105 protein-coding genes, 1 tRNA gene and 1 pseudogene (2 of these 107 cut by a window edge) are annotated in these 112304 nt (G+C 63.0%); 52 read left to right on the top strand and 55 right to left on the bottom strand.

Annotated elements, in window-relative coordinates:
• Nucleotides 1-444, top strand: partial view of a biotin-dependent carboxyltransferase family protein gene (locus tag ACIQUF_RS23860; RefSeq protein ID WP_403136052.1) — the 3' portion only. Its footprint begins 474 nt before the window's first position; only the last 444 of its 918 coding nucleotides appear in the window; its start codon lies off the left edge, out of view; it ends in the stop codon at nucleotides 442-444.
• Between the two features lie 103 nt (nucleotides 445-547).
• Here ACIQUF_RS23860 and ACIQUF_RS23855 read toward each other — a convergent pair whose 3' ends face one another.
• The 3 genes from ACIQUF_RS23855 to ACIQUF_RS23845 form a co-directional block, all read right to left on the bottom strand.
• Nucleotides 548-1726: a VWA domain-containing protein gene (locus ACIQUF_RS23855; RefSeq protein ID WP_403136050.1), complete on the bottom strand. Its 1179-nt coding sequence runs from the start codon at nucleotides 1724-1726 to the stop codon at nucleotides 548-550.
• Nucleotides 1727-1738: 12 nt separating this feature from the next.
• The gene (locus tag ACIQUF_RS23850) at nucleotides 1739-2584 is read right to left on the bottom strand and encodes an AAA family ATPase (RefSeq protein ID WP_403136048.1); all 846 of its coding nucleotides are present in this window, start codon (nucleotides 2582-2584) and stop codon (nucleotides 1739-1741) included.
• A gap of 114 nt (nucleotides 2585-2698) precedes the next feature.
• Complete coding sequence (locus ACIQUF_RS23845; RefSeq protein WP_403136047.1) at nucleotides 2699-3772, bottom strand: DUF748 domain-containing protein; 1074 nt, start codon at nucleotides 3770-3772, stop codon at nucleotides 2699-2701.
• Nucleotides 3773-3904: 132 nt separating this feature from the next.
• Between ACIQUF_RS23845 and cysK the strand changes: the two genes are divergently transcribed.
• The 3 genes from cysK to ACIQUF_RS23830 all read left to right on the top strand — a co-directional run bounded on the left by cysK (nucleotide 3905) and on the right by ACIQUF_RS23830 (nucleotide 7235).
• Nucleotides 3905-4879: a cysteine synthase A gene (gene cysK, locus ACIQUF_RS23840; protein WP_403136045.1), complete on the top strand. Its 975-nt coding sequence runs from the start codon at nucleotides 3905-3907 to the stop codon at nucleotides 4877-4879.
• Nucleotides 4880-5051: 172 nt separating this feature from the next.
• The gene (locus ACIQUF_RS23835; RefSeq protein WP_387528766.1) at nucleotides 5052-5987 is read left to right on the top strand and encodes an aspartyl/asparaginyl beta-hydroxylase domain-containing protein; all 936 of its coding nucleotides are present in this window, start codon (nucleotides 5052-5054) and stop codon (nucleotides 5985-5987) included.
• A gap of 366 nt (nucleotides 5988-6353) precedes the next feature.
• Entirely contained in the window at nucleotides 6354-7235 is an 882-nt protein-coding gene (locus tag ACIQUF_RS23830; protein ID WP_403136039.1) for a DMT family transporter, read from the top strand.
• A gap of 4 nt (nucleotides 7236-7239) precedes the next feature.
• Here the strand turns inward: ACIQUF_RS23830 and ACIQUF_RS23825 are convergent, their stop codons facing one another.
• From ACIQUF_RS23825 to ACIQUF_RS23740, 18 genes are all read right to left on the bottom strand, one after another.
• The gene (locus ACIQUF_RS23825; RefSeq protein WP_403136037.1) at nucleotides 7240-7698 is read right to left on the bottom strand and encodes a DUF4265 domain-containing protein; all 459 of its coding nucleotides are present in this window, start codon (nucleotides 7696-7698) and stop codon (nucleotides 7240-7242) included.
• Between the two features lie 74 nt (nucleotides 7699-7772).
• Nucleotides 7773-9002 (bottom strand): hypothetical protein, encoded by a 1230-nt coding sequence (locus tag ACIQUF_RS23820; protein ID WP_403136035.1) that lies wholly within the window; start codon nucleotides 9000-9002, stop codon nucleotides 7773-7775.
• Between the two features lie 228 nt (nucleotides 9003-9230).
• A complete protein-coding gene (locus ACIQUF_RS23815; protein WP_403136033.1) occupies nucleotides 9231-10190 on the bottom strand; it encodes a PDR/VanB family oxidoreductase in 960 nt (319 codons plus the stop codon).
• 14 nt (nucleotides 10191-10204) lie between these two features.
• The gene (locus ACIQUF_RS23810) at nucleotides 10205-11239 is read right to left on the bottom strand and encodes a Rieske 2Fe-2S domain-containing protein (protein WP_403136031.1); all 1035 of its coding nucleotides are present in this window, start codon (nucleotides 11237-11239) and stop codon (nucleotides 10205-10207) included.
• 20 nt (nucleotides 11240-11259) lie between these two features.
• A complete protein-coding gene (locus ACIQUF_RS23805; RefSeq protein WP_403136029.1) occupies nucleotides 11260-11487 on the bottom strand; it encodes a recombinase-like helix-turn-helix domain-containing protein in 228 nt (75 codons plus the stop codon).
• A 10-nt stretch (nucleotides 11488-11497) separates the two neighbouring features.
• Nucleotides 11498-12466, bottom strand: coding sequence for a VOC family protein (locus ACIQUF_RS23800; RefSeq protein ID WP_403136027.1), 969 nt, complete (start codon nucleotides 12464-12466; stop codon nucleotides 11498-11500).
• Nucleotides 12463-13941, bottom strand: a complete 1479-nt coding sequence (locus ACIQUF_RS23795) for an aldehyde dehydrogenase (protein ID WP_403136025.1) — start codon at nucleotides 13939-13941, stop codon at nucleotides 12463-12465. The genes ACIQUF_RS23800 and ACIQUF_RS23795 overlap by 4 nt, the downstream gene beginning before the upstream one ends.
• A gap of 10 nt (nucleotides 13942-13951) precedes the next feature.
• Nucleotides 13952-14755 (bottom strand): aspartate dehydrogenase, encoded by an 804-nt coding sequence (locus tag ACIQUF_RS23790; protein WP_403136023.1) that lies wholly within the window; start codon nucleotides 14753-14755, stop codon nucleotides 13952-13954.
• A gap of 10 nt (nucleotides 14756-14765) precedes the next feature.
• Nucleotides 14766-16448 carry a thiamine pyrophosphate-binding protein gene (locus ACIQUF_RS23785; protein ID WP_403136021.1) on the bottom strand — a complete coding sequence of 561 codons (1683 nt, stop codon included), beginning with the start codon at nucleotides 16446-16448 and terminating at the stop codon, nucleotides 14766-14768.
• A complete protein-coding gene (locus ACIQUF_RS23780) occupies nucleotides 16441-17238 on the bottom strand; it encodes an SDR family oxidoreductase (RefSeq protein WP_403136020.1) in 798 nt (265 codons plus the stop codon). Before ACIQUF_RS23780 ends, ACIQUF_RS23785 begins: the two co-directional genes overlap by 8 nt.
• Before the next feature lies 1 nt (nucleotide 17239).
• Complete coding sequence (locus ACIQUF_RS23775; RefSeq protein ID WP_027907431.1) at nucleotides 17240-18052, bottom strand: IclR family transcriptional regulator; 813 nt, start codon at nucleotides 18050-18052, stop codon at nucleotides 17240-17242.
• Nucleotides 18053-18057: 5 nt separating this feature from the next.
• On the bottom strand, nucleotides 18058-18900 hold the full coding sequence (locus tag ACIQUF_RS23770) for an alpha/beta fold hydrolase (protein ID WP_403136018.1): 843 nt from the start codon (nucleotides 18898-18900) through the stop codon (nucleotides 18058-18060).
• A 4-nt stretch (nucleotides 18901-18904) separates the two neighbouring features.
• Nucleotides 18905-19444 carry a cupin domain-containing protein gene (locus ACIQUF_RS23765; protein ID WP_400795645.1) on the bottom strand — a complete coding sequence of 180 codons (540 nt, stop codon included), beginning with the start codon at nucleotides 19442-19444 and terminating at the stop codon, nucleotides 18905-18907.
• A gap of 15 nt (nucleotides 19445-19459) precedes the next feature.
• Entirely contained in the window at nucleotides 19460-20224 is a 765-nt protein-coding gene (locus tag ACIQUF_RS23760) for an SDR family oxidoreductase (RefSeq protein ID WP_403136016.1), read from the bottom strand.
• Complete coding sequence (locus ACIQUF_RS23755) at nucleotides 20224-21000, bottom strand: ABC transporter permease (RefSeq protein WP_400795639.1); 777 nt, start codon at nucleotides 20998-21000, stop codon at nucleotides 20224-20226. The genes ACIQUF_RS23760 and ACIQUF_RS23755 overlap by 1 nt, the downstream gene beginning before the upstream one ends.
• A gap of 15 nt (nucleotides 21001-21015) precedes the next feature.
• Nucleotides 21016-22011 carry an ABC transporter substrate-binding protein gene (locus ACIQUF_RS23750; protein ID WP_403136014.1) on the bottom strand — a complete coding sequence of 332 codons (996 nt, stop codon included), beginning with the start codon at nucleotides 22009-22011 and terminating at the stop codon, nucleotides 21016-21018.
• 31 nt (nucleotides 22012-22042) lie between these two features.
• Nucleotides 22043-22873 carry an ABC transporter ATP-binding protein gene (locus ACIQUF_RS23745; protein WP_403136074.1) on the bottom strand — a complete coding sequence of 277 codons (831 nt, stop codon included), beginning with the start codon at nucleotides 22871-22873 and terminating at the stop codon, nucleotides 22043-22045.
• A 287-nt stretch (nucleotides 22874-23160) separates the two neighbouring features.
• Nucleotides 23161-24033, bottom strand: a complete 873-nt coding sequence (locus ACIQUF_RS23740) for a DMT family transporter (protein ID WP_403136012.1) — start codon at nucleotides 24031-24033, stop codon at nucleotides 23161-23163.
• A gap of 126 nt (nucleotides 24034-24159) precedes the next feature.
• Here ACIQUF_RS23740 and aceK point away from each other — a divergent pair, with 126 nt between their 5' ends.
• On the top strand, nucleotides 24160-25869 hold the full coding sequence (gene aceK, locus ACIQUF_RS23735) for a bifunctional isocitrate dehydrogenase kinase/phosphatase (RefSeq protein ID WP_403136010.1): 1710 nt from the start codon (nucleotides 24160-24162) through the stop codon (nucleotides 25867-25869).
• 104 nt (nucleotides 25870-25973) lie between these two features.
• Here the strand turns inward: aceK and ACIQUF_RS23730 are convergent, their stop codons facing one another.
• Nucleotides 25974-26834, bottom strand: coding sequence for a DUF6279 family lipoprotein (locus ACIQUF_RS23730; RefSeq protein ID WP_403136008.1), 861 nt, complete (start codon nucleotides 26832-26834; stop codon nucleotides 25974-25976).
• Nucleotides 26835-26966: 132 nt separating this feature from the next.
• Between ACIQUF_RS23730 and ACIQUF_RS23725 the strand changes: the two genes are divergently transcribed.
• Nucleotides 26967-27803: a S1 RNA-binding domain-containing protein gene (locus tag ACIQUF_RS23725; RefSeq protein WP_403136006.1), complete on the top strand. Its 837-nt coding sequence runs from the start codon at nucleotides 26967-26969 to the stop codon at nucleotides 27801-27803.
• A 2-nt stretch (nucleotides 27804-27805) separates the two neighbouring features.
• Here ACIQUF_RS23725 and ACIQUF_RS23720 read toward each other — a convergent pair whose 3' ends face one another.
• Nucleotides 27806-28186: a hypothetical protein gene (locus tag ACIQUF_RS23720; RefSeq protein ID WP_400795628.1), complete on the bottom strand. Its 381-nt coding sequence runs from the start codon at nucleotides 28184-28186 to the stop codon at nucleotides 27806-27808.
• Nucleotides 28187-28343: 157 nt separating this feature from the next.
• Nucleotides 28344-29801, bottom strand: coding sequence for a nitrous oxide reductase family maturation protein NosD (locus tag ACIQUF_RS23715; protein ID WP_403136003.1), 1458 nt, complete (start codon nucleotides 29799-29801; stop codon nucleotides 28344-28346).
• 245 nt (nucleotides 29802-30046) lie between these two features.
• Between ACIQUF_RS23715 and ACIQUF_RS23710 the strand changes: the two genes are divergently transcribed.
• From ACIQUF_RS23710 to def, 3 genes are all read left to right on the top strand, one after another.
• Nucleotides 30047-30226: a CsbD family protein gene (locus tag ACIQUF_RS23710; protein ID WP_133328080.1), complete on the top strand. Its 180-nt coding sequence runs from the start codon at nucleotides 30047-30049 to the stop codon at nucleotides 30224-30226.
• Nucleotides 30227-30363: 137 nt separating this feature from the next.
• Nucleotides 30364-31317 carry a YihY/virulence factor BrkB family protein gene (locus tag ACIQUF_RS23705; RefSeq protein ID WP_400795623.1) on the top strand — a complete coding sequence of 318 codons (954 nt, stop codon included), beginning with the start codon at nucleotides 30364-30366 and terminating at the stop codon, nucleotides 31315-31317.
• The gene (def, locus tag ACIQUF_RS23700) at nucleotides 31314-31850 is read left to right on the top strand and encodes a peptide deformylase (protein WP_403136001.1); all 537 of its coding nucleotides are present in this window, start codon (nucleotides 31314-31316) and stop codon (nucleotides 31848-31850) included. Before ACIQUF_RS23705 ends, def begins: the two co-directional genes overlap by 4 nt.
• Here def and ACIQUF_RS23695 read toward each other — a convergent pair.
• Complete coding sequence (locus tag ACIQUF_RS23695) at nucleotides 31805-32254, bottom strand: GNAT family N-acetyltransferase (protein WP_403135999.1); 450 nt, start codon at nucleotides 32252-32254, stop codon at nucleotides 31805-31807. The genes def and ACIQUF_RS23695 overlap by 46 nt on opposite strands.
• 275 nt (nucleotides 32255-32529) lie before the next feature.
• Between ACIQUF_RS23695 and ACIQUF_RS23690 the strand changes: the two genes are divergently transcribed.
• Complete coding sequence (locus tag ACIQUF_RS23690) at nucleotides 32530-32787, top strand: DUF2790 domain-containing protein (RefSeq protein ID WP_004375752.1); 258 nt, start codon at nucleotides 32530-32532, stop codon at nucleotides 32785-32787.
• Between the two features lie 59 nt (nucleotides 32788-32846).
• On the opposite strand, the gene ACIQUF_RS23685 is transcribed toward ACIQUF_RS23690, so the two are convergent.
• Nucleotides 32847-34205, bottom strand: a complete 1359-nt coding sequence (locus ACIQUF_RS23685) for a PLP-dependent aminotransferase family protein (RefSeq protein ID WP_403136072.1) — start codon at nucleotides 34203-34205, stop codon at nucleotides 32847-32849.
• A 76-nt stretch (nucleotides 34206-34281) separates the two neighbouring features.
• On the opposite strand from ACIQUF_RS23685, the gene ACIQUF_RS23680 reads away from it, so the two are divergent.
• From ACIQUF_RS23680 to ACIQUF_RS23655, 6 genes are all read left to right on the top strand, one after another.
• Nucleotides 34282-35241 carry a threonine dehydratase gene (locus ACIQUF_RS23680; protein ID WP_403135997.1) on the top strand — a complete coding sequence of 320 codons (960 nt, stop codon included), beginning with the start codon at nucleotides 34282-34284 and terminating at the stop codon, nucleotides 35239-35241.
• A gap of 180 nt (nucleotides 35242-35421) precedes the next feature.
• Nucleotides 35422-36069, top strand: a complete 648-nt coding sequence (locus tag ACIQUF_RS23675; RefSeq protein ID WP_403135995.1) for a LysE family translocator — start codon at nucleotides 35422-35424, stop codon at nucleotides 36067-36069.
• Between the two features lie 112 nt (nucleotides 36070-36181).
• A complete protein-coding gene (locus ACIQUF_RS23670; RefSeq protein WP_403135993.1) occupies nucleotides 36182-36607 on the top strand; it encodes a YybH family protein in 426 nt (141 codons plus the stop codon).
• A gap of 44 nt (nucleotides 36608-36651) precedes the next feature.
• Complete coding sequence (locus tag ACIQUF_RS23665) at nucleotides 36652-36996, top strand: YciI family protein (RefSeq protein WP_403135991.1); 345 nt, start codon at nucleotides 36652-36654, stop codon at nucleotides 36994-36996.
• Between the two features lie 21 nt (nucleotides 36997-37017).
• Nucleotides 37018-37503: an SRPBCC family protein gene (locus ACIQUF_RS23660; RefSeq protein WP_403135989.1), complete on the top strand. Its 486-nt coding sequence runs from the start codon at nucleotides 37018-37020 to the stop codon at nucleotides 37501-37503.
• Nucleotides 37503-38741: an RNA polymerase sigma factor gene (locus tag ACIQUF_RS23655; protein ID WP_403135987.1), complete on the top strand. Its 1239-nt coding sequence runs from the start codon at nucleotides 37503-37505 to the stop codon at nucleotides 38739-38741. Before ACIQUF_RS23660 ends, ACIQUF_RS23655 begins: the two co-directional genes overlap by 1 nt.
• 99 nt (nucleotides 38742-38840) lie before the next feature.
• Here ACIQUF_RS23655 and ACIQUF_RS23650 read toward each other — a convergent pair whose 3' ends face one another.
• Nucleotides 38841-39311: a MaoC family dehydratase gene (locus tag ACIQUF_RS23650; RefSeq protein WP_213657844.1), complete on the bottom strand. Its 471-nt coding sequence runs from the start codon at nucleotides 39309-39311 to the stop codon at nucleotides 38841-38843.
• 33 nt (nucleotides 39312-39344) lie between these two features.
• Nucleotides 39345-40289, bottom strand: coding sequence for a lysophospholipase (locus ACIQUF_RS23645; protein WP_403135985.1), 945 nt, complete (start codon nucleotides 40287-40289; stop codon nucleotides 39345-39347).
• 210 nt (nucleotides 40290-40499) lie between these two features.
• Here ACIQUF_RS23645 and fadD2 point away from each other — a divergent pair, with 210 nt between their 5' ends.
• Together fadD2 and fadD1 are read left to right on the top strand one after the other, a co-directional pair.
• On the top strand, nucleotides 40500-42188 hold the full coding sequence (gene fadD2 / locus ACIQUF_RS23640) for a long-chain-fatty-acid--CoA ligase FadD2 (protein WP_403135983.1): 1689 nt from the start codon (nucleotides 40500-40502) through the stop codon (nucleotides 42186-42188).
• A 295-nt stretch (nucleotides 42189-42483) separates the two neighbouring features.
• Nucleotides 42484-44181, top strand: a complete 1698-nt coding sequence (fadD1, locus tag ACIQUF_RS23635; protein ID WP_403135981.1) for a long-chain-fatty-acid--CoA ligase FadD1 — start codon at nucleotides 42484-42486, stop codon at nucleotides 44179-44181.
• 50 nt (nucleotides 44182-44231) lie between these two features.
• On the opposite strand, the gene ACIQUF_RS23630 is transcribed toward fadD1, so the two are convergent.
• Together ACIQUF_RS23630 and ACIQUF_RS23625 are read right to left on the bottom strand one after the other, a co-directional pair.
• Nucleotides 44232-45539: an NAD(P)/FAD-dependent oxidoreductase gene (locus tag ACIQUF_RS23630; RefSeq protein ID WP_403135979.1), complete on the bottom strand. Its 1308-nt coding sequence runs from the start codon at nucleotides 45537-45539 to the stop codon at nucleotides 44232-44234.
• 30 nt (nucleotides 45540-45569) lie between these two features.
• Nucleotides 45570-46934 carry a glutamine synthetase family protein gene (locus tag ACIQUF_RS23625; RefSeq protein ID WP_403135977.1) on the bottom strand — a complete coding sequence of 455 codons (1365 nt, stop codon included), beginning with the start codon at nucleotides 46932-46934 and terminating at the stop codon, nucleotides 45570-45572.
• A 433-nt stretch (nucleotides 46935-47367) separates the two neighbouring features.
• Between ACIQUF_RS23625 and hrpA the strand changes: the two genes are divergently transcribed.
• Entirely contained in the window at nucleotides 47368-51273 is a 3906-nt protein-coding gene (gene hrpA, locus ACIQUF_RS23620; RefSeq protein ID WP_403135976.1) for an ATP-dependent RNA helicase HrpA, read from the top strand.
• Nucleotides 51274-51478: 205 nt separating this feature from the next.
• Nucleotides 51479-52600: a beta-ketoacyl-ACP synthase III gene (locus ACIQUF_RS23615; protein ID WP_403135974.1), complete on the top strand. Its 1122-nt coding sequence runs from the start codon at nucleotides 51479-51481 to the stop codon at nucleotides 52598-52600.
• Between the two features lie 79 nt (nucleotides 52601-52679).
• Here the strand turns inward: ACIQUF_RS23615 and ACIQUF_RS23610 are convergent, their stop codons facing one another.
• Nucleotides 52680-53924, bottom strand: coding sequence for a putative porin (locus ACIQUF_RS23610; protein ID WP_400795578.1), 1245 nt, complete (start codon nucleotides 53922-53924; stop codon nucleotides 52680-52682).
• Nucleotides 53925-54185: 261 nt separating this feature from the next.
• Here ACIQUF_RS23610 and ACIQUF_RS23605 point away from each other — a divergent pair, with 261 nt between their 5' ends.
• The gene (locus ACIQUF_RS23605; RefSeq protein WP_403135972.1) at nucleotides 54186-55313 is read left to right on the top strand and encodes a GNAT family N-acetyltransferase; all 1128 of its coding nucleotides are present in this window, start codon (nucleotides 54186-54188) and stop codon (nucleotides 55311-55313) included.
• An 8-nt stretch (nucleotides 55314-55321) separates the two neighbouring features.
• On the opposite strand, the gene ACIQUF_RS23600 is transcribed toward ACIQUF_RS23605, so the two are convergent.
• Complete coding sequence (locus ACIQUF_RS23600; RefSeq protein WP_403135970.1) at nucleotides 55322-56512, bottom strand: benzoate/H(+) symporter BenE family transporter; 1191 nt, start codon at nucleotides 56510-56512, stop codon at nucleotides 55322-55324.
• 144 nt (nucleotides 56513-56656) lie between these two features.
• On the opposite strand from ACIQUF_RS23600, the gene ACIQUF_RS23595 reads away from it, so the two are divergent.
• Nucleotides 56657-57259 carry a glutathione S-transferase family protein gene (locus ACIQUF_RS23595; protein WP_403135967.1) on the top strand — a complete coding sequence of 201 codons (603 nt, stop codon included), beginning with the start codon at nucleotides 56657-56659 and terminating at the stop codon, nucleotides 57257-57259.
• Nucleotides 57260-57355: 96 nt separating this feature from the next.
• Here ACIQUF_RS23595 and ACIQUF_RS23590 read toward each other — a convergent pair whose 3' ends face one another.
• The 5 genes from ACIQUF_RS23590 to ACIQUF_RS23570 all read right to left on the bottom strand — a co-directional run bounded on the left by ACIQUF_RS23590 (nucleotide 57356) and on the right by ACIQUF_RS23570 (nucleotide 60034).
• On the bottom strand, nucleotides 57356-57727 hold the full coding sequence (locus ACIQUF_RS23590; protein WP_403135965.1) for a glutathione S-transferase N-terminal domain-containing protein: 372 nt from the start codon (nucleotides 57725-57727) through the stop codon (nucleotides 57356-57358).
• A gap of 58 nt (nucleotides 57728-57785) precedes the next feature.
• Entirely contained in the window at nucleotides 57786-58331 is a 546-nt protein-coding gene (gene folE / locus ACIQUF_RS23585) for a GTP cyclohydrolase I FolE (RefSeq protein ID WP_145192085.1), read from the bottom strand.
• A 70-nt stretch (nucleotides 58332-58401) separates the two neighbouring features.
• The gene (locus ACIQUF_RS23580; RefSeq protein WP_400795563.1) at nucleotides 58402-58962 is read right to left on the bottom strand and encodes a Smr/MutS family protein; all 561 of its coding nucleotides are present in this window, start codon (nucleotides 58960-58962) and stop codon (nucleotides 58402-58404) included.
• A gap of 71 nt (nucleotides 58963-59033) precedes the next feature.
• The gene (locus ACIQUF_RS23575) at nucleotides 59034-59354 is read right to left on the bottom strand and encodes a hypothetical protein (protein ID WP_403135962.1); all 321 of its coding nucleotides are present in this window, start codon (nucleotides 59352-59354) and stop codon (nucleotides 59034-59036) included.
• A gap of 89 nt (nucleotides 59355-59443) precedes the next feature.
• Complete coding sequence (locus ACIQUF_RS23570; RefSeq protein WP_403135961.1) at nucleotides 59444-60034, bottom strand: cysteine hydrolase family protein; 591 nt, start codon at nucleotides 60032-60034, stop codon at nucleotides 59444-59446.
• A gap of 179 nt (nucleotides 60035-60213) precedes the next feature.
• Here ACIQUF_RS23570 and prmB point away from each other — a divergent pair, with 179 nt between their 5' ends.
• Nucleotides 60214-61122: a 50S ribosomal protein L3 N(5)-glutamine methyltransferase gene (prmB, locus tag ACIQUF_RS23565; protein ID WP_403135959.1), complete on the top strand. Its 909-nt coding sequence runs from the start codon at nucleotides 60214-60216 to the stop codon at nucleotides 61120-61122.
• 33 nt (nucleotides 61123-61155) lie between these two features.
• On the opposite strand, the gene ACIQUF_RS23560 is transcribed toward prmB, so the two are convergent.
• Both ACIQUF_RS23560 and ACIQUF_RS23555 read right to left on the bottom strand, forming a co-directional pair.
• A complete protein-coding gene (locus ACIQUF_RS23560) occupies nucleotides 61156-61944 on the bottom strand; it encodes a hypothetical protein (protein ID WP_403135957.1) in 789 nt (262 codons plus the stop codon).
• An 81-nt stretch (nucleotides 61945-62025) separates the two neighbouring features.
• Nucleotides 62026-62985, bottom strand: a complete 960-nt coding sequence (locus tag ACIQUF_RS23555) for an alpha/beta hydrolase (protein WP_403135956.1) — start codon at nucleotides 62983-62985, stop codon at nucleotides 62026-62028.
• A gap of 145 nt (nucleotides 62986-63130) precedes the next feature.
• On the opposite strand from ACIQUF_RS23555, the gene aroC reads away from it, so the two are divergent.
• The 3 genes from aroC to ACIQUF_RS23540 all read left to right on the top strand — a co-directional run bounded on the left by aroC (nucleotide 63131) and on the right by ACIQUF_RS23540 (nucleotide 65985).
• A complete protein-coding gene (gene aroC / locus ACIQUF_RS23550) occupies nucleotides 63131-64222 on the top strand; it encodes a chorismate synthase (protein WP_403135954.1) in 1092 nt (363 codons plus the stop codon).
• 72 nt (nucleotides 64223-64294) lie between these two features.
• Entirely contained in the window at nucleotides 64295-65449 is a 1155-nt protein-coding gene (locus ACIQUF_RS23545) for an MFS transporter (RefSeq protein ID WP_403135952.1), read from the top strand.
• On the top strand, nucleotides 65449-65985 hold the full coding sequence (locus tag ACIQUF_RS23540; RefSeq protein WP_403135950.1) for an oxidase: 537 nt from the start codon (nucleotides 65449-65451) through the stop codon (nucleotides 65983-65985). The genes ACIQUF_RS23545 and ACIQUF_RS23540 overlap by 1 nt, the downstream gene beginning before the upstream one ends.
• A gap of 89 nt (nucleotides 65986-66074) precedes the next feature.
• Here the strand turns inward: ACIQUF_RS23540 and ACIQUF_RS23535 are convergent, their stop codons facing one another.
• Complete coding sequence (locus ACIQUF_RS23535; RefSeq protein ID WP_027596016.1) at nucleotides 66075-66347, bottom strand: DUF3509 domain-containing protein; 273 nt, start codon at nucleotides 66345-66347, stop codon at nucleotides 66075-66077.
• A 267-nt stretch (nucleotides 66348-66614) separates the two neighbouring features.
• Here ACIQUF_RS23535 and ACIQUF_RS23530 point away from each other — a divergent pair, with 267 nt between their 5' ends.
• Nucleotides 66615-67139: an ankyrin repeat domain-containing protein gene (locus ACIQUF_RS23530; RefSeq protein WP_403135948.1), complete on the top strand. Its 525-nt coding sequence runs from the start codon at nucleotides 66615-66617 to the stop codon at nucleotides 67137-67139.
• A gap of 60 nt (nucleotides 67140-67199) precedes the next feature.
• A complete protein-coding gene (locus tag ACIQUF_RS23525) occupies nucleotides 67200-67730 on the top strand; it encodes a hypothetical protein (protein ID WP_403135946.1) in 531 nt (176 codons plus the stop codon).
• A 96-nt stretch (nucleotides 67731-67826) separates the two neighbouring features.
• Here ACIQUF_RS23525 and ACIQUF_RS23520 read toward each other — a convergent pair whose 3' ends face one another.
• Nucleotides 67827-68765 carry a ZIP family metal transporter gene (locus ACIQUF_RS23520; protein ID WP_403135944.1) on the bottom strand — a complete coding sequence of 313 codons (939 nt, stop codon included), beginning with the start codon at nucleotides 68763-68765 and terminating at the stop codon, nucleotides 67827-67829.
• Between the two features lie 127 nt (nucleotides 68766-68892).
• On the opposite strand from ACIQUF_RS23520, the gene ACIQUF_RS23515 reads away from it, so the two are divergent.
• From ACIQUF_RS23515 to ACIQUF_RS23500, 4 genes are all read left to right on the top strand, one after another.
• Entirely contained in the window at nucleotides 68893-69087 is a 195-nt protein-coding gene (locus tag ACIQUF_RS23515; RefSeq protein ID WP_403135942.1) for a PLDc N-terminal domain-containing protein, read from the top strand.
• Between the two features lie 149 nt (nucleotides 69088-69236).
• The gene (locus ACIQUF_RS23510) at nucleotides 69237-71294 is read left to right on the top strand and encodes an LTA synthase family protein (protein ID WP_403135940.1); all 2058 of its coding nucleotides are present in this window, start codon (nucleotides 69237-69239) and stop codon (nucleotides 71292-71294) included.
• 107 nt (nucleotides 71295-71401) lie between these two features.
• A complete protein-coding gene (locus ACIQUF_RS23505; RefSeq protein WP_403135938.1) occupies nucleotides 71402-71638 on the top strand; it encodes a hypothetical protein in 237 nt (78 codons plus the stop codon).
• A gap of 175 nt (nucleotides 71639-71813) precedes the next feature.
• Nucleotides 71814-72143 carry a ribonuclease E inhibitor RraB gene (locus ACIQUF_RS23500; protein ID WP_403135936.1) on the top strand — a complete coding sequence of 110 codons (330 nt, stop codon included), beginning with the start codon at nucleotides 71814-71816 and terminating at the stop codon, nucleotides 72141-72143.
• A gap of 32 nt (nucleotides 72144-72175) precedes the next feature.
• On the opposite strand, the gene ACIQUF_RS23495 is transcribed toward ACIQUF_RS23500, so the two are convergent.
• On the bottom strand, nucleotides 72176-72976 hold the full coding sequence (locus ACIQUF_RS23495) for a c-type cytochrome (RefSeq protein ID WP_403135934.1): 801 nt from the start codon (nucleotides 72974-72976) through the stop codon (nucleotides 72176-72178).
• A 527-nt stretch (nucleotides 72977-73503) separates the two neighbouring features.
• Here ACIQUF_RS23495 and ACIQUF_RS23490 point away from each other — a divergent pair.
• A complete protein-coding gene (locus ACIQUF_RS23490) occupies nucleotides 73504-74223 on the top strand; it encodes an amidotransferase (protein WP_403135932.1) in 720 nt (239 codons plus the stop codon).
• A gap of 30 nt (nucleotides 74224-74253) precedes the next feature.
• Here ACIQUF_RS23490 and ACIQUF_RS23485 read toward each other — a convergent pair whose 3' ends face one another.
• Together ACIQUF_RS23485 and ACIQUF_RS23480 are read right to left on the bottom strand one after the other, a co-directional pair.
• Nucleotides 74254-75225, bottom strand: coding sequence for a magnesium and cobalt transport protein CorA (locus ACIQUF_RS23485; RefSeq protein ID WP_403135930.1), 972 nt, complete (start codon nucleotides 75223-75225; stop codon nucleotides 74254-74256).
• Between the two features lie 102 nt (nucleotides 75226-75327).
• Nucleotides 75328-76017: a crotonase/enoyl-CoA hydratase family protein gene (locus tag ACIQUF_RS23480; protein ID WP_403135928.1), complete on the bottom strand. Its 690-nt coding sequence runs from the start codon at nucleotides 76015-76017 to the stop codon at nucleotides 75328-75330.
• A 289-nt stretch (nucleotides 76018-76306) separates the two neighbouring features.
• On the opposite strand from ACIQUF_RS23480, the gene ACIQUF_RS23475 reads away from it, so the two are divergent.
• The 3 genes from ACIQUF_RS23475 to ACIQUF_RS23465 all read left to right on the top strand — a co-directional run bounded on the left by ACIQUF_RS23475 (nucleotide 76307) and on the right by ACIQUF_RS23465 (nucleotide 78348).
• Nucleotides 76307-76396, top strand: a tRNA-Ser gene (locus ACIQUF_RS23475).
• A 139-nt stretch (nucleotides 76397-76535) separates the two neighbouring features.
• Complete coding sequence (locus ACIQUF_RS23470; RefSeq protein ID WP_403135926.1) at nucleotides 76536-77411, top strand: carboxylate/amino acid/amine transporter; 876 nt, start codon at nucleotides 76536-76538, stop codon at nucleotides 77409-77411.
• Nucleotide 77412: 1 nt separating this feature from the next.
• Nucleotides 77413-78348 carry an AEC family transporter gene (locus ACIQUF_RS23465; RefSeq protein ID WP_403135924.1) on the top strand — a complete coding sequence of 312 codons (936 nt, stop codon included), beginning with the start codon at nucleotides 77413-77415 and terminating at the stop codon, nucleotides 78346-78348.
• Between the two features lie 96 nt (nucleotides 78349-78444).
• Here ACIQUF_RS23465 and ACIQUF_RS23460 read toward each other — a convergent pair whose 3' ends face one another.
• Complete coding sequence (locus ACIQUF_RS23460; protein ID WP_403135923.1) at nucleotides 78445-79731, bottom strand: mechanosensitive ion channel family protein; 1287 nt, start codon at nucleotides 79729-79731, stop codon at nucleotides 78445-78447.
• A gap of 145 nt (nucleotides 79732-79876) precedes the next feature.
• On the opposite strand from ACIQUF_RS23460, the gene ACIQUF_RS23455 reads away from it, so the two are divergent.
• Entirely contained in the window at nucleotides 79877-81199 is a 1323-nt protein-coding gene (locus ACIQUF_RS23455) for a DEAD/DEAH box helicase (protein ID WP_400795340.1), read from the top strand.
• A 54-nt stretch (nucleotides 81200-81253) separates the two neighbouring features.
• Here ACIQUF_RS23455 and ACIQUF_RS23450 read toward each other — a convergent pair whose 3' ends face one another.
• Nucleotides 81254-81526, bottom strand: coding sequence for a hypothetical protein (locus tag ACIQUF_RS23450; RefSeq protein ID WP_046788065.1), 273 nt, complete (start codon nucleotides 81524-81526; stop codon nucleotides 81254-81256).
• A gap of 156 nt (nucleotides 81527-81682) precedes the next feature.
• Between ACIQUF_RS23450 and ACIQUF_RS23445 the strand changes: the two genes are divergently transcribed.
• The 6 genes and pseudogenes from ACIQUF_RS23445 to ACIQUF_RS23420 all read left to right on the top strand — a co-directional run bounded on the left by ACIQUF_RS23445 (nucleotide 81683) and on the right by ACIQUF_RS23420 (nucleotide 86430).
• On the top strand, nucleotides 81683-82447 hold the full coding sequence (locus ACIQUF_RS23445; protein WP_403135920.1) for an SDR family NAD(P)-dependent oxidoreductase: 765 nt from the start codon (nucleotides 81683-81685) through the stop codon (nucleotides 82445-82447).
• Nucleotides 82448-82519: 72 nt separating this feature from the next.
• Entirely contained in the window at nucleotides 82520-83752 is a 1233-nt protein-coding gene (eutH, locus tag ACIQUF_RS23440; RefSeq protein WP_403135919.1) for an ethanolamine utilization protein EutH, read from the top strand.
• 74 nt (nucleotides 83753-83826) lie between these two features.
• Nucleotides 83827-84630, top strand: a complete 804-nt coding sequence (locus ACIQUF_RS23435; RefSeq protein WP_403135918.1) for a LuxR C-terminal-related transcriptional regulator — start codon at nucleotides 83827-83829, stop codon at nucleotides 84628-84630.
• A gap of 145 nt (nucleotides 84631-84775) precedes the next feature.
• Nucleotides 84776-84934: pseudogene (locus tag ACIQUF_RS23430) on the top strand (3-oxoacyl-ACP synthase); the annotation flags it as partial.
• A gap of 68 nt (nucleotides 84935-85002) precedes the next feature.
• Complete coding sequence (locus tag ACIQUF_RS23425) at nucleotides 85003-85398, top strand: transcriptional regulator (protein WP_403135916.1); 396 nt, start codon at nucleotides 85003-85005, stop codon at nucleotides 85396-85398.
• Nucleotides 85399-85503: 105 nt separating this feature from the next.
• Nucleotides 85504-86430, top strand: coding sequence for a DMT family transporter (locus ACIQUF_RS23420; protein ID WP_403135914.1), 927 nt, complete (start codon nucleotides 85504-85506; stop codon nucleotides 86428-86430).
• On the opposite strand, the gene ACIQUF_RS23415 is transcribed toward ACIQUF_RS23420, so the two are convergent.
• A complete protein-coding gene (locus tag ACIQUF_RS23415) occupies nucleotides 86381-87565 on the bottom strand; it encodes an MFS transporter (protein WP_403135912.1) in 1185 nt (394 codons plus the stop codon). The two genes, ACIQUF_RS23420 and ACIQUF_RS23415, sit on opposite strands and share 50 nt — an antisense overlap.
• 106 nt (nucleotides 87566-87671) lie before the next feature.
• On the opposite strand from ACIQUF_RS23415, the gene ACIQUF_RS23410 reads away from it, so the two are divergent.
• Both ACIQUF_RS23410 and ACIQUF_RS23405 read left to right on the top strand, forming a co-directional pair.
• Nucleotides 87672-88565 carry a LysR substrate-binding domain-containing protein gene (locus ACIQUF_RS23410; RefSeq protein WP_403135911.1) on the top strand — a complete coding sequence of 298 codons (894 nt, stop codon included), beginning with the start codon at nucleotides 87672-87674 and terminating at the stop codon, nucleotides 88563-88565.
• A 124-nt stretch (nucleotides 88566-88689) separates the two neighbouring features.
• Entirely contained in the window at nucleotides 88690-88818 is a 129-nt protein-coding gene (locus ACIQUF_RS23405; protein ID WP_400795319.1) for a PA1414 family protein, read from the top strand.
• A gap of 67 nt (nucleotides 88819-88885) precedes the next feature.
• Here ACIQUF_RS23405 and ACIQUF_RS23400 read toward each other — a convergent pair whose 3' ends face one another.
• Both ACIQUF_RS23400 and speB read right to left on the bottom strand, forming a co-directional pair.
• Nucleotides 88886-90265: a sodium:solute symporter gene (locus tag ACIQUF_RS23400; RefSeq protein WP_400795317.1), complete on the bottom strand. Its 1380-nt coding sequence runs from the start codon at nucleotides 90263-90265 to the stop codon at nucleotides 88886-88888.
• A 132-nt stretch (nucleotides 90266-90397) separates the two neighbouring features.
• Entirely contained in the window at nucleotides 90398-91348 is a 951-nt protein-coding gene (speB, locus tag ACIQUF_RS23395; protein ID WP_403135908.1) for an agmatinase, read from the bottom strand.
• A 224-nt stretch (nucleotides 91349-91572) separates the two neighbouring features.
• On the opposite strand from speB, the gene ACIQUF_RS23390 reads away from it, so the two are divergent.
• From ACIQUF_RS23390 to ACIQUF_RS23375, 4 genes are all read left to right on the top strand, one after another.
• Nucleotides 91573-92466, top strand: a complete 894-nt coding sequence (locus ACIQUF_RS23390) for a LysR family transcriptional regulator (RefSeq protein WP_400795316.1) — start codon at nucleotides 91573-91575, stop codon at nucleotides 92464-92466.
• 139 nt (nucleotides 92467-92605) lie between these two features.
• A complete protein-coding gene (locus ACIQUF_RS23385; RefSeq protein ID WP_403135905.1) occupies nucleotides 92606-94171 on the top strand; it encodes a methyl-accepting chemotaxis protein in 1566 nt (521 codons plus the stop codon).
• A gap of 73 nt (nucleotides 94172-94244) precedes the next feature.
• Nucleotides 94245-94844: a tRNA-uridine aminocarboxypropyltransferase gene (locus ACIQUF_RS23380; protein ID WP_403135902.1), complete on the top strand. Its 600-nt coding sequence runs from the start codon at nucleotides 94245-94247 to the stop codon at nucleotides 94842-94844.
• Between the two features lie 472 nt (nucleotides 94845-95316).
• Nucleotides 95317-95544 carry a hypothetical protein gene (locus ACIQUF_RS23375; protein WP_403135900.1) on the top strand — a complete coding sequence of 76 codons (228 nt, stop codon included), beginning with the start codon at nucleotides 95317-95319 and terminating at the stop codon, nucleotides 95542-95544.
• A gap of 111 nt (nucleotides 95545-95655) precedes the next feature.
• Here the strand turns inward: ACIQUF_RS23375 and ACIQUF_RS23370 are convergent, their stop codons facing one another.
• The 3 genes from ACIQUF_RS23370 to ACIQUF_RS23360 form a co-directional block, all read right to left on the bottom strand.
• A complete protein-coding gene (locus ACIQUF_RS23370) occupies nucleotides 95656-97011 on the bottom strand; it encodes an HlyD family type I secretion periplasmic adaptor subunit (protein WP_403135898.1) in 1356 nt (451 codons plus the stop codon).
• Nucleotides 97012-97160: 149 nt separating this feature from the next.
• Complete coding sequence (locus ACIQUF_RS23365) at nucleotides 97161-99296, bottom strand: type I secretion system permease/ATPase (protein WP_403136070.1); 2136 nt, start codon at nucleotides 99294-99296, stop codon at nucleotides 97161-97163.
• A gap of 76 nt (nucleotides 99297-99372) precedes the next feature.
• The gene (locus ACIQUF_RS23360; protein WP_400795306.1) at nucleotides 99373-100746 is read right to left on the bottom strand and encodes a TolC family outer membrane protein; all 1374 of its coding nucleotides are present in this window, start codon (nucleotides 100744-100746) and stop codon (nucleotides 99373-99375) included.
• A gap of 466 nt (nucleotides 100747-101212) precedes the next feature.
• On the opposite strand from ACIQUF_RS23360, the gene ACIQUF_RS23355 reads away from it, so the two are divergent.
• Nucleotides 101213-108160: a retention module-containing protein gene (locus ACIQUF_RS23355; RefSeq protein WP_403135897.1), complete on the top strand. Its 6948-nt coding sequence runs from the start codon at nucleotides 101213-101215 to the stop codon at nucleotides 108158-108160.
• A 38-nt stretch (nucleotides 108161-108198) separates the two neighbouring features.
• Here ACIQUF_RS23355 and ACIQUF_RS23350 read toward each other — a convergent pair whose 3' ends face one another.
• Together ACIQUF_RS23350 and ACIQUF_RS23345 are read right to left on the bottom strand one after the other, a co-directional pair.
• Nucleotides 108199-108570 (bottom strand): YbaN family protein, encoded by a 372-nt coding sequence (locus ACIQUF_RS23350; RefSeq protein WP_403135895.1) that lies wholly within the window; start codon nucleotides 108568-108570, stop codon nucleotides 108199-108201.
• Between the two features lies 1 nt (nucleotide 108571).
• On the bottom strand, nucleotides 108572-109159 hold the full coding sequence (locus tag ACIQUF_RS23345; RefSeq protein WP_400795298.1) for a YecA family protein: 588 nt from the start codon (nucleotides 109157-109159) through the stop codon (nucleotides 108572-108574).
• Nucleotides 109160-109405: 246 nt separating this feature from the next.
• Between ACIQUF_RS23345 and recQ the strand changes: the two genes are divergently transcribed.
• Both recQ and ACIQUF_RS23335 read left to right on the top strand, forming a co-directional pair.
• Nucleotides 109406-111550 (top strand): DNA helicase RecQ, encoded by a 2145-nt coding sequence (recQ, locus tag ACIQUF_RS23340; protein ID WP_403135893.1) that lies wholly within the window; start codon nucleotides 109406-109408, stop codon nucleotides 111548-111550.
• Nucleotides 111551-111689: 139 nt separating this feature from the next.
• On the top strand, nucleotides 111690-112127 hold the full coding sequence (locus tag ACIQUF_RS23335) for a MarR family transcriptional regulator (RefSeq protein ID WP_403135891.1): 438 nt from the start codon (nucleotides 111690-111692) through the stop codon (nucleotides 112125-112127).
• Between the two features lie 23 nt (nucleotides 112128-112150).
• On the opposite strand, the gene ACIQUF_RS23330 is transcribed toward ACIQUF_RS23335, so the two are convergent.
• Nucleotides 112151-112304, bottom strand: the final stretch of a protein-coding gene (locus tag ACIQUF_RS23330; protein WP_403135889.1) for a patatin-like phospholipase family protein. Its footprint extends 2033 nt past the window's final position; the window shows 154 of its 2187 coding nt (coding positions 2034-2187); its start codon lies off the right edge, out of view — the gene reads right to left on this strand; it ends in the stop codon at nucleotides 112151-112153.

Here is a 112304-nt window from a genome sequence, read left to right as displayed (position 1 = left end):
GAACGGCAGGCCCTGCGCGAAGTACCTGAGGCACTGCGACCGGTTTATCCGCAAAAGCCCACGCTCGACCTGGTGATGGGCGCGCAAATTGGCGATTTCAGCGGCATCAGCCTGTTCGAGGCGTTCAACAGCGATTGGACGTTGGACAGCCGCGCCGACCGCATGGGTATCCGTTTGCTTGGGCCGCAGTTGGTCTATCAGGGTGTGCCGATGATTTCCGAAGGGATCCCGCTGGGGGCGGTGCAGGTACCGCCGGATGGGCAGCCGATCGTGTTGCTCAATGATCGGCAGACCATTGGTGGATATCCGCGGCTGGGGGCGTTGACGCCGTTGGCGTTGGCGCAACTGGCGCAGTGCATGCCGGGTTCGGTGGTGCGGTTCAGGGCAGTAGTGCAGGATGAGGCTTGGCGGGAGCAGCGGGATTACCTCAGCCGCTGGCGGTGAGGCTACCGGCCTCTTCGCGGGGCAAGCCCGCTCCCACAGGGATCGCCGCCGACCGAACCTGTGGGAGCGGGCTTGCCCCGCGAAGAGGCCGGCTCAGGCGACGTCACTTGGACAAATACCGCATCCCATCCTCCAACCCCTGCAAGGTCAACGGGTACATCTTGTCTTCGATCAGATCCCGCACCAGGTGGGTCGACGCGGTGTACTCCCAGGCCTGCTTCGGATAAGGGTTGATCCAGATGACCTTCTTGAATTTTTCCATGAAGCGCTGAATCCACACATACCCGGCTTCTTCGTTCCAGTGCTCGACGCTGCCACCCGGCTGGGTAATCTCGTAGGGCGCCATCGCAGCATCACCGACGAACACCACCTTGTAGTCATCGCCATACTTGTGCAGCAGGTCGAACGTGGAAAAGCGCTCCGAGGTGCGGCGCAGGTTGTTCTTCCACACCGACTCGTAAACGCAGTTGTGGAAGTAGTAATACTCCAGGTGCTTGAACTCGGTCTTGCAGGCCGAGAACAGCTCTTCGCAGACTTTGACGTGGGCATCCATCGAGCCGCCGATGTCGAACAGCAACAGTAGTTTCACCGTGTTGCGCCGCTCGGGACGCATCTGGATGTTCAGCAGCCCGGCATCACGCGCGGTATGGTCGATGGTGCCGTCGATGTCCAGCTCTTCGGCGGCGCCTTCGCGGGCGAACTTGCGCAGCCGGCGCAGGGCCAGCTTGATGTTGCGGGTGCCCAGCTCGACCTGGTCGTCGAGGTTCTTGTACTCGCGCTGGTCCCAGACTTTGACCGCCTTGCCCTGGCGCTTGCCGGCCTCGCCGACGCGGATGCCTTCGGGGTTGAAACCACCCGAGCCGAACGGGCTGGTGCCGCCGGTGCCGATCCATTTGTTGCCGCCAGCGTGGCGTTCCTTCTGCTCTTCGAGGCGCTTCTTGAACTCCTCGATGAGCTTGTCCAGGCCGCCCAGCGACTGGATCTGCGCCCGTTCTTCATCGCTGAGCGAACGTTCGAATTCCTTGCGTAGCCAGTCTTCGGGGATCAGGGCTTCGAGGTGTCGATCGAGGTTTTCCAGCCCTTTGAAATAGGCGGAAAACGCCCGGTCGAACTTGTCGAAATGGCGCTCGTCCTTTACCAGGATGGCCCGGGCCAGGTAGTAGAATTCGTCCATGTCGGCGAACACCACGCGCTGCTGCAGGGCATTGAGCAGGTCGAGCAGTTCGCGCACGGACACTGGCACCTTGGCCGCGCGCATTTCGTTGAACAGGTTGAGCAGCATGGCCGGCTCCTGTCAGCGGTTGCCGCGCCGGCTCATGAAGGCCAGGCGCTCAAGCAGCTGCACGTCCTGTTCGTTCTTCACCAGGGCGCCGGCCAGGGGCGGGATGGCCTTGGTCGGGTCGCGTTCGCGCAGTACCGCTTCGCCGATGTTGTCGGCCATCAGCAGCTTGAGCCAGTCGACCAGTTCGGAGGTGGAGGGCTTTTTCTTCAGGCCCGGCACCTTGCGCACATCGAAGAACACGTCCAGCGCTTCGCTGACCAGCGATTGCTTGATGTTCGGGTAGTGCACGTCGACGATCTGCTGCAAGGTGGCGCGGTCGGGGAAGGCGATGTAGTGGAAGAAGCAGCGGCGCAGGAAGGCGTCGGGCAGCTCTTTCTCGTTGTTCGAGGTGATGATGATGATCGGGCGCTGCTTGGCCTTGATGGTCTCGTCGATTTCGTAGACGTAGAACTCCATCTTGTCGAGTTCCTGCAACAGGTCGTTGGGGAATTCGATGTCGGCCTTGTCGATTTCGTCGATCAGCAGGATGACGCGCTCTTCGGATTCGAAGGCTTCCCAGAGCTTGCCCTTTTTCAGGTAGTTGCGCACGTCGTGGACTTTTTCGGTGCCCAGCTGCGAATCGCGCAGGCGGCTGACCGCGTCGTATTCATACAGGCCTTGGTGGGCCTTGGTGGTGGATTTGATGTGCCAGGTGATAAGGCGCGCACCGAACGAGGCGGCGAGCTGTTCGGCGAGCATGGTCTTGCCGGTGCCGGGCTCGCCCTTTACGAGCAGCGGGCGTTCGAGGGTGATGGCCGCGTTGACCGCCAGTTTCAGGTCGTCTGTGGCGACGTAGTCGCGGGTGCCTTCGAACTTCATCGATTTGTCCTCTGCGGGGTGCCTAGTTGTCGTGTGTCAGCGACTATACCCCGGCCCCAGGCAGCTGCAAACGCAGACCGGGTATTCAGTCCCTGAATGGCCCGTCACGCACATTCAGTCCGCATCAGGCTTGGGCTGCTCGTACCGTGCATTGAACGCCTGAACAAAGCCATTGCGCAAAATCTGCAGGAACGCCTCGAAGGCGCTGATGTCCTGCTGGTGCACGCTGCCGCTGAGCTCCACGCGGGTGGCGAACTGGTTTTTCGGCTGGTTTTTCAGCACCGTTTCACTGGCCCCTACCAAGGCCTCCCACACCGAACGGAAGAATCCCTTGTTCTTGTTCTCGACGTCCTGCTGCCAGTTGAACACGTCGACATCGCGCAGCAGCGGCTTGATATAGCCATTGAGCCGGCCTTTTTCAGCCTGCGCTTCGATCACCACATCGCCGTGGCCGGCATTGAAATCGAACTTGCCATAGGCACTGGCGAAATCGTTGAGTCGGCGCAGTTCGATGCCTGTGGCGCGCAGGCGGAACTGGAAGTCGTCGAAGTCGCTGAACGGGTCGAAGGTGGCGCGGCTCTCGACCTTGGCATCGCCCAGCAGCAGGGCGTTGGCGTCGAAGCTGGCGTCGCGCCGGCCTTTTTCGTCGCGCACGTTGGTCAGGTTGCGGATGTTGGCGTCCAGGCGGGTGGCCTTGAGGTCGACCGGCGGCTTGGAGTTGAAGTTGCGGAAGGTCAGTGTGCCGTTGTCGATACGGACTTCGTTGAGGGTGATCGGCAGCAACTTTTCCAATTGCTGGCGCCAGTCGGTGCCGCGGCCGGTCTGCGAGGCCTGCTTGCTGCCGCCGTCGACGAAGTTGAGCTCGGGGCGCACGAAGGTCACTTCAGCCACCACAGCCTGGTCGTACCACAGTGAATGCCAGCTCACCGACAGGTCGATCAGCGGCGCGTCGAGCAACGGCACCGGCACCTTGCCGGTGGTCTTGACGATCTTCAGCCCGTTGATCTGGTAGGCGCCGCGCCACCAGGCCAGGTCCACATCCGTCACCTGGCCACGGTATTCGCCCATGTTCGCCAGCTTGTCGTTGAGGTAGTCGCGCACCAGGTACGGCAGCGCCAGGTGCAGGGCCACCAGCAGCACGACCAGGCTGGCCAGGCCGACCAGCGGCCAGCGGTAGCGGGCTTTCATCGCGGTGTTCTCCTAGGCGGGTTGTGCGGTTGACCGCAGGCCGCCCGGGCGAGTTCGAACGGGCTTTACGGGCCTTCGGGGCAGGCTTACCCTTTAAGTCTTTCCCTGCTATTTCATGCCAAGGACCCTGCCATGAGCCGTATCTACGCAGACAACGCCCATTCCATCGGCAATACGCCGCTGGTACAGATCAACCGCATCGCCCCGCGAGGCGTGACCATCCTGGCCAAGATCGAGGGACGCAACCCGGGCTACTCGGTCAAGTGCCGGATCGGCGCGAACATGATCTGGGACGCCGAAAGCAGCGGCAAGCTCAAGCCCGGCATGACCATCGTCGAGCCCACTTCGGGCAACACCGGTATCGGCCTGGCCTTCGTCGCCGCCGCCCGTGGCTACAAGCTGATGCTGACCATGCCGGCGTCGATGAGCCTGGAGCGACGCAAGGTGCTCAAGGCCCTGGGTGCCGAGCTGGTGCTGACCGACCCTGCCAAGGGCATGAAAGGTGCGATCGAGAAGGCCAACGAGATTGTCGCCTCCGACCCTGCGCAATACTTCCTGCCGGGCCAGTTCGAAAACCCGGCCAACCCGGCCATCCATGAAAAGACCACCGGTCCGGAGATCTGGAACGATACCGACGGCGCGGTCGACGTGCTGGTCGCTGGCGTCGGCACTGGCGGCACCATCACCGGTGTATCGCGCTACATCAAGCACACCCAGGGCAAGTCGATTCTCTCGGTGGCGGTGGAGCCGGTGTCCTCGCCGCTGATCAGCCAGACCCTGGCGGGCGAAGAGCTCAAACCCAGCCCGCACAAGATCCAGGGCATCGGCGCCGGCTTCGTGCCGAAGAACCTCGACCTGTCGATCGTCGACCAGGTTGAGACCGTGACCGACGACGAATCCAAGGCAATGGCCATTCGCCTGATGCAGGAGGAGGGCATTCTCTGCGGTATTTCCTGTGGCGCGGCGATGGCGGCAGCGGTGCGCCTGGCGGAAAAACCTGAAATGCAGGGTAAGACCATCGTCGTAATCCTGCCCGACTCGGGCGAGCGCTACCTGTCGAGCATGCTCTTCAGCGACCTGTTCAGTGAGCAGGAAAACCAGCAGTAATCAGCCTTGGCGCTGATCCGGCGCAACACTCGGGGGCGTCATTCATTGCAAAATCTTCATGAGTGAGATCCCGCCCCGGTGGTTTGTACCGGGGCGGGATGGGTTTATGATGGCCGGATGATTTTTCTGGGGGCAGGCAGCGCTGGCCTGCTTTCATTCCAAGGAGTGTTGCATGACCTTTTCCTTTGTCGCCAAGGCGGGTGTCCTGCTGGTGTTTTTCGGCAGCGTGCTGTACGTGCATCTGCGCGGCAAGGCACGCCTGCCGGTGCTGCGCCAGTTCGTCAACCATTCGGCGCTGTTCGCACCCTATAACAGCCTGATGTACCTGTTCTCCGGCGTGCCGTCCAAGCCCTACCTGGACCGTCAGCGCTTCCCTGAGCTGGATGTGCTCAAGGACAACTGGCAGGTGATTCGCGAAGAGGCCATGCGCCTGTTCGACGAGGGGTACATCCGCGCCGCCGAGAAAGACAACGACGCGGGCTTCGGTTCGTTCTTCAAGAAGGGCTGGAAGCGCTTTTACCTGAAGTGGTACGACAAACCGCTGCCATCGGCCGAGACGCTGTGCCCGAAGACCGTCGAGCTGGTCAGCAGCATCCCCAACGTCAAGGGTGCGATGTTCGCCCTGCTGCCCGGTGGCAGCCACCTGAACCCGCACCGCGACCCGTTCGCCGGCTCGCTGCGCTATCACCTGGGGCTGTCGACGCCGAACTCCGACGACTGCCGCATCTACGTCGACGGCCAGGTCTACGCCTGGCGTGATGGCGAAGACGTGATGTTCGACGAGACCTACGTGCACTGGGTGAAAAACGAAACCGACGTCACCCGGGTGATCCTGTTCTGCGACATCGAGCGCCCGCTGAGCAGCCCGCTGATGACCCGCATCAACCGCAAGGTCAGCGCCTTCCTCGGCCGCGCCACCGCGCCGCAGAATACCGACGACGAGCGCGTGGGCGGGATCAACCAGGCGTATGCCTGGAGCAAGCGCTTCAGCAACAAGATCAGCACCCGCGTGAAGCAGTTCAAGCGCGCCAATCCCAAGGCCTACCGCATCTTGCGGCCGGTGCTGGCGGTGGTGGTGGCTTACCTGCTTTATCACTGGTTGTTCTGACCGGCCTCTTCGCGGGGCAAGCCCGCTCCCACAGGGATCACCACACCCCCTGTGGGAGCGGGCTTGCCCCGCGAAGAATCCACCGCTATAGTCCAGACCATTCACTTCTTCAAAAGCCCCCGATCATGCCAGCCATCCCTTCCACCACATGCTTTGCCTTCGCGCCAGTCGCGGGCACGGTCGTGCGTGGCAGTCAGCAGCCGGCCATGATCAGTCATTACCCTCCACCTGTCAGTGGTGTCGTAGGCGGCGTAGCTCCGCCTCCTTGCGTGGTCGTACACGCAACCTACTGAACACGGTCGGCTACTTCCTCTACTGAAGTTCACGCCCACCGTTCGGCTTATCTGCCCGAATACAGGTGCATGCATGTCTGTCTTTTCCAAAACCTCCGTGGCCTCGGCGGCCACTACCAGCCTGTTCGTCCTGCTCTGGAGCAGCGGCGCCATCGTTTCCAAACTCGGCCTGGCCCATGCCAGCCCCTTCGCCTTTCTGCTGTTGCGCTCCGCGCTGGCACTGACCGGGCTGCTGCTGATCGGCCCGCTTTTGGGCCTGCGCTGGCCACGTACCCGGGGTGCGATATTGCGCGCCCTGGGCACCGGTTGCGTGCTGCTCGGCGCCTACCAGATCTTCTACCTGCTGGCGCTCAATACACATGTCACCCCTGGCGTGATGGCCACGGTAATGGGCGTGCAACCGATCCTCACCGTCGTGCTGATGGAGCGCCAGCGTTCCTGGAGTCGTTTTTTCGGCCTGAGCCTTGGGCTTGGCGGGCTGGTGATGGTGGTCTACCAGAGCATCAATCTGGGTGGCGTATCGCTGGCGGGGATGCTGTTTGCCTTGTTGGCGCTGGCCAGCATGACCTTCGGCTCGATTCTGCAGAAGCGCATCACCGACAATCCAATGGGCACACTGCCGCTGCAGTATTTGGCGGGGTTTGCCATGTGCGCGGTGTTCGCGCCGTTGCAATCGATGCACGTCGAATGGAACGCCAGCTTCATCAGCGCGCTGCTGTGGATGGGGCTGGTGGTGTCCTTGCTGGCGACCTTGCTGCTGTATCGACTGATCGCCAAAGGCAACCTGGTCAACGTCACCAGCCTGTTCTACCTGGTGCCGGCGGTGACTGCGGTGATGGATTTCCTGATCTTCGGTAACCGCCTGGCACCGCTCAGCCTGCTGGGCATGGGGTTGATCGTGGTCGGCTTGCTGTTCGTGTTCCGCAAGCCCGCGGCACGCTTGGCTGAAGCGTAGGCCCTTAGCGGAATTCTTCGGGGATGGCGTGGCGCAGCACGCCTTCCTCGAAGTCCAGAGTGCCGGCTTCGCGCTGGGTCAGCAGGTAGTAGAGCAGGGTGTCGAGGGAACGCGAAGGCGGGACCTCGACGGCCAGCATTCTTACGGCCTTCTCGACTTGGCAGGGGCAGCCGAAATCTTCGAGTGCGGCGCGTACCTGCTCCAGGTCGCCTGCGACTTTCACAACAATCCGGAACACCGAAGCGCCGCCGCTTTGTTGTAGGCAGTCGAACCAGGATTGCTCGCCATCTTCAGTGATGCTGATGATGTCGCCGGGTGCGATGCCGTAGGCATAGAAGGGAACGCTGTCGACCTGGTAGCCGGCTGCGGTGGGCTTTGCCCAGAGGCCTTCGACCGACGCTGGTGGATAGCCTTGGGCATCCTGCTCCAGGCGCCAGAGCACGATCTTGTAGTCGGAGGACATGGGGCGTTTTATGTCGTGGGGGCCGGTTATGGTAATCCGCTTTGCGTGTGTTGTCTGTACCGGCCCCACAAGGCTTAGAAGTAATACCCGATGTTGATATTGGTCCGGTAATACCAGTCATTGCTGCCCACCGAACTGGTACTGGTCCAGCCAGTGCCATTCTCCGCCCCACCAAAGGGGTTGGCATTGCGCGCCCAGGTCAGGTCGACCCAGGCCATGATCGGCATGGCCAGGAACTGCGCGCCGACGGTGAACATCTGCGAATCGTCCCAGCCATGCTCATCTTTCATCATCCGGCTGTAGTCGGTGTAGAACTTGATCTTTTTCAACTGCCCAAGCTTGGGAGTGAACACGTCATAGCCAACGTTGACTGCGGCGATGGTCGCCTTGGCGGCGATCAAGTAGGCCGGTGTCAGGCCGTTGCCGCCCATCAGCACCGCGTTGTCGCTGACGCCGGCCGGGTTTTTCGGGTCGTATTCGTAACGGATGGCCTGGCCCGTCACTGTCCACGGGCCTTTGTTGAACAGGGCGTGCACACCGCCTGCCCAGTAGTCGCCGTCGTCACGGGTGGTGGCGTTGTACAGTTCGGCGGCGGCCAGCGAAGCGCCCAGCTCGCTCTTCCAGCCATCGCCAGTGAAGGTGCGGGCGACGCGGGCGTTGACCTGGTTGCGTTTCTCATTGTCTTGGCGTGATTGGGTGAAGGGCACGGCGTTATCGTCGAGGTCGGCGTAGCGCCCGACCTCCGGTGAATAGCGCAGGCTCGATGGCAACATGCGGGGGAAGTAGCCCAGTTGCAGGTCCCACTGTGCGTCCTTGTAACTGTACTTCAGCCCCGAGCCTGCACTGACGCCGTAACCCATGAAGAACGGGATGTGATAGCTCCAGCCGAACTGCGGATAGGGTTCCAGCCCGAACGGCTTGAACGGCGCGCCGAGTTGCAGGTTGGCCTGCGGGCTGAAGCGGTAGCCGATGTAGCCGCGGTCGATGGAGCGTTTGCCGTCGTCCTGGAACCAGTAACCGACATCGCTGAACAGCTGGCGGTGGCTGGCCTGCACGTCCAGGCGGAAGGTGTCGAAGAGCAAGCGGCCGTTGTTTTCGGTGGTGTCCCAGTGTTCGTCGCGGTAGTTGACGCGCAGGGCACCGCCGATGTCCAGGCTGCTCTGGCCGTCGTCGCTGCGCCAGGCGAAGTGCGGGAAGGGCTTTTTCGCGGTGGGTGGCTGGTCCGGGGCGGCGGGGCCGGGTTCGGAGGCGACGCTGGTGCAACTGGAGACGAGCAGACCGAGGGTGATCAGGTACCTGTTCATGTTGTGCCCTGCAAGGTTGGGGAGTTTTCGCGGGCAGCAGCGGGCCGTCATCCCATCAAGGAATGTTTCGGAAGTCGGCTGGCTGAACGCGGAAAACTGGGGTGGTTGTTATTGTTTTAATCTTGGGGTGTCAGTGCCGGCCTCTTCGCGGCTGAAGCCGCTCCCACAGTTACCGCGCTGGATTGAAGTTGTGGGAGCGGCTTTAGCCGCGAAGAAGGCGACACCGATTCAAAGGTCGAGCACCAGGCGCCGGCTCTTGCAGCCCGATACACACACCATCATCGATTTGTTCGCCGCGCGCTCAGCCTTGCTCAGCACGCCGTCGCGGTGGTCGACATCGCCTTCCAGTACCCGTGTTTCGCACGAGCCGCAGACCCCTTCGCGGCAGCTGTAGTCGATGTCACAACCGGCCTCAAGCAGCACATCGAGCAGGTTCAACCCAGGCTCGACGCTGACCGTCTTGCCCGTTTTGCTCAACTCGACGCTATAGCTACCCAGGGCATCTTCCGACGGTGCCACTTCAGCAGCGGTAAACCGCTCGATATGCGCATGCGGGTAGCCTAAGCGTTCGCAAGTCTGTTCGAAGGCATCGAGCATCGGCGTCGGCCCACAGCAATAGAAGTGCGTATCGGCAGGCCGCCCGGCCAGATAGCCGGCCAAGTCCGGGAGGCAGCCCTTTTCGTCGTTGAAGTGGTAGACCACCTTCGCCCCCAGCCCGCCGATCTCCTCCAGCAACGCAGCCTCGGCGCGCGAGCGGGCGCAGTAGATCAGCTCGGCCGAGCGCCCCAGCGCCAGCAGCTGGCGGAACATGCAGTAGATCGGCGTGATGCCGATACCGCCGGCCACCAGTACGCTGTGGCTGGCGCGTGTGTCCAGGGCGAAGTTGTTGCGCGGCTGCGAGATCTGCAGCTGCGTGCCCACCCGCAGTTGCTCGTGCACGTAGCGCGAGCCCCCACGGCTGGCGCGGTCCCGCAGGATGCCGACCACATAGCGGCCCTGGTCGCTGGGCGCGTTCAGCAGCGAGTAGCTGCGCACCAGGCCGTTGGGCAGGTGCAGGTCGATGTGCGAGCCGGCCTCGAACGGCGCGAACACGGTATCGCCCCACGGGCGCAGCTCGACGCTGATGATGCCTTCGGCTTCATGGCGCAGGGTGTGCACCAACGCGCTGACGGTGGAAGAGTTGGACATCGGTCACCTCAGGCTCAGGCCAGTTGCTGGGTTTCGATCAGGGCCAGTTGTTCCTTGGCCTTGGCCTTGAAGTAGCGGCGCAGGCGCACCACGCCAAGGTCGTGCTGGTAGAGGTTTTCGCGCTGGTTGGCGTCGAACTCCATGAATTCCAGCAGCACTCGGTCCTGCTCCAGCACCGCCCAGTGGCGCGCCTCCAGGCGGTTCTTGTAGAGGAAGCGCCAGGTGTCGCGCTGCCAGCCGGTCAATGGCCGTGCGCGCCAGTGGAACACGGCCGACAGGGCACGGCTGCTTGGGGTGTAGCTGCCGATGATGGTGAAGTTGCCGCCTGGGCCGCCGGTTTTCGGGTAGGGGATTTCCAGGCGCATCCAGTGGCAGCCGTTGTCGAGGAACTCGGTCCAGTCGAAGTTGACCCCACGCTGGCCTTCCTTCTCGAAGACGAAGCCTTGCTCGGTGTCGCGGGTGACGAACCTGGCGGTGGCTTCACCCTCGCTCATGGAGTGCGACATCTTGTGCAGGTAGTTGCCGTGCATCGGGTCCATGACGTTGTCGAGCACGTAGCGGTAGTCGCCTTTCCACTCGGTGTAGCAGAGGAAGCTGCTCCACTCGGGCGAGGTCAGCTGCTCGGGCAGCACCAGTTCTGGCGGGGTGTCCAGGTGCGGGTCGGTGGCATTGAACAGGAAGATCGCACCTGCGGCCTCGCGGGTATGGAACATTCGCGTCGGGCGGCTGCCTTCAAGCTTGCAACCCGGGCTGCCGGGCACTTTGGTGACGGTGCCGTCGCAGCGCACTTCGACGCCGTGGTAGGGGCACTGCAGGCGGTCGCCCAGCACCGGCCCCTGGGACAGCGGCGCACCGCGATGCGGGCAGTGGTCTTCGAGGGCGTGAACGCGGCCATCGTTGTCGCGCCACAGGGCGATCTTGTAGCCCAGGCGGCGAATCGAGACGGGTTTCTCGCTCAACAGTTCCGACGGCAAAACCGGGAACCAGAGGTCTTTCAGGCCATTGGCCAGGTGCTGCTCAACAGGGTCGACGGTAATCTGCATATTCATCTTGTTTTACCTCCAGCGGGTCATGCGCCCAGCCGTGCCATCAGGGTTTTGAATGCGTCTTCGGTCCACTCGCCGCTGGTCAGCGGGCAGGGCGGGCCGGCCAGGTTCAGGTGCGCGAGCAATTCGCCAAGCGCGCTCACGCCATTGCCATAAGCGCGCTCGATGGAGTCGCCGAGCAGGTCTTCAAACGGCGTGCTGGGGCGTTTGCGCGCCTGATGCGGTTGCAGGTAAACCTCGGTTGTATTCATGGGATAGACCTCAATTGTTCTTGGGCTTGTCGGTGAGGAATTTGCCTTGCGGCGCTTCGGCGTGCTGCTGGCGCCGGGTGTTGCCATCAATGCCGCCAGCGATTGCCCATTCGGCGAAGACCGTCGGGCCGGGTTCGAATTCGCGCGGTTGCCAGTCGCCGGTCAGCTGGTCTTCGTCGGCGTAGTACTCGACCAGCGCGCCAGCCGGATTCTTGAAATACCAGAAGAACGCCGACGACACCGGGTGGCGGCCCGGGCCGATTTCGGTGGCCCAACCGCAGCGCGAGATATGCATGCCGCCGCCGAACACTTCGTGCAGGTCACGCACGGTGAAGGCCACGTGGTTGAGCCCGGCGCGCGGGGCCGGCAGTTGCAGCATGAACAGATCGTGGTGGCCGCCTTCCTCGGCGGTACGCAGGAAGGCGCCACGGTTGGGATAGCGGTCCGAGGCCTGGAAACCGAAGCGCTCGTGGTAGAAGGCTTCGCAGGCGTTCACATCCTTGACGAAGAACACCACGTGGCCCACTTCGATTGGCGTGGCACGTTCGTAGACAGGCGCCGGCTTGTTGATCCGGCCCTTGGTCTGCCAGGTGTTGTGGCCGCTGCACTCGATATCCAGCGCGCGTTTGCGGGTGACCTGCAGGCGGATCGCCAGACCGTTGGGGTCGGTGCAGCCGATGCGGCCGTTGCCTTCGACAAAGCCCGGGTCATTGGCGATGCGCTGGCTGTACAGCGCCAGGTCGGCCTGGCTTTCGACGCCCCAGACCACTTCGCGCACGGTCGAGCCGGGCTCGATTGCAGGCGGCAGGCCGGGTTTGTCGAGGGCGGCCAGTACCACGCGGCAGCCGTTGAGGGTTTCGAAGATCACCTCGTCAGGTTGCTCGCTGACTTTGTTCAAGCCCCAGTCGGCGAAGAAGCGCGCGCAGGTGGCGAGGTCTTCCACGCCATAGGTGACTTCGTCGATGCCCAGTACGCTCATTGCCCTGCCTCCACGCCGGCCCAGGCCAGCGGCTGTGTGTTCATGCCCCAGTAGAGGCTCTTCTGTTCCATGTACTGCAAGATGCCCAGGCGGCCTTTTTCGCGGCCCAGGCCGCTGTCACGCCAGCCGCCGAAGGGCGTCGAGATGGAAAACTGCTTGTAGGTGTTGATCCACACCGTGCCGGCCTGCAACTTGCGCCCCAGTGCCCAGGCGCGTTTGTAGTCGCGGCTCCAGATGCCGGCGGCCAGCGCATAGAGGCTGTCGTTGGCCTGAGCCAACAACTCGTCTTCGCTGTCGAAGGGCATGGCCACCAGCACCGGGCCGAAGATTTCTTCCTGGCACACCTGCTGGTGATTGCCCAGGCCTTCGAGGATGGTCGGCGGGTAGAAGTAGCCCTCGCCGCTCGGGCGTTTGCCGCCCAGGCGCAGGCGGCCACCTTCGGCCAGGCCCAGGGCCACGTAGCGCTCCACCGATTCGCGGTGGGCGGCGCTGATCAGCGGGCCCATCTGCGTGCACTCGTCGGCAGGGTCGCCCAGGCGAAGTTGCGCGGCGGCGGCGGTCAGGCGGGCCATGAACGGCTCGTACAAGGCGCGCGCGACGAACAGCCGGGAACCGGCGATGCAGGCTTCGCCCGAGGAGCTGAAAATGCCGTACAGCACACCGGCGACAGCGTGGTCGAGGTCGGCGTCGTTCAGGACAATGGTCGGCGACTTGCCGCCCAGCTCCAGTGACACCGGCATCATCTTGTCGGCGGCGATATGGGCGATGTGCTTGCCGGTGCGGGTGCCGCCGGTAAACGACACACGCTTGACCAACGGGTGACGGGTCAAGGCATCACCGAGCAGCGAACCTTTGCCCGGCAACACGCTGATCAGCCCCTTGGGTAGCCCCGCGTCTTCGCAGATCTGGGCCAGTTGCAAGGCCATCAGCGGTGTGATTTCCGCAGGTTTGATCACCACCGCATTGCCGCCGGCCAGGGCCGGGGCGACCTTCTGCGCCTCGCTGGCAATCGGCGAATTCCAGGGGGTGATCGCCGCGACCACGCCCATCGGCTCGTACACGCTCATGCTGACGAAATCGCCGCGCGATGGGGTGATGGTTTCTTCCAGCGTTTCGCAGGCGGCGGCGAAGAACTGGAAGGTGCCCGCCGCGCTGGCGACCAGGGCACGGGTTTCGTTGATTGGCTTGCCGTTGTCCTGGCGTTGCAATTGCGCCAGCTCTTCGCCGCGCTCGCGGATCAGCTCGGCGATGCGGTACAGCACGGCGGCACGTTCGTGCGGCTTGCGCTGGGCCCAGCCGCTGTGCAGGAAGGCCCGGTGCGCGCCCTGCACGGCGGCTTCGACATCGTCCAGGCTGGCGGCATTGAGCCAGGCGACCGGCTCGCCGGTGGCGGGGTAGCAGGTGGCGTAGCGTTCGCCACCCCCCAGGCGCCAGGTGCCGGCGATGCAAATGGGTAAGGTCTGTTCCAGTGTCATTGGCAGTCCCCTAAATGGAAATGGCATGGGCGTGGTTGCCAAGGGCGCGCACCACGCTGTAGACGGTCAGCGCCGAGGTCTTCGGGTTGGCCGCCAGCGGTTTGCCGCGCAGGCTCATCTCGAAGCGGCCGAAGGCGCCACGGGCTTCAACCTGGTGCACATTCTCGTCGCTGTGCGGGTCGGCGATCAGGGTCACACGGGTGCGGTCCAGGCCCAGCCCGGCCAGCGACAGGGTGGCCGCGACGTTGGCGTTCTTCGGGTAGAGCCGCGCCGCTTCACGGGCGCTGCCGTCGAAGATCACCGTCGCTTCGCTGAGGCTGTGCAGCGTGCACACCTGTTCGGCCGGGGTGTGCTTCCAGGCCAGCGCCGGTTTGCGGCCGATGTAGGTGACCGCATCCAGGCCGCCGACCTTGGCCGCCGACAGCGCATCGATGCCGCCGATGGCGCCTGGCAGCAGCTCGATGCGCGTATTGCCGCGTGCCGCTGCCGCTTCCAGGCGCTCGACCAGGCCGGGTTCGGACAGCGCGCCGACCGAGACGATCAGGCAGGCGATGCCGCGCTCCAGCGCCGGCAGCACGTGCTCTTCGATGGCCTTGTGGCCGGCGCACTCGACCAGCAGGTCGGGGCGTGCGGCGGCGGGCAGGGCGGTGAGCACCTGTGGCGGCTGGTGGAAGCTGGCCAGGCGCTGGCGCACCAGGTTCTCGGAGCCGGCCGAGGCGATCACCGCATCGACGCACAGCTGCGGGTCTTGCTCCAGCAGTTCCAGCACGCTGACACCAATGGCGCCGCAGCCGATCATGGTGATATGCAACATGGCGGGGTCCTCAGGCCGTGGCCTTCTGCGCCTTGGTTTCGCTGTTTGGGGGGCCGGCGAACTGGGTGGCGAAGCCGCCGACGCTGAGCATGTCCACTTCCAGCAGGAAGGGGCCTTGCTCGTCCAGTGCGCCTTTGAGCACGTCGCCGAAATGCTTCAGGTCGCTGACCAGGCCGTGGCGCAGGCCGAGCGATTCGGCGAGCTTGCTGTAGTTGGGCGTGTGCAGTTCGACGTAGGCGTGGCGGGCGCCGTAGATGGCGTCCTGGATGTTGCGGATCACGCCGTAGCGTTGGTCGTTCATCAGCAGGATGACCACGTTGGCTTTCTCCTGTACCAGGGTCGCCAGCTCGCCCAGGTTGAGAATGAAACCGCCGTCGCCGGCCAGGGCAAACACCTTGCGCCCGGGTGCCGTTTCCGCTGCCGCCACCGCCGCGCCAATGCCCATCGCCAGGCCCTGGCCGATGCCGCCACCGAGGGCGTGCACGCCCGACAGCGGGTGGTAGAGGTTGAGCAGGCGGTTGCCCCAGATGCTGTTGGACAGGGTCACGTCGCGCACCCAGGTGAAGTTGCGCCCGGTCTGCGCCTGCAACTGCTCGACCAACGCCGCGTAGGGGCCGAGGTCGGCGACCAGCTGCTGGCGCGATTGCTCGCGCACGGCGTTGAGTTCGGCGAGGAAGTTCGGGTCGATGTTGAGGCGGCCTTGCAGGCGGTCGGCCAGGCCCTCCAGGGCCAGCGCGGCGTCGCCGCAGACGAACAGGTCGCTGGGGTAGCTGCGCCCTTCGATGGCCGGGTTGACGTCGATGCGCAGGGTGGTGCGCGGCAGCTTCAGGGCGTATTTGAAGGTCTCGTTGCTGCGCAGCCGCGAGCCGGCCACCACCAGCGCATCGCAGGTCTGCATGAAGCTTTCGACCCGCTTGTTCTGCGAGAACGCGCCCAGGCAGCGAGGGTCGTCTTCGTTGACCACGCCTCGGCCCTGGGTCGAGGTAATCACGCCGACACCCATGTCCAGCAGGCGCTTGACCTGCGTGCCGGCATGCCGGGCGCCGCCGCCCAGCCACAGCAGCGGGCGGGTGGCGCTGGCCAGGCGCTCGGCGACCAGGTCGAGGGCCTCGGCGGCAGGTGCGGCGACCGGGATCGGCAGCGGCGACAGGTCGCTCGGCATGGGGATGAAGGCCGACTGGATATCGATCGGGATTTCCACGCTGACCGGGCCGGTGGGTGCGGTCAGGGCGGTCTGCACGGCGAGTTTCAGGGTGCTCAGCGCGGTTTCCACGCTGCGCACGCGGAAGGCCGCCTTGGACACGGCCTTGAGCATGGTCAGCTGGTCACGCGCTTCGTGGATGTAGGCCAGCTCCTGGTCCAGGTACGGCGTTTCGATCTGCCCGGTGATGTGCAGCAGCGGGGTGCCGGCGGTCAGCGCTTCGACCATCGCCCCGGCCGCGTTGCCGGCGGCGGTGCCGGTGGAGGTCAGGCACACACCGAGGCCGCCGCTGCTGCGGGCATAGGCATCGGCCATGTTGGTCGCCCCGGCTTCACCGCGGGCCATGACGAAGCGGATGTTGCCGCGCACGGCGAAGGCATCGAGGATCGGCATGTTGTGAATCGAGATCACGCCGAACGCCGCCTTGACGTCGCATTGTTCGAGGAACGCGGTGATGACGGCACCGACGGTGACAGTGTTTTCGTTACGCATGGCGGGACAGGCCTCCGGATACATCGATATGACTGCCAGTGGTGTAGGCCGACAGGGGCGAGGCGAGGAACAGGATCGCCTGCGCCGCTTCCTTCGGCAGGCCAAGGCGGCCCAGGGGAATTTGTTTGCGTTGTGCCAGCTGCGCGGTCCATTGCGACCAGTCCAGCTCGCGCTCTTCGCGGGCCTCGAAGCGGCGCCGCCATTGCCCGGACTCGACCAGGCCGATGAGGATGCCGTTGACCCGGATGCCGTGTTCGGCGAATTCGAACGCCATCGAGCGCACCAGGTTCTTGATCCCGGCACGGGCGGCCGAGGTGGCGACCATGTGCGGCTCGGGCTGGCTGGCCAGCAGCGAGTTGACGCAGACGATCGAGGCGTTGGCCTGGCCCTGCAACTGCGTCATGAACGCGCGTACCGGGTGGATGACCGAGAAGAACTTGAGCTGCAGTTCGTCGTGCCAGGCTTCGTCGGTGGTGCTGGCGAAGGTCGACACGCGGCCCTGGCCTGCATTGTTGACCAGCACCTGGGCTGGGCCGAGTGCTGCCAGGCTGGCGGCGGCGAAGGCCTGCACGGAACCGGCATCGAGCACATCACACACGTGCGCCAGCAATTGCGCTTCGGGGAAGCGTTCGCGCAGCCGCGCTTCGGCGCTGCGCAGGCGGTCTTCGTTGCGCCCGCAGAAGGCCACGCGCGCGCCGGCTTCGAGCAGCAGTTCGACGCATGCGTAGCCGATGCCGGACGAGCCGCCGGTGACGATCACCGTGCTGTCGTGTAATTGATAGGGGTTCATCTCAGTCCCTCATCAGTGCAGTGACGTGGCCGCTGCCGGGGCGGTAGTTGAGCAGGCGCGACAGCTCATCGGCGCTGCCGCGCACCTGGCCGAGCAGGTTGTCGAAATTGACGTGGCCGATCTGCACGGTGGGGATGGTCAGGCCGAGCGCGGCGACCACCTGGCCGCTGGCGTCGCGCACGGGCGCCGCCACGGTGGAGATGGTCGACTCGAAGAAGCCTTCGCCACTGACATAACCGCGCAGGCGGTCGGCCTGGACCAGGTCGAACAGCTCCAGCACGGTTTTTGGCGTGCAGGGCGAGTACTGCTCCAGATGCTCTTCGGGGTACAGCTCGCGCAGCTCGGCCAGGCTCAGGTCGGCCAGCAGGATGCGCCCGAGCACGGTGGCGTGGGCCGGCAGGCGGGTGCCGACGGTGACGGCGCTGGAGAACACCGACGGTGGCGAAACCTTGGCCACGTAGACGATCGAGCGGCCGTCGCGCACCACCAGGTTGCTCGGGTAGTTGAGGTGGTCGCACAGCCGTGCCAGCAGCGGCTGGCCCAGTTCGGTCAGCTCCAGCGAGGCCAGGTATTCGAAGCCCAGGCGCAGCACCGACATGCCCAGGCGGTACTCGTTGCCGCTGCGGGTAACGAAGCCCATGGTTTCAAGGGTGGTCAGCAGGCGGAAGATGGTCGAGCGCGGCAGCGACAGGCGCCGGGCCAGCTCGGGGGCGGTCAGGGTGCGGTTTTGCCGGCTGAATTCACACAGCAGCAGCAGGCCGCGTTCCAGGCCCGGGACAATGTATTTGTCCTGGTTTTCCTTCAACGGATCCATATCGTTCATAGCACGCTACCTGTGAGAGAGGCGTCCAGGGCACGGGCCAGCAGGCCCGTCACCGTGTCGGGTTGTTCGATGGCGCAGGCATGGCCGGCGCCGGGTATCAGGTGAAATGGCGCGCCCAGGGCGTTGGCCAGCGCCGCGCAATCTTCAGCGAGGGTGATGCTGTCGGCGCTGCCGCAGTGCACTTCGCAGGGCACCGCTTGGCTCGCATAGCGCAGCAGGTAGTCGCCGCACAGCAGTTCGATGGCCTGGCGGTAGCCGTGGGGCTGCAGGCGCGCCATGTTCCACTGCACCCAGTCCAGGGCCTCGCGGCTGGCGCTGGCCGACAGCAGGTGCGCGCTGCGTTCGCGAGCCATCTGCTCGATACCCAGCTGTTCCAGGCTGTGCAGGCGCTTGCTGCGCACGGCCTGGCCTTGTTCGGCTTGCGCCCCGTAACCGCGTGCCGGGCTGAGCAATACCAGGCGGTTGACGCGCGCGGGGTGTGCCTGGGCGAAGGCGCTGGCGGTCAGTGCCCCGAGGGAATGGCCGACCAGCACGCAGCGGTCGATGGCCAGGGCGTCGAGCGTCTGCAGCAGGCGCCGGGCATAGTCCTGCGCATCGGGTGCGGCCATTGCCAGGGGCGTGGACCGGCCGTAACCCGGCGCATCCCAGGCAATCACCCGGGCGCGCTCGCTCAAACCCATGGCCACCTGAAGCCAGCTGGCCGCACCCGAACCGATGCCATGCAGCAGCACCACCGCCTCACCACTGCCGGCCTGGCGCACGGCAACTTGGCCGCCGTCCAGGTGCAGCAGGCACTCGGTGAAGCGCTGATCGAGCAGGGCGGGAGAGGGCATGAGCATCGGCTTACCCGCGCTTGATCGAGGCCAGCGGGTGCGCTGGCGGGTAGGTTGGGGTGACCGGCTTCTTGGCGCCGAGCATCACGCACATCAGCGCGTCCTCATCGCCCACGTTGATCTCTTCGCGGTACACCCCTGGCGGCACCGAGATCAGGTCACGGTCGGTGAGGATGGTCTCGAAGCGCTCGCCGTCTTTTTCGATGATTACCTTGAGCTTGCCGCGCAGCACGAAGAACACTTCCTCGACGTCGGTGTGCAGGTGCGGCGGGCCTTCGTGGCCGGCCGGGATGACCATGGTGGAAAAGGTGAAATGCTCGGACGGGATGGTGTTCATGTCACTGCCGACTCCCGTGCCGCCAGTGCCCACGTAACGCATTTGCGCGCGGCGGAACTTGGGGTCGTAGTCGGCCTGGAACTTCAGCGCGTCCCAGTCGTAGCGGCGGGTCTCGTAGCGGGCGATGCGGGTCTGCATCCAGCCGGCCAGGTCGGAACCTTCCGGTTGATCCCAGGTTTTCGGGGTGGCTTGTTGCAGGGAAAGGTCGGTCATGGCGGTCTCCTTTGCTCAGGGCATGACGAACCCGCCGTTGACCGGCAGGGTTTGTCCAGTGATGAAGCGCGACAGGTCGGACAGGGCGAACAGCACCGCGCCACTGACGTCGTCAGGCAGTTGCGGGCGCTGGATGGCCCGTTGTTCGGTGTACATCCGGTGGCGGGCCTCGGGCACGTAGGCGGTGGCCTCGACCAGCACCAGGCCGGGGGCGATGGCGTTGACGGTGATGTTGGCGTTGCCCAGCTCGCGGGCCAGGCTGCGGGTCATGGCGATCACCGCGCCCTTGCTGGCGACGTATGCCAGCAGGTTCGGCGCGCCCCACAGCGGGGTGTCGGAGGCCAGGTTGATCACCGCGCCGCGGCCGCTTTCCCGCAGCGCCGGCAGGGCGGCGCGGGTCATCAGCCAGGTGCCGCGCACGTTGACCTGCATGACCTGGTCCCAGGTCTCGATGTCCAGCTCTTCGCAGCTCTTGCCACCGGAGTTGGTGATCGAGGCATTGTTGACCAGGCCGTCGAGGCCACCCAGGCGCTTGACGGTGCGTTCGATGCAGGCGTCGATCGACTCGGGGCTGGCCAGGTCCAGGCTGACGCCGCTGACGTCCAGGCCCATGCCGCTCAGTTCGCAGGCGGCCTGTTGCACGCGGCCGGCCAGCACATCGGCGATCACCACCCGGGCACCGGCCTGGGCGATGGCCTGGGCAAAGGCATAGCCCAGGCCGCGAGCACCACCGGTGACCAGCACGCGGCGGCCTTGGAGAAGGTTGTGGAAGCTGCTCATCATTGGCTACTCAGCATGGCTTTGGGGAGGTAATGCAGCACGCGCTTCTCGGCCCAGACCACAGCGCCGTAGGCCAGCACGCCGATCAGCGTGAGCATGACGATGGCCACGAACACCCCGGCGGTGTTGCCCTGGCCCTCGGCGTCCACCAGCAGGAAGCCCAGGCCCTGGTTGCCACCGACCAGTTCGCCGACGGTGACCCCGATGACGGCCAGGGTCGAGGCGATGCGCAGGCCGGAGAACAGCGCGGCCATCGCCGAAGGGAACTCCACCAGGCGGAAGATCTGCCAGCGGCTGGCGTTCATGGTGCGCACCAGGTTGATCATGTCCGGGTCGACGGTGCGGATGGCCGAGAGCACGTTGATCATCACCGGGAAGAACACGATCAGGATGGCGATGAGGATCTTCGGGTAGATGGTGTAGCCCAGCCACATCACGAACAGCGGGGCGAAGGCCACCTTGGGCGCGATCTGCAGGGCCAGGATGTACGGCGACAACATCGCTTCGGCCGAGGGCGACAGGCCCAGCGAGACACCGATGGCCACGCCCAGCAGGGCACCGAGCACGAAGCCGACGATGATCTCGAAGGCGGTGATCAGGGTGTGCTCCAGCAGGCCGCCGGAGTGCCACATCAGCAAGCTTTCCTGGGCCACGCGGCTCAGCTGCGGCATGACGAACTCGGGCATGCCGACCAGCCCCGGGCCCCATTGCCAGAGCGCCAGGAACAGGACCAGCAGGGCGACGCTGCCGGCCACGGATGGGTTGAGGTTTCTCATCAGGCGGTTACCTTGTTATTTGGCCGCGGTGCGGGTTTCGATGAACTGGTTGCTGTACAGCTCGTCGAGCTTGGGTTCGCGGGTGACGATGCCTTCGCTGACGTAGAACTTGCGCACGGCGTTCAGGCGCGCCGGGTCGATGCGGCCGAGCACCGGCTGGCCGGCGTAGACATACTCCACGTACAGGCGCAGGGTTTTTTCCAGCGACGCTTCCTTGCCGGCGTAGGCCGGGACGGCGCGGGCGAAGCTGGCGGCGGCGGCCTTGGGGTCGTCGATGATGTCCTGCAGGCCGCGCAGGGTGGCCTGGACCACGCCACGGACGATCTCGGGGTGGTGCTCGATGGCGTCGTCGGAGGCGAGGATCGCCTGGGCCATGCTTTCAAACACCTGCTCGCGCGGGATCAGCGCGTACTTGAGCCCGGCGTCCTCGGCGTTGATGACCCAGTCCGGCACACCGGCCATGGCCTGGGCCTTGCTGGCCGAGAACAGTTGCCAGACGCCCGACGGGCCGGCGGCCTGGATGTCCACGTCGTCCTTGCTCAGGCCGGCCTTGCGCAGCGAGGCGAGCAGGGCGTAGTAGGTGGTGTCGGAGTACGACATCACGGTCAACGTCTTGCCCTTGAGCTGCTGGATCGACTGGATGTTCTCGCCGGCATTGGTGGCGATCATGGTCACCCCACCGCCGCCGAGCACGGCCACCGCTCGCACCGGGATGCCGTTGGGGCGGACGATGATCGGCGTGTCACCGATGGCGCCGCCGACCAGGGCATTGCCGGCGCCGATCTGCTTGGCTACGTCGACCCCGCCCTTGGCGGCGATGAAGGTCAGGTCCAGGTCCTGGGCCTGGTAGTAGCCCTTTTCCTTGGCGATGATCCACGGCGCGAACGCCGGCAGGCTGGGCGGGGCGGGCAGCAGGTAGGTGACCTTGGTCGGCTCGGCCTGGGCCGTGAGGCTCAGGGCCAGGGTAGCCACGGCGGTGAGCGCCACGCGCTTGAGGTGTGTGGTGAACATGCGAACTCCCGAATGATGAGTGGGGCGTCGGTCAGTGCAGGTCGAGGTCTTCGCCGACCTTCAGCAGATCCATCAGGCGGCCGGCGAGCGGGCCGATTTCCGGCAGCTTACGGCGCTCCAGCGGGTTGTTGCGGTGGGGCAGGTCGATCTCGATTTCCTCGATGATCGTGCCGGGGCGTGCGCTCATCACCAGCAGGCGGTCGGACAGGGCGATGGCCTCGACCAGGTCGTGGGTGATGAACAGGGCAGTCTTCTTTTCCTCGAACAGCATCTGCGCCAGGTCCTGTTGCAGGATCATCTTGGTTTGCGCATCGAGGGCCGAAAACGGTTCGTCGAGAAACAGCACCTGCGGGTCGATCGCCAGAGTACGGGCGAGGGCGGCGCGCTGGCGCATACCGCCGGACAGCTGGAATGGGTAGTGGTCGGCGAAGCCTTGCAGGTGGCAGCGCTTGAGCAGATCTTTGGCGATGACCTTGCGCTGGGCGGCGGGCATGCCCTGGATCTCCAGGCCCAGCTCGACATTGCGGCGGATGCTGCGCCACGGCATCAGCAGGTCTTTCTGCAGCATGAAGGCGACTTTGGGCACCGGGCCGTTGACCGCTTCGCCGCTGACCAGCACCTCGCCTTCGGTGGGGCGGTAGAGGCCGGAACCCATATTGAGAATGGTGCTCTTGCCACAGCCCGACGGGCCGATGATGGACACCACTTCGCCACGACGGATCTGGAAGTTCACCCCACGGATGGCGAACGGAGCCTCGGCCTGGCCCTTGGCGGGAAACGCTTTGCCGACGTTGCGAAATTCGATTTCCGTTGCTGCTGCGTGGCGCGGTTGTTCATGCCATTGCGGGGCGATTGCGTACATCTCTTTCACAGCCATGGGAATGTTCTCTGGTCTGTTTTATAGGTGATACGCCGTTTAGTGCATGAACAATGCCAGATGCTAAGTTTCGCTCAAATTTTAAGAAATGACTTATTTATTAGAGAGTTGCAGAATGAAGATGGTTTAGTTGGTGTTTTATATATGAAACAAGGTTTTCTATATGGCACGAAAATGCCCAGCAACCGCGCATGAAATTGTGATCGTGCGAGGGAGTTGGGCATTTTGGGGTAACGCGACAAGGCTTGGTTTTATAGGTGAAACGAAGGTGTTTACTTGGTGGGCCTTAGAACTAGCCACAGTGCAGCGGCAATCAGCAATCCACCATATAGGTGCCCCATCGACAGCGACTCATTCAGCAGCCAGGCCCCCCACAGCACACCGAATACCGGGATCAGGAAGGTCACGGTGCTGGCCTTGACCGGCCCGATCTCGGACAGCAGGCGGAAGTACAGGATGTAGGCGAATGCCGTGCACACAAGGCCCAGGCCCAGCAGCGACAGCCACACTTGCCAGCCACCCCAGCTGGCGGGTGGCTGGGTGAGCGCGCTCCAGGCGAACAGCGGGGTCAGCAGCAGCGTGGCACCGAGCATGCTGCCGAGTGCCGACAGGCGGCTGTCCAGGCCGCTGATCCAGCGCCGCGCGAGAAAGCCGGCAAAACCGTAACAGGTGGTCGCCGCCAGGCAGGCCAGCGCGCCTTGCAACAGGTTCAGGTCCAGCGCCACAGGGCCGGCACCGCTGAGGATGCCGACACCGAACAGGCCAAGGAAGATGCCGCACAGTTTGGGCAGGGTCATCGCCTCGTGGAAGAACAGCGCGCCGATCAGCACGCCCATCAGCGGTGTGGTGGCGTTGAAGATCGCCGAGTAGCCGGCTGGCAAAACTTGCGCCGCCACCGAATAGAAGGTGGCCGGGATGCCCGAGTTGATCATGCCCAGTACCAGGCAGGCGCCGAGCTTGCCCTCGAAGTTCCAGCGCACCCGCGCTGCGGCGAGGATGGCGATCAGGCCCAGGCAGGCGATCGACACGCGGAAGAAGGCGGTGGGCACGGTGCCGAGTTCCGGGGCGATGATGCGCATGAACAGAAAGCTCGCCCCCCAGACGGCGGCAAGGGTCAGCAGGCGGGCTAGGGCGATGGGGCTCACGGCGGTCTCCGGGTACAGGGCAGGGCGCGAGTGTACGTGATGGTGGATGGGTGTTTCTTGTCCTTTCTTGCTGAGCAAACCGGGTCGGCTAAGCTCAGCCGATGACTTCTGCGCAGAGATACCGGTATGACCCAGCACTGGCCGGCCGGCGAGATCGCCCGGATGATCCTCGATGGCTTCGACGACTACCGCGAGCACTTTCGCCGCATCACCCTCGGCGCCCGCGAGCGCTTCGAGCAAGCGCGCTGGCAAGCTATCCAACGGGCGGCGGCGGCGCGGATCAACCTGTACGAACAGAAAGTCGGCGAGGTCAACGGCTGGCTGCGGGATGCGTTCGATGACGAGGTGCTGCTGGAGGTCGAGCAGTGGCCGCTGGTAAAAAGTGCCTATATCCGCCTGATCGACCCGCGCCTGGACGATGAATTGTCGGAAACCTGGTACAACTCGCTGTTCTGCAGCTTGTTCAGCCACGACCAGATCAGCGACGGCTGCATGTTCATCCACACCACCCGGCCATCGATACGCAGCCATCTGCGCGCGGCGCAAACCCGTACCTTTACCCCCGAGGGCAGCCTTAAAAGCCTGCTACGGGCGATTCTTGATGACTATGGCTTTGCCTATGGCGACCTCGCCGGCGACGTGTCGCGCCTGCAGCAGCAGCTGAAGGAGTGCCTGCCGGACTGGGTATGCAAGGACCCGGCCCTGGCCGTGGAGTTGTTCGTGCCAGTGCTGTACCGCAACAAGGGCGCTTACCTGGTCGGCCGGTTGTACAACACAGACGAGCAGTGGCCGCTGGTGATCCCGCTGCTGCACCGAGAAGGCCACGGCATCGAGGCGGATGCGCTGATCACCGACGAAGCCGAGGTGTCGATCATCTTCTCTTTCACCCGCTCGTATTTCATGGTCGATGTGCCGGTGCCGGCGGAGTTCGTCAACTTCCTCAAACGTATTCTGCCGGGCAAGCACATCGCCGAGCTGTACACCTCGATCGGTTTTTACAAGCACGGCAAGTCGGAGTTCTACCGCGCCCTGATCAACCACCTGGCCAACAGCGACGATCGCTTCGTCATGGCCCCCGGTGTGCGCGGGATGGTCATGAGCGTGTTTACCCTGCCGGGATTCAATACCGTGTTCAAGATCATCAAGGATCGTTTTGCGCCTTCGAAAACGGTGGACCGCGCCACGGTGATCGACAAGTATCGCCTGGTGAAGAGCGTCGACCGGGTCGGGCGCATGGCCGATACCCAGGAGTTCGCCGATTTTCGCTTCCCGGTAGACAAGTTCGAGCCTGAGTGCCTGGCAGAGTTGTTGGAGGTGGCGCCATCCACCGTTGCCCTGGAAGGCGATACGGTGTTAATCCGACACTGCTGGACGGAACGCCGGATGACCCCGCTCAACCTTTACCTGGAGCAGGCCAGCGAAGCCCAGGTGCTCGAAGCGCTGGAGGATTACGGCCTGGCCATCAAGCAGCTGGCGGCGGCGAACATCTTCCCAGGTGACATGCTGCTGAAGAACTTTGGGGTGACCCGCCATGGCCGGGTGGTGTTCTACGACTATGACGAGATCAGCTACCTGACCGAGGTGAACTTCCGTCATATTCCGCCGCCGCGTTATCCGGAGGATGAGATGTCGGGCGAGCCATGGTATTCGATTGGGCCGCACGACGTTTTCCCCGAGGAATTTCCGCCGTTTCTGTTTGCCGATATCGGCCAGCGGCGGTTGTTCAGCCGGCTGCATGGAGAGTTGTATGACGCGGATTATTGGAAGGGGCTGCAGGCATCGATTCGCGAGGGCAAGGTGATTGATGTGTTTCCCTATCGGCGCAAGGGGCGGTGATCTTGGGGTGCCTGTGCGGGCCTCATCGCGGCTGAAGCCGCTCCTACAGGGGCTTCGGCGATACCTGTAGGAGCGGCTTCAGCCGCGATGAGGCCGGTACTGATTCACCCTTTCATGCACTTGAGCTCACTGAAGTCGGTACGCACCTTGGCCAGCCGCGCCTGCAAAAATTGCCGCTGCGTCGGGCTGCTCTGCTGCATTAAATCGATCAACAGGCTGCGGGTCTGCTGCTCGCTGTTCTGAAAAGCGGCGCGGTACTCCGGCGTCCACAGGCTTTCCTTGCGCTGCAGCAGTTGCGCCAGGCGCGGCTCGAAGCTGGCGTCACCACGTTGGTTCATGGCCAGCACCAGCTGTTGCTGCCAGTGCGCGCGGTTGGCGATCGCCTGACGGTTCTGGTCGCCCAGCGCCTGTGACCAGCTTTGCACACGTTGGCGTTGGCTCGCCGTCAACTCGCCAAACCAGGGTTCGAGACGTTTTTCCATACGTTCGGCCCGCCGCGCGATCTGTTTGGCCAGCGGTGTTTCGACATATTTCTTTTGCCGTTCGTTGATATCGTCCCGGAAGGCATCGCGCATTTCCGCGACCTGGGCATCGCTCATGCCGCGCAGCAGTTCGCTCGCAGATGGGGTGATCGCTGCGGCGACGCGGCCAATCGCCTGACGGGCCTCGACCGTGCGTTGTTGCACGGCCTGGTCGGTGACCTGGTCCTCGGCGACCATGTCGCGCACCCGGTCGAGCCAGTCGAGGTAGCCTGGCAGTTGAGTCTTGCAGTGCCAGGCCAGCTGCTGCTTGAGCCGTTCGTCGAGCAGGGCTTTCTGCTCGCTGTTCATGTCCAGGTAGTCGCTGAGCGACCACGGCACCAGCCGGTCGAGGTTGCGGTAGGCCAGGTCCATGCGGTTGCAGGCCATCAGTGCCAAGGCGCACGCCGTGGCGATGAGCAGGGCTTTGAACAGGCGTGTAGGCATGTGCTGTTCCTTGCAAGGTGGCTGGCCACTCGGTAGACGCAAGGGGATCGCGACGGTTCCGCCGAATCAGCGGTCGGGCGGCGCGCTGGCTTCAGGTGTAGAATAGCCGCCTTGTCTTGAGGAACATCGGAAATGGCTCTGCTTGGGCGTTACAACAGTTTGCAAATCGTGAAACACGTGGAGTTCGGCCTTTATCTGGACGGCGGCCCCGACGGCGAGATCCTGCTGCCCGGGCGCTACATCCCGAAAAACGCCGAAACCGAGGTCGACGACTGGCTCAACGTGTTCATTTACCTGGACAGCGAAGACCAGCTGATCGCTACCACCGAGAAACCCAAGGTGCAGGTGGGCGAGTTCGCCAGCCTCAAGGTCAAGGACATCAACGGTGCGGGCATTTTCCTCGACTGGGGGCTGTCCAAGGACCTGCTGATGCCGTACTCGGAAGAGGCGCGGCCGCTGAAGATCGGCGATTACTGCGTGGTGCACGTCTACCTCGACAAGCGCACCCGGCGCATCACCGCCACGTCGCGCCTGGACCGCTACCTCGACCGCACGCCTGCGGATTACCAGGTTGGCCAACCGGTCGAACTGCTGGTGGCGGGCGAGACGCCGATGGGCTTCAAGGCGATCATCAACAACCGCCATTGGGGCCTGATCCACAAGAATGAAATCTTCAAATTCATGCGCTCGGGCATGCACGAGAAAGGCTACATCAAGGAAGTGCGCCATGACGGCAAGATTGCGCTGAGCCTGCAGCCGGTGGGTCAGGCGCTGGCCGACGGGCTGCACGAGCAGATCATGCAGCGCCTGGAGGCCGAAGGGGGCGTGTTGCCGGTGTGCGACAAGAGCGACCCGGAAGTGATCAGCCGCATGTTCAACGTCAGCAAGGGCAACTTCAAGAAGGCGATTGGCGCGTTGTTCAAACAGGGCCGCATCGTCATCCATGACGACCGTATCGAGCGGGCCTGAGGTCAGGCCTGCACGAAAGTGCTGAAGTCCAGCTGCTCGCCACCCGGGCGGGTGTCGCGCAGCAGCGAATCGCGGTCGGCGCTCAGCGCCAGGCTGATGGTCGAGCGGCGCTTGCCGGGGTTGCGCACTTCCATCTGCTCCTGATGAGCCTTGATGAAGTTGGTAGGCACCTTGAGGTGCTGCAGCTCATCGCTTTCAGGGGTGTGCAGCAGCAGGTTGACCCAGTCGGGCTGGCCTTTGCGCAGCAGCGCCACCGGCACTTCGAACCACCACAGGTTGCGTTTGCGGTCGAGAATGGCGAACAGGGTGTTGGCGCTGGTGAGCACGGGCTTGGCCAGGGCCTGATTGCGCCGGGCGATGGCGGCGGGTTTGTCGAGTTTCATGCAGGTTCCTGCGGTGTGACGCTATAAAGGCCTGCATTGTGAGGGGTGGCACGGGGCGGGGCAAGGTTTCCCATCAGCATCGACTCGACTGGCCTCTTCGCGGCTAAAGCCGCTCCCACCGGTGGGAGCGGCTTTAGGCGCGAAGAGGCCGGTCGCCTCAACGTCTGATCGGCAGGCTCAACTCGGATGTGGCGCCATCCGCCGTCGTCACAGTGGCCGTAAAGCTGCGCATCCCACCTGCATTCTCCAGCACCTGCGCAAACCGCGCGTGCCCCTTGGCATCGCTGTTTACCAGCACTTCCCCCAGATACTGCTCAGCCTCAGTGCCCTCAGCCTCGATATTGCCGAACACCTCGACCCGCAACAGGCTCGACGCCGGCCCCTGCACCTCACCCCGCAGAACATTGCCACTGAGCCCCAGCAGCCGTGGCGCCTGCTGGTTGTGGTTGGGCAGCGGCTGGCACGGTTTGGGCTCGCCCTTGGCATCGCAGATGATCGCCTGGTCCTGCTTCGGCAGGTCCGCGCCGACCCCGCGCGAGCCGACATACAACGCATGGGCCTGGGCCGGCACGCCAAACACGATGGCCCCGGTGCGTTGCTCCGCCACACATGAGCCGCCGGCTTCACAGCGGCGAATATCCTGGCTGTTGCCCCAGATGCGGTTGCCGGTCAGGCGCGTGCTGGTGACCTCCGGCTCCGGGCGCAGGGCCACACCGATGCGGTTGCCGTGGATCAGGTTGCCGTCGAGGATATTGCCCTCGCCGGTGACGCTGACGCCGATCGAGTTGCCGCTGAAGGTGTTGGCGCCCAGGTAATTGCGCTTGCCCCAGTTGATCTGCAGGCCGTCGGAGTAGTTTTCGAAGCGGTTGCGCACCACGCTGTTGTCGTTGCCCAAAAGAATTTCAATCCCTTGGGACGGCTCAGGGTTGGCCGCCGTGGAGCGGAACAGATTGTCGGCCACCAGGTTGAATGCGGCGCCGCGGGTCAGCTCCAGGCCGTCGCCATTGTCGATCAGCTGATTGCGCAGCACTTTGTTGTTATTGGTGGTGGTGGCGGTCGGATTACCGGCGCCGTCATCGCCAGTGAGCATGATGCCGGCACCGCCCTTGTTGGCGACGACGCGGTTGTCTTCGATGACGTTGTTGCTGGCGCGGTTGACCAGGATGCCGATGCAGAAGTTACGCACTTCCAGGCCGCTCAGGTGCACGCCTTGGGTGTCGCGCAGGACCAGTCCGGGGTTGGTGGTGGTGCGCACGTTGGTGCCGAACTGGCCGGGGAGGGCGCCGGGGCAGGTGCGCACGCCCTGATCCTTGATGTAGGCGGAACCGTCGATCGCGATGTACTGCCCGTCGCGTGCCCAGGGCAGGCCGGTGATGCGGACCGGGCCCTTGATTTCCGGCAGAGCGCGGCTCGGGCGTATGACGTACGGGGCTTGGCCGACGGCGAGGATGTCGATGCGGTAGTGGCCGGGGTTCTGGTTGCTGGTTTCGATTGCCCAGCGCAGGGTGCCGGGCTGGCCGTCGTCGCTGTAGCGGTCGACCGTAAGGGTTTCGCTGGCCAGGGCAGGCAGCGGCAGCAGCGGCAGCAAGGCTGCGAGCAGAGACATCAGACGCATGGTGCGGGTTTTCCGTAAGCTTTTGTTTTTATAGGTTTGCAACCTGCATCGGGTTGCTGTTTGCCGATGATTCTAGGGCAGCCAGCAGCCGTTGCGCAGCGGTGCGTGGCCGAATCGGTGCGGTATTCGCCCGCAGATTTACCGTTCGGCTTGAGAGGGGAAAATTCTTTGAAACTCCTGACGCAGGTGGCCGGTCCACCTTTTGTCGACACGGTTCACGTGTCTCCACTTGCAGGAGAATTGCCATGAGCGGCACTAAAGACAAAGCGAAAGGCTTGGCTAACGAAGCGATGGGTAATGTCAAGCAAGGCGTCGGTAAAGTCACTGACAACGACAAGTTGCGTGCCGAAGGCAAGGCCCAGGAGCTCAAGGGTGAGGCACAGCAGGTGAAGGGTGACGTCAAGGATGCGGTGAAGAAGCCTTGATGCGTTTCGCAGGCCAGCTGCGGCTGGCCTGCGACTTCTGTGTAGCCGAATTCTGAATATACGGCAGGGAGAAGCACATCAGTCGCGTGGTCTATTAGACTTCCTGTTTTACTGATCAAGCGGCGAAAGGAGACGCTATGATTTTTCCCGACCTCGGCGGCCTGCCCCTGCACCGCGTACTGGTGCGCACCGTCAAGGAGTTCCTTGACGACGAGATGTCGACCTACGCGTCCGCGATGGCGTACCAGATGCTGTTCTCGCTGTTCCCGTTCCTGCTCTTTCTGATCGCCTTGATCGGTTTCCTGCACCTTCCCGACTTTTTCTCCTGGCTGCGCCTGCAGTCCGAACTGGTGCTGCCGCCCCAGGCTCTGGAGCAGGTCAACCCGGTAATTGACCAACTGCAACAGTCCAAGGGTGGGCTGTTGTCGGTGGGTATCGTCATCGCGCTGTGGACCGCATCGGCCGGCGTGCGCTTGATGATGAGTGCCATGAACGCCGCCTATGACGTCCCGGAAGGCCGCCCGGTGTGGAAGCGTATTCCGCTGTCGATCTTCTACACCGTGGGTATTGCCGGCATGCTGCTCGCCGCCGCAGCGCTGATGGTGCTGGGGCCGCAGGTGATGGAATGGATTGCCGCGCAGTTCGGCATGCAGGAATTCATCGTCACCGTGTGGACCATCCTGCGCTGGCCGGCAATCATCATACTGTTGATGGTGGCGGTGGCGCTTATTTACTACGTGATGCCGGATGTGAAGCAGAAATTTCGCTTCATTACCCCAGGTTCTGTGCTGGCGGTTGTAGTATGGATCATCGCCTCCCTGGGCTTTGCCTACTACGTCAAGACCTTCGCTGACTACAACGCCATGTATGGCAGCATCGGTGCGATCATCGTGCTGTTGCTGTACTTCTACATTTCCGCCGCCGTGTTGTTGCTGGGCGCGGAAATGAATGCGGTGATCGAGCACATGTCGAGTGAGGGCAAGAACCCTGGTGAAAAGGACTTCGAGGGCGATAAACCCAAGGAAACCCTCACCGTGCTCGGCCATGAACACCCGGTCGAGCCGCACGCCTCCGAGCCGAACCCGCGATGATCCGTGACATTCTCAAGATGGGCGATGAGCGCCTGCTACGCATCGCCCCGCCAGTGCCCGAGCACCTGATTGGCAGCGCCGAACTGCAGCAGTTGATCGACGATATGTTCGAAACCATGCGCCATGTCGGCGGCGTCGGCTTGGCAGCCCCGCAGATCGGCGTCGACCTGCAGCTGGTGATCTTCGGTTTCGAGCGTAGTGAGCGTTACCCGGACGCCGAGGCGGTACCGCAGACCATCCTGCTCAACCCAGTGATCACGCCACTGACCACCGAGGTCGAGGATGGCTGGGAAGGCTGCCTGTCGGTACCAGGCCTGCGAGGGGTGGTGCCGCGCTTCAAGCACATCAGCTATGAGGGGATCGACCCCCAGGGTAATCCGGTGAACCGCTTTGCGGATGGCTTCCATGCGCGTGTGGTGCAGCACGAATGCGATCATTTGATTGGGCGGCTGTATCCATCGCGCATTCAGGATTTCGCCAAATTCGGTTACACCGAAGTGTTGTTCCCGGGCTTGGACGTCAGCGACGATTGATTGCGCGCCATTGCTACCAGGCGTTTGCTGCGCTGGTAGCGTGCCAGGCGTGAGGCCAGGGCTTCTGGCAAGTCACACGCCAAGGTGAAGCCCAGGCGCTTGTAAAAGGCTTCCAGGTCGGGATGGCAGAACAGCCAGGTGGGGCCAACGCGCCCCGCCAATGCAACTTCTAGCAGCTGCGCGGCTATACCCTGATTGCGCCACTGCGGAGCAACCAGCAGACCAGTCAGCCAGCGACCTTCGGCGACTGCGCTGAGGCTCAAGCCAGCAATGATAGCGCCCCTGCGCGCCACCCATAGTTCACCTTCACTGGCCGCACGCATGCGCGAGCCGTGCTGCTTGTAGAAATGATCGAGCAACTTTCGTTCAAGGGCGGATAGCGGGGTGCAGTGTAGGGGGGTCATGGTTTTCCATCAGCAACGGCTCTGGCCCAGGCTTTTCAGGCCTGCAAGCCGCTTCGCTTTGTCGCAGATTGTTGCAAAAGCTGCAAGGGTGAATGTCCGACTTCGGGGTTCAACTATTGCAGACCGGGAGTAGAATTTCACCTATCCCCCCTGGCAGTACGACGAAGCGGGACCGGTACTTCGTGTCATCTTCGCAGTCGATGACAACTTCTCCGCGCCATTGACGGCATATGAAGTCAATCGATCAGTTTGATTGCTTTGAAGGCCAAACATCCATGAAACCATTACTGATTCTTGCATTGGTCGGTATGTCCTCGTTCGCCCTCGCCGATGAGGCCAGACCCGTCTCCAGCGAGCCTGTGGCCCAGCAGTACGATTACTCCATGAACCTGGACATCAAACGGGTGATCAACCTTTCGACCATCCCCAATGTCTGCGAAGTGGTGCCTGCGACCATGACCTATGAAGACCATCAGGGCCAGGTGCACACCATTCAGTACCGCGCCATGGGCGAAGGTTGCCAGCAGGGGTGATCGCGTCATGTCAGTGGCCTCTTTACGCCAAGCGGCGGTGAAGAGGCTGCTGTCATTTGCTAACGATCTGAAAGTATCCCACGCACCACCTCCAACCCGCGTTTCAGCTCAGCCCGGCTGCCCGCCGCCGACAGGCTGATGCGCACGGCCTGTACCTCGCTCGCGCCGATGGCGAAGACGCTGGCGGGGACGATTTCCACTCCTTTTTCACGACACGCGCTAACCACCCTTTCCGCGCCTTGGGGCGTGGCCACCCATGCGTGGGGGGAGGGGTGGACGCTGTTTTGCAACCCATCCCCCAACAGTGTTCGGGCCAGGCGCCAGCGCTCGTGGATCTCATCGCGCTGCCAGGCCAGCCGTCGCGCCGCAGTGCCTTCCTCGATCCACTGGCAGGCGACCTGCAGGTTCAAGGGCGAAACGGACCAATGACTGGCCTGAACGTGTGGATCGACCAGCGCCAATAGCGTCGGGTGGGCCACGATCCACCCCAATCGCAACCCTGCCGCCACCGTCTTGGACAGGCTGCTGATGAGAATGCCTTGATCGCCCAAAAGCGGATAGAGCGGCGGGCGGTCGCTGAGTGCCCCATACACGTCGTCTTCGATCACCAGCAACCCCAGGCGTTTGACTACCCCCGCCAGTGCCTCGCGGCGCGCGTCATCCATGCACGCGCCAGTCGGGTTGTGCAGGGTCGGGGTGGTCACCAGTACGCGGGCTCCGCTGGCGCGGGCGACGCGGTCGAGGTCATCTGGTCGCAAGCCTTGGCTGTCCAGCGCTACGCCGTGTACAGGCAGGCGCAATTGGCGGCAAGCCGCCTTGATGCCCGGTGCGGTCAGGGCTTCGAGCATCACCGCAGCACCGCCCTGGCAGAACGACTGCAATGCCAGCGTCAGTGCCTGCTGTGCTCCGCCGCACAGCAGCAGTTCGTCCGGTGCGAGCGCCAGGCCGCGATTGGCCAGCCAGTGTGCGCCGTGGATCCTGCCCATCAATAACTGGTCCGGCCCCAGGTAATGGTCGAGCAGCCCGTTATCGCGTTCCAGCAAGCGCTGCAGGCTGTCGCGCAGATCCTGATTGTACGTATCGGCTACCGGCACGTTGGTCGAAAGGTCGATCAGCGGTGCCTTTGCGTCAGACTGCTTGAGGCGAAACAGGGTTGCTTCCTTGCTGCCCGCCAGCACGTAGGTGCCGCGGCCCACCTCACCGGCCACCAGATGGCGAGCGGCCGCTTCGCGGTAGGCCTGCTGGGTGGTGCTAGGGTTCAGGCCGAGCTTCCACGCCAGGCGCCGTTGGGGGGGCAGGCGGTCACCGACCTTGAGCTCGCCGCTTTCGATGGCATTGGCAATGGCATCGACCAGTGCCAGGTAGCGGGGTTGGTCATCTTCGCTGAGGTGCGGGATCCACACGAAATTGCTACCCATGCAATATAGGAATGTACCCATACAATGCCCCGCGCGTAGGATCGGATCAACCCACTCTCGAAGAAGGATGTTCGCCATGTTCGACCTCGCCGCCCTGCGTGAAGCTGCCGACTTCGTGCACCAGCATGTCCCCCCGACGCCGCAGCACGTCTGGCCCTTGCTGGCCGAACGGCTGGGTTGCCAGGTATGGGTGAAGCACGAAAACCACGCGCCCACGGGGGCCTTCAAGGTGCGTGGCGGGTTGGTCTATGTGCGTTCGCTGCTGGCGAGCGGCGAACCGCCCCGAGGGTTGGTCACCGCCACGCGTGGCAATCATGGGCAGAGCATGGCATTGGCGGCTCGTCAGGCTGGCATTCCCTTGGTGATCGTCGTGCCAGAAGGCAACTCGAAGGAAAAGAACGCCGCCATGCGCGCACTCGGTGCCGAACTGGTGGAGCACGGCGTCGATTTCGATGTCGCCCGCGAAGAGGCCGCTCGGCTGGCGGGTGAGTTGGGCTATGAGATGGTGCCATCGTTCCACCCGGAGCTTGTGCGTGGGGTGGCCACTTACGCCCTGGAGCTGTTCGAGGCCGTGGGTGATCTTGATTGCGTGTATGTGCCGATCGGCATGGGCTCGGGCATCTGCGGGCTGATCCAGGCTCGCAACCTGTTGGGACTGAAAACCGAGATCGTCGGCGTGGTATCCACCGCCGCCGATGCCTATGCGCAAAGCTTCGAGCAGGGCCGCATCGTCACCACTGCCACCGCCGAGACCTTCGCCGACGGCATGGCCTGCCGGGTGCCGCATCCGGAGGCGTTTGCATTAGTGCGGGAAAATGCAGCGCGGGTCGTGAGGGTGACTGACAGTGAGGTTGCCGAAGCCATGCAGGTTTATCACGAGGCCACGCACAATACCGCCGAGGGCGCAGGCGCGGCTGCGCTGGCGGCGTTGATGCAGGAGCGTGGGCGGCAAGCGGGTAAGCGGGTGGCCGTGGTGCTGAGTGGGGCGAACGTGGACCGGGCGCGTTATGCGCAGGTTCTGGCGAGCATTGACTGATGCGTGAGTAAAGTACTCCTGTAGGAGCGGCTTCAGCCGCGAACACTGGCGCAGCCGGTGCCATTCACCGCGGCGCTTGCTTCGCGGCTGAAGCCGCTCCTACAGGTATTTGTGCTTTCAATTCCGTGATGACTCGTGGCAGCCTCAGTCGCGCTTAATTGGCCGGTCATCGAGTACACAATGCCTTTCTCCAACGGTTTTCTCCTCAGCCTGTCCCTGTGCCTCGATATCGGTATTGCCAATATCGCCATGATCACCCTGGCCATGCAGCGTGGCTTCTTGCAGGGCTTCTGGCTCGGCCTGGGGACCTGTGTGGGTGACCTGATCTATGCCATCGCGGCACTGGCGGGGATGACCGTGTTGTTGCAGTTCGAAAGCGTGCGCTGGGCGCTATGGCTCGGCGGTTCGGCCCTGCTCGTGTGGTTTGCGCTGAAGATGCTGCTGGCGGCCTGGCGCGGCGGGCATATGGAAGCGCGCAGCGAAGTGGTGGTGGAGTCGGCCTGGCGCGAATTTTTGCGCGGCATCTTCCTGGCCATGTCGTCACCGACCGCCATTTTGTGGTTCGCCGCCGTGGGTGGCGTGCTGATTTCCCGCTCGGGCGGTGGCAGCTTGCTCGATGCGGGCTTGTTCCTGGGCGGCTTTTTCGCTGCCGGATTGGTCTGGTGCCTGAGCCTGTGTGGCATTGCCAGCCATGGCGAGCGCTTGCTCGGGGATCGGCTGCTGACCTGGTCCTACCTGCTGTCGGCGGCGATTTTCTGTTATTTCGCGGTGTATGTGATCGTTTCGGGTTACCGTGAATTCATTCTTGCCAGCCCTGGGCTTGGCTGAGGCAACAATTTTTCAGCGTGCTGTCGATTCTTGCAGCTACCGTTCGACAAAGAGCTGAAGGGTACAGGCCGTTCTGTACTCGAATGCTCATGAACGATCGGAGAAACAGCCGATGAATACCGCCGCCGAAAACGAAATCCGCGAACTGATCGACGACTGGATGCAGGCCGTCCGCGACCGCGACATCGCAAAAATCACCGCGCCCTATGCCGACGACATCGTCGCTTTCGATGCCATCAAAGAACTGCAGTTCAAGGGCAAGGCTGCCTACCAGGCGCATTGGGAAATGTGCATGACCATGTGTACCGGGCCCATGGTGTTCGAGCTCGCCCAACTCACCGTGCACGCCGACGGCGACCTGGCCCTGGCCCACTGGCTCAACCGTTGTGGGCCGGGAGATGACGAAAGCCAGTGCGGCTTCATGCGTGCCACCGTCGGCTATCGCAAGGTCGGGGGCAAGTGGCAGGTGATCCACGAACATTGGTCGGCGCCTTTCGACATGGAAACGCAGAAAGCACTGTTCGATCTCAAGCCCTGATCCGCTATCGCCAAACGCACTTTGCCAATGCCGTGGAGACGACCATGAAATACCTGTGCCTGGTCTATTGTGACGAGGGGCTGCTGCACAGCTTGCCTGACAGCCCGGAAGACGCTGAGTGCATGGCCTACGCCGAGTCGCTGCAAGGCTCCGGGCGCATGCTCGCGGCCGAGGCGCTGAAACCGGTGCAAACCGCCACCACGGTGCGCATGCGTGGTGGCCATATGAGCCTGACCGATGGCCCGTTTGCCGAAACCAAAGAACAGCTGGCGGGCTTTTACCTGGTCGATGCCCGTGACCTCAACGAGGCATTGACCATTGCCAAAGGCATCCCCGCCGCGCGAGTCGGCAGCGTTGAAGTAAGGCCAGTGCGCGAACTGCAACCCTGACAGCAACGGAGAACAACAAGAATGAGCCTTGCCCAACCTGCGCAAGCGCAGCACGAGTTGTCCATCAGCCGTCTGATCGACGCCCCGCCCGCCAAGGTATTTCGCGCCTGGACCGAGCCCGAGTGGCTGATGCAATGGTGGGGGCCGCATGGCATGACCACCCCGGAATGCGAAATGCAACTGTGGGTCGGAGGCCTGTTCCGTACCCTGATGCGCGCGCCCGATGGCACCGAGTACCCGACTCAGGGCGTCTTCCTGGAGATCGCGGCGCCCCGCCGGTTGGTGTTCACCGACGCCTTTGGGCCGGGCTGGGTGCCATCGGCCAAGGCCTTCATGACCGCCGTGGTGACCTTTGACGAGGAACAGGGCAAGACGCGCTACACCGCTCGCGCCTGGCACTGGAGCGAAGCCGACAGCCGGGCTCATGAAGAAATGGGTTTTCACCAGGGTTGGGGAGAAAGCCTGGACCGTCTGGTGGAGGTCGTCACCCAGCGGATGCCGGACTGATGACGGCGCTGGCGCAGGTGTGCGCCGAGGTGGAGGCGGTGTACCGCCGTGATTCGCGGCGCATTCTGGCGACGCTGATCCGCCTGCTGGGGGATTTCGACCTGGCTGAGGAGGCGCTGCATGATGCCTTCTTCATCGCCGTCGAGCGCTGGCAGCGTGACGGCATTCCGCACAACCCGCGGGCGTGGCTGGTGTCGACTGGCCGCTTCAAGGCCATCGACGCGGTGCGCCGGCGTGCGCGGTTTGATCGTTGGCAGGCGGACCTGATCATGCTCATCGAGGGCCAGGGGCAAGACCCAAGCGAGGAGGAATTGTTGGCCGACGACCGTCTGCGGTTGATCTTCACCTGCTGCCACCCAGCGTTGGCGGCCGATGCCCAGGTGCCGCTGACTTTGCGCGAAGTCTGCGACCTGACCACCGAGCAGATCGCTCGCGCCTTCTTGCAGAGTCCGGCGACCATCGCCCAGCGCATCGTCCGCGCCAAGGCCAAGATCCGCGATGCACGCATCCCGTACCAGGTGCCGGAGCTGCACGAGTTACCCGAACGCCTGGAAAGCGTGTTGCGGGTGATTTATCTGGTGTTCAACGAAGGGTATTCGGCGTCCTCGGGCGAGACACTGATGCAGCAGGCGTTGTGCGACGAAGCCATCCGCCTTGGCCGTTTGCTGGTGCAACTGTTGCCGGATGCAGAAGCGGTGGGGCTGCTGGCGCTGATGCTGTTGCAGGCGTCTCGCCAACGCGCACGCAGTGATGCACAGGGCAATCTGGTGTTGCTGGACCAGCAGGATCGCAGCCTGTGGGACCGCGAGCAGATCGATGAAGGTTGCGAGCTGGTGCGATTGGCGCTGAGCAGTCGGGCGATTGGCGTCTATGCCGTGCAGGCAGCGATTGCGGCGCTGCATGCCGAGGCGGCGAGTGCCGAGGAGACGGACTGGGCAGAGATCGTCGGGCTGTATGATGTGCTGCTGAGGCATTGGCCTTCACCGGTAGTGGCGCTCAATCGGGCGGTGGCGCTGGCCAAGCGGGATGGGCCACAGTCAGGGTTGCTGGAGGTGGAGGCGATTCTGGCGGCCGGCGACTTGCGCGATTATCACCTGGCGCATGCGGCGCGGGCGGAGCTGCATCAGCAGCTGGGGAATGTCGAAGAGGCGCGTACGGCCTGGCGTCAGGCGCTGGAGCTGACACTGCAGGAGCCGGAGCGGCGGCATATCGAACGGCGTCTGCGCGCGCTGATGTAATGGCTTCAATGGCCTCTTCGCGGGGCAAGCCCGCTCTCACAGAGATCACCACTGACCCTGTGGGAGCGGGCTTGTCCCGCGAAGAATCCAGCACAATGCTTAGCTGGCGACAAAATTCGGCGGCGATACCAGCTCGACGGTCTGCTGCTTGCGCGGCGCCAGAATCTCGGCCTCACCCTCGACCACCAGCTCATCGTTCTGGTTGTAAACGTTGGTGGCGATACGCACTTTGAACTTGGGCAGTTTCTCGAGAATTTCCAGGCGCACGGTCAAGGTGTCGCCGATTTTCACCGGCTTCTGGAAGCTCATCTGCTGGCCCAGGTAGATGGTGCCAGGGCCAGGCAGGGTGCAGGCGACTGCGGCACTGATCAGCGCACCGCTGAACATGCCGTGGGCAATGCGTTCGCGGAACATGCTCTTGGCCGCGAATTCGGCATCCAGGTGCACCGGGTTGTGGTCACCGGACATCGCGGCGAACAGCTGGATGTCGCGTTCTTCCACAGACTTTTTGTACTCGGCCTTCTGGCCGACTTCTAGAGCTTCGTAAGGCGTGTTGGTGACCTGGGTCATTGGCGCTTCCTTGATGGACGGACGAGGCCGCTATCATTCACTGCGGACAGGGCGGCCAAGGGCCAGCGCCTGCTCCAGCCACGCGAGGATATCGGCGCTGACCTCGTCCCGATTGAGTTCGTTGAGCACTTCGTGCCGCGCCTCAGGATAGACGCGCAGCTGCACATGTCGATTACCGGTCGCGCGCAGGGCGTCGGCCAGATGGGTGAGACGCTTGCCGGCACTCACCGGATCACATTCTCCGCCAATTACCAGCAGGGGCAAGTTCGGGTCGATTTGCGCGAGGTTGCGTTTCTGGCTGATCTGCGCAAGGCCCTGCAGCAAGTCGAGCCACAATTGATTACTGCAGCGAAAGCCGCACAGCGGATCGTTGACGTACTTGTCGACTTCCTCGGGGTTGCGGCTGAGCCAGTCGAAGGCCGTGCGGTTGGGCTTGAAGGCCTTGTTGAACGAGCCGAACGACAGCCATTCGATCAGTGCGCTCTTGCCTTGCGGGCCTTGGCGCCAGGCTTCCAGGCGCGCGATCAGGCGCGCTGTGCGGTACAGCGCAGCGGGCTGGAAGTTGGAGCCGCTGAGGATAGCGCCTTGCACGCTGCCACTGTGGTGCATCAGGTAGGCCTGGGCGATGTAGCTGCCCATGCTGTGGCCAAACAGAAACAGCGGCGTGCCGGGGAACTGCTGGCCGATGTGCTGTGCCAGCAGGCCGAGGTCGTTGACCACGGCATTCCAGCCATGTTGCCGGGCGAACAGGCCGAGGCTGCCGAGCTCGGCGGTGCGACCGTGGCCGCGCAGGTCGGGGGCCAGCAGCGCGAAGCCGGCAGCGTTCAGGGCCTGGCCCAGGTGCTGGTAGCGCCCGGCATGTTCGGCCATGCCATGCGCCAGCAGCACCACGGCCTTGACCGGCGTGGCCGGCAGCCATTGGTGCACGTACAGGCTGCAATGCTCGCTGGCGGGCAGCCAGAAGGCGTCGTGGGGCATGGCGAATCCTTTGCGCTAAGGGTACGAGCACAGTGTATGCACAAGCGGCCGGATTGCAGGAAGGGCACAAATAAGATTCACAATGTTAATGGCGGCACTTGGCGTATATGCCGCCTCGGGCTTACCTGCTAACGTCGGTTGAACGCCTTTTTGCCATCAGGCAAAGGGATTACAGGCTCAGTGCAGGTTCAGGCAGAGGAACAATAATAAATGCAAGCCGACTTCTGGAATGACAAGCGCCCGGCGGGCGTGCCTTCCACCATTGATATTCATGCGTACAGCTCGGTCGTCGAGGTGTTCGAGCGCTCCTGCAAGCGCTTCGCCGACCGCCCGGCGTTCAGCAACCTTGGCAAGACCCTGACCTACGCCGAACTCGATCGCCTTTCGGCGGCTTTTGCCGCCTGGCTGCAGCAGCATACCGACCTGATGCCGGGTGACCGCATCGCCGTGCAGATGCCCAACGTTCTGCAATATCCCATCGCCGTGTTCGGCGCCATGCGTGCCGGGTTGATCGTGGTCAACACTAACCCGCTGTACACCGAGCGTGAGATGCGCCACCAGTTCAAGGATGCCGGCGCCCGCGCCCTGGTGTACCTGAACATGTTCGGCAAGCGGGTGCAGGAGGTGCTGCCCGATACCGGCATCGAGTACTTGATTGAGGCCAAGATGGGCGATCTGCTGCCTGCGGCCAAGGGCTGGCTGATCAATACCGTGGTCGACAAGGTGAAGAAGATGGTCCCGGCCTACCAGTTGCCGCAGGCCATATCGTTCAAGCAGGTGCTGCGCGAGGGCGGGTCACTGAGCCACAAACCGGTGCCGCTCAGCCTCGACGACATCGCCGTGCTGCAGTACACCGGCGGCACCACCGGGCTGGCCAAGGGTGCGATGCTCACCCACGGCAACCTGGTGGCCAACATGCTGCAGGTGCTGGCGTGCTTCTCGCAGCATGGCCCGGACGGGCAGAAGCTGATCAAGGAAGGCCAGGAGGTGATGATCGCGCCGTTGCCGCTGTACCACATCTATGCCTTCACCGCGAACTGCATGTGCATGATGGTCACCGGCAACCATAACGTGCTGATCACCAACCCACGCGACATTCCAGGCTTCATCAAGGAGCTGGGCAAGTGGCGATTCTCGGCGTTGCTGGGGCTGAATACGCTGTTCGTGGCGCTGATGAATCACCCAGGTTTCCGCCAGCTGGACTTTTCCGCGCTCAAGGTCACCAACTCGGGCGGCACGGCGCTGGTCAAGGCTACCGCCGAACGTTGGGAAAGCCTCACGGGCTGTCGCATCGTCGAAGGCTACGGGCTGACCGAAACTTCGCCGGTCGCCAGCACCAATCCCTACGGTCAGCTGGCCCGCCTCGGAACGGTGGGCATACCGGTGGCGGACACCGCCTTCAAGGTGATCGACGATGAGGGCAATGAGCAGCCGCTGGGCGAGCGGGGCGAGCTGTGCATCAAGGGCCCGCAGGTGATGAAAGGCTACTGGCAGCAACCCGAGGCCACCGCGCAGGCGCTGGATGCCGAGGGCTGGTTCAAGACCGGCGACATCGCGGTGATCGACCCGGACGGTTTCACCCGCATTGTCGATCGCAAGAAGGACATGATCATCGTCTCGGGCTTCAACGTTTACCCCAACGAAATCGAGGACGTGATCATGGGCCACCCGCAGGTGGCCAACTGCGCCGCCATCGGCGTGCCGGACGAGCGCTCGGGCGAGGCGGTGAAGTTGTTTGTGGTGGCGCGTGAAGGCGGGCTTAACGTCGATGAGCTGAAGGCCTACTGCAAGGCCAATTTCACTGGCTATAAGGTGCCCAAGCACATCGTGGTGCGCGACTCGTTGCCGATGACGCCGGTGGGCAAGATTTTGCGGCGTGAGCTGCGCGATATCGCTTGATAGCATCTTACTGACTTGTGGGAGCGGGGTAAGCTCGCTTCCACAGGCTCTATATTGAGGTGTTCTGCCCGATTCGCGACATTTTGGATAAATACTCTAAAAATGACTTGTATAGTTCATTGAGTCATTTTTGTGACCATTAGGCCTGATTTGGCCTCTAGGCGACCCTCTGTAAAGCTGTTACGCTCGGCCCGCTTTCAGATGATACGGTTTGCAACGAACCGCCATCTCATATCAATAATAAACGCATAGACGCGTGAATCGAACTTCGCTGTTGCTGAAGGAGTGGGCTTCCATGATCGACCATTTTTGGAAGGATAAATACCCAGCCGGGATTACGGCGGAAATCAATCCTGACGAATTCCCCAACATCCAGGCGGTACTCAAGCAATCCTGCCAACGCTTTGCCGATAAACCGGCCTTTAGCAACCTGGGCAAGACCATCACTTACGGCGAATTGTATGCCTTGTCGGGCGCTTTTGCGGCCTGGCTGCAGCAGCATACCGACCTCAAGCCGGGTGATCGTATTGCCGTCCAGCTGCCGAATGTCCTGCAGTACCCGGTAGCCGTGTTCGGCGCCATGCGCGCCGGCCTGATCGTGGTCAACACCAACCCGCTGTACACCGCACGGGAGATGGAGCACCAGTTCAACGACTCCGGCGCCAAGGCCCTGGTATGCCTGGCCAACATGGCGCACCTGGCCGAGAAGGTGGTGCCCAAGACCCAGGTCAAGCATGTCATCGTCACCGAAGTGGCTGACCTGCTGCCACCGCTCAAGCGCCTGTTGATCAACAGTGTGATCAAGTACGTGAAGAAGATGGTGCCGGCCTACAACCTGCCGAATGCCGTGCGCTTCAACGATACTCTGGCCCAAGGCAAGGGCCAGCCGGTCACCGAAGCCAACCCGCAAGCCAATGATGTGGCCGTGCTGCAATACACCGGCGGCACCACCGGCGTGGCCAAGGGCGCGATGCTGACCCACCGCAACCTGGTGGCCAACATGCTGCAGTGCCGCGCACTGATGGGCGCCAACCTGCAGGAAGGCTGCGAGATCCTCATCACCCCGCTGCCGCTGTACCACATCTATGCCTTTACCTTCCATTGCATGGCGATGATGCTCATTGGCAACCACAACGTGCTGATCAGCAACCCGCGTGACCTGCCAGCGATGGTCAAGGAACTGGGCAAGTGGAAGTTCAGCGGCTTCGTCGGCCTCAACACCCTGTTCGTTGCCCTGTGCAACAACGAGGCGTTCCGTGCCTTGGACTTCTCGGCGCTTAAGATAACCCTGTCCGGTGGCATGGCGCTGCAATTGAGCGTGGCCGAGCGCTGGAAGACCGTGACCGGTTGCGCCATCTGCGAAGGCTACGGCATGACCGAGACCAGCCCGGTGGCGGCGGTCAACCCGGCCGAAGCCAACCAGGTCGGCACCATCGGCATTCCGGTGCCGTCGACCCTGTGCAAAATCATCGACGACAGCGGCAACGAGCTGCCGCTGGGCGAGGTGGGCGAGTTGTGTGTCAAGGGCCCGCAGGTGATGAAGGGCTACTGGCAGCGTGAAGACGCCACTCATGAGATCCTCGACAGCGAAGGCTGGCTGAAGACCGGTGACATCGCCCTGATTCAGCCGGACGGCTACATGCGCATCGTCGACCGCAAGAAGGACATGATCCTGGTTTCGGGCTTCAACGTGTACCCCAACGAGCTGGAAGATGTGCTGGCGGCTCTGCCAGGCGTGCTGCAATGCGCGGCGATTGGTGTGCCGGACGAGAAGTCGGGTGAGCTGATCAAGGTGTTCATCGTGGTCAAGCCGGGCATGACCCTGACCAAAGAGCAGGTGATGGAGCACATGCGTGCCAACGTCACCGGCTACAAGGTGCCGCGCTACATTGAGTTCCGCGATGCGTTGCCGACGACCAATGTGGGCAAGATCCTGCGTCGTGAGTTGCGTGATGAAGAGCTGAAGAAGCAGGGGCTGAAGAAGATCGCTTGATCCGTCCTGATGGCCCCATCACCGGCATATCGGCGATGGGGTCATTCAAATCAGCGCAGTTTTTCCAGCATCTGGTAGTACCACATCCCCGCCGCCAACAGCGGATTCCCCAGCAAGTCCCCCATCGGCACCTTGATGTGCTTGCAGCCCGCAAAGGTATCGAACTTCTCCAGCGTCCCGGTCAGCGCCTCGGCCATGATCTCGCCCATGATATGACTGGTGGCGATGCCATGCCCCGAATAACCCTGGCAGTACCAGACGTTATCCGACAGTTTGCCCAGCTGCGGAATGCGGTTGACCACGATGCCCATGGCACAGCTCCACTGGAACTCGATCGGCACGCCCTTGAGCGCCGGGAAGGTGCGCTCGATGCATGGGCGCAATTCGCCAGCGATATCCCGCGAATCCTTGCCTGAATAGTTGGCGCCGCCACCGAACAGCAAACGCTTGTCGGCGGTGAGGCGGTAATAGTCGAGGACGAAGCGGCAGTCATAAACCGCCAGGTCTTGAGGGTTGATCTGATCAGCCAGTTCCCCCAGCGGCGCGGTGGTAACGATGCCGCCCATGGCGGGGAAGATCTTGCCCTTGAGCTGACGCTTTTCCAGCTTGTGGTAGACGTCGCCGGCCAGCATCACCTGGCGCGCCTCGACACGGCCATGGGCCGTCACCACAGCGGGGCGCGGGCCGTGGACGATGTCCAGCACTTCCGAGTTCTCGAAAATCAAGGCACCCAGCGCTTGGGCGGCACGCGCCTCGCCCAGGCACAGGTTCAGCGGGTGCAGGTGCAGGTTGCGCAGGTTCTTCAGCGCGCCGAGATACAGCGGGCTCTGCAGGTGCTCGGCAACGGCAGCTCGGTCGAGCATTTGCACCTGGTCGCCCATGCCGCGACGCTGCGCTTGAGCCTCGAAGCCGCGCAGTTCGGCGAGGTGCGACGGTTTCATGGCCGCGTGCAGATGGCCCCGTTTGAGGTCACAGTCAATGCCATAGCGCTCGACCCGCTGCTCGATAATCTGGTGCCCGCGCCAGCGCAGGTGCCAGATGAAGTCGTCGACCTCGCTGCCCAGGCGGTCACGCATCTGCGTGCGCATGGCTTCGTCGCCCGACAGGCTGCCGGTGACCTGGCCGCCATTGCGGCCACTGGCGCCCCAGCCAATGCGGTTGGTTTCGACGATCGCCACCTTGAGCCCGCGCTCGGCCAGCTCCACGGCGGTGGCCACGCCGGTGAAGCCGCCGCCGATGATCGCCACGTCGACCTGCACGGTGCCCTTGAGCTGCGGGTACTGCGTGGGGTCGTTGAGGGTGGCGCTGTAGTAGGACGGCGCACGCTGGGCCGGGCCGTTGTTCACTGCTGCGTTCATGGGTGTTCCTTGTTCTGAATGGGGTGAGGCTCAGGCCTGGTGCAGGTACCAGCGCCAGTCCTGTTCGCTGACTTCGGCCATGAACTGGCGGTACTCGGCGCGCTTGACCTTCAGGTACACCCCGAGGAAGTCAGCGCCGAGCGCTTCGCGCGCCCACTGCGAATGCTCCAAGGCGTCGAGGGCGGTGAACCAGTCGGTCGGCAGGTGTTCGGTGGCCTGGGCATAGCCATTGCCTTCGACCGGCGCACCCGGGTCGAGCTGCTCGCGGATACCCCGGTGGCTGGCGGCGAGGATGGCGGCTGCGGCCAGATAAGGGTTGGCGTCGGCACCACAAATACGGTGCTCGACATGCCGGCTGTTGGCCGGCCCACCCGGTACGCGCAGGCTGACGGTGCGGTTGTCGACGCCCCAGGTCGGGGCCAGCGGTGCATAGCTGTTGGCCTGGAAACGGCGGAACGAGTTGGCGTTGGGGCAGAACAGCAGCAGCGATTCGCGCAGGTGGCGCAGCATGCCGGCCACTGCCTGGCGCAGCAGCGGGGTGCCGGCCTTGTCTTTACTGGCGAACAGGTTGTTACCGGCGCTGTCGGCCAGGCTCAGGTGCATGTGCATGCCGGTGCCGGCCAGTTGCGCGAATGGCTTGGCCATGAAGCACGCCTGCATGCCATGGGCATGCGCCACGCCTTTGACCAGGCGCTTGTAGCGCACGGCCTGGTCCATGGCTTGCAGAGCATCGCCATGTTCCAGGGTGATCTCTACCTGGCCCGGTGCATATTCGGAGATCGCCGTGCGCGCCGGGATACCCTGTGCCTTGCAGGCGGCGTAGAGGTCGGCGAGAAATGGCTCGATCTGCTCCAGCTCACGCAGGCCATAAACCTGGGTGCTGCGCGGGCGGCCCCCGTCGTTGTCCAACGCCGGTTGCGGTCGGCCCTGAGCGTCGCGCTTCTGATCCAGCAGATAGAACTCCAGCTCGCAGGCCATCACCGGGTGATAGCCGTCGGCTTTGAGCGCTTCGATGGTGCGCAGCAGTACATGGCGTGGGTCGGCGACGCTGGCCGGCAGGCCTTCGCTGGGGTGCATGCTGACCTGCACGGCGGCGGTCGGCACCCGCCGCCAGGGCAGGCGCACCAGGCTGCCTTCCAGGGGGTAGGCACGGCAGTCGATGTCGCCGACGTCCCACACCAGGCCGGAGTTTTCCACGTCATCGCCGTTCAGGGTAAGGCCAAGGATGGTGCTCGGCAGCGGGCGGCCGGTCTGATATACCGCCAGCAGCTCGTCGCGGTGCAGCAGCTTACCGCGCGGGACGCCGTTGGCATCGAGGATGAACAGTTCGAACAGTTCGATATCGGGGTTTTCGGTGAGGAAACGGCTGGCGTGCTCTACAGGTGCAAAGTGCATGATGGATTCGCTCGTGGGCGCACAGGACCACCGCGCGAGGGCGGTCCAGCTGAGTCAATCGGCCGGAAGGCGGCCGGGTCTGGTCAGTGAGGCGTGAGCGAAATATCCGGTGGGCGCGCATGGCGGCAGTGCCACAGGGCCCAGAAGGCGAGAATCACATGCACCAGCGGATTTTCGCCAGCGCAGGTCCTGGCCTTCGCTAGCGAAGGGCGGGGCAGCGGTGGGGCGATGGGCTGGGCGGGGGTCATGCCTTTGATACTCACATGCTGATTAAGGTTGATTAAAGCAGTGAATGGCAACCTTTACATCGGGTGTGACTAAACATTTGAGAGGGCAGGACGGCCAGCAGAGAACCGGCAAATCTGCGACAATCGCGCATCCTTCGAATGCCGATCATGAAAAAGCAGGCTCACCTGCATCACTAAAAAGCCCCATGACTGACCACGCCATCGACAAACTGCTGCAAAACCTCGACCACGCCATGATCGCCGACCGCCATCGCCTGCGCCGGCAACTGCATGAGCTGCGCAAACGCCCCGACGAGGCCAAGCTGGCGCAGTGGGTGGAGAAGGTCCAGGCGTCCTGCGCCCAGGTCACCGCACGCCAACAGAGCGTGCCGCTTGTTCGTTACGACGACAGCCTGCCAATCGCCGCCAAGCGCGACGAGATCAAAAAGGCCCTGGCGGAAAACCAGGTCCTGGTCATCGCGGGTGAAACCGGCTCGGGCAAGACCACCCAGCTGCCGAAGATCTGCCTGGAGCTGGGGCGCGGCAGCCACGGCCTCATCGCCCACACCCAGCCACGCCGTATCGCCGCCCGCAGCGTTGCGGCGCGGGTCGCCGAAGAGCTGGGCACGCCGCTGGGCGCTCTGGTCGGCTATCAGGTGCGCTTCGAGGACCAGAGCGACAGCAATACCCTGGTCAAGCTGATGACCGACGGCATTCTGCTGGCCGAAACCCAGCATGACCGCTTTCTCGAGCGCTACGACACGATCATCGTCGACGAAGCCCATGAGCGCAGCCTGAACATCGATTTCCTGCTTGGCTACCTCAAGACCCTGCTGCACCGTCGCCCGGACCTGAAGCTGATCATCACCTCGGCGACCATCGACCTTGAGCGCTTCTCCCAGCACTTCGATGGCGCGCCGATCATCGAGGTGTCCGGGCGCACCTACCCGGTGGACACCTGGTACCGCCCGCTGACCAGCGAGCAGGACGAAGAGGGCAACCAGGTCGAGGAAGACCTCACCGTCGACCAGGCCATCCTCGCCACCCTCGACGAGATCGCCCACCACGAGCGCAGCGAGGGCAAAAGCCCTGGCGACGTGCTGGTGTTCCTGCCGGGCGAGCGGGAGATTCGCGATGCCGCCGAGATCCTGCGCAAGGCGCAGCTGCGCCATACCGAGATCTTGCCGTTGTACGCGCGGCTGTCACCGGCCGAGCAGCAGCGCATCTTCCAGTCGCACACTGGGCGCCGCGTGGTGCTGGCGACCAACGTCGCGGAAACCTCGCTGACCGTGCCCGGCATCCGCTACGTCATTGATACCGGCACCGCGCGCATCAGCCGCTACAGCTACCGCGCCAAGGTCCAGCGCCTGCCGATCGAAGCCGTCTCCCAGGCCAGCGCCAACCAGCGTAAGGGCCGATGCGGGCGGGTCGAGCCGGGCATCTGCATTCGCTTGTACAGCGAAGAGGATTTCAATGGTCGGCCGGCATTCACCGACCCCGAGATTCTGCGCACCAACCTGGCGGCGGTGATCCTGCAGATGCTGCACCTGCGCCTGGGTGCCATCGATGCCTTCCCGTTCATCGAACCGCCTGATGGCAAGGCCATCAGCGATGGCTTCAACCTGTTGCAGGAGCTGTCGGCGGTCAACCGCGAGAACCAGCTGACGCCGTTGGGCCGCCAATTGGCACGGCTGCCGATCGACCCGCGGCTGGGCCGCATGCTGCTCGAAGGCGCCCGTCAGGGCAGCCTGCAGGAAGTGCTGATCGTCACCAGCGCGCTGTCGGTGCAGGATCCGCGCGAGCGTCCGCCCGAGCGCCAGCAGGCGGCCGATCAGGCGCATGCCCAGTGGAAGGACGTCGATTCCGACTTCGCAGCGCTGGTCAACCTGTGGCGCGGCTTCGAAGAACAGCGCCAGGCGCTGACCGCCAACCCGCTGCGCAACTGGTGCCGCAAGAATTTCCTGAATTACCTGCGCCTGCGCGAATGGCGCGATGCCCATCGCCAGCTGGCGCTGATCTGCCGTGACCTGCAGTTGACGGTGAACAAGGAACTGTCCGACTACCAGAAGATGCACAAGGCCATCCTCAGCGGCCTGCTCAGCCAGATCGGCCACAAGGCCGAAGAGGGCGACTACCAGGGTGCCCGCCAGCGACGCTTCTGGGTCCACCCGTCTTCGGGCCTTGGTCGCAAGCGCCCGCAGTGGGTAATGGCCGCCGAACTGGTTGAGACCACCAAGCTGTATGCGCGCATGGTCGCCAAGATCGAGCCTGACTGGATCGAGCCGCTGGCGACCCACCTGATCAAGAAGAACCACTTCGAACCGCACTGGGAGAAGAAGCGCGGGCAAGTGGTCGCCTACGAGCAGATCACCCTGTATGGCCTGATCCTGGTCGGCCGCCGCCCGGTGCATTACGGCCCGATCGACCCGGTCACCTCCCGTGAATTGTTCATCCGTGAAGGGCTGGTCGGAGGCGAAATCCAGTCGCGGGCCAAGTGCCTGGCGGCCAACAAACGTCTGCTCGAAGAACTCGACGAGCTGGAAGCCAAGGCCCGTCGGCGCGACATCCTCGCCGATGAAGAAACCTTGTACGCCTTCTACGAAGCTCGCCTGCCAGCGGAGATCCACCAGACCGCGACCTTCGACAGCTGGTACCGCATGGGCAGCCAGAAGGACGCCAGCCTGCTGATCATGCGCGAGGAAGACGTGCTGGCCCGTGAGGCCAGTGAAGTCACCGCCGCGCTGTATCCGGACAGCCTGCAGGTGGGCGAGCTGCGCCTGCCGCTGAGTTACCACTTCGAGCCGGGCCACCCGCGTGACGGCGTCACCGTGCGGGTGCCTGCGCCGCTGCTGCCGAGCTTACCGGGCGAGCGCCTGGAATGGCTGGTGCCGGGCCTGATCGAAGCCAAGTGCGTGGCCCTGGTGCGCAACCTGCCCAAGGCGTTGCGCAAGAACTTCGTGCCGGTGCCGGACTTCGTCAAGGCTTCGCTGTCGCGCATGACCTTCGGCCAGGGGGCGTTGCCCCAGGCCCTGGGCCAGGAGTTGCTGCGCATGACTGGGGCGCGGGTGTCCGACGAAGCCTGGGCCGAGTCGGTCAGCCTGGTCGAAGGCCATCTGCGCATGAACATCGAAGTGGTCGATGGGCAGGGCAAGTTCCTTGGCGAGGGCCGTGACCTGGCCGAGTTGACCGCACGTTTCGCCGCCGCCAGCCAGGCGGCGCTGGCGGTGCCGCGCAGCGACAAAAGCGAGCAGCCGGTACAGGCCAAGGCCTTCAGCGAAGTGAAGCAGACCGCCCAGCAGAAGATCGCTGGCCTGTCGATGACGGTGTACCCGGCGCTGGTGGAAGAGAGCGGCAGCGTGCGCGAAGGGCGCTTCTCGACCCAGGCCGAAGCTGAATTCCAGCACCGCCGCGCCTTGCAGCGCCTGTTGCTGCAGCAGTTGGCGGAGCCGGCCAAGTTCCTCCGTGGCAAGCTGCCGGGGCTGACCGAATTGGGCCTGCTGTACCGCGAACTGGGCCGGGTCGAGGCGCTGGTCGAGGACATCCTGCTGGCCAGCCTGGACAGCTGCATTCTCGAAGGCGAAGCCACGCTGCCACGCGACGGCGCCGCCTTGGCCGGGCTGGCCGAGCGCAAGCGTGGCAGCTGGGCTGAGCATGCCGAGCGATTGGCCCGTCAGACCCTGGAAGTGCTGAAGCTGTGGCACGGCCTGCAGAAGCGCTTCAAGGGCAAGATCGACCTGAGCCAGGCGGTCGCACTGAACGACATCAAGCAACAGCTGGCCAACCTGGTTTATCCCGGCTTCGTGCGCGAGACGCCAGCGGCCTGGTTCAAGGAATTGCCGCGCTACCTCAAGGCGGTGGAATTGCGCCTTGAGAAACTCGGCAGCCAGGTGCAGAAGGACCGGGTGTGGAGCGGTGAACTGAGCAATCTGTGGGCGCAGTACAAGGCCCGAGCCGACAAGCATGCCCAGGAGGGCAAGCGTGACGAGCAGTTAGTCTTGTACCGCTGGTTGCTGGAGGAATACCGGGTGTCGCTGTTTGCCCAGCAGTTGGGCACCAAAGTGCCGATTTCTGACAAGCGTCTCAGCAAACAGTGGTCGCAGGTGGAAGCCTAAACCCCAGGAGATGTGGCAATATTGGTGGAATTTGGGGCCGCCTTGCGGCCCATCGCGGATGAATCCGCTCCTACTGTCCCGTAGGAGCGGATTCATCCGCGAACGAGGGCGCAGCCCTCGCCCGTAAACTGGCACTAAAGTGCCATTGTTCGTCATATTTCCAGCCAGCGCCCCGTGGCGATGGCCTTTGACCAGAGGAACGACCGTGCATAACGTCGTGATCAGCGGCACCGGCCTGTATACCCCGGCCCAGAGCATTTCCAACGAAGAATTGGTGGAATCCTTCAATACCTGGTCGCAGCAGTTCAACCGCGACAACGCCGCCGCCATCGAGCGCGGTGAAGTCGAGGCGGCGCCCTTGTCCGACGCGGCGTTCATCGAAAAGGCCTCGGGTATCAAGAGCCGCTTCGTGATGGACAAGGCCGGCATTCTCGACCCGCAGCGCATGAAGCCGCGCCTGCCGGAGCGTTCCAACGACGAACAATCGATCCTCTGCGAAATGGGCGTTGCCGCCGCGCGTCAAGCGCTGGAACGCGCTGGCCGCACGCCTGCCGATGTCGACGGGGTGATCGTTGCCTGCTCCAACCTGCAGCGCCCCTACCCGGCGATTGCCATCGAAGTACAGAACGCGCTGGGCATCCAGGGTTTCGCGTTCGACATGAACGTGGCCTGCTCGTCGGCCACCTTCGGCATCCAGACCGCCGCCAACAGCGTGCAGCTGGGCCAGGCCCGGGCACTGCTGGTGGTCAGCCCGGAAATCTGCACCGGGCACCTGAACTTCCGTGACCGCGACAGCCACTTCATCTTCGGTGACGCGGCCACCGCCGTGCTGGTCGAGCGTGCCGACCTGGCCACTTCGGCGCATCAGTTCGACATCCTCGGCACCAAGCTGCAGACCGCGTTCTCCAACAACATCCGCAACAACTTCGGCTTCCTCAACCGCGCGGCAGAAGAGGGTGAAGGGGCGCGCGACAAACTGTTCGTGCAGGAAGGGCGCAAGGTGTTCAAGGAAGTCTGCCCAATGGTCGCCGAACTGATCGGCAAGCACCTGGGCGAGAACGACCTGCAGCCGTCCGACGTCAAGCGCTTCTGGCTGCACCAGGCCAACCTGAGCATGAACCACCTGATCGTCAAGAAGCTGCTGGGGCGTGAAGTGGCCGAGGAGGATGCGCCAGTGATTCTCGACCGTTATGCCAACACCAGTTCGGCGGGGTCGGTGATTGCGTTCCACCTGTACCAGGATGATCTGGCCGAAGGTGCGCTGGGGGTGCTGAGTTCGTTTGGTGCGGGGTATTCGATTGGTAGCGTGATTCTGCGTAAGCGCTGATTTCCAACAGACGAAAAAAAGCGGGAAGCACCGGATGGGGTCGGTGCTTCCCGCCTCAATAACGCAAGGGAGCTACAGCTTAGAACTTGGCTTCCAGATCAACCTGCAGGGTGTCTACATCAGCATTGCTGTTAGGCAATTGCGACAGGTCGGTCTTGGCCATCAGGTAGGCAGCACCCAGCGAGAAGTTCTTGTCGATTTCGTAACCGACCTTGAACTTGTGGCCACGCGAACCGGTGAAGCCGTTACCGAAGTCAGAGTCGGTGAACAGGCTGACCACGGCGTTACGCTGCACATCGCGGTAGTTGTAGTCCAGGCTCCAGGCGCCGACCTTGGTCTTCAGACCGGCCAGCCAGGCCTGGTCTTCGCCGTCGGTGCTCTCGGTGTTCTTCACGTATTGGCCGTAGGCCGACAGTGGGATGGCAAAGCCGGTGAAGTCCAGCTGACCGAAGCCTTCCACCAGGTTGAACTCGTTGGTGGTGTTGCCGAACGACTGCAGAATGGCGGCTTCCTTGTCGTTGTCGTAGCCGTAGATGCTTGCACCCACGGTGACCTTGAGCGCGTCGACCGGCGCGAACTTGGTGCCCAACTGCGCGTGGTAGACCTGGGCGTCGTGCTTGTACTGCACGCCGTCGCCGTCCACGTTGTCCTTGAGGGTGTACTGGCCGGCGCTGGCGAACACCTCGGCACCGCCAAGGTCAGCCTTGTAGGTGGCGGCTACGCCTTCCGGGTTGATGTCGCTGTCCCAGATGATGTCGCCCATGCTCACCCAAGGCTGCTGCATCTTGCCGCCGATCAGGTGCAGGTTGGGGATGGCGGTCGGGTGCCAGTCCAGGTAAGCCAGGTCGACCCACAGCGATTTCTTGTCGAAGTAGTTGTCGAAGCTCTGGTTGGTCGAACGGCGGTCGGCGCTGCTGCCGGTGGCGATACGCACGCCAGCGTCGACTTGCGGGTTGATCTCGCTGTAGAAGCCGACGCGGGCACGCACGCGCTGACGGTCCTGGTTGCCGCTGCTGCTGTTTGGATCGTCGACGTTGACGTCTTCGTAACGCAGGCGCACATCACCCTTGATCTGGGTCTTGGCGGCCCATGCCACTTTCTGTTCGAAGGAGCTCATACGTTCGGACTGAGCTTTCTGGTCGGCCTTTTCCTTGGTTTCTTTTGCCAGGTCGCCTTGCAGTTCGTTGTACTGCGCCTGGTTGATCGAGCCGTTGGCGCGGAGCATTTCGAGCAGCTTGGCGTCGACAGCAGCACTGGCCGGAGTACTCAGAGCCAGCATCATGCCGGTGAGGCTCACTCCGGTAAGTGTAGAAACAAGACGCATAAGGTTCTCCCTACTGAAAAATATTGGGGAGGCTCAGCGCCCGCCCCCATGTTGGCATGTCTTCGGAAAGGGCCTGAATAGACAGGTTCTGGGGTTCCGAAAAACAGGCGCCAGTATTGCGGGGGCGAATGACAGAATAATGTCTAATTAGTGGCACTGCGGTTAAGTAATTGAGAATAAAAGGATCGGCCAGGCATTCGTCATTTGAGTGGGGGACGCTTGTTGCCTGATACTGATGCCTTCGAAAAGCGAGTCGAAAACGTGACCAGCCTCTACAGCCTTGCCCACCTGCGTGACCTGCCAGCGGCGACCTGGGACGCCCTGGTGCCTGCCGGCCAGCCGTTCCTGCGCCATGCGTTTCTCAGCGCCATGGAGGACAGCGGCAGCGTCGCCCCGGCCACCGGCTGGGCGGCTGAGCACCTGGTGCTGGAGCGCGACGGGCAGGTGCAGGCGTTGTTGCCGGCTTACCGCAAGTGGCACTCGTACGGCGAGTACGTGTTCGACCACGGCTGGGCCGACGCCTGCGAGCGTGCCGGCATCGCCTATTACCCCAAGCTGCTCGGCGCCGTGCCGTTCAGCCCGGTCAGCGGACCACGCCTGCTCACGGCCGACCCGGCCGATGGGCTGCTGGTGCTCCAGGCCTTGCCCGAATACCTGAGCAAAGCCGGGCTTTCCGGAGCGCACATCAACTTCACCGACCCGCAACTGGACAGCCAGCTGGCCGGGCTGCCGGGCTGGATGGAGCGCCTGGGTTGCCAGTACCACTGGCACAATCGTGGCTATCGGGACTTCCAGGACTTTCTCGATAGCCTGAGCTCGCGCAAGCGCAAGCAGATGCGCAAGGAGCGCGAGCAAGTGGCGGGGCAGGGCATCGACTTCCGTTGGTACCGGGGCGATGAGCTGGATGAGGCGCAGTGGGATTTCGTCTACCTGTGTTACGCCAATACCTACGCTGTGCGCAGGCGCTCGCCGTACCTCACCCGTGAATTCTTCAGCCTGCTGGCCGAGCGCATGCCCGAAGCGCTGCGGGTGGTGATGGCCCGTCAGGGTGGCCGTGATGTCGCCATGGCCCTGAGCCTGGTGGGCGGCGACAGCCTGTTCGGCCGGTACTGGGGTTGCCTGGACGAATTCGACCGGCTGCACTTCGAGACCTGTTTTTACCAGGGCATGGACTTTGCCATTGCCGAAGGCTTGCAGCGTTTCGATGCCGGCGCGCAGGGCGAGCACAAGTTGATTCGTGGTTTCGAACCGGTGCTGACGCGGTCGTGGCATTACCTGTTGCACCCCGGCCTGCGGCGGGCGGTAGAGGATTTTCTACGCCAGGAGCGGGCCGGCGTGCAAGGCTATGCCGAGCAGGCGCGGGAGATGCTGCCCTACCGCCGGGAGTGACGGCGTGTTCAGGCTTTGCGCGGGTTGAGGATCAGCAAGGTCAGCACCCCCGCGACAATCCCCCAGAAGGCCGAGCCGATTGAAAACAGCGTGAACCCTGACGCCGTGACCATGAAGGTGATCAACGCCGCCTCACGCTCACGCGCCTCGCCCATGGCCACGGTCAGGCCGTTCATGATCGAGCCGAACAGCGCCAGTGCCGCAATCGACAGCACCAACTCCTTCGGCAGCGCGGCGAACAGCGCTGCCAGGGTGGCACCGAACACGCCGGCAATGCCGTAGAAAATTCCGCACCACACGGCAGCGGTGTAACGCTTGCTCGGGTCCTCATGGGCATGTGGCCCCGTGCAGATCGCGGCGCTGATGGCCGCCAGGTTCACCCCATGGGAGCCAAACGGTGCCAGCAACAGCGAGGCAAAGCCTGTCGCTGAAATCAGCGGTGAGGCCGGCACCTGGTAGCCGTCGGCGCGCAACACGGCAACGCCCGGCATGTTCTGCGAAGTCATCGCCACCACAAACAGCGGGATGCCGATACTGATGGTCGCGGCCAGCGAGAAGCTTGGCGTGGTCCATACCGGCGTGGCGACCTGCAGCGTGAAGCCGCTGAAGTCCAACAGGCCAAGGGCGCCGGACAGCGCCGTGCCCACCAGCAGTGCAGCCAGCACGCAATAGCGCGGCGACAGGCGCTTGACCAGCAGGTAACTGAAGAACATGCCCAGCACCAGCAGCGTGCGGTGCTGGGCGGCGACGAAGATTTCGCTGCCGATCTTGAACAGAATGCCGGCCAGCAAGGCCGAGGCCAGGGATGCCGGAATGCGTTTGACCAGGCGCTCGAAGCTGCCGGTCAGGCCACAGATGAGCACCAGCACCGCACAGGTGACGTAGGCGCCAATCGCTTCGCCATAGCTGACCCCGCCCAGGCTGGTGATCAACAGCGCCGCACCTGGGGTCGACCATGCCACGGTGACCGGTGTGCGATAGCGCAGCGACAGGCCGATGCTGCAGACCGCCATGCCGATCGACAAAGCCCAGATCCACGATGAGATCTGCGCGGTGGTCAGGCCCGCGGCCTGGCCGGCCTGGAACATCAGCACCAGCGAGCTGGTGTAGCCGGTGAGCATGGCGATGAAGCCGGCGACCACCGCCGACGGAGAGGTGTCTGCCAGGGGCCGCAGGCGTGCGGAGGTGGCATTGGTCATGGGGTATGTCCTTGTCCATGTGTAAGCATTTTTTTCAGACTAACGCGGCGAAGGTTGATCCTTGCCATACAGCAGGCATTGCTTTTAGCCGTACAGTCGCCAACTATTGGGCACGATTGCGCAACTGCATGGGAGGGAGGGGCGATGTACAAGGTCTATGGCGATTACCAGTCGGGCAACTGCTACAAGGTCAAGCTGATGCTGAGCTTGCTGGGCCGTCCGTACGAATGGCACCCGGTAAACATCCTCAAGGGCGAGACCGAAACGCCAGAGTTCCTGGCCATGAACCCCAATGGCAAGGTGCCGGTGCTCAAGCTGGAAGACGGTACCTGCCTGTGGGAGTCCAACGCCATCCTCAACTTCCTCGCCGATGGCAGCGAGTACCTGCCCAGCGAGCCACGCTTGCGAACCCAGGTGCTGCAGTGGCAGTTTTTCGAGCAGTACAGCCATGAGCCATACATTGCCGTGGCGCGGTTCATCCAGTTCTACCTGGGCTTGCCGGACGAGCGCGTGGAGGAATACCGCAAGTTGCACAAGGGCGGCTACAAGGCGCTGAAGGTGATGGAGCGGCAGTTGCAGATGACGCCGTACCTGGTGGGGGAGCAGTACTCGATTGCCGATGTGGCGTTGTATGCGTACACCCATGTGGCGCATCAGGGTGGGTTTGATCTGGCCGAATACCCTGGGGTCAGGGCATGGTTGGAGAGGGTGGCTGCACATCCTCGGCATGTGCCGATGGTGGATTGAGCCTGCAGGGGCCTCATCGCGGCTGAAGCCGCTCCTACAGGTACCGCGCAGTGCCTGTAGGAGCGGCTTCAGCCGCGATGAGGCCGGCAAGTGATATCAAATAGCTGCAAACCGCTTGTCCAGGTAAGCAATGATGGCCTTGGACTCATACATCCAGGTCACCTCGCCGGCCTCCTCGATGCGCAGGCACGGCACCTTCACCCGGCCACCCCCTTCAAGCAACGCCTGGCGGTGCACCGCATCGTTCTTGGCATCACGCAGCGCCACCGGCACGTTCAGGCGGTGCAAGGTGCGGCGGGTCTTCACGCAAAACGGGCAAGCATGAAACTGGTACAGCGCAAGGCCTTTGGCTTCCTGCTCGACACGCGCCTGGGCGGCGGCATCGCGCTTGCGCTTGGCCGGGCGGCTGATCCAGTCGCCGAATACGATGAGCTGGCCGAGGCCGACCCGCAAGGCTTTGACGATCATGGGCAACTCCTGAAATGAAAAAGCCGACCCTCAGGGCCGGCTCGGGATCACGCGCCGATCACTTGATCAGGCTGAGGAACTCGCTGCGGGTGGCGGCGTTGTCACGGAACTCACCCAGCATCACCGAGGTGAGCATGGTCGAATTCTGCTTCTCCACACCACGCATCATCATGCACATGTGCTTGGCTTCGATGACCACGGCCACGCCTGCGGCGCCGGTGACCTGCTGCACGGCATCGGCGATCTGGCGGCTGAGGTTTTCCTGGATCTGCAGGCGGCGGGCGTACATGTCGACGATCCGCGCAACCTTCGACAGGCCCAATACCTTGCCCTTGGGCAGATAGGCGACGTGGGCCTTGCCGATGAACGGCAGCATGTGATGTTCGCACATCGAGTACAGCTCGATGTCCCGGACCAGCACCATTTCGCTGTTGTCGGAGGTGAACAGCGCGCCGTTGGTCACTTCTTCCAGCGTCTGCTCATAACCGCGGCAAAGGTACTTCATGGCCTTTGCAGCCCGCTTGGGCGTGTCGAGCAGGCCCTCACGGGAGACGTCCTCGCCGATCTGGCTGAGGATCTCGGTGTAGTTCTGTTCCAGGGACATGTATCTACCTGTGGGAAAAAATCGCAAAAACGAAGGTTACGGCGGCAAAGCCTGCGCTGCAAGCGCGGCGTTACTCGTCGCGGCCTTCCATCATGGTCCGTTTGAGCATCACGTATACCGCGCCGGTGCCGCCGTGGCGGGCCTGGCAGGAGGTGAAACCGAGCACCTGCGGGTGCTGGCGCAGCCAGGTGTTGACGTGGCTCTTGATCATTGGGCGCTTGCCGTCCAGGCGTGCGGCCTTGCCGTGGGTCACGCGTACACAGCGCACTTCCAGCTTGGTGGCTTCGGCGATGAAGGCCCAGAGGGTCTCACGGGCTTTCTCGACACTCATGCCGTGCAGGTCGAGGCTGCCCTCGAAGGCGATCTGGCCGAGCTTGAGCTTGCGGATCTGGCTTTCCTGCACGCCATCGCGGCGCCACATCAGGTCATCTTCGGCGCCCACGTCGATGACGAACTGGTCGGACAGGCCGTCGATCACCAGCGTTTGATCACTGCGTATGGTCGCTGCCTGGCGCAAACCAGCCAGTTGCTTGCGGTCGGCCTTGGGCTTGCCGACTTCGGCACGGTCATGCTTGATCGGCTTTACGCCGCGCACTTCGGCGCTGAAGAGGGAAAAATCGTCGTCTTGCATGGTGCCTCCACGTGGGCGGCGTAGTTTACGCGATCAACCCCATGACGTCAGCACTGGCCCTTGCGGACGCTTCAATCGTGCTTCTTCATCAGGTGCGGCGACAGGTTGAGCTCCCGCCCGCGACGCAGGCGAATGCGGCTGCGCCGCCAGAAGCGCACACCCAGATACAGCATCACCAACCCGACCCCGGCAAGGATGCTGGCAAGGGGGCGGTTGGCATTGAGTTCGGCAAACGCCGAATAGTTACCGAGCAACCCGGCAAATCCGGCCATGGCCAGTAGCACGCCGAACGTTGCCAGCAGGGCCGACAGGCCGGCGGCCAGGCGGGCACCCCAGTTACGCGGTTCGCGCTGGCGCAGACGCTTGGCGTCGAAACTGCCTTTGAGCTTCATTCCGATTTCCTCTGTGGACATCCGGAATCCGACCTGCAGCGCCCCATTGGGTTCCGCCCGGCTGCCGGGCGGTCGTCACTGTGCCAGGCTCAGATCAAGCTGGCAGTCGGGGCAACGCAGGCGAAGTTGTCGGCCATCACGGCCATTTCGCATTCGTGGATCAGCGCGGCGGGGATCACGCGATCCTTGAGCGCCAGGTCGCGGGTTGCCGAGGCGTCTTCCACCAGGGTGCAACGATAACCATAGTCCTTCGCCCGGCGCACGGTGGTGCTGACGCTGGAATGGCTCATGAAACCGCAGACGATCAGGTCGAGGTGACCCAACTCCTGCAGGGTTTCGTGCAGCTTGGTGTTCTTGAACGCATTGGGCATGCGTTTTTCGATGATGATTTCACCGTCGCGAGGCTCCAGCCCCGGGATGAATTCACCTGCAGCGCCTTGCGGGTCGAAACGCCCACCGACGGTGCCGAGGTGGCGGACGTGGATGATCGGACGGCCGGCCTTGCGGGCGGCGTCGAGCAACCTGGCGATGTTGGCCACGGCCTCGTCCATGCCCGACAGCGCGAGCGGACCACTGAGGTACTCCTTTTGCGCATCGATGATGATCAGGCTGGCTTGGCTCAGCTTGGCCGGCGGGTAGTCGCGGCCAGTGAGGCGGAACATCGTGGTTGGAACGGACATCAATGGCTCCTTGGAAGGGCTTTTGTATACCTATTCTCCCTTGCCTTGACGCCAATGGGAATGGTTGACATCGCATCCAGCGTAGTTACTGGCCTGTGGCTACCCGGCGGACGATTCGCAGCAACAATTGTGCGGTGCGGGCTGTTAGACTTTTGGATGGTCTGAATTAGGAGTACCCCGTGATCACATCTCGTCTGCGCACGTTGCGCGACCACATCCGCTGGGCGGTCAGCCGCTTCCATGAGCACGAGCTGTTCTTCGGCCACGGCGCCGACAATGCCTGGGACGAAGCCCGGCTGCTGGTGCTCGGCGCCGTGCACCTGCCGTGGGAGGTGGCCGACAGCTACCTGGACTGCCAGCTCGAAGACGACGAGCGGGTACGCCTGCAGCACTTGCTCAAGCGCCGCATCGAAGACCGTGTGCCAACCGCCTATCTGCTGGGCGAGGCGTGGTTCTGTGGCATGTCGTTCATTGTCGACGAGCGCGTGCTGGTACCTCGCTCGCCGATCGGCGAACTGATCGAGAAGCGCTTCGAACCATGGCTGGCCAGTGAGCCGGCGCGCATCCTCGATTTGTGCACCGGTTCCGGTTGCATTGGCATCGTCGCCGCCGAAGTGTTCCCCGAGGCCGAGGTGGTGTTGGCTGACTTGTCCTTCGACGCGCTAGAAGTGGCCAACCAGAACATCGAGCGTCACGGCCTCGACGAGCGCGTGTTCACCGTGCAGGGCGATGGTTTCGCCGGCCTGCCGGGGCAGCGTTTCGACCTGATCCTGTCCAACCCGCCCTATGTCGATGCCGAAGACTTCGGCGACATGCCGGCCGAGTATCACCACGAACCGGAGATGGGCCTGGCCTGCGGCAACGATGGGCTCGACCTGGTCCGGCGCATGCTCGCCGAGGCGGCCGAGCACCTGACCGACAAGGGCCTGTTGATCGTCGAGGTGGGCAACAGCCAGGTGCATGTCGAGGCGCTGTACCCCGAGGTCGATTTTGCCTGGCTGGAATTCGAGCGCGGCGGGCACGGCGTGTTCATGCTGACGGCGGAGCAGTGCCGGCAGCATCAGGAACTGTTCAAAGCGCGGGTCTAACTGGCTTAGGGGCTGCATAGCAGCCCCGGGTTTCTAACGGGTGGCAATCCAGATCAGCAGGCCGGCCTGGAACACGGCAAACGCCACCAGGCAGGTGATGGTGAAACGCAAGCCGCTGTCTTCGCGTCGGTACTTGGCCACCCGCTCATCGCGCTCGCGCAGCTGCGTTTCCTTCTCCAGCAGATTCTGCTCGGCCTGCTGCAGCATCCCGGCGGCGTCGAGAATGCCCACGCGCTGCACCTTCTCGCTGTTCCAGCCGCCCTTGAGCTGGCCGACCGTGGCCTCGACCGTGCGCCCTTTGAGGTGCTGCGGGTCGGCATATTCGACTTCGAGGCCCGTAGCGCTGATGAATCGGTCACGGCGCAGGCGCGTGTCTTCGTTCAGCGCATCCTTGTTCGGCAGCGCCATGCCTTCGACCCGATAGTGTGACCACTTGCGCTGCAGCCATTGCACGGCCTGGGACATCATGAAGCGGCCTAGGCCGCGGTTTAGAGGCTCCAGTTGAAGGCCACTGTCGCTGCCGAGCGTTACCAGGCGCTCGGTATGGTCGACACGCACATCCAGCAGGTTCTGTTCCTTGCGCACTTTCTGCCCGGGCAGGCGGATTTCCATGCGCAGCAGGCTGTGCGCCTTGTCGTGGCGCTCGGCATGGCCGAACTCGACGAAACGCAGCGGCCGTGCCCCGCTGTTGCGGTCGGTGGGCAGCGGCGCCAGGCGCAGCAACTCGAAGTGTTCGACAGCAAGGTCGGCCCACGGCAGCGTGGCGCTGTCCGGGGCTTGCGGCTCTTCGGCCGGCTCTACGGCGACGGGGGCATCGGTCATCACGGCGTTCTCAAATACAGGCCAATACCGAGCTTATCGGCAGTATTGGCCAGGACCTGAGGCAAATAAGCTGCGATCTCTTTAGGCAGAGGGCAGCTGGTGAATGAACGTCACCAGGCGTTGGCCGAGTTCGCGGGCCAGTGGCAATTCCGGGTTGAGGTAGCTCTCGCGTTGTTGGCTCATGGCCTTGGGACTGATGCGCAGCATGTGGTTCATGCCGTCGATCAGCACCAGTTGGGCATCCGGTTTGGCGGCCTTGAGGCGCTCGGCGTCGGCCACGTCTACCTGGATGTCGTTGCGGCCCTGAACGATCAGCGCAGGCATCGGCAGGCGTGCGAAGGCCTGGGCTGGGTCCTGGCGGAACAAGGAGATCAGGTACGGCTGCACGCTGGGGCGGAACACCTGGCGCAGTGGGGCGGGTACATCCAGGGTGGTCTGCCCGGCTTGCAGGCGGTCGAGCAGGGCGCTGCCACGGGCCAGTTGCGCCGATGGCAGGCGTTGCGCCAGTTGTTCACGCACGACATCGGCGATGGGCCGACCGCTGCCAGCCAGGGTGATCACCGCGCTGGCGCCCGCTTGCTCGGCGGCCAGGCTGGCGATCAACGCGCCTTCGCTGTGGCCGACCAGGATCAGTTGGCCGAAGCGCGGGTCGGCCTTGAGCTTGCGGCCCCAGGCCACGACGTCGGCGACATAGCGCTCGACGCTGAGGTTGCGCTCATCGGGTGTGGCCGGCAGGCTGGCGGCCACGCCGCGCTTGTCATACCGCACGCTGGCAATGTGCTCATTGGCCAGCAGCAGGGCCAGGCGCTTGAGGTTGTCGATGCGCCCCGAGGCCGGGTTGTTGCCATCGCGGTCGGTGGGGCCGGAGCCGGCGATGATCAATACCACCGGAGGTGGGGTGGCCTGTTGCGGGAGCAGCAGGCTGCCGTGCAGCACGCCCTGGCCGGTGTCGAGGTCGATGGGGCGTTGCAACACGGTTGGCGCAGCGGCCTGGGCCAGGCCAGAGCAAAACAGGAAGAGCAGGGCGACAAGGCGCGACATCGGGCGGTACTACATGGGGAGATGTCGGTTTGACCCAGTGTTTGCGGGAAGGTTCGGCAAACTCGCCTGTACAGGCGAGCAACCCGCGTGAAATTTTCCGTATACTGGCCGCCTCGTTCACCTCAGGCAGACTCGCGGAGCGTCCATGTCCGGCAATACCTACGGCAAGCTGTTCACTGTCACCACCGCTGGCGAAAGCCATGGCCCGGCGTTGGTCGCCATTGTCGATGGCTGCCCACCGGGCCTGGAAATCTCGCTCGCCGACCTGCAGCATGACCTCGACCGGCGCAAGCCCGGCACCAGCCGGCACACCACCCAGCGCCAGGAACCGGATGAAGTGGAGATCCTCTCCGGCGTATTCGAAGGGCGCACCACCGGTTGCTCGATCGGCCTGCTGATCCGCAACACCGACCAGAAGTCCAAGGACTACTCGGCGATCAAGGACCTGTTCCGCCCGGCTCACGCCGACTACACCTACCACCACAAATACGGCATTCGTGACTACCGTGGCGGTGGCCGCAGCTCGGCCCGCGAAACCGCCATGCGCGTGGCGGCCGGTGCCATCGCCAAGAAGTACCTGGCCACCCAGGGCATTCAGGTGCGTGGCTACATGAGCCAGCTGGGCCCGATCGAAATCCCGTTCAAGACCTGGGACTCGGTGGAAGACAACGCATTCTTCAGCCCGGATCCTGCCAAGGTGCCGGAGCTGGAGGCCTACATGGACCAGCTGCGCCGTGACCAGGATTCGGTCGGGGCGAAGATCACCGTGGTCGCTGAAGGCGTGATGCCGGGGCTGGGCGAGCCGATCTTCGATCGTCTCGATGCCGAACTTGCGCATGCGCTGATGAGCATCAACGCGGTCAAGGGTGTGGAAATCGGTGCAGGTTTCGCCAGCATCGCCCAGCGCGGCAGCGAGCACCGTGACGAGCTGACCCCCGAAGGCTTCCTCAGCAACAACGCCGGCGGCATTCTGGGCGGCATCAGCTCGGGCCAGCCGATCGTCGCCCACCTGGCGCTGAAACCGACCTCCAGCATCACCGTGCCGGGCCGCTCGATCGATGTCGATGGCAACCCGGTCGAAGTCATCACCAAGGGCCGTCACGACCCGTGCGTGGGCATCCGCGCCACGCCGATCGCCGAGGCGATGATGGCCATCGTGCTGATGGACCACCTGTTGCGTCATCGGGCGCAGAATGCCGAGGTGAAGGTCGGGACCCCGGTGCTGGGCCAGCTCTGATCCTACAGTGGCGGCCTCTTCTCGGGCTTGCCCCGCGAAGAGGCCGGTTCAGGCACCCCAAAAGGCCCGCCCATGCCCCCAATTCCCTACTGGCGCCTGTCCAGTTTCTACCTCTTCTACTTCGCCCTGCTAGGCTCGACCGCCCCATTCCTCGCTCTCTATTTCGATCACCTGGGTTTTTCCCCCGCACGCATCGGCGAGCTGGTGGCCATCCCCATGCTGATGCGTTGCATCGCCCCCAACCTGTGGGGCTGGCTGGGTGACCGCAGCGGCCAGCGGCTGCTGATCGTTCGCCTGGGGGCATTGTCGACCCTGGCCACCTTTTCGCTGATCTTCTTCGGCAAGAGCTACGCCTGGCTGGCACTGGTGATGGCGTTACACGCGTTCTTCTGGCACGCGGTGCTGCCGCAATTCGAGGTCATCACCCTGGCCCACCTGCATGGCCAGACGTCGCGCTACAGCCAGGTGCGGCTATGGGGCTCGATTGGTTTCATTCTCACCGTGGTCGGCCTGGGCCGGTTGTTCGAGTGGCTGAGCCTGGATATTTACCCCGTGGCGCTGGTGACCATCATGGCCGGCATCGTCGCCGCCAGCCTGTGGGTGCCCAATGCCCAGCCGGTGGAGCAGGGCGAACGTCGTGAGGCGGGCGGCTTTCTGCGTCAACTGATGGCCCCTGGGGTGGTCGCCTTCTATATCTGTGTTGCCTTGATGCAGCTCAGCCACGGACCTTATTACACCTTCCTCACCTTGCACCTGGAACACCTGGGCTACAGCCGCGGTGCCATCGGCCTGTTGTGGGCGTTGGGGGTGGTGGCCGAAGTGCTGATCTTCATGGCCATGAGCCGCATCTTCGCGCGCTTCAGCGTGCAGCAGGTGCTGCTGGCCAGCTTCCTGCTGGCCTCGTTGCGCTGGTTGTTGCTGGGTAACCTGGCGGATCAGCCGGGTGTGCTCATCCTCGCCCAAGTGTTGCATGCGGCCACGTTCGGCTGCTTCCACGCCGCGTCCATCGCCTTCGTGCAGGCCAGCTTCGGCGCGCGTCAGCAAGGGCAGGGCCAAGCCCTGTACGCGGCGCTGTCGGGCACCGGCGGTGCGCTGGGGGCGTTGTATTCGGGCTACAGCTGGAATCTGCTGGGGCCGACCTTCACCTTTGGTATGGCCAGCGCCGCAGCACTGGCGGCAGCCGTTATCATTGCCACTCGTTCGAAATCGATCAGGACCCGCCGCTGATGAGCATCCTCTGTGTTTTCCACCCGTCGAGCCCAGGCTTGCCGAACAAGGTACTGACCCACCACGACGATATCGCCTCGACCTTGGCCGAGCAGGGCGTGGCGTTCGTCCATACGCCGCTGGAACTGCGCGTACGTCCTGGTAGTAGCCAGGAGGAAGTGCTTGAGGTATGCCGTGAGCACCTCGACCAACTGATGACTGCACATGGCAGCGCTGCCTTCTCCTTGCTCAACCGTGATGGTGTCGACCCAGAATATGCCGACCTGCGCGATGAGCATGTCCACGAAGCTGAAGAGGTGTTTGCGGTGGTGACTGGTCGCGCCCAGGTCGGCCTGCGCCTGGGGGACTATGTCTATACCGTGTTGTGCGAGAAAGGTGACCAGCTGGTGATACCGGCCGGCAGCCGGCGCTGGTTGGAACTAGGGGATAACCCGTTCTGCCTGGCATTGCGCATATTTGCCAGTGAACCGGGTCTGGAAGCGAAATTTACCGGTGATGCGACTGCCCGCCTGTACGCGGGAATCGACGAACTTTAGTGTCCGCTCCGGCCGCTGCAGGTATCGGTACCCCGCCATCCCTATGGGCAATGCAGTACCGTACCTGCGGCAGCCGGTGCAGACAAAACTCAGCGATAGGTCGGCAGAGCAAAGCGCTGCTGACTCTGCAACATCGAAATCACCGGCAGCTCACTGGCCTGTTCGGCCAAATCACGGCGAATGGCGCTGATCGCCCAGGACAGCTGCTCGGCACTGTGCAATTGCCCGTAGGTCAGCACACGGCGGGTGACCTTGCCATCGGCGGCGCGCAGGGTCAGCAGGACACCGCCATCGGGGCGAGGCTGGGTTGCGACCTGATAGGCCGAAAACACCGAGACGAACTTTTCCTGAATGAGGTCCATATCAACTCCTGACTGATGTGTGGGCAGACGTGAGTTGATGATTGCAGTGAACGTGCCAATTCTTGCTCTGTTGAAAATTCCTTTAAATTCAATGGTTTGAGTGATTTGTTAGAAGGCGGTGTCGTGCAGGCTGCATGGTCGTGCATTTTGCATAGTGCAATATGCACGAGTCTGGCTGTAGCTATCGGCCCCATAGATTCTGAACCTTTGACCTGCTGAGCATGCCTGACAAACACTTGGGCAATCTTTTCTGCCAGGAGGTTCCAGATGTCCGATCAACCCGCACCCGCCGCCATGACCGATGAAGAAACCGCCGCGTTCGCCGAGCAGGTCTTCGAACGCGCTCGCCAGGGCGATGCCCAGATGCTCGAACGGTTGCTGGCCAGTGGCCTTCCTCCCGACCTGCGTAATCACAAGGGTGACACGCTGTTGATGCTGGCCAGCTACCACGGCCACTTCGAAGCCGTGCAGGTGCTGCTGGCCCATGGTGCCGACCCGCTGATCGCCAATGACAACGGTCAACTGCCGATTGCAGGCGCTGCGTTCAAGGGTGACCTGGCGATGATCCGCCTGCTGCTGGAAAACGGTGTGCCGGTGGATGCCGCGGCCCAGGACGGGCGTACCGCGCTGATGCTGGCGGCCATGTTCAACCGCAGCGAGATCCTCGACTACCTGCTGACCCAGGGCGCCGACCCGGCCCGCCAGGATGCACGCGGCGCCACCGCATTGATGGCTGCCCAGACCATGGGCGCGGCGGACACGGCAGCACGCCTGCAGGCGCTGGCCGGCTAACCGTTTGGGGGCGTTTGCGGCTATCCTTGGCGACTTTTCACCCGCCGCAGGCCCCCTTACATGAAAAACCAGTTGCTCGAATTCATCAGCCTCATCGCCGCCGGCTGCATGCGCGATGAAGACATCGAGCGCATCGCCGACGAGGCCGCCCAGGCCTACGCCGACCCCGCTGCCTTCCTCGCCGCCAACCCGGACATCAACTACGACGACAGCTTCCCCATCCCGTTGGGCGAGTGGGTGGTGCTCGGCAGCCTGCCGGACACTGTGGTGTTCCAGGCCGACAGCTACCAGGACCTGTTCCAGCAGATCAGCGATTCGTTCGACAAGAGCGTGCCGTTCACCCTCAAGGCCAAGCAGTTGGCGCGGACCGAGCCGCTGACGGCGCTGAATCGTATTCAGGTGCAGATGGGGGCGTTGAACAAAGAGGCTGGTGGGTATGTGCTGCTCAACTTCAGCCAGTTGCTCGATGATGAGTTGCAGGTGGTGATGGTTGGCCAAAACGACCTGGCGCGGGTGCTGGAGTTGGGGGGGGAGGTTGGGATCAAGGTTGAGCCGGCTTTGGAAGCTTTGAAGGTCGCGGTTCACAATTGAGTTGATGGGTTGGTAGGGCCGGCTTCATCGCGGATGAATCCGCTCCCACATGGAGCGGATTCATCCGCGATGAGGCCGGCCCAGGCAATCAAGATTTCAACCCAGCGCAGTATCCAGAAACATCATCACCGCAAACCCACCCATCAACCCCAGTGTCGCCGAAGTCTGGTGGCCATTGCGATGAGTCTCGGGAATCACCTCGTGGGACACCACGAAGATCATCGCCCCCGCCGCCAACCCCATGCTGATTGGATAGGCCAGGGCAAAACCGGTGGAAATCCCCAGGCCGATCACCGCGCCCAGCGGTTCCATCAGGCCTGAACCGATCGCCACCAGCGCCGCCTTGAAGTTCGACAACCCCGTCGCACGCAAGGCCAGCGCTACGGCCAGTCCCTCGGGAATGTCCTGAATGGCAATCGCGCTGGTCAGCGGCAAGCCGATATTCATGTCGCCATTGGCGAAGCTCACGCCAATGGCCATGCCTTCCGGCAGGTTGTGCAGGGTAATCGCCAGCACGAACAGCCATACCCGGCTGATGCGCTCGGCCTCGGGGCCGCAGCGCCCGGTGCTTTCATGTTCGTGCGGGGTAAAGCGGTCGAGGCCGAGCATCAGCAACACGCCCAGGCCCATGCCCAACACCACGGTAAAGGCTGCGGCCGGGCCGTTGCCGGTAATTTCGCGGGCCGCATCCAGCCCCGGCAAGATCAACGAGAACGAACTGGCCGCGAGCATCATGCCGGCGGCGAAGCCCAGCATCACATCCTGGCTGCGCGCGCTGACGTCGCGCAGTATCACGGCGAGCACCGCGCCCAGCGCCGTAGCCCCGAAGCCGGAAAGACCGCCGAGCAACGCCAGGTGCAAGTTGTCGGCATGGTCGCCGTTGATGGCATTCCAGAAACTCGCCGCCAGTAGCACGATGACCGCCAGCAGGCTTACCCCCAGGCCGGCGCTGAGCCAAGGGGTGTTCACCGCCTGTTGCTTCCAGGCGCTCAGCAACGAGTGTGGGGCGGCGCTTTGAGTGTGGGCTGGGGGCATGCGAACCTCGAAATCGATGGATACCGGCAGTCTACCCAGTGACCTGCGGGGCAGGCCAAGGATTCCCTTCTATCGACGTGATAGCTGGCTATGCTGTGCAGCATGCACCTTCGACGGGAGTTTTGGCATGGGTTCCACATTCAATGGGCTGGTTGGCCTGATCATTCTGGCCCTGGATATCTGGGCGATCCTCAATGTGATAAAGAGCGGTAGCGAGGTCGGGATCAAAGTCCTGTGGATCCTGCTGATCGCTTTGTTGCCAGTAGTAGGTTTGGTGATCTGGGCGATTGCCGGGCCCAGGGGCAATGTGCGGATCGGATAACGGCAATTTGCTGGCAAAGACAAAATCAGCAACAGCCCCGTGACAAAATTTTCACATTGGTTTAAACAGAATCCGCACCCGCACAATGCTGCGTTGGTCTAGCACCGGCGCCATCCCCGCAATCACGCAATCCTAGGACCTCTCCATTCATGGCTAACACGGATGCCTTGAAGCAACAGGGCGCGCGAGCTTTTACGCCGACCTTGAAATCGCACCTGGCCTACACGCTGCTCTGCGGCCTGGTGATCATGTTGATGCTCAGCCTGGTACGCCTGGCACTGCTGCTCTACAACAGCGACATGATCGGCGACACCCCTTACTCGACGGTCGCTGAAGGCTTCCTCAACGGTTTGCGCTTCGACCTGCGGGTGGTGGTGTACCTGAGCATTCCGCTGCTGCTGGCAATCCTCAGCCCTTGGGCCATGGCCCAGCGCGGCCTGTTCCGTTTCTGGCTGACCATCACCTCGAGCATCGTGATGTTCCTCGGCTTGATGGAAATGGACTTCTACCGCGAGTTCCACCAGCGCCTCAACGGCCTGGTCTTCCAGTACATCAAGGAAGACCCGAAGACCGTCATGAGCATGCTCTGGTACGGCTTCCCGGTGGTCCGCTACCTGCTGGCCTGGCTGTTCGGCACCTGGTTGCTGAGCCTGCTGTTCAAGGGTATCGACCGCCTGACCCGCGGCAATGGCCTGCAACGCGTGGCGCCGTGGTACCACCGCCTGGCGGTGTTCATGGTGATCCTGCTGGTGGCCGTGGTCGCCGCCCGTGGCACCCTGCGCCAGGGCCCGCCGATGCGCTGGGGGGATGCCTTCACCACCGATTCCAACTTCGTCAACCAGCTGGGCCTGAACGGTACCTTGACCCTGATCGACGCAGCCAAGAGCCGCTTCGGTGAAGATCGCGCCAATATCTGGAAACCGGTCCTGGAGCAGAACCTGGCCACCCAGACCGTGCGTGAACAGTTGCTGACCCCGCACGACACCCTGGTCGACGCCGACGAAGCCGCCATCCGCCGTGACTTCGTGCCACCGGCCGAGCGTACCCTGCCGGTCAAGAACGTCGTGGTGATCCTCATGGAGAGCTTCGCCGGTCACTCGGTCGGCGCCCTGGGCAGCCCGAACAACATCACCCCATACTTCGACAAACTGGCAAAAGAAGGGCTGCTGTTCGACCGCTTCTTCTCCAACGGCACCCATACCCACCAGGGCATGTTCGCCACTATGGCCTGCTTCCCCAACCTGCCGGGCTTCGAATACCTGATGCAGACCCCGGAAGGCGGTCACAAATTGTCCGGCTTGCCAGCGCTGCTCAGCGCCCGCGACTACGACGATGTGTACGTCTACAACGGCGATTTCGCCTGGGACAACCAGTCCGGTTTCTTCGGCAACCAGGGCATGACCACCTTCATCGGCCGTAACGATTTCGTCGATCCGGTGTTCTCCGACCCGACCTGGGGCGTGTCCGACCAGGACATGTTCGACCGCGGTAACGAAGAACTGGCCAAGCACGATGGTAAAAAGCCGATCTACGCGCTGCTGCAGACGCTGTCCAACCACACGCCGTATGCGCTGCCCAAAGACCTGCCGGTCGAGAAGGTCACCGGCCAGGGCCGCCTGGACGAGCACCTGACCGCCATGCGCTACTCCGACTGGGCGCTGGGCCAGTTCTTCGAGAAGGCCCGCAAGGAGCCGTACTTCAAGGACACCCTGTTCGTCATCGTTGGCGACCACGGCTTCGGCAACCACCAGCAGGTCACCGAACTCGACCTGGGCCGCTTCAACGTGCCGTTGCTGCTGATTGCACCGGGCATCCAGGAAAAGTTTGGCGCAGTCGACCACACTGTCGGCACCCAGGTCGACATCGTGCCGACCATCATGGGCCGCCTCGGTGGCCAGGCGCGTCACCAGTGCTGGGGCCGCGACCTGCTCAACCTGCCTGAGGGTGACCAGGGCGTGGGCATGATCAAACCGTCGGGTAGCGAGCAGATCGTGGGTCTGGTGCAGGGTGATCGTATCCTCATCGAATCCAAGGACATGAGCCCACGCCTGTACCGCTACCAGTTGGGCAGCGAGTTCAAGGCCGAGTTGATCGAAAGCCCGGATCAGCCTGAGATGCTCAAGAAGCTTGAGGCCTACATCCAGACGGCGACCAAGAGCCTGCTGGATAACACCGCAGGCGTCGTGCACGGCACGCCAAAGGACTAAAAGCGAAAGCCCGCCCTGGGCCGGATCGGACTGAACAAATCCCCCGGCCCACGGTCAAGCTATAACAGGCATCACCCCAGATGTTCTCTGCTTGAGAGGGCTATTCGATGAAAGAGTGGGAAGTCATCTTTGCCGACCAGAAAGGCGAGCCAACCACACTGCTGTTGCGTGGTGAACAGTGCCCTAGCGAGGAGGAAGCGGCTCGCGCCATCCGTTCGCATCTTTTTCCGGTCATGGACGAGCTTGATCTCAACGACTTCCAGGACCGCACTCCATCCCCCACTGCACGCTGGCTCAAAGAGCAGAACGGCGTGGTCATAACCCGCATCCAAGAAGCTTCCTGACCCGCAGGTTGGCGTGGTGCCCTGGTAGGCACTACGCTGGTGGGAGGTGTTGGCCTGTTCTGCGGGGCTGCACCTGTTTCATTCGCGTCTTGCATCAGCTCGATCTGCCCGGCCATGCCGGCGGGTGCGTAGTGCACGGAAAGTCTATCCATTGCGTTATTCAGGAGGACGATTCATGAGCAGCCACGACGATATCAGCAGCAATGTCCTGCGCCAGATGAAAGCTGGCGGTTTCGATTTCAGCCAGATCCACCCCATCGAGTTCTATGCGGTTTTTCCAGATGAAGCCGGCGCGCGGCGAGCGGCCGGGCAGTTTCGCGGCGAGTCGCTCAATGCTCAGGTGCATGAACGGGACGATGGTGTGTGGCACCTGGAATTGAGCAAGGTCATGTACGCCACCTATGGCGGCATCGGTGACTTCGAAGAGGCTTTCGAGCAGGTCGTCTCACCCTATGGCGGGGAGGTAGAGGGGTGGGGGGTCAAGCAAGAGCGGCCGATGGCCTGATCCAACCTGGGGCGCAGAGCGCCCCTAAGCCTTTAAGGCTTGCGCTTGGCCATATGGGCCAGATAGGCAAGCAACGCATCCAATTCCTGCTCACTCAGTACGCTTTCGCTAAACCCGGGCATCCGCGCCTGCGGCCATTGCCGCAGGCTTTGCGGGTCGCGGATGTATTGGCGCAGGAAGGTCGGCTGGAAATACTCGGTTGGGTTATGCGGCACATTCAGGTCCGGCCCGAACTGCGCATCCCCTGCGCCATTGAGCCGATGGCAGGCCAGGCAGTTCTGTTTGAACAGGGCGAAGCCCTGGCGTACGGGGTCATTGGCGGGTAGTTCCGCGGCGGGCAGTAGTGCTGGGAAGCGCTGTTCGACCGCTGCCAGGCGGCGGATCGTGGCGATCTGGAACGGCCATTGCTCGGGACGGATGCCGCTCGCCTGCGGATCGGTCCACACCAGATAGAACGGCCCCGCGCTCGGCTTGCCCTTGCCCAGTGGCGGCCACGGTGTGCCAGGGTCCTCCACCGCCAGCCAGGCGCGCGCCGGGCCATCCTGTAGCAGCGGCGCGGCGGGCATTTCGGCGGCGAAACCATCCAGCGCAACCGCTTGCAAGTGGTCACGCGCATCGATGCCCTGCAGCAGCGATGCGAGCGGCACGGCGCGATAGCGCATAGGGCGTTTATAGGAAACGTCCTGCTCGACGCTGATTTCCCGGGCCTGCGGCAGGCTCAGCAGCTCGGCGCTGTCCCATTGGCGCGGCGTGCCGCCAAGTTCCAGGTGCAGTTGCGCCGCCGACAGCGGCAGATTGAAAAGCAGGGCTAGCAGGGCAATGCAGTGGCGCATGGGCAATCTCCGACCGTCATGGCCGGCAGATTACCTGCGCATTACCTGTCAAGGCCACAGCCACCATCATCCGAACAAACGTGTGAGGTTCGGCAAGATCAGCAGCAAAGTCGTGGCGAATAAAATGAGCCCAGCTTGGCGAAGTTTCGATTGTCTGTACATGGCGGACCGCCTTCTTGTTGTTATTCCTGAATACCCGTTGGCTTCCTTGTCGCGTTTCGGGTCGATCACCGCAGCGTGAGTCCACGCCCGTACCACTTACCTCTTTGAATCGATATACAACCAACAGTAGGGGGTGCGTCATCCTTGTTTCAGAACCCTTTCTTCTATTGAAACAAGTGATCAATCGCGATCTGCTATGAGGCCATAAGCCAGCTCGCTGGCACGCTCTGGCTAGACAGTTGCGCGTGCCCCCCTTACAACCCGACAGAATGTGACCGTTCGTCAGTACAGCCTACTTGCTTGTACGTGCCATTCGCGGCAGTCTCTACAGCAGATTACCACCCATGTCGTTCAGGACTATCCCTATGTCGTTACGCATCTGCATCCTTGAAACCGATGTCCTGCGACCGGAGTTGACCGCGCAGTACCAGGGCTACGGAAGGATGTTCGAGCAGCTCTTCTCGCGGCAGCCGATTGCAGCCGAGTTTCGTGTGTACAACGTGATGAACGGCGACTATCCCGCCGAAGACGAACGTTTCGATGCTTACCTGGTGACCGGCAGCAAGGCCGACTCGTTCGGCACCGATGCGTGGATCCAGACCCTCAAGGCCTACCTGCTGAAACTCTACGAGCGCGGCGAGAAGCTGCTTGGCGTGTGTTTTGGTCACCAGTTGCTGGCGTTGACCCTGGGCGGCAAGGCCGAGCGCGCCGACAAGGGCTGGGGCGTGGGCATTCATCGCTATTCGCTGGCGGCGCATGCGCCGTGGATGGACCCGGAGGTTTCCGAGCTGACCTTGCTGATCAGCCACCAGGACCAGGTGACCGCGCTGCCCGAAGGCGCCACGGTCATCGCGTCGAGCGATTTTTGCCCGAATGCGGCGTATCACATCCGCGATCAGGTGCTGTGCTTCCAAGGGCATCCGGAGTTTGTCCACGACTACTCGCGGGCGCTGCTCGATGCGCGTCAGGAGTATCTGGGCGATGAGGTCTACCACAAGGCGATTGCCAGCCTGGCCAGCGAACACCAGGGCGACCTGGTCGGCGAGTGGATGATGCGCTTTATTCAGCAGCCGACCAAAGCGTGATTCGATGGGGCTACAAAGCAGCCCCACGATTTACAGCCAGCCCGATCTCTTGAAACTGGCAAACAGTCCCGCGCAGCCCAACCCGATCACTCCCAGCACACCAAAATACCCATACTGCCAACCCAGCTCAGGCATGTTCTGGAAGTTCATCCCGTAGATCCCGGCTATGGCTGTGGGGAAGGCCAAGATCGCCGCCCACGCCGCGAACTTGCGCTGCACGATGCTTTGCCTTGAAGACTCCAGCAGCATGCCGATCTCGATGGTCTGGCTGGCGATGTCACGAATCCCGGCCAGGTCTTCCATCTGCCGCGTCACGTGGATCTGCACGTCGCGAAAGTACGGGCGCATGTTCTTGTCAATGAATGGGAAGCTCAGGCGCTGCAGTTCCTCGCTCACTTCCACCATCGGCGCCACATAGCGGCGCAGGCGCAGGATATCGCGGCGCAGGCTGTGCAGGCGGCGGATGTCTTCTTCGAGCAACGAGCCGCTGAGCACACTTTGCTCCAGCTCCTCGATCTCGCCATGGATGGCTTCGCTGACCGGCTGATAGTTTTCGGTAACGAAGTCGAGCAGGGCATAGAGCACGAAATCTTCACCATGCTCCAGCAGCAGCGGGCGCGCTTCGCAGCGTTGCCGCACCAGGGCGTAGGATTTCGAGTGGCCGTTGCGGCAGGTGATGATGTAACCGTTGCCGGCGAAGATGTGGGTTTCGATGAACTCCAGCTTGCCTTCATGGCGCACCGGCGAATAGGTGACGATGAACAGCGCGTCGCCGAAGGTTTCAAGCTTGGGCCGGCTGTGTTTCTCCAGGGCATCCTCGATGGCCAGTTCGTGCAGGTTGAACTGGCATTGCAGGTTGGCCAGCTCCTCGGCGTTGGGTTCTTCCAGGCCGATCCAGACAAAATGCCCAGGCTTGCGCGCCCACTCGCTGCCCTCGTCGATGCTGATATTGGTGACCTTTCTGCCGGCGCTGTATACCGCCGATGCCACGACTCGACCCATGGTTATCCACTTGTTCGGTTGCACACGGGTGACAGCTTGGGCTGTCTGGAGCAGGACGGCAACCTGGCGGGTGCCAACTTACCGTCCATGGGGGCGCAAGATTCAGCCCATATGCCCCTGATCCAGCTCAATGGCTTCATCCAGAGCGTCCAGCAGCCCCTTGCGCACCTTCAACTTGGTGTTCTTGTGCGCCAGCATGTTCAGCTTCTTCAGCTCGCGTGCAGCGGCCAGGGCGGTATCGAGCAACTGTTCTGCAGGCACCACCTTGTCGAGGAAGCCAGCTTCCACCGCGCCTTGAGGGTCGAAGATCTCGGCATTGTTCACCGAGCGCTGGAAGGCGGCGCGGCTCAGGCGGTCGCGGGCCAGTTCGATGCCGGCGTGGTGCATGGTCATGCCGATCTGCACTTCGTTCAGGCAGATCTTGTACGGGCCTTCCACGCCGATACGGTAATCGGCCGAAAGCAACAGGAAGGCGCCTTTGGCGACGGCATTGCCAGGGCAGGCGACGATCACTGGGAACGGGTGCGACAGCAGGCGTCGGGCAAGGGTTGAACCGGCGGTGACCAGGCTTACGGCTTCCTTGGGCCCGGCGGTCATCACTTTAAGGTCGTAGCCTCCGGACAGAATGCCCGGCTGGCCAGTGATGATCACCACGGCACGGTCTTCCTTGGCGCGGTCGAGGGCGGCATTGAAGGCGGTGATGACATCCGGCGAGATGGCATTGACCTTGCCGTTGTTCAGGGTCAGGGTGGCGATGCCGTCTTCGGCGTGGTAGGTAATCAGCTCGCTCATGGCAGAGTCCTTTAGGGTGCGTGGCGATGACGTTACCCAGCGCCGCGGGCCAGGTAAAGCAGCAAGGCTGACTGGCCAGTCAGCGTCAGGTCGCCGTGCCTTGCGCTGCCGGGGCAGGGCTTAGGTTTGCGGAAAAAGCGCAGGCGAGATTGGCAGCATTGCCCTGGTAACCTCGGTTTTTCAGCGGGTTGGCTTAAATACATGAAAAAACTGAAAAAAATGCTTGCCAAAGAAAAGCTCTTCTACTAAATTACGCCGCCTCGACAGGCTGAACAGCTTGAAGAGAAACGGTGAAGTGTCCGAGTGGTCGAAGGAGCACGCCTGGAAAGTGTGTATACGAGAAATCGTATCAAGGGTTCAAATCCCTTCTTCACCGCCACATTCTACGAAAAGCCCCCGAGCTGAAAAGTTCGGGGGCTTTTTGTTTGTGCCGCGCAATGTACTCCCCACATTCCTCATGGTTGAACTCATCCGCCGCAACCCGCTAAGGTCGCCGCCTTGATTTACGAGAGGCAACCATGGGCTACCTGATAATCGTCGCGCTGATTCAGGCGTTTTCCTTCAGCTTGATCGGCGAGTACCTGGCCGGGCACGTCGACAGCTACTTTGCCGTGCTTGCGCGGGTCGTACTGGCGGGCCTGGTGTTTTTGCCGCTGACCCGCTGGCGCCAGGTCGAGCCGCAGTTCATGCGCTCGATGCTGCTGATCGGCGCGCTGCAGTACGGCATCACCTATGTCTGCCTGTACCTGAGCTTCCGCGTGCTGACGGTGCCGGAAGTATTGCTGTTCACCATCCTCACGCCGCTGCACGTGACCTTGATCGAAGACGCCCTGAACCGCCGCTTCAACCCTTGGGCGCTGCTTGCCGCCCTGGTGGCGGTCGCCGGCGCGGCGGTGATTCGCTTCGACAGCATCAGTGGCGACTTCTTCATCGGCTTCCTGCTGCTGCAGCTGGCCAACTTCACCTATGCCGCCGGCCAGGTGCTGTACCGTCATCTGGTGGCCCGCCACCCCAGCGACCTGCCGCACTACAAGCGCTTCGGCTATTTCTACCTGGGTGCGTTGATAGTGGTGCTGCCGGCCTTCCTGCTGTTCGGCAACACCCAGCACCTGCCGAGTACCGATGTGCAATGGCTGGTGCTGTTGTTCCTCGGCCTCTGCCCCACGGCGCTGGGTTTGTACTGGTGGAACAAGGGCGCGTGCCTGGTTTCCGGTGGCACGCTGGCGGTGATGAACAACCTGCATGTGCCGGTGGGGCTGTTGCTCAATCTGCTGATCTGGAACCAGCACGAGCCACTGGGGCGGCTGTTCATCGGTGGTGCGATCATCCTCGCGTCGGTGTGGTTGAGCCGTCTGGGCAGCCGTGCTGAAGCTCCGCTGACTGGCAAAGCCTGATATGCATAATCTTCTGGTCATCCTCGCGCCGATCTTCGCCCTGATCCTGGTCGGCTACCTGTGCCGCCGCACCAACAAGCTCGGTGACAAGGCCGCCGCCGAAATCAACAAGATGGTGGTCTGGCTGTGTCTGCCGGCCTTGCTGTTCAAGGTGACCGCCACCGCGACTTGGAGTGAAATCTGGCACCCAGGGTTTATCGTCGCGTTTGGTGCCGGGGCGCTGGCGATGTTTGTGATCACCCTGGGTTGGCGGCTGTACAGCGGGCATGGGCTGGTCGCGGCGAGTATCGATGGGCTCAGCGCGGGGTATGCCAACACCGGTTATATTGGCATTCCTCTGTGCCTGCTGTTGTTCGGCCAGCCGGGGCTGCAGCCGGCGCTGATTTCGTCATTGATCGTGGTCTGCCTGGTGTTCGCGATCTCGCTGACGCTGATCGAGATCGGCTTGCAGGAGGAACGGCGGATCGGCCGTGCGATGTGGGTCGTGAGTAAGGCACTGGCGAAGAACCCGCTGGTGGTTTCGCCCGTGGTCGGTGCTGTTTGGGCCATGTCCGGGTTGGGCCTGGCTGAACCGGTCATGCATTTTATCGACATGCTGGCGTTGGCCACCACGCCGTGTGCATTGATCTCGCTGGGTGCGTTTTTGGCTGAGAAGCGCACGGGTACCCAGGCCAGCCCTTGGCCGTTGGTGGCGTTGAAGCTGGTTGGCCAGCCGGCGCTGACCTGGGTGCTGGCGTTCAAGGTGTTCAGCCTGCCGACCATGTGGGCGGCGTCGGCTGTGCTGTTGGCGGCGCTGCCGACTGGGACAGGGCCGTTCATGCTGGCGGAGTATTACAACCGGGAGGCGGGGTTGATATCGCGGACGATTTTGTTGTCGACGGTGGCGTCGCTGGTGACCCTGACCGGGTTGTTGTACCTGTTGGGGTATGCGGGGTAGCTGAGGGCCCTTCGCGGATGAATCCGCTCCTACAGGGGTACGTCAATCCGTAGGAGCGGATTATCCGCGATGGGCCGCGAAGCGGCCCCAACACTCTCAAGCCTCGCTCAACTCTTCCAGCCGATACGGCACTCGCCCCGCCAACCCCGCCCGCATGTCATTACCACTCGGCTGCTGATAAAGGCTCAGCCCAAACTCCGGCAACACCGCCAGCAGGTAATCGAAGATATCCCCCTGAATCCGCTCGTACTCGGCCCACACCGTGGTGGTCGTAAAGCAGTAGATCTCCAGCGGTATCCCTTCGGCGCCGGTCTGCATCTGCCGAACCATGCAGGTCATGTGCTGGTGCACGTTAGGGTGGTTCTGCAGGTACGCCAGAGCAAACGCGCGGAAGGTGCCGATGTTGGTCAGTTTGCGGCGGTTGGCTGAAAGCTCCGCCACCGGACCCAGCGCTTCGTTCCAGGTCTGCAGTTCCTGGCGCTTGCCGGCCAGGTAGTCACCCAGCAAGCGCACCTGGCTCAGGCGCTGTTCTTCCTCACGGGTCAGGAATCGCACACCGGCTGCATCGATGAACAGGCTGCGCTTGATCCGTCGCCCACCCGATTGCTGCATGCCGCGGTAATTGCGGAACGACTCGCTCATCAAGCGCCAGGTAGGGATGGAAACGATGGTCTTGTCGAAGTTCTGCACTTTCACCGTGTGCAAGGTGATGTCCACCACATCGCCGTCAGCGCCGACCTGGGGCATTTCAATCCAGTCACCGACATGCAGCATGTCGTTGCTGGTGAGCTGCACGCTGGCGACGAACGACAACAAGGTGTCCTTGTACACCAACAGCAGCACCGCCGACATCGCACCCAGGCCCGACAGCAGCAACAGCGGCGAGCGGTCGATCAGCGTGGCGACGATGACGATCGAGGCGAAGATCCACAACATCATCTTGGCCAACTGCACATAGCCCTTGATCGAGCGGGTACGGGCATGCTCGGTGCGCGCATAGATGTCCAGCAGGCCATCGAGCAGGCATGACAGCGCCAGGGTCATGAACAGCAGGGTAAAGGCCAGGGCGACATTGCCGAGGAAGTGCTGGGCGGTGTCGGAAAGCTCCGGTACCAGCTTCAGGCCGAACTGGATGACCAGCGATGGCGTGGTCTGTGCCAGGCGGTGGAACACCTTGTTATGCCGCAGGTCGTCGAGCCACTTGAGTGCTTGCTGGCGCGCCAGCAGACGGGTGGCGTGCAGGACCAGAAAGCGCGCCAGGCGGCCTATCACCAGTGAGATGACCAGCAATACGGCCAGGCCGATGGCGGCGTGGAGCATGGGGTGTTGGTCGAGGGTGCCCCACAGGTCGAGGCTGTCACGCCAGATTTTTTGTATATCCATGAGCGTCAGAACGGTCTTTGCTTGCGAAACGAAGTGCCATTAGAGCGCGGATGGCGACAAAGTTGCCAAAAGAAATTCGGCTCCGGCGGCAGAAAACGTTACCCTATGCAACTGAATTTCCCCGCACTTGCCTGAGGTTACCTCCGTGTTCTCCCAATTCGCCCTGCATGAACGCCTGCTTAAAGCCGTGGCCGAGCTTAAATTCGTCGAGCCAACCCCGGTGCAGGCTGCGGCCATCCCCCTGGCCCTGCAAGGGCGTGACCTGCGCGTGACCGCGCAGACCGGCAGCGGCAAGACCGCCGCGTTCGTCCTGCCGCTGCTCAACCGGCTGGTCGACCTGAAAGGCCCGCGCGCCGAGATCCGCTCGCTGATTCTGCTACCGACCCGTGAGCTGGCCCAGCAGACCCTCAAGCAAGTGCAACTGTTCTCGCAGTTCACCTACATCAAGTCAGGCCTGGTCACCGGCGGTGAAGACTTCAAGGAACAGGCCGCGATGCTGCGCAAGGTGCCGGACGTGCTGATCGGCACCCCAGGCCGCTTGCTTGAGCAGCTCAATGCCGGCAACCTCGACCTGTCCCACGTCCAGGTGATGATCCTCGACGAAGCCGACCGCATGCTCGACATGGGCTTTGCCGAAGACATGGAGCGCCTGTGCAAGGAATGCGAGAACCGTGAGCAGACGCTGCTGTTCTCCGCCACCACGGGCGGCGCGGCGCTGCGCGACATCATCGGCAAGGTGCTGAAAGACCCTGAGCACCTGATGCTCAACAGCGTCTCGCAATTGGCCGAAGGTACCCGCCAGCAGATCATCACCGCTGACCACGATCAGCACAAAGAGGCGATCGTGCAGTGGCTGCTGGCCAACGAGACCTTCGACAAGGCGATCATCTTCACCAACACCCGTGCGCTGGCCGACCGCATCTATGGCCACCTGGTGGCCAAGGACGTCAAGGCCTTCGTGCTGCACGGCGAAAAGGACCAGAAAGACCGCAAGCTGGCCATCGAGCGCTTCAAGCAGGGCGGCTCCAAAGTCCTGGTGGCCACCGACGTCGCGGCCCGTGGCCTGGACATCGACGGCCTGGACTTGGTGATCAACTTCGACATGCCACGCAGCGGTGACGAGTACGTACACCGGATCGGCCGCACCGGCCGTGCCGGCGGCGAAGGCCTGGCGATTTCGCTGATCACCCACAATGACTGGAACCTGATGTCCAGCATCGAACGCTACCTCAAGCAGCAGTTCGAGCGCCGGGTGATCAAGGAAGTCAAAGGCACCTACAGCGGGCCGAAGAAGGTCAAAGCGTCGGGCAAGGCTGTTGGTACCAAGAAGAAGAAGGGGGACAAGAAGACCGGTGACAAGAAGGTCGCCGCCAAGCGCAAGCCGACCGCCAAGCCACGGCCGAATGCGCCGCTTGCCAGTGGTGATGGTTTGGCGCCGCTGAAGAAGCGCAAGCCTGCGGCTGAGTAATTAGCCTGTTCCGTCCCTATCGGCGGCTTGCCGACGATAGGGACGCTGGTCAAATCAATCTGCTTTCTTCTCCGCCTCTTTCAGCTCCTTGATCCGCTTGTCGATCAGCTGACACTTATCCGGCAAGTCTTTGCTAGCCGTCCCCAGCTCCATCCCCTGGAGCTCATCATTGATCTCCTTGGCCTTTTGCGGATTCTGTTCGGTCAGCTGGCTCACCAGCCCGGCCAGCTCTTCACGTTTCTGGGTCGCCTCTTCCGGCGTGCAAGCCCAGGCGGGCAGGGCGCAGAACAGGGCGGTCGCACAGGCGATGCGCAGCAGCGGTTTCATCCTTTCTACCTCCGGCGTTGATGATGCCCGGTGGAGGCTTGTGCGCGACGGTTAGTTCAATCGCCAGGACTGGCGGCTATACCTCTGGGTATATTTACCGCGCTCCTCCTCAGCTCTAGTTTGGTCACACAAGCACAACAACTGAGGAAGACCTCCATGGATCGATTGAAAGGCAAGGTGGCACTGATTACTGGCGGAGCAGGGGGATGTGGCCTGGCCGCGTCGGAGCTGTTCGCCGCCGAGGGCGCCAAGGTGGTGATCCTCGACTTGCCCACCAGCCAGGGCGAAGCGGTAGCGGCGCGTATCAATGCCAAAGGGGGACAGGCGCTGTTCGTCGCAGCCGACGTGTCGCAGGCCGACCAGGTGCACCGCGCCGTCACTCAAGCCCAGGCGCACTTCGGCCCAATCACGGTGCTCATGAACCACGCCGGTATCATTGCCGCCGGTCCCTTCCTCGAAACCAGCGAAGCCGACTGGGACCGTTTGATGAGCGTCAACGTGAAAAGCATGTTCCTGGTCACCAAGGCAGTGCTGCCGGGCATGCTCGCCGCGGGTGGTGGCAGCGTGATCTGCACCTCGTCGATTTCGGCTGTGGTGGGCACGCCGATGGAGGTGCTGTATTGCACCACCAAGGGCGCCTGCCACATGTTCGCCCGTGCCCTGGCGGTGGAATACCGCGACCAGAACATCCGCAGCAACGCGATTTGCCCAGGCTTCATCGGTACCGCCCATGGTCGACGCGAGCTCGACCTGCTGCGCGGTTACGGCGTGGACGCCTCCGACGAGGCGATCAAGACCATGCAGGGCCGGCTCTGCGATCCCGCCGAAGTGGCCTCTGCCGCGCTTTTCCTCGCCAGTGACGAATCAAGCTTCGTCAGCGGCTCGCACCTGTTTGTCGACAACGCCTACACCGCCATGTAAGGCCCTACAACAAGAACAGCAACACCCTTCAATTCTGCCCCCAAGCCAACTCCAACAACACAGAGGCAGCAGATGGAAAACATAGGCACTTACGTCATCTACGTGATCATGGCGTGCGCCGTGGTCGGCGCCATTGCGTCAATCATCAACGCCGAATCGGAACTGGCCAAGGAGTTCACCGCCGGCCTGCACAGCATCGGTCCGATCTTCATCCCGGTGGCCGGGATCATGGCCGCCATCCCGTTCATTTCCAGCTTCATCAGCCAGTTCATTGGCCCTTTGTTCCAGGCGATGGGCGCGGATGCCGGCATTGCCGGGCCAATCTTCATCGCCTCGGACCTTGGCGGTTACCAACTGGCACAGGCGCTGTCGCACAGCCCTGAAGGCTGGATTCTTGGGCTGATCACCGGTTTTCAGTGCGGTTCTACCGTGATCTTCGTGATCCCGGTAGGCTTGGCCATGCTCAACAAGGCTGACCACAAATACATGGCGCTGGGCATCATGGCCGGTTTGCTGAGCATCCCGATCAGCATCGTGCTGATCGCCATGGGCATGCAGGCGATGGGCCTGGGAGTGCGCCCGGACATCGCCACGACAGGCGCGGCGACCCAGGCGCTGCACTTCACCTTGTCCACGCTGCTGCGCAACCTGTCGCCGCTGATCCTGTTCTGCGTGGCGCTGGCGGCAGCTCTGCGTTACTTCCCCAACCTGATGGTGAGCCTGTTCCTCAAGCTGGGGCAACTGATGTATGCGGCGGTGACGCTGGTGCTGGTGGCATCGATCGTCGAGTATTTCACGGGCGTGTTCACCGCGCTGTTCGGCGGCTGGGGGTTTGCGCCGATCATCGCCGACAAGGACGATCAGTTCCGTGCGCTGGAAATCGCCGGTTACGTCGGCATCATGCTGTGCGGGGCATTCCCGATGGTCTACCTGATCAAGCGTTTCCTGTCGCGGCCGATCGAAGCGGTGGCTTCCAGGTTTGGCCTGTCTCCAGTCGGCGCTGCCGGCGTGCTAGCTGCCTCGGCGAATATCCTGGCGATGTTCCGCCTGGTGGCCGACATGCCGCCGAAGGACAAGGTGCTGGTGATCGCCTTCGCCGTGTGCGCAGCGTTCACCTTTGGTGATCACCTGGCCTACTCGGCAAACTTCCAGCCGACGCTGATCGGGCCGCTGATCATTGGCAAACTCGCCGGTGGCCTGCTGGGCATGCTGCTCGCCTACTGGCTGGCGGTGCCCAAGGCCGAGGAACTGGGCCGTCAGGAAGAACAGGCCGGGTTGTTGCAGGTCAGCGCACCGTTGCACTGATGAGGTCAGGCATCGTTCAATGCTTTCCGGGCGCGTTTTGCGCGCCCTTGACCCCAATCACGCAGGCCGCAGCCATGAACAGCGACCACGCCAACCGCCTTGCCGCGGTGATCCGCAGCATTGGCAGCGATGCCCTGGGCCCGGCCATCGACAGCGCGCTCAAGGGTGTAGTCGATTTCGACATGAGCTGCGCTTATCTGTTCCGCTTCAACCAGCCAGCGCTGCTGGTACACGATGGCTACCAGCAGCGGGTAACCGAGCGCACGCTCAAGGCCTACCTGCGTGGCGGTTACCTGCTTGACCCGTTCTATGTCGCCTGTACCAACAATCACCCCGCAGGGTTGTGGCGCATGAGCGAGCTGGCGCCTGACAGCTTTTACGCCTCGGGCTTTTCCATCTCGCCCGACATCCACCCCTGTGTCTCGTCGCACCACGGCAGCCTGATCGAAGAAATCGGCTTCATCGTCCCTGTACGGCAACGTTCGGCGCTGGTGTTTTCCTTGATGCGCGGCCTGGACAAAGGGGCTTTTGAAGCCGATGAAGTGCAGCGCCTCTTTGCGTTGACACCGTTGATCGATGCCATTTTCAGTCAGCACCTTCAACTGGCGCATGCGGGTGACTTGGCCGACCCGCAGGATTCGGATAGCCAGCTGGAGGATGCGTTCGTCGATATCCTCCAAGGCCAGCTGACCGAAACCCAGCGGCACGTGGCCAAGCTGATTCTGCAGGGGCATAGCAGCCAGTCGATCTCGCGAGTGCTGGGGATCTCAGAGGGGACTGTGAAAGTCCACCGGCATAACATCTGGCAGCGGCTGGGGATTGCCGGGAATGCGGAGCTGTTTCGGTTGTTCATTAGCTATCTCACGAAGCTGCAATGAGTGGGCGTGATTTTCCCCTTAGCTCTGTAATCCCATTCTGAAACTGCCATTTATGCTGCCGATCCTATTGATACGTACGGGAGGGCAAGGTGCAGTAATCGCATCATGTCTGCACGTAAAGCCACCAGATGGGAGGCCAAACACTATGACCAAAGCATCGAAAACTGACTGGAGCCTCCTGGCTCAACTGGAAGACAAAGATGTCGATACCTCGGATATTCCCGAGTTGGACGAGATTTTCTTCCAGCAGGCCGAGTTACGTGTTCCAGCGAAGCAGGCGGTGACCATTCGCCTGGACTCTGATGGAACGCTACAGACCCCGTCAGGTCCCAACCTGTGTACCCCATGCGTCCACAGCAAGAGGCCAACTCCATGAGCATCACCTACGACTGGGACCTGATCGAGCGTTTGCTGCACGAAGTGCAAAACGGCGCCGGTCAAAGCTTCACCCCACGCCCCTATGCCGAGCAGCACGCGGCTGCGCTGGCCGCCGATGGTCAGCCGGTGGGGGATGTGGACCATCTGAAAACCCGTGCGTGCGAGTACGAAAAGCTGCTGTTCGAGCGCGGCTTCATCGAGTCCCGGCCACCGGAAGAGGGCGGCAACGGTGAGAACTTCGTGCTGACCGAGCGCGGATCGCGGTTGATGAGCCTGATCGACAGCAGCATCCCCGGCTTCGAGCACCCGCGTCAGGTGCTGGATGATCAGAAAGATGCGCTGGACGAAACCACCTTCGAGCACGTGTCTGCAAAAGCGCAGATCGCTTGAGGTCGTTTTGAGGCTGGCGAGGTAGGCCCGGGAAACCCGATAATCGGTCTTCCTTGAAGACTGCCGAGCCTTGCCCATGCCATCGATCACCCTGAAGGGCCGCCCATGAGCGCGGCCCGCAAGAACCCCGACGCCTTTGCTTTTCAGGTGATGCTGGGGCTATGCCTGATCTGGGGTTACCAGCAGGTGCTGATCAAGACGGCTGCCGTCGATATCGCCCCGGTGATGCAGGCTGCGCTGCGAAACTGCCTGGCTGCCGTGCTGGTGGGGTTGCTGATCTGCTGGCGCGGCGGTTGGGGGCAGGTGGGCAACACCTGGCGAGGTGGGCTGCTGGCCGGCGGGCTGTTTGGCCTGGAGTTCTTGTTCATCGCCGAGGGGTTGAAGCTGACGTCCGCGGCGCACATGTCGGTGTTCCTTTATACCGCGCCGGTCTTCACCGCCCTCGGCCTGCACTTCATGCTGCCCAGCGAGCGCCTGCGGTTGCTGCAATGGCTGGGCATTCTGCTGGCGTTTGGCGGGATTGCCACCGCGTTTGCCGGGGGCATGTCGTTTGATGAGATGGACGGGCGCATGCTGCTGGGCGATGCCTTCGGTGTACTGGCCGGTTTGGCCTGGGGCGCGACCACGGTGGTGGTACGTGGCTCGCGTTTGTCCGAAGCGCCCGCGACCTTGACCCTGTTCTATCAGTTGGCGGTGGGCTTTGTCGGCTTGTTGCTGATTGCCTTGCTCAGCGGGCAGATCGGCAAGGTGTCGTGGACGCCCCTGGCGATCGGCAGTGTGCTGTTTCAGGGCATTGTGGTTTCCTTCATCAGCTACCTGACCTGGTTCTGGTTGCTGCGCAAGTACCTGGCATCGAACCTGGCGGTGTTTTCGTTCATTACGCCGTTGTTCGGGGTGACCTTTGGCGTGCTGTTGCTGGACGAGCCGCTGAGTGTGAATTTTGTGCTCGGCGCCGTCATGGTTCTGCTGGGGGTGGTGCTGGTCAGTGCCGAGCCCTGGGTGAAGCAGCAGCTGCGCAAGTTTGTAGGTTGAGGCTGCTGGTGCCGGCAAGTACCAGAACGCCTGCCAGCCCCAGCCCTGCAGCCGCCAACAGTAAAGCCGGCTGCAGGCTACCGCTGTAATGGTTGCTCAACGCCGCCAGCAATGGTCCGCTGAGTTGCCCCAGGGCAAAGCAGGCGGTCAGCAGCCCGGCATTGCGCTGTGTCGCATGCGGCGCCAACTCCCGCGAACGTTGCATCACCAGCTGCATGCAGGCCAGGAACGGCGTACCGCACAACACCACCCCCAACGCCAGGCCGAGGCCACCGCCCATCAGGCAGGCCAGGACCCCCAGGCCCTGTAGCCACAAGGTCGCGATCAGCCAGGTCGAAGTCCGGCCGCTGCGCCGCATGCTCACCAGCGCCACGCCAAATGCCGCCGCTAAACCAAAGGCCGGCCAGAACAGGTCGGCCATCCAGTTGCCCTGGAACTGCTGATTGGCCATTTGCGACAGGAAAGTCGCCGGCAAGATATAGCCCACCCCGTACAAGGCATACACCAGGCCCAGACGGCCGATGCCCACGCTGCGCGATGCCCCTTGCTGCGTCACGCTCGGCACCACGGCGGGCTCCAGCGCACGCGGCAGCCAGGGGCGCACCGCCAGCAGCATGGCCAGCGCTGCAACCGCGTAGATCAGCCACAGCGCCGCCGAGCCCATCCCCAGCAGGTGGGCAACCAGCGCCAGCAGGCCGGTGAGGGCAATGCCCAAGCCGGGTCCGGCGAACACCAGGGCACCCAAACGCTGGCGGTTATGAGCGTTGGCCAGCTGCTGGCTGAGGCTGGTAATCATCACTAATACCCAGGCACTGGCGACGCCGGTGCCGAAGCGCAGCAGCAAGTGGCTCCAGAATCCGTCAGCGGCCGTTGATGCCAGGGTCAGCAATACACAAAGCCACAGGCCACCCTGCAGCCTCAGCCTGACCTGGTTCGGCTTGCGGGCGAACATCGCATCGGCCGCGCCAATGAAGTAACCGAGGTAGTTGGCCGCCGCAACCAGGCCAGCGGCCGTCAGGTCGAACTGGCCCTCGGCGATCAACTGCGGCAGTTGCGGCGTCAGGGCGAAGCGGCCGATGCCCATGGCCATCATCAGGGCTACGGCGCTGGCCAGCAGTTGTACGAAAGGCGACATGGGAAAGCTCCTGCACGGATGTAAGCGATGGAAGGCAGGTTAGGGGGCTTTTATATTCAATAAAATTGAATAATTATGATCAGGTTGTTCTGTTTTGGAGAATTAAGTGGAGTTCAGCCAGCTGCGCATCTTCCAGGCCGTGGCCGAGGAAGGGTCTGTCACCCGTGCCGCCGAGCGCCTGCACCGTGTGCCGTCAAATCTATCTACGCGCCTGCGCCAGCTTGAAGAGCAACTGGGCGTCGAACTGTTCCTGCGCGAACGCCAGCGCTTGCAGTTGTCGCCAGCCGGTAAGGTGCTGCTCGATTACGCCAACCGCCTGGCGGCACTGCGTGACGAGGCCATGTCGGCGGTTCAGGGCGGGCAGCCGGCCGGAGATTTCGTGCTGGGCACCATGTACAGCACAGCGGCCATCCACCTGCCGGCGCTGCTGGCCCGCTACCACCAGGCGTATCCGGATGTGAACCTGCAAGTGCAGGCCGCACCCAGTGGTGATTTGCTCGAAGGCTTGCTCAGCCACCGCCTCGATGCTGCGTTCGTGGATGGCCCGCCGAGCCTGGCTGGGCTGGATGGAGTGCCCTTGTGCGAAGAGCAACTGGTGCTGATCACCAGCCCCGAACACCCGCCGGTACTCAGCGCCAGGGATGTGGCGGGCAAGGCGGTGTTCACCTTCCGCCAAGGCTGTTCCTACCGCATGCGCCTGGAGGCCTGGTACGCCCATGCCCACACGCCGATGGGGCGGGTGATGGAAATCGAGTCATACCAGAGCATGCTGGCCTGTGTAATCGCCGGCGCGGGCGTTGCGTTGATGGCCCAGTCGATGCTCGACAGCCTGCCCGGGCGGGACCGCGTACGCGCCCATCGTCTGCAGGCGCCGTTCGATCAGGCGGTGACCTGGCTGATGTGGCGGCAGGGGATGCGCGGTGCGAATTTGCAGGCGTGGGTCGATTTGCAACAAAGCGAAACGATTAACCAGTCGTCGGAATCGGGCATTTCCGCTTGATCCGAGTCAAACTCGCCCCTATCTGTAAGAACAAGGGCATGCGTAAGATGGGACATCGGACTATGATCTGTATGAAACATCGCAGGATTGATTGACCGTGAGGCTGACCCGTCAAGGGGGCAATATGAGAAACCAAATGTTCAACTGGCTCCACGACTTGGCTGTTGCCTTGGGGCTGATACCACCACCCTTGCAGCCGGTGCCGATCCCGACTGATGAAGAACAACGCCGGCGCCAGCCGCGCCGCCGCTGAAAACATCAAGGCCGCCGCATCAGTGATGATGCCGCGGCCTTTTTGCTTCTTCAGGTTTTTGCGTTGATCAGGCCAGTTTCGCAACCCCTACGGTTTTGCGCGACAGCAGGCTGACCATTACAAAACTCACCAACCCAACCGCCAGGCTGTAGTAGATCGGCGTGTTGGCATCCAACCCATCCTTGAACATGAACAGCAGCGCGGTGGCAAAGCCCAGCGACATGCTGGCGATCGCCCCTGCGGTGGTCGCACGCTTCCAGAAGATAGCCCCGATCAGCGGGATCAGCATGCCGCCGACCAGCAGGTTGTAGGCCAGGGTCAGGGCGCTGATCACATCGTTCACCGCCAGGGCGATGCCCAGCACCACCAGGCCGGTCAGCAGGGTGAACAGGCGGCTCACGCTCAGGCTCGATTGCTTGCCGCCACGCAGCTTGGGCAGCAGGTCTTCGGTGATGGTGGTCGAGGCGGCCAGCAGGCCGGCACTGGCTGTCGACATCATCGCCGCCAGGGCAGCGGCCATCAGCAGCCCACGGATGCCGTCAGGCAGCTGGCTCTTGATCATTTCGGCGAACGCGTTGTTCGGGTTGGCCAGGTCCGGCATCAGCACATGCGCGGCCATGCCGATCAGGGCGCAGGCCAGGCCGTACAGCACGCAGTACACGCCTGCGGTGGTGCCGGCACGTTGGCAGACCTTTTCGTCGCGGGCGGTGAATACCCGCTGCCAGATGTCCTGGCCGATCAGGATGCCGAAGAAGTAGATCAGGAAGTAGGTGATGATGGTGTCCCAGCCTATGGTGGTCCAGGCGAAGCTGGCCGACGGCAACTTGGCTACCAGGGTGTCCCAGCCTCCTGCGTTGTACAGGCACACCGGCAGCAGGATGAACATCAGGCCCACGGTCTTGATCACGAACTGGACGATGTCGGTGAGGGTCAGCGACCACATGCCGCCAATGGTCGAGTAGACCACCACCACGCCGCCACCGAGCAGCAGCGACATCCAGAACGGCAAGTCGAGCAACACCTGCAATACGGTCGCCATGGCCAGGGTCGAGGTCACCCCGATCATCAGCGCATAGGCCAGCATGATCGCGGCGCTGGCCTGGCGGGCCATGGGGTTGTAACGACGCTCCAGCACCTGGGTCACGGTGAAGATCTTCAAGCGCAGCAGCGGTTTGGCGAGGAACAGGTTGAGGGCGATGATGCCCAGGCCCAGGGCCGCGCACAGCCAGAAGCCGGAGATGCCGTGGACATAGCCCAGGCGTACGGTACCAACGGTGGAAGCGCCGCCCAGCACCGTGGTGGCCATGGTGCCCATGTACAGCGTTGGGCCGAGGTTGCGCCCAGCCACCAGATAGTCTTCGTGGGTTTTCGCGCGCCGCATGCCATACCAGCCAAGCCCGAGCATGCCGGCGGTATAGATCATTACAACAATGATGTCCAAGGCCATTGGGGGTCTCCCGATTATCTTTATTATGGCGAGATCGACCGCTCAGGCGTGTTCACGGCGCCCGGCGGTCTTGTCTTGTGTTGGCGGGCCTCAGTGGCCCTCCCTCATGGCTCCTGCCCGGGTGTAGCGGTATCAGCGACGCACGACGCCCGGCAGCACGCAGAGCATTTCGAACAGCAGGTTTGCACCGAGCAGCGAAGTGTTGCCGGTGGTGTCGTAGGGTGGGGAGACTTCAACCAGGTCACAGCCGATCAGGTCCAGGCCGTGGCAGCCGCGAATGATCTCCATCGCCTGGATGGTGGTCAAGCCGCCGATTTCCGGAGTGCCGGTGCCTGGCGCCCAGGCCGGGTCGATACCGTCGATGTCGAACGACAGGTACACCGGGCCGCCACCGACTTTTTCGCGCACTTCGGCCATCAGCGGTTCCAGCGATTTGTGCCAGCACTCTTCAGCCTGCACTACGCGGAAGCCCTGACGGCGGCTCCAGTTGAAGTCGTCGGCGGTGTAGCCCTGCGCGCGCAGGCCGATCTGCACCACGCGGTCGCAATCGAGCAGGCCTTCTTCCACGGCGCGGCGGAAGGTGGTGCCGTGGGCGATCTTCTCGCCGAACATGTGGTCGTTGACGTCGGCGTGGGCATCGATGTGCACCAGGCCGATCTTGCCGTACTTCTTGTGCAGGGCGCGCAGGATCGGCAGGGTGATGGTGTGGTCGCCGCCCAGGGTCATCGGGATGACGTTGTGCTCGACGATCTCGTCGTAGGCTTCTTCGATGATGCGCACGGCGTCGAGCAGGTTGAAGGTGTTGATCGCCACGTCACCGATGTCGGCCACCGACAGCGAGTCGAACGGGGCGGCGCCGGTGGCCATGTTGTACGGGCGGATCATCACCGATTCGGCGCGAATCTGCCGTGGGCCGAAGCGGGTACCGGAGCGCAGCGAGGTGCCGATGTCCAGGGGCACGCCGATGAACGCGGCGTCCAGGCCCTCGGCGCTTTGCAGGTGGGGAAGGCGAAGCATGGTGGCGATGCCGCCGAAACGCGGCATTTCGTTGCCGCCCAGTGGTTGGTGGAGAACTTTGTCCACGGTGGGCCTCATCAGTCGGTCGATTGTTTTGTTTGTTCGAACCTGTGCCGCCGCGCGCCTTGTAGTGGGGTGGTGCCGGCGGGCAGGGACATTTCGGCCAAGTCTGCTGGAAGGTAGTGGGTGGGAAAAATCGCTACCGGCAAAAACTTACTTCAGGAATTTCTAAACTAAAGGCGGGCGCAGCGGGTAGACTGCGCGCAAATAATATTGCGGACCGTTGCACCATGGCCTCGACCTTGCCCGACCTGAAACTGCTGCGCATCTTCGTCAGCGTGGTGCGCCACCAAGGCTTCGCCAATGCCCAGCGCGAGCTGAACCTGTCGACCTCGGCCATCAGCACCTACATGAGCCAGCTCGAAGGCGCGCTCGGCATCGTCCTGTGCCACCGTGGCCGTGGCGGTTTCAGCCTGACCAGCAAGGGCGAGCTGTTCCACCAGGAGACCTTGCGCCTGCTGGCCGAGCTGGATGGTTTCGAGCAGTACGCCGCAGCGCTCAAGGGCGAGTTGCGCGGCACGCTCAATCTCGGGGTGATCGACTCCACCGTCGGCGATCGTGCGCTGCCCCTGGCCGAGGCGATCGGCGCCTACAGTCAGGAACACCCGGCGGTGCACCTGCACCTGTCGGTGTCCAGCCCTTACGAATTGCAGCTGGGGGTGCAGGACAATCGCCTGGACCTGGCCATTGGCGCGTTTTCCTCGCGCATGAGTGGCCTGGTCTATCAGCCGTTGTATCGCGAGCAGCATTGGCTGTACTGCAGCAGCCGCCACCCCTTGTTTGCCGAGCGGCGCATCCATGAACCGGTGGTGACCCAGCAGCGCATGGTCGGGCGCGGTTACTGGAGCCAGGCAGAACTGGCAAGGCACGGCTTCAAGCACAGTGCGGCGACGGTTGAAAGCATGGAGGCGCAATTGATTCTGATCTTGTCAGGCGCCTACATCGGCTACTTGCCGGAACACTATGCCCAGGCGTGGGTCGACAAGGGTGATCTGCGCGTACTATCGCCGGCTACTTTCGGCTATCAAGCGCCATTTTCGCTGATCATCCGCCGTGGGCGCAGCCGTGAACCGTTGATCCAAACCTTCCGGGATTTGCTCAAAAGCCAGCTCAACGTGGGCTGATGGGCACGCTGTTTCAGTCATTCCGTCGGGATAAGCGCATTTCCTGCAAAAGCTGACCGCTGTGCCTTTTGCGCTCTGCTAAACCTCTACTTGCTTTGATGATTTTCCCTTTCATCTATACAAGCAAGGATCGCCCAAGATGCGCATGAATTTGCCCGTCACTGAGCACGAAAGAACGTTTTCCAGCGACCAGCGCCTGATCTCCACCACGGACCTCAACAGCCGCATCACTTACTGCAACGACGCCTTCGTGGCTATCAGCGGGTTCACCTACGACGAACTGGTCGGCCAGACCCACAACCTGGTTCGGCATCCCGACATGCCGCCAGCGGTGTTCGGCCATATGTGGGACACCATCAAGCAAGGCAAACCCTGGATGGGCGTGGTGAAGAACCGCGCCAAGAACGGTGATTTCTATTGGGTGAGCGCCTACGTCACGGCGATCTACGAGAATGGCCGGGTCAGCGGTTACGAGTCGGTGCGCTCGGTGCCGACACGCGAACAGATCCGCCGCGCCGAGGCGTTGTATGCGCGCTTGCGTGCCGGCCGCTCGGCGGTACCTTGGGCGGTGCGCCTGGGGCATGGTCTGGGCAATGGCTGGCCACTGCTCGGGGCCGGTCTGCTGTCGGCGGCCGGCTACCTGTGGTTACCACCTTATGCTGCATTGGGCGTGTTGATGGCCAGCTTGCTGGTGGCCTGGTACCTGATCGAACAGCGGCAGAATCAGGCTATCCGTCGAACCCTGGCCGAACACCCCAAGGCTTTTACCAGCCCGCTGGTGGCGCTGACCTACAGTGACAATCCAGGCCTTCACGGCCAGCTCGACCTGGCGATCCTCAGCGAGGAAGCGCGCCTGCAAACCGCACTGACGCGCCTGGTGGACGCCGGTGTCGGGGTCAAGTCACGGGCCGCGCAGTCTGCCGACTTGTCCGATGCCCAGGCACAGATGCTCGATCGCCAGCGCAGCGAGACCGACCAGTCGGCTACCGCCATCGCGCAGATGGCGGCGACCATCCAGGAAGTCACGCACAACGTGCAAAGTACCGCGCATGCCGCAGGCGATGCCGACCAGCTGGCCCAGCAGGGCAGCGAGCTGGCGCAGCAGAGCCTGAAGGCGATGGGCAGCATGAGCGAGGCGGTCAGCGACATCGGCCAGGCCGTCAATGCCCTGGCCGAGCAGACCCAATCGATTGGCAGCGTGGTCGACACCATCACCTCGATTGCCGAACAGACCAACCTGCTGGCGCTCAACGCCGCGATCGAGGCCGCGCGCGCGGGTGAGCAGGGCAGAGGCTTTGCCGTGGTCGCCGATGAAGTGCGCTCGCTGGCTCAGCGCACGCGTTCCTCTACCGATGAGATCCACCACATCATCGCCTCCCTGCGCGCAGGTGCTGAACGCGCGGTGAGCACCGCCACCCGTGGCGAGCAGATCTCGCGGGACAGCGTGCACAGTGTCGAGGCGGTGCAGTCGGCGCTGGCCGGGATCGCCCAGGCGGTCAGTCGTATTACCGGCATGAGTCAGCAGATGGCTACGGCTTCGGAGCAGCAGAGCCACGTTGCCGAAGATATCAATCAACAGATTGTGCGTATTGCTCAGCTGTGCGATCAGACGGCGGGGCAGGCCAAGCAGGGGGCGGAAATCAGCCAGGACCTGGAGCGTATGGCGGAATATCTGCACAGTCTGGCGGAGCGGTTCAACCGCTGATCCTCAGTCTCCCACAAGGATGTGGGGCTTTTCCGCAGGGCTGTGGCACACTGCGCCCGGTAAGGAGAAGCCAATGCCCAGACCCCGCTGCGAGCGATGCCAGCGCCCGCTCGATCACTGCCTTTGCCCACTGATCCCCTCGCTCGACAGCCGCACCCGCGTGGTCCTGCTGCAGCACCCCAGTGAAACCTCGCACGCCCTGAATACCGCTCGGCTGGCCGCACTTGGCCTGGTCAATGCCGAGTTGCGCATTGGTGAGGTGTTCGAAGACCTTGGCGGATTACTGCAGACGCCAGGTTACCGGCCGGTGCTGCTGTTCCCTGGCGATGATGCCCAGGTGCTGACTACCTATGGCGAAGCGGACGACACGCCTCTACTGCTGATCGTCCCCGACGGCACCTGGCGCAAGGCGCGCAAGCTGCTATACCTCAACCCGCTGCTGGACGCGCTGCCCCGGGTGACACTGGCGCAGGTGGCCCCTTCACGCTACCGCCTGCGCAAGGCCCCGGAGCCCGGAGCGGTGTCGACCATTGAAGCGGTGGTGCAGGCGCTGAACGTGCTGGAGCAGCCGGCGTGTTTCGATGGGTTGCTGCGGCCGTTCGAGGCGTTGATCGAGGGACAGATCAGGGCGATGGGGGTGGAAACATTCGAGCGCAATCACGGGGAAGGCTGAGATTCACGGTTGCCCGTGCAGGCTTCTTCGCTCTTACGGAAATTGAATCCGATTCACACAACATTGGTGCTTGCGATAGCGAGCACAGGGGGATAGATTCCCTGTGTCGCGGCAAATTCCGCGATCGGGTTTGGCGACCCGGATAACTTGGCGCAACAGCGCCCCACACGATTGCAGGCGCTTTTTTTGCGTCCGCAGCCTCGTGCCATGGCGGCTGTGCGTGGGAGACCTTCAGGTCTGCCGGGTTCCAAGTTCCCGGTTCGCCAACCTGCGTACAGCTGCCACCCAATTGTTTGGCGACGATGCGTGGCAGCTCCAACCTAACTTGGAGTTTCATGCATGCTTACCTTGAGCTTTGCCAGGATCCTCGCATTCGTTCTCCGCCGCAGTAAATCGCCGGCGCAGGCTGCACATCGGTTTTCTCCGTTCCACAGCCAAACCCGCTCCGCAGGCGCAGCAAGGCAGGTGCCTCATGACTGATCAGGAGCGCTTGTCCAATATTCAAAACTATGCCTGGACACTCGAACTGTTAGGCGAGGCGCTGGTCCAGCATGATGAGATGCTGGAGTGCGAGCACAACCCTCATCTCAGCTTTCGCAATACTGCCGGTATTCATCAAGCAATCCGGATCATTAGTCGCCTGGCCAGTGAGCAGTGTGGCAAGTTGGAGCAGATGAAGGGTCAGTCTGTGCCAGATTGATTGGCAGTACCGGCCTCTTCGCGGGGCAAGCCCGCTCCCACAGGACGGCGCTATTCTGAGTTTGATGAAATAGCTGTGGGGCTTGCCCCGCGAAGAGGCCGCCATGACAACTCAGCGCTCCCGCAACGCCTCAGTCCGTGCCTTGAGCACCGGCTTGAGCAGGTAATCCAGCACACTCTTCTGTCCGGTGATGATATCCACCGTCGCCACCATCCCCGGGATGATCAGCAGCGGCTTGTTATCCCCCCCCAGGTGATTCTTCTCGGTCCGCACCTGGATCACGTAGAACGCATTGCCTTTCTCATCCGTCACGGTATCGGCACTGATCAACTCAAGCTTGGCCTTCAACCCACCATAGATGGTGTAGTCATAGGCACTGAACTTGACCATCGCCGGCTGCCCCGGGTGCAAAAACGCCACATCTTGCGGTCGGACCTTGGCCTCGATCAGCAAGTTGTCCTCGATCGGCACGATCTCCACCAGGTCGCTGCCCGGCTGCACCACGCCGCCGATGGTGTTGACCTTGAGCAGCTTGACGATGCCGCGCACCGGCGACACCACGGTGGTGCGGTTTACCCGATCATCGATGGCGATGCTGGTGGCGGTGATCTTCGACAGCTCAGTGCGTTTGTCGTTGAGCTCTTTGGCCGCGTCGGAGCGGAAGCTGGCGTCGGACTCCTGGATCTTGCTGCGGATCTCGGCCACAGCCGCCTCGGCGCGGGGGATGGCCAGGCTGGTTGCGTTGAGCTGGCCGCGGGCTTCGACCGTGCGCTGCTTGAGGCGCAGGATTTCCACGGGCGAGATGGCGCCTTTGCTCACCAGCGGCGCCGACATGTCTGTTTCCTGTTGCAGCAGGCTGACTGCCGAGCGGTATTGCTCGACCTTGGAACGAAACTCGGCCAGCTCCTGAGTCTTCTGCCGCAGTTGCTCGTTCAGGGTCTGTTTCTCGCTGGCCAGGCGGCGCTGACGTGAGTCATACAGCGACAGCTCGTCCTCGGCTACTTGCGGCGCCTTGGCACGTACTTCGTCAGAGAGCACGAACGGCTTGCCTTCAGCCTCGGCTGAGAGCCGTTCAACCTGGGCGGTGAGGGCATAGCGGTCAGCCTCGCTTTCGCCTTTGTTGGACTTGAACCGCGTATCGTCCAGGCGCAGCAGCGTTGCGCCTTTTTCCACCATCTGGCCTTCGCGTACAAAGATTTCGGTGACGATGCCGCCTTCGAGGTTCTGCACCACCTGCACCTTGCTCGACGGGATCGCCTTGCCTTCGCCGACCGTCACTTCGTCGAGCACCGCCAGGCTGGCCCAGACCACGGCAACCAACAGCAATGCGGCCGCCAGCCACACGGTCAGGCGCGACAGGCGCGGGGAGTCCTGCAGGGTGGCGCTGGCCAGCTCCGGCATGTAGTCGCGCTCGGTGCGCGGGCTGGTGCTTGCGTGTGAACTGCGTACGCTGTGGCTTGTGGTCATGGCCTAACTCCCACAGAACAAACGGTGACTCATTGATTTAGTGAACCCCCTGTAGGAGCGGCTTCAGCCGCGAACACCGGCGAAGCCGGTGCCATCCACCGCTTCGCTTGCTTCGCGGCTGAAGCCGCTCCTACAGGGTTCTTGCCGTTCTACAGTGCTGCACCGATGCGGCCTTTGCGCAGGGCGTCGATGACCGCATCCTTCGGCCCGTCGGCGACGATCTTGCCGTTGTCCAGCACCAGCAGCCGGTCCACCAGGCTGAGCATCGAGGTGCGGTGGGTGACCAGCAGCAGGGTCTTGCCCGGCACCCAGCTGAGCAGGCGCTGGCGCAGTTGCTCTTCGCTGCTGTTGTCCATGTGGCTGGTGGGCTCGTCGAGGATCAGGATCGGCGGCTCCAGCAGCAGGGCGCGGGCCAGCAGCACGGCCTGGCGCTGGCCGCCGGACAGCAGCTGGCCACGCTCGCCCACTGGGCGGTCGAAGCCGTGCGGGTGCTGCCGGGCCAGCTCGCTGACGCCGGTCAGTTCGGCCACTTCGAGCATGCGCGCATCGCTGATGTGGCGCGCGCCGAGGGTGAGGTTGTCGCGCAGGCTGCCGGCCAGCAGCGGCAGGTCGTGGGCGACGTAGCCGAGCTGGCTGCGCAGGTCGGCGATGTCCAGTTGGCGCAGGTCGAGGTTATCCAGTAACACCTGGCCTTCGTCCGGGTGATGGAAACCCATCAGCAGGCGGCCCAGGGTGCTCTTGCCCGAGCCGCTGCGGCCGATGATGCCGATGCGCTCGCCGGGTTTGATGGTCACGTTCACATCCTGCAGCGCCGGGCTGGTCTGCGCCGGGTAGCGGAAGCTGACATGGCTGAGGGTCAGGCCTCCTTTGAGGGTGGTGTGCTCCAGCGCCTGCTGTTCGGCCAGGCGTTCCTGGGGCAGGGCCATCAGCGCATCGGTGCTGCGCATGGTCAGCTGTGCCTGCTGGTAGCGAGTGATCAGCCCGGCGATCTGGCCGAGTGGCGCCAGCACGCGGCTGCCGAGCATGTAGCTGGCGACCAGGGCGCCGACGCTGAGGTTGCCGGCGATGATGCTGTATACCCCGGCGACGATGGTGGCCATGCCGCAGAACTGCTGGATGAACAGTGTGCCGTTGCTGGCCAGCGACGACAGGTTGCGGGCGTGGGCATCGAGGCGGGCCATGGCGCCGTTGGTGTGTTCCCACTGGTACTGGCGCTCGCTTTCCGCACCGCAGGCCTTGAGGGTTTCCAGGCCGCCGAGGGTTTCGATCAGCAGGGCCTGGCGCACGGCGCCGAGGCTGAGGCTTTTTTGCACGGTGTCGCGCAGGCGCGCCTGGATGAACAGGGCAAAGCCCACCGCCAATGGGAAGGCGATCAGCGGAATGACCACCAGCCAGCCACCAAGCAGACCGATCACCAGCAACATCAGGGCGACGAAGGGCAGGTCGATGATGCTGGTCAGGGTCACGGCGGTGAGGAATTCACGCAGGCCCTGGAAGTCGTGGATGCTCTGGGCGAAGCCACCGATGCTGGCGGGCTTGGCCTTCATGGCCATGCCGGTGATGCGCTCGAACAGGGTGGCGGAGAGGATCAGGTCGGTCTTCTTGCCGGCCTGGTCCAGCAGGTGGGCGCGGACCATGCGCAGCACCAGCTCGAAGGCGGTGCCGATGAACAGGCCGGCAACCAGCACCCACAAGGTCGACAGCGCCTGGTTGGGCACCACGCGGTCGTAGGTCTGCATGACGAACAGCGGCACCATCAGGCCCAGCAGGTTGATCAGCAGGCTGGCCAGCAGGGCATCGCCGTACAACCAGCGGGAATGGCGCAGGGTATCGCGGAACCAAGCTTCGACCCGTGGCAACAGCGGCGAACGAACTTCTTCGAGGGTGTGACGAGGGCGGGCGAACAGGGCGTGGCCGCTGTAAGCCTGCTGCAGCGCCTCGCGCTCGACCCATTGTTCGCCGCCTTCGGCTTCGCAGGGCAGGATCAGCGCCCGGCCATCGTCGCCCCAGCGCTGCAGCACGGCGCTGCGCCCGTCGTTGAGCAACAGCAGCACCGGCAGGTTGAGGGGGGAAATGGCTTCCAGCTCACGCTGCAGGACGCGCCCTTGCAAACCGGCACGGGCTGCCGCCCGTGGCAGCAGGTCCGGCCCCAGGCGCTGGTGCAGCAGGGGCAGACCGCTGCTGAGGCTGGCGCGGCTGGCGGGCCGGCCGTGCAAGCGGCAGAGGATCAGCAGGCCATCGAGCAGCGGGTCATCGACATCGGGGCGCGGTTGCGCGCTTTGCATACTGGTCACGATGGACTACTCCCGCCTCGGTGGATGGGGGTGATGCCTGGCGATCCCTGCCTGCTGAGCGCTGGCGTCAGCGCATGTCGGGTAACCGCGCTTCAGTACGCACTTCGTTGGTGGCGATGGCTTCCGGCGGCAGAGAAATGCGCTGTTTGCTCAGCAGCTCACCCATGGTCGCCAGCACGCGGTACATCGAATATTCCTCGGTGTAACGCACTTCGGTGTAGCGACGGTTGGCGTTGTACAGTTCGTTTTCGCTGTCGAGCACGTCGAGCAGGGTGCGTTGGCCGAGGCCGAACTGGTCCTGATAGGCGGCGCGCACGCGTTGGGTGGTCTCGGCATATTCGCGCGCGGTCGGGGTCTGCTTGCGCGCATTGTTCATGGCGTTCCAGGCCAGGCTGAGGTTTTCGGTCAGCTCGCGCAGTGCGTTGTTGCGGATATCCAGGGCCTGGTTGATCTTGTGCGCATCGGACTGCAGGCGCGCCTTGTCGCTGCCGCCACGGAACAGGTTGTAGCTGAGTTCGACGCCGGCCTGCCAGTCGTTGTTGCTGTGGCCTTTCTCGCCACCCAGATTGTTGTTGGCACCGGTGGCCAATACCGCGTCCAGGCGTGGATAGAACGGCGACTTGGCCACTTCGTATTGCTGCTCGGCAGCGTTGACGTCGGCTTGGGCGGATTTCAGGTACGGGTTGTTCTGGCGCATGCCTTCGCGGGCTTCGTCGAGGGTGCCCGGCATTTCCACCTTCACCGATTGCGGGCCTTCCAGTTCGTCTGGCAGGCGGCCGACCACGCTGTAGAAATTGGCCTCGGCATCGGCCAGGTCGACTTCGGCGGTGTCCAGGTTGTTCTCCGCCAGGGCGCGACGGGCCCGGGATTGGTCGAGGTCAGCGGTGCTGCCGACGCCACGTTCGCTGCGCAGGCCGATCTGGTCGTTGACGCGCAGATGAGCCTGCAGGTTGTTCTTGGCGAGGGTCACCAGCTCCCGGCGCTTGAGCACTTCGAGGTACACCTCGATGGCGCGCAGGGCAACATCCTGGGCGACCGCCTGGGTGTAGTAGGCACGCGACGTTGCCACCGCCTGGGTGCGCCCGACTTCGTTGGAGGTGTTGAAGCCGTCGAAGATCATTTGCCGAAGACGCAGCTCCGACTGGGTGTAGTTGAGCGTCTCTTTGTTGTGGTTGCGGGTGCCATCGGCATTCACGCCGCGGGTGTTGATGTTGTCTGAACGCTGCCTGCCGTAACCGGCAACCAGGTCGACGGTTGGGAAGTACCCGCCACGGGCGAATTTCACATCCTCATCAGCCGACAGCTTGCTGTTGCGGTTGGAGCTGATTTCCGGGTGATAGTCCACGGCGCTCTGGACAGCCTCGTTGAGTGACATCGCCTGAACGTTGGCGCACGCCATGGCCAACAGAATTGCACTGGTGATGGGGGTTAAAACGCGCATGGGGTACTTCTCCCTGGTCCTAAAATGGCCTTGCTAGTCGCCAATAAAATGACGATTTTTATAATTTAAATAGTTTCACGTTTGTAACAACAGAGCTAAGAACATTTAACGCGCGAGCTAAGAAGATTTTTTCATAAGGGCTATGCGAAAAAAAACTTATGCGATCTATCAAAAACCAAGACATTGTTTCACTCAAGCGATTTCGGATGCCGCCACAGCATGCGAGTTTCCGGCGTCGGAGCGAGTTCCAGATTTTTTCCAGCTAAGGACGCAAGACGGTTAGGTGAAAGCGGAATTTGGCGACAAAATTTTGGCATCTAACGATGGCAATCTTACATTGCGACTATCGCCAAAGTAGTGGTCTGAGAGAACGATTCTCACCGTTGAAACACTCGGGCGCGAAACCGTTGACCCACCCGCCATGTCGTTGGCTGTGTAGCCAATCGGTAAGGGGAGGCGTGCACTCATGGCTAAATTGGTCGGTGTGGTCAGCAAGGTGGTGGGTCAGGTCTTCGCCGTTGGCAGCGACGGTAGCCGGCGCCCCTTGATCGAGGGCGACCGCCTGTTCGCGGGCGAGCAGCTGGAAACCGGTGCTGTTGGCGCCGTGGCCGTGCGCTTGCAGAATGGCGCCGAGCTGACACTGGGGCGCGACAGCAGTCTGACCATGACTCCGGACTTGCTGGCCAATCAGGCAGCTCATGTGCAGACCCAGGACGGCCCGCCGAGCGATGCCCAGCTGAGTGATGTCGAGCGCATCCAGCAGGCGATTGCCGCAGGTGACGACCCTACTACCACCGCTGAAGCGCCTGCTGCCGGAGCTAATGGCAGCAGTGCACCGGGGGCATTGGGCGGCGGCCACAGTTTTGTCCTGCTGACCGAGGTGGCTGATCGGGTAGACCCGCAGATAGGCTTCCCGACGGCAGGCTTCAATGGCATTCCGGAGCTTGCCAACCGCTACGTCGGAGATCTGGACAGTGGCCGTGGACGCGACGTCTTCGGTTCAGGCAACGGTGGCAACGGTGGTGGCATAGACAACGGCGGCAACGGTGGTCTGCCACCGGGCCAGCCCAACCCGCCAGGCCAACCCACTCCCCCCGAACAGCCAAACCCACCGTTGATACCCGACACTCCGGATCGACCGGTCGAATTGCGTGGGCTGGATGTGAACCCTGGCGAACTGGTCCTCGACGAGGCCAACCTGCCTCTGGGCTCGGCCAGCAATCCAGCAGCCCTGACCCAAACCGGCAGCTTCACCGTGGTGGCCCCGGACGGCGTGCACAACCTAAGTGTCGGCGGCATCAACGTGGTCACCGCGGGCGTGGTGACTGGCGTCGGCCAGTCGATCACCACCGGCTTGAGCAACACCCTGACCATAACGGGTTACAACCCGACCACGGGCGTGGTCAGCTACAGCTACACCCTGACCGGCGCCGAACAGCACGCCGACGGCGCAGGTACCAACGCGCTGAGCGAGCACCTGCCGGTGCTGGTCAGCGACAGCGACGGCGATGTCGCCCAAGGATCGCTGGATGTGATCATTCGTGACGACGTGCCCAAGGCCGTCGACGATAGCAACCCGCTCTCGGCCACCGAGCAGCACATCGAGCTGACCGGCAATGTGCTGAGCAACGATGTGCAGGGCGCCGATCGCGTTCCCGGCGGCCCGGTCATCGCCGGTACCTTCACCGGCACCTACGGCACGCTGGTGCTGGCTGAGGACGGTTCCTACACCTACACCCTCAACACCAGCGACCCGGACTTCAAGAACCTGGGCGGTGGCGGCCATGGCGTGGAGACCTTCACCTACACGATCAAGGACGCCGACGGCGACAGCAGCAGTGCGACGCTGACGCTGAACATCAACAACCTCGACGACCCGGTGAAACTCGACGGCCTCGATGCGCAGGGCGGTGAAGTGACGGTCTACGAGAAGAACCTGCACGACGGCAGTGCCCCGGATGCTGGCGCGCTGACCCAGCAAGGCACCTTCAAGGTCACCGCGCCAGACGGCCTGCAGAGCCTGACGGTGGGCGGTATCAGCGTGATCAGTGGCGGTGTGGCGGCGGGCTTCCCGCAGTCGATCGTCACGCCCGAAGGCAACGCCCTGACCATCACCGGCTACAACCCCGCAACCGGGGTGGTGAGCTACAGCTACACCCTGCTGGACAACGAAAACCACCCCAACGGCGATGGCAGCAACAGCATCAGCGAACACTTCCAGGTGGTTGCCAAGGATGTCGACGGCAGCACCGCCACCGGCAGCCTGGAGGTCAAGATCGTCGATGATCTTCCGCAGGCGCATGACGACTACACCAGCGTGGCCAAGGGCGACGTGGTGCGCGGCAACGTGATGTACAACGATGTGATCGGTGCCGATACCCGTGGCGATGGCCAGTATGTGGTCGGTGTGCGTGCCGGCAGCGACACCTCCAGCTCAGCCTTCGGCCAGCTCAACACCCAGGTCAACGGCCAGTACGGCTACCTGACCATCGATGCCCAGGGCAATGCCGAGTATCACTCCAACCCCAATATCGCCTCCCCGCGGGATGCCGTCGACACCTTCGTCTACACCATTCGCGATGCCGATGGCGACGAGAGCACCACGACCATCACCATCAACGTGCACAACTCGTTGATGGCCTGCGAAGACCGTGATGTCACCGTGTACGAAAAAGCCCTCGACCTGCACAAGGATGGCAACGACCTGGCGGCGGGCAGCGTCACTGGTAGCGATCCGAGTTCGAACCAGGAAACTGCTACCGGCACCTTGGTCGGCTCGGCCAGTGGTGGAGTCGGTACGCTCACCTACACCCTGGTCGGCAACCCTGTAGGTCAATACGGCCAGATCCACCTGAATGCGGACGGCTCCTACACCTACACCCTGACTTCTCCTGCAAACTCGCCGACCCATGCCAACGATGGTCCGAACACCGTGACCGAATCTTTCACCTACCAGGTGCAAGATTCGCTGGGCAACACGATCACCAGCACCATCGTCATCACCGTCGTCGACGATGTTCCTACTGCCAACAGCGACTTCGTCAGCGTGTTCAAAGGCGATGTGGTGCGCGGCAATGTGATGTACAACGACGTGGTCGGCGCCGATACCCGTGGCGACGGCCAGTATGTGGTCGGTGTGCGCGCCGGCAACGATACCTCCAGCTCGGCCATCGGCCAGCTCAATACTCAGGTCAACGGCCAGTACGGCTACCTGACCATCGATGCCTACGGCAATGCGGAGTATCACTCCAACCCCAACATCGCCTCGCCACGCGATGCCGTCGACACCTTCGTCTACACCATTCGTGACGCCGACGGCGACGAAAGCACGACGACCATCACCATCAACGTGCACAACGGCTTGATCGTGTGCGCGGATCGCGATGTCACGGTTTATGAAAATGCGCTGGACCTGCACAAGGACGGTAGCGACCTGGCAGCGGGCACGGTGACCGGCAGCAACCCTGGCTCCACCCACGAGACGGCCTCGGGCATGGTGGTGGTCAGCGGCGTGGGTGCCGTGACCTTTACCTTGGTTGGCAGCGCCGTAGGCCAATACGGCCAGATCCAGCTGAACGCGGACGGCTCCTACACCTACACCCTGACTTCTCCTGCCAATTCCCCGACCCATGCCAACGATGGTGCCAATACCGTGACCGAGACCTTCACCTACCAGGTGCAGGATTCGCTGGGCAATACGGCCACCAACACTATCGTCATCACCATCGTCGACGACGTGCCGACCGCCAACAGCGATTTCGTCAGCGTGGCCAAAGGCGATGTCGTGAGCGGCAACGTGATGTACAACGACGTGGTCGGCGCCGACACTCGTGCAGACGGCCAGTATGTGGTTGGCGTGCGCGCCGGCAGTGACACGTCCACGTCGGCGATCGGCCAGCTCAACACCCAGGTCAACGGCCAGTACGGCTACCTGACCATCGATGCCTACGGCAACGCCGAGTATCACTCCAACCCCAACGTCGCCTCGCCACGCGATGCCGTCGATACCTTCGTCTACACCATCCGCGATGCCGACGGCGACGAGAGCACCACGACCCTGACCATCAACGTGCACACGGCGTTGATGACCTGCGAAGACCGTGACGTCACGGTCTACGAGAAGGCCCTGGACCTGCACAAGGACGGTAACGACCTGGCGGCCGGCAGCGTGACCGGCAGTGAACCGGGCTCAACCCAGGAAACGGCCTCCGGCACCCTGGCTGGTTCGACCAGCGGCGGCGTGGGCGCACTGACCTACACGTTGGTCGGCAATGCTGTAGGTCAATACGGCCAGATCCATCTGAATGCCGATGGATCCTACACCTACACCCTGACTTCCCCGGCCAACTCGCCGACTCACGCCAACGATGGTGCGAACAGCGTGACCGAAACCTTCACCTACCAGGTGCAGGATTCGCTCGGCCATTCGACCACCAGCAGCATCGTCATCACCATCGTCGACGACGTACCCACGGCCAACAGCGATTTCGTCAGTGTTTACAAGGGCGAGGTGGTGTGCGGCAACGTGATGTACAACGACGTGGTCGGCGCCGATACCCGCAGTGACGGGCAATATGTGGTTGGCGTTCGCGCGGGTAGCGATACGTCCACATCCGCCATCGGCCAGCTCAACACCCAGGTGCAGGGCCAGTACGGCTACCTGACCCTCGATGCCCAGGGCAATGCCGTGTACCACTCCAACCCCGATGCCGTGGCGCCGCGCGATGCCTTGGACAGCTTCGTCTACACCATTCGCGACGCCGACGGTGACGAGAGCACCACGACGGTCACCATCAACGTGCACAACCCAGCGCTGCAGCCGTGTGGCGATGGTGGCGTGTGGGTCTACGAGAACGCGCTGGACCTGTACAAAGACGGCAATGACCTGGCGGCGGGCACTGTCACGGGCAGCGACCCGGCCTCGGCCCGCGAGACTGCCTCGGGCAGCCTGGTCGGGCAAGTCGCCGGTGGCGTGGGGGCATTGACCTACACGCTGGTCGGCAATGCCGTCGGCCAGTTCGGCCAAATGCACCTGAACGCTGACGGTTCCTACACCTACACCTTAACGTCGCCAGCGAACTCGCCGGTCCATGCCAACGACGGCGCCAATACCTTTACCGAATCCTTCACCTACCGGGTAGAAGACACGGTCGGCAACTGGACCACCAGCACCGTCAAGATCACCATTGTCGATGACGTTCCCCAAGCCCATTGCGACTTCGTCAGCGTGGCCAAAGGTGACGTGGTGCGCGGCAACGTGATGTACAACGATGTGGTCGGTGCAGACACCCTGAGCGACGGTGCCTACGTGGTCGGTGTTCGCGCCGGTCATGACACCTCAAGCTCCGCCATTAGCCAACTCAATAGCCATGTCTATGGCCAGTACGGCTACCTGACCATCGACGCCCAAGGCAACGCGGAGTATCACTCCAACCCCAATGCCGTCGCGCCGCGGGACGCGATCGACACCTTCGTCTACACCCTTCGCGATGGCGATGGCGACGAAAGCACCGCAGTCGTGACCATCAATGTCCACGACCAGTCGCTGCACCCGTGTGGCGATGGCGGGGTCACGGTGTTCGAGAAAGCCCTGGACCTGCACAAGGACGGCCATGATCTGGCGGCTGGCAGCGTCAACGGCAGCGCCCCTTGTTCGCCTGCAGAAACCGCATCCGGCAGCCTGGTCGGGCAGGTCGGCGGTGGGGTAGGGGCATTGACCTACACCCTCATCGGCAATGCCGTCGGCCAGTTCGGCCAGATTCACTTGAATGCGGATGGTTCCTACACCTACACGTTGACCTCGCCAGCGAATTCGCAGCCGCACGCCAACGACGGTGCCAACACCGTCAGCGAGTCTTTCACTTACAGAGTCGAAGACACGGTAGGCAACTGGACCACCAGCACCGTCCGCATCACCGTTGTCGACGACGTGCCGCAGGCGCATTGCGACTTCGTCAGCGTCAGCAAAGGCGATGAGGTGCGTGGCAACGTCCTGTACAACGACGCGATCGGTGCCGATGTGCCTGCCGACTGTGGCTATGTCGTCGGTGTGCGCGCCGGGCACGATACGTCCAACTCGGCCATCGGCCAACTCGGCAGCCATGTCGCGGGCCAGTTCGGTTACCTCACCCTGGATGCCCAGGGCAATGCGGTGTACCACTCCGACCCGAATGTCGCGGCGCCGCGCGACGCCACCGACACCTTCGTCTACACCATCCGTGATGGCGACGGCGACGAAAGCACTGCAGTCATCACCATCAACGTGCACGACAATTCCATGTCCGGATGTGCCGACGGGTATGGCAGAGGCCAGGAGCAGCGGGTTGTCGATCGCGGCTCGTTCACCCTGGATGCGAGCAGCATGACCGCCGCGCTGGTAGTGCTCGGCTACCTCGGCGCCAGCGGTACTGCCGCCGCTCAGGGTAATGCGGAAGAAGTGATCAACGTCAGCCTGCGCAAAGGCGAAACCCTGCAGCTGAACCACGACGCGCACGATGGCAACCTGGCGCTGGAATGGAAGGATGCCGGCGGCAGCTATCAGTCCATCGCTGCCGGCGACAGCTTCACGGCCAGCCATGACGGTGTGTACAGCATTCACGTCAGCGACCCACAGGGTGCGAGCAAGGGTGGCGAAAGCTACAAACTGAGCCTGGTGCTCGACTATGCAAATGCCCAGGAACCGTCGCCACACATGGGAGGCAGTGATCATGGTGCCGCCGGCCTCTCCAGCCCGGTCGACATCGCTTCGCTGGAGGCGCATGCCCCCGCTGGCGACGAGCACAACGGCCACACGGCCAACTACGCCCTGGCCAAGGGTGCGGTGACCATCGACCTCGGCCATGAAGGGCCACAGGACACCGGTGGTGCCGGTGTGGAAACCTTGAACGGTATCCATAACCTGGTCGGCTCAGATTACGGCGACACCTTGATCGGCAACAGCGCCGACAACGTGCTCAACGGCGGTGCGGGCAACGATGTGCTCAAGGGCGGAGACGGCAATGACATCCTGATTGGCGGGCCAGGCAACGACACGCTGACGGGCGGCAATGGCAACGACACCTTCGTCTGGCAGAAGGGCGACAGCGGCCACGACACCGTCACCGACTTCACCCCCGGCAGCGACAAGCTCGACCTGTCGCAACTGCTGCAGGGCGAGCATGCCACGGCGTCGTCACTGGATGATTACCTTCACTTCAAGGTCAGTGGCTCGGGGGAGAATGTGGTGTCGACCATCGAAGTCAGCAGCGTGGCGGGGGCTGCGCCAACTCAGACCATCGACCTGGCCGGGGTCGACCTGGCCCAGCATTACGGGGTGACGGCAGGGGCGGGTGGGGTGATTTCGGCGGGGCATGATACGGCGACCATCATCAATGGGATGCTGGATGATCACTCGTTGAAGGTGGATACGGTCTGAGTTGCACGGTACAGCCCATCGCCATGCCGGCGATGGGCTCAACCCGGCTTGCGCAACGTCTTCTGCCTGAGAATGTACACGCTCACCAGCACCGCACTGGTGAGCATGAACGCCCGCGCCCAGAACAGCGGCACCAGGTAGCAGGACAGGCCGATGCTCGCCCACATCAGCCCGATCGCGTAGACCTTGCCCTTGAGCGGAATGCCCGCGCCGCTCAGGTAGTCACGGATCCACGGCCCCAGCTGGGGGTGGTTGATCAACCAGTGATGAAAGCGTGGCGAGCTGCGGCCAAAGCAGGCCGCCGCCAACAGCAGGAAGGGGGTGGTGGGCAACACCGGCAGGAAGATCCCCAGCACTCCCAGCGCGACGCTGAGCCAGCCGATGGCCAGCAGCAGGTAGCGCACGGCCAACTCAGTGGTGGCGCGGTTTGAGCAGCGCCGGCTTCTCTTCAGGGGCGTGCAGCAGCAGGAACAGTGCGCTCAACGCTTCCGGGATCTGCACGATCATGTCGTCCTGCAGGTTGGCGTTGCTGGCGATGTCGGCGAACTCCGGTTGTTCGTCGAACAGGCCCGAGCCGACCATGATCGGCAGCAGCATCTCGCTGACTTCTTCTTCGGCGTTCTCGAACCAGGCCTCTTCGCGCAGGAACACGCCTTCCATGAAACCGATGCACCAGCCGCGCAGGTCGGAATCGTCCGGCTCGTCGGTCAGGTCCAGCTCGCACGGCAGGTCGAACTCGTCGTCGCTGGCCAGCTGGCGGGCGATGTGGCCCTTCAGTGCAACCAGGGTCGCTTCGATTTCAGTGCGCTGGGCATCGCTGGCGTAATGGGGTTCTTCGGCGAACAGCGCGTCGATCCATTCACGCTCAGGCACCTCCTCCGAGCAGATCGACAGCGCGGTCAGGTAGCCGTGGGCGGCGACGTAGTCCAGCGCTTCTTCGTGCAGTTCGTCGGCGTCGAGGAAGGCTTGCAGGCGGGTCAGTTGCTCGGCGAAGGACATTACAGGGCTACCTTGGGGAATATACGATGCTGAATTCTAGCACCTTGCGGCGATGCCGGGGCAAAGGGAACGTCTGTCACCGGGGCATCCTGCGCGAGTCGGCACTGGGGTATACTTCGCGGTTTTTCACCCAGGGGCAAGGTTTGCCGGCCCTCTGGTAAAAGCCGCTTACGCATTTGGCGTGTGCGGAGCGGGTTTTTCGTCCAGCCTGTGTCCAGGATGGTACGGCGATTTGTGGAGTTGCACATGCTCGAACAGGCTCAGCGCGTTCTCAAGGATATCTTCGGCTACGACAGTTTCCGTGGGCGCCAGGCAGCGATCATCGAATGCGTGGCCAATGGCGGCGATGCCCTGGTGCTGATGCCCACCGGCGGCGGCAAGTCGTTGTGCTTCCAGGTGCCGGGGTTGTTGCGCCCGGGCCTGACCGTGGTGGTGTCGCCGCTGATCGCGCTGATGGACGACCAGGTCGCCACCCTCGATGAACTCGGCGTCGCGGCAGCTGCGCTGAACTCCACCCTGAGCGCTGAGCAGCAGCGTGACTTGGCCGGGCGCCTGCGCCGTGGCGAAGTGAAGATGCTGTACCTGGCGCCGGAACGCCTGGTGCAGCCGCGCATGCTGGACTTTTTGAGCGGGCTGGATGTGTCTCTGTTCGCCATCGACGAGGCGCACTGCGTTTCGCAATGGGGCCATGATTTCCGCCCGGAATACCTGCAGCTGGGCCAGTTGGCCGAGCTGTTCCCGCACGTGCCGCGCATCGCCCTGACCGCCACCGCCGACATGCGCACACGCGAGGAGATCGTCCAGCGCCTGCACCTGCAGGGCGCCGAACGCTTCCTGTCGAGTTTCGACCGGCCGAACATCTTCTATCGCATCGTGCCCAAGGAGTCGCCGCGCAAGCAGCTGATGACGTTCCTCGCCGAGCGCCGTGGCAACGCCGGCATCGTCTATTGCCTGTCGCGCAAGAAGGTCGATGAGACCGCTGCCTACCTGTGCGAACAGGGCTTCCCGGCGCTGCCTTACCACGCCGGCCTGGCGGCGGAAACCCGTTCGGCCAACCAGCACCGTTTCCTCAACGAGGAAGGGCTGATCATGGTCGCCACCATCGCGTTCGGCATGGGCATCGACAAGCCCAACGTACGTTTCGTCGCACACCTCGACCTGCCGAAGTCGCTCGAAGCCTACTACCAGGAGACCGGTCGCGCCGGCCGTGATGGCCTGCCGTCCGATGCCTGGATGGCCTACGGCCTGCAGGACATGGTGATGCTCAAGCAGATGCTGCAGAACTCCGAAGGTGACGAGCGCCACAAGCGCGTGGAGCAGCACAAGCTCGACGCCATGCTGGCGCTGTGCGAGGAAACCCGCTGCCGCCGCCAGTCGCTGCTGGCCTATTTCGACGAAGTGCTCGAACAGCCGTGCGGGCATTGCGACAACTGCGTCGACAAGGTCCAGACCTGGGATGCCACCGAGCCTGCGCGCCAGGCACTGTCGGCGGTCTTCCGTACCGGCCAGCGCTACGGCGTCGGCCACCTGATCGACGTGTTACTGGGCAAAGACACCGAGAAAGTGCGCAATTTCGGCCACGAAAAACTCGCGGTGTTCGGCGTGGGCAAGGCGATCGCCGAGGTGGAATGGCGTTCATTGTTCCGCCAGCTGGTGGCGCGGGGCCTGGTGGACATCGACCTGGAGGGTTATGGCGGCCTGCGTCTGTCCGACAGTTGCCGGCCACTGCTGCGCGGCGAGGTGACCTTGCAGTTGCGCCGCGACCTCAAGCCGCAGACCGTGGCCAAGGCTTCTTCCAGCGGCGGCAGCCCGGCCAGCCAGCTGGTGCGCGCCGAGGAGCGCGAACTGTGGGAAGAACTGCGCACACTGCGGCGCAAACTGGCCGAGGAGCACAGCGTGCCGCCCTACGTCATCTTCCCCGATTCCACCCTGTTGGAGATGCTGCGCAGCCAACCGACCAGCCTCAGCGACATGGCCCAGGTCAGCGGCGTGGGTGCACGCAAACTGGAACGTTACGGCCAGGCCTTCCTCGAAGTGCTCAATGGTGCCGGTGGCACGCAGGAGGCGCCCAAGGTGGTCCTCGACCTGCGCCACGAGCTGGTCAGTCTGGCCCGTGCCGGCATGACCCCGGCACAGATCGCCGGCCAGCTCAATTGCAGCGAGAAGAACGTCTACAGCCTGCTGGCCGAAGCCATCGGCCGCCACGAATTGAGCCTGGACCAGGCGTTGGACCTGCCCGAAGATTTGCTGATGGAAGTGCAGGATGCATTCCTCGACGGCGAAGGGGAGTTGCCGCCGGTGTCGGCCATCGCGCCACTGTTTGGTGGGCGCATTCCAGAAGGGGTGCTGTATTGCGTACGTGCGGCACTGGCGGCGGAATTCGAGCTCTGATCGGGGGACATTTCGGACATCCTCTGACCGTTGTCATCCTTTTTGACGATTATCGGTCGTTTGCGCATCAGGCAGCCTTGCCTGATGGTCCGGGGCATGGTTAGCTGACTAATAATTAGTTCTAGTCAATGAGTTGCTTATGCCCCTGACCGACAATCAACACCGCTTCGGCATGCAGCTGGCGCAGATGTCCCGCGGCTGGCGCGCCGAGCTGGATCGCCGCCTGGCCGGGCTCAACCTGTCCCAGGCGCGCTGGCTGGTGTTGCTGCACCTGGCGCGTTTCGAAGAAGCGCCGACCCAGCGCGAACTGGCCCAGAGTGTCGGCGTTGAAGGCCCGACCCTTGCGCGCTTGCTCGACAGCCTGGAAAGCCAGGGCCTGGTGCGGCGCCATGCCGTGCTGGAAGACCGGCGGGCGAAGAAGATTCAGCTGTGCCCACCGGCAAAGCCCTTGATCGAGCAGATCGAGACCATCGCCAATGCCTTGCGCCTGGAGCTGTTCACGGGCGTGGATGAGGCGGACCTTGAGGTGTGCATGCGCGTCCATGCCAAGATTCTCGCCAACCTCGAAAAGTCCTGAAAGGCCGGGGCCGCCTTGCGGCCCTAGAAGGTATGCCCCAGGTTCAGATACACCGCCTGTTCATGCGCACTGTTGGCCCCATACGTCAGGTTCAACGGCCCCAGCGGTGTTTCCAGCCCCAGGAACACACTCGCCGCATTGATGTAGCCACTGTCGAACTCATTGTCGTTGTTCCAC

The organism is Pseudomonas sp. NPDC090233, assembly GCF_044772285.1.
GTDB lineage: Bacteria > Pseudomonadota > Gammaproteobacteria > Pseudomonadales > Pseudomonadaceae > Aquipseudomonas.
This window is presented reverse-complemented; position numbering and strand designations above follow the sequence as displayed.

Coding starts and splice junctions, on each gene's coding strand:
- ACIQUF_RS23450 (WP_046788065.1), bottom strand. CDS start 81,526: ATGAAACCGCTGCTGCGCATCGCCTGTGCGACCGCCCTGTTCTGCGCC.
- ACIQUF_RS23445 (WP_403135920.1), top strand. CDS start 81,683: ATGGATCGATTGAAAGGCAAGGTGGCACTGATTACTGGCGGAGCAGGG.
- ACIQUF_RS23805 (WP_403136029.1), bottom strand. CDS start 11,487: ATGAATACAACCGAGGTTTACCTGCAACCGCATCAGGCGCGCAAACGC.
- ACIQUF_RS23590 (WP_403135965.1), bottom strand. CDS start 57,727: ATGATCGTCAAAGCCTTGCGGGTCGGCCTCGGCCAGCTCATCGTATTC.
- ACIQUF_RS23775 (WP_027907431.1), bottom strand. CDS start 18,052: ATGGATCCGTTGAAGGAAAACCAGGACAAATACATTGTCCCGGGCCTG.
- hrpA (WP_403135976.1), top strand. CDS start 47,368: ATGACTGACCACGCCATCGACAAACTGCTGCAAAACCTCGACCACGCC.
- ACIQUF_RS23855 (WP_403136050.1), bottom strand. CDS start 1,726: ATGCTGCTCAACCTGTTCAACGAAATGCGCGCGGCCAAGGTGCCAGTG.
- ACIQUF_RS23725 (WP_403136006.1), top strand. CDS start 26,967: ATGGCTCTGCTTGGGCGTTACAACAGTTTGCAAATCGTGAAACACGTG.
- ACIQUF_RS23490 (WP_403135932.1), top strand. CDS start 73,504: ATGTCGTTACGCATCTGCATCCTTGAAACCGATGTCCTGCGACCGGAG.
- ACIQUF_RS23670 (WP_403135993.1), top strand. CDS start 36,182: ATGAATACCGCCGCCGAAAACGAAATCCGCGAACTGATCGACGACTGG.
- ACIQUF_RS23795 (WP_403136025.1), bottom strand. CDS start 13,941: ATGACACTGGAACAGACCTTACCCATTTGCATCGCCGGCACCTGGCGC.
- ACIQUF_RS23650 (WP_213657844.1), bottom strand. CDS start 39,311: ATGACCCAGGTCACCAACACGCCTTACGAAGCTCTAGAAGTCGGCCAG.
- ACIQUF_RS23810 (WP_403136031.1), bottom strand. CDS start 11,239: ATGAATATGCAGATTACCGTCGACCCTGTTGAGCAGCACCTGGCCAAT.
- ACIQUF_RS23750 (WP_403136014.1), bottom strand. CDS start 22,011: ATGTTCACCACACACCTCAAGCGCGTGGCGCTCACCGCCGTGGCTACC.
- ACIQUF_RS23370 (WP_403135898.1), bottom strand. CDS start 97,011: ATGACCACAAGCCACAGCGTACGCAGTTCACACGCAAGCACCAGCCCG.
- ACIQUF_RS23520 (WP_403135944.1), bottom strand. CDS start 68,765: ATGCCCCCAGCCCACACTCAAAGCGCCGCCCCACACTCGTTGCTGAGC.
- ACIQUF_RS23660 (WP_403135989.1), top strand. CDS start 37,018: ATGAGCCTTGCCCAACCTGCGCAAGCGCAGCACGAGTTGTCCATCAGC.
- ACIQUF_RS23580 (WP_400795563.1), bottom strand. CDS start 58,962: ATGCAAGACGACGATTTTTCCCTCTTCAGCGCCGAAGTGCGCGGCGTA.
- ACIQUF_RS23785 (WP_403136021.1), bottom strand. CDS start 16,448: ATGCGTAACGAAAACACTGTCACCGTCGGTGCCGTCATCACCGCGTTC.
- ACIQUF_RS23415 (WP_403135912.1), bottom strand. CDS start 87,565: ATGTCGCCTTTCGTACAACTGCTGGCCAGCGCCGTAGCCCTGATGATG.
- ACIQUF_RS23675 (WP_403135995.1), top strand. CDS start 35,422: ATGCCTTTCTCCAACGGTTTTCTCCTCAGCCTGTCCCTGTGCCTCGAT.
- fadD1 (WP_403135981.1), top strand. CDS start 42,484: ATGATCGACCATTTTTGGAAGGATAAATACCCAGCCGGGATTACGGCG.
- ACIQUF_RS23730 (WP_403136008.1), bottom strand. CDS start 26,834: ATGCCTACACGCCTGTTCAAAGCCCTGCTCATCGCCACGGCGTGCGCC.
- ACIQUF_RS23355 (WP_403135897.1), top strand. CDS start 101,213: ATGGCTAAATTGGTCGGTGTGGTCAGCAAGGTGGTGGGTCAGGTCTTC.
- ACIQUF_RS23770 (WP_403136018.1), bottom strand. CDS start 18,900: ATGCTCATGCCCTCTCCCGCCCTGCTCGATCAGCGCTTCACCGAGTGC.
- ACIQUF_RS23435 (WP_403135918.1), top strand. CDS start 83,827: ATGAACAGCGACCACGCCAACCGCCTTGCCGCGGTGATCCGCAGCATT.
- ACIQUF_RS23525 (WP_403135946.1), top strand. CDS start 67,200: ATGAAAAACCAGTTGCTCGAATTCATCAGCCTCATCGCCGCCGGCTGC.
- ACIQUF_RS23405 (WP_400795319.1), top strand. CDS start 88,690: ATGAGAAACCAAATGTTCAACTGGCTCCACGACTTGGCTGTTGCCTTG.
- ACIQUF_RS23570 (WP_403135961.1), bottom strand. CDS start 60,034: ATGTCCGTTCCAACCACGATGTTCCGCCTCACTGGCCGCGACTACCCG.
- ACIQUF_RS23690 (WP_004375752.1), top strand. CDS start 32,530: ATGAAACCATTACTGATTCTTGCATTGGTCGGTATGTCCTCGTTCGCC.
- ACIQUF_RS23515 (WP_403135942.1), top strand. CDS start 68,893: ATGGGTTCCACATTCAATGGGCTGGTTGGCCTGATCATTCTGGCCCTG.
- ACIQUF_RS23575 (WP_403135962.1), bottom strand. CDS start 59,354: ATGAAGCTCAAAGGCAGTTTCGACGCCAAGCGTCTGCGCCAGCGCGAA.
- ACIQUF_RS23425 (WP_403135916.1), top strand. CDS start 85,003: ATGAGCATCACCTACGACTGGGACCTGATCGAGCGTTTGCTGCACGAA.
- ACIQUF_RS23555 (WP_403135956.1), bottom strand. CDS start 62,985: ATGTCGCGCCTTGTCGCCCTGCTCTTCCTGTTTTGCTCTGGCCTGGCC.
- ACIQUF_RS23335 (WP_403135891.1), top strand. CDS start 111,690: ATGCCCCTGACCGACAATCAACACCGCTTCGGCATGCAGCTGGCGCAG.
- ACIQUF_RS23815 (WP_403136033.1), bottom strand. CDS start 10,190: ATGTCCAACTCTTCCACCGTCAGCGCGTTGGTGCACACCCTGCGCCAT.
- ACIQUF_RS23655 (WP_403135987.1), top strand. CDS start 37,503: ATGACGGCGCTGGCGCAGGTGTGCGCCGAGGTGGAGGCGGTGTACCGC.
- ACIQUF_RS23380 (WP_403135902.1), top strand. CDS start 94,245: ATGCCCAGACCCCGCTGCGAGCGATGCCAGCGCCCGCTCGATCACTGC.
- ACIQUF_RS23715 (WP_403136003.1), bottom strand. CDS start 29,801: ATGCGTCTGATGTCTCTGCTCGCAGCCTTGCTGCCGCTGCTGCCGCTG.
- ACIQUF_RS23645 (WP_403135985.1), bottom strand. CDS start 40,289: ATGCCCCACGACGCCTTCTGGCTGCCCGCCAGCGAGCATTGCAGCCTG.
- ACIQUF_RS23345 (WP_400795298.1), bottom strand. CDS start 109,159: ATGTCCTTCGCCGAGCAACTGACCCGCCTGCAAGCCTTCCTCGACGCC.
- ACIQUF_RS23610 (WP_400795578.1), bottom strand. CDS start 53,924: ATGCGTCTTGTTTCTACACTTACCGGAGTGAGCCTCACCGGCATGATG.
- ACIQUF_RS23835 (WP_387528766.1), top strand. CDS start 5,052: ATGACCTTTTCCTTTGTCGCCAAGGCGGGTGTCCTGCTGGTGTTTTTC.
- ACIQUF_RS23360 (WP_400795306.1), bottom strand. CDS start 100,746: ATGCGCGTTTTAACCCCCATCACCAGTGCAATTCTGTTGGCCATGGCG.
- ACIQUF_RS23845 (WP_403136047.1), bottom strand. CDS start 3,772: ATGAAAGCCCGCTACCGCTGGCCGCTGGTCGGCCTGGCCAGCCTGGTC.
- ACIQUF_RS23665 (WP_403135991.1), top strand. CDS start 36,652: ATGAAATACCTGTGCCTGGTCTATTGTGACGAGGGGCTGCTGCACAGC.
- ACIQUF_RS23385 (WP_403135905.1), top strand. CDS start 92,606: ATGCGCATGAATTTGCCCGTCACTGAGCACGAAAGAACGTTTTCCAGC.
- ACIQUF_RS23745 (WP_403136074.1), bottom strand. CDS start 22,873: ATGTACGCAATCGCCCCGCAATGGCATGAACAACCGCGCCACGCAGCA.
- ACIQUF_RS23600 (WP_403135970.1), bottom strand. CDS start 56,512: ATGACCAATGCCACCTCCGCACGCCTGCGGCCCCTGGCAGACACCTCT.
- def (WP_403136001.1), top strand. CDS start 31,314: ATGATCCGTGACATTCTCAAGATGGGCGATGAGCGCCTGCTACGCATC.
- ACIQUF_RS23480 (WP_403135928.1), bottom strand. CDS start 76,017: ATGAGCGAGCTGATTACCTACCACGCCGAAGACGGCATCGCCACCCTG.
- ACIQUF_RS23820 (WP_403136035.1), bottom strand. CDS start 9,002: ATGAACAGGTACCTGATCACCCTCGGTCTGCTCGTCTCCAGTTGCACC.
- ACIQUF_RS23765 (WP_400795645.1), bottom strand. CDS start 19,444: ATGACCGACCTTTCCCTGCAACAAGCCACCCCGAAAACCTGGGATCAA.
- ACIQUF_RS23545 (WP_403135952.1), top strand. CDS start 64,295: ATGCCCCCAATTCCCTACTGGCGCCTGTCCAGTTTCTACCTCTTCTAC.
- ACIQUF_RS23540 (WP_403135950.1), top strand. CDS start 65,449: ATGAGCATCCTCTGTGTTTTCCACCCGTCGAGCCCAGGCTTGCCGAAC.
- ACIQUF_RS23780 (WP_403136020.1), bottom strand. CDS start 17,238: ATGAACCCCTATCAATTACACGACAGCACGGTGATCGTCACCGGCGGC.
- ACIQUF_RS23505 (WP_403135938.1), top strand. CDS start 71,402: ATGAAAGAGTGGGAAGTCATCTTTGCCGACCAGAAAGGCGAGCCAACC.
- ACIQUF_RS23400 (WP_400795317.1), bottom strand. CDS start 90,265: ATGGCCTTGGACATCATTGTTGTAATGATCTATACCGCCGGCATGCTC.
- ACIQUF_RS23720 (WP_400795628.1), bottom strand. CDS start 28,186: ATGAAACTCGACAAACCCGCCGCCATCGCCCGGCGCAATCAGGCCCTG.
- ACIQUF_RS23510 (WP_403135940.1), top strand. CDS start 69,237: ATGGCTAACACGGATGCCTTGAAGCAACAGGGCGCGCGAGCTTTTACG.
- ACIQUF_RS23685 (WP_403136072.1), bottom strand. CDS start 34,205: ATGGGTAGCAATTTCGTGTGGATCCCGCACCTCAGCGAAGATGACCAA.
- ACIQUF_RS23850 (WP_403136048.1), bottom strand. CDS start 2,584: ATGAAGTTCGAAGGCACCCGCGACTACGTCGCCACAGACGACCTGAAA.
- ACIQUF_RS23705 (WP_400795623.1), top strand. CDS start 30,364: ATGATTTTTCCCGACCTCGGCGGCCTGCCCCTGCACCGCGTACTGGTG.
- ACIQUF_RS23595 (WP_403135967.1), top strand. CDS start 56,657: ATGTACAAGGTCTATGGCGATTACCAGTCGGGCAACTGCTACAAGGTC.
- ACIQUF_RS23800 (WP_403136027.1), bottom strand. CDS start 12,466: ATGAGCGTACTGGGCATCGACGAAGTCACCTATGGCGTGGAAGACCTC.
- folE (WP_145192085.1), bottom strand. CDS start 58,331: ATGTCCCTGGAACAGAACTACACCGAGATCCTCAGCCAGATCGGCGAG.
- ACIQUF_RS23530 (WP_403135948.1), top strand. CDS start 66,615: ATGTCCGATCAACCCGCACCCGCCGCCATGACCGATGAAGAAACCGCC.
- ACIQUF_RS23460 (WP_403135923.1), bottom strand. CDS start 79,731: ATGGATATACAAAAAATCTGGCGTGACAGCCTCGACCTGTGGGGCACC.
- ACIQUF_RS23830 (WP_403136039.1), top strand. CDS start 6,354: ATGTCTGTCTTTTCCAAAACCTCCGTGGCCTCGGCGGCCACTACCAGC.
- ACIQUF_RS23680 (WP_403135997.1), top strand. CDS start 34,282: ATGTTCGACCTCGCCGCCCTGCGTGAAGCTGCCGACTTCGTGCACCAG.
- ACIQUF_RS23485 (WP_403135930.1), bottom strand. CDS start 75,225: ATGGGTCGAGTCGTGGCATCGGCGGTATACAGCGCCGGCAGAAAGGTC.
- ACIQUF_RS23375 (WP_403135900.1), top strand. CDS start 95,317: ATGACTGATCAGGAGCGCTTGTCCAATATTCAAAACTATGCCTGGACA.
- cysK (WP_403136045.1), top strand. CDS start 3,905: ATGAGCCGTATCTACGCAGACAACGCCCATTCCATCGGCAATACGCCG.
- ACIQUF_RS23695 (WP_403135999.1), bottom strand. CDS start 32,254: ATGACCCCCCTACACTGCACCCCGCTATCCGCCCTTGAACGAAAGTTG.
- fadD2 (WP_403135983.1), top strand. CDS start 40,500: ATGCAAGCCGACTTCTGGAATGACAAGCGCCCGGCGGGCGTGCCTTCC.
- ACIQUF_RS23420 (WP_403135914.1), top strand. CDS start 85,504: ATGAGCGCGGCCCGCAAGAACCCCGACGCCTTTGCTTTTCAGGTGATG.
- ACIQUF_RS23710 (WP_133328080.1), top strand. CDS start 30,047: ATGAGCGGCACTAAAGACAAAGCGAAAGGCTTGGCTAACGAAGCGATG.
- ACIQUF_RS23500 (WP_403135936.1), top strand. CDS start 71,814: ATGAGCAGCCACGACGATATCAGCAGCAATGTCCTGCGCCAGATGAAA.
- ACIQUF_RS23760 (WP_403136016.1), bottom strand. CDS start 20,224: ATGAGCAGCTTCCACAACCTTCTCCAAGGCCGCCGCGTGCTGGTCACC.
- ACIQUF_RS23625 (WP_403135977.1), bottom strand. CDS start 46,934: ATGCACTTTGCACCTGTAGAGCACGCCAGCCGTTTCCTCACCGAAAAC.
- ACIQUF_RS23790 (WP_403136023.1), bottom strand. CDS start 14,755: ATGTTGCATATCACCATGATCGGCTGCGGCGCCATTGGTGTCAGCGTG.
- ACIQUF_RS23495 (WP_403135934.1), bottom strand. CDS start 72,976: ATGCGCCACTGCATTGCCCTGCTAGCCCTGCTTTTCAATCTGCCGCTG.
- ACIQUF_RS23365 (WP_403136070.1), bottom strand. CDS start 99,296: ATGCAAAGCGCGCAACCGCGCCCCGATGTCGATGACCCGCTGCTCGAT.
- ACIQUF_RS23465 (WP_403135924.1), top strand. CDS start 77,413: ATGCATAATCTTCTGGTCATCCTCGCGCCGATCTTCGCCCTGATCCTG.
- ACIQUF_RS23630 (WP_403135979.1), bottom strand. CDS start 45,539: ATGAACGCAGCAGTGAACAACGGCCCGGCCCAGCGTGCGCCGTCCTAC.
- aroC (WP_403135954.1), top strand. CDS start 63,131: ATGTCCGGCAATACCTACGGCAAGCTGTTCACTGTCACCACCGCTGGC.
- ACIQUF_RS23535 (WP_027596016.1), bottom strand. CDS start 66,347: ATGGACCTCATTCAGGAAAAGTTCGTCTCGGTGTTTTCGGCCTATCAG.
- aceK (WP_403136010.1), top strand. CDS start 24,160: ATGACCCAGCACTGGCCGGCCGGCGAGATCGCCCGGATGATCCTCGAT.
- ACIQUF_RS23470 (WP_403135926.1), top strand. CDS start 76,536: ATGGGCTACCTGATAATCGTCGCGCTGATTCAGGCGTTTTCCTTCAGC.
- ACIQUF_RS23755 (WP_400795639.1), bottom strand. CDS start 21,000: ATGAGAAACCTCAACCCATCCGTGGCCGGCAGCGTCGCCCTGCTGGTC.
- ACIQUF_RS23825 (WP_403136037.1), bottom strand. CDS start 7,698: ATGTCCTCCGACTACAAGATCGTGCTCTGGCGCCTGGAGCAGGATGCC.
- ACIQUF_RS23560 (WP_403135957.1), bottom strand. CDS start 61,944: ATGACCGATGCCCCCGTCGCCGTAGAGCCGGCCGAAGAGCCGCAAGCC.
- ACIQUF_RS23390 (WP_400795316.1), top strand. CDS start 91,573: ATGGCCTCGACCTTGCCCGACCTGAAACTGCTGCGCATCTTCGTCAGC.
- eutH (WP_403135919.1), top strand. CDS start 82,520: ATGGAAAACATAGGCACTTACGTCATCTACGTGATCATGGCGTGCGCC.
- recQ (WP_403135893.1), top strand. CDS start 109,406: ATGCTCGAACAGGCTCAGCGCGTTCTCAAGGATATCTTCGGCTACGAC.